We start from the raw sequence: 112,635 nt of genomic DNA on the forward strand, positions 1-112,635 counted from the left end.
CCTCGATCTGGTCGACTGCGTCTGCCGCACCGTGACGCGCGCCCTGCTTCGGCTGGCGCCGTGTCGTCTTGTTCGACCTCGCCCCCTTGGTGCGCGCCCCCCCGGCGTTGATCCTTGTCAATGCATCGGTGAACGCGACGGGAAACCCTGCAAGGCGGTTGTCCATCTGCATTTCGAGAGGAGGGGGTGATATGCGGAGACTTGGTCAGGCCATCTTCGGGGCGATGTCGCTGGCCGCGACCTCGGCGATGGGGGCGACGTTGTCGGGCTTCGGCACGGCCAGCGTGGACGGGGTGATCGCCCCCGGCGAGTGGAACCCGGCCGGGTCGGTGAACTTCCTGGTGAACACGCCCGGCGGCGGCACCGCGGCGGCCACCCTGTGGGCGATGAACGACCGGGTGAACCTGTATCTGGGCGTCGAGATCGCGGGCACCTATGACCTGCCCGACGTGAATTTCGAATTCGACGTGGACGGCGACGCGACGACCAGCGACGGCGACGACGCGGTGGTGGTGAACACGACGGTCGGCTATCGCGATTCCGTGCGGACGAGCGATCCCGCCGTCTGCCCGGTGCCCGGGCCTTGCGGCGTGCCCGATCCCCTTGTCGGCGGGGTGGTGAACGGGACGGCGGCGATTGACGAAACGCTGCTCTCCACGGTGTTCGAGGTGGTCAAGCCGCTCGACTCCGGCGACCCCAACGATTTCGCGCTGACGACCGGAGACACGATCGGGCTCTATACCTTCGTGCGGCTCATCGATACGGGCGTCGGGCAGGCCGATACCCGCAGGTTCTACCCCACCGACAGCATCGCCATCGCACCGGTTCCCGGCCCCGCATCGCTGGGATTGCTGGGCAGTGCGATTGGGCTTGGATTGATCGTTGGAGGTTTCAGGCGGCGCGGCACCCCGTCCCTCCCCTCGTAGGGGCCGAACCGCGCGGCTTGGGTTCTGTATGGCCAAGCCGCGGGAGAAGACGGCATGTCGGTCTGCAGGTGCCATCTGCTGACCGATTGGCCGGCGAGGTCGCATTCCGCCAAACCGCAGAAACGCGCGATGCGCGACCGTGAGCCACGGCCAAGGCGTTCGCGTCGCGTTGTTTTACCTGCTTGGCGCTGCCGCCGCGGCAGTGAAGCGCGGATTTCGACCATTGCCCTCGTGGGGACGGCCCCTTGCGCGAGGCTGCGTTTCCCGCGACCCGGCGGCGAAAGCCGGCCTGCACCGAGGGTTCAGGAACGCCGCTGTCACGAACGCCAGGACATCGTGACGCAGGAGAAGGCGGCCTGGAAGATGATGCCGGGCGATCGGCGCGGCTCCGGGCGCGCGGCTTGTCGATCCGCGAAGCGATGACGGGCCCGCTTTGGGGCCCGTCGCTCGGTTCGGAACAATGCCTTCAGCCCTCGGCGAAACGGCGTGCGGATGGCAACCACCGCATCAGAAGATAGTAGGAGAGGCCCGCGGGGATCAGGCTCGCATACCAGGACACCCCCGAGAAGGTCAGCGCCGAGACCACCCCGATCACCGTGGCGATCAGCGCGGCGGGGTTCACCCCGGCATAGGGGCCGGTCTCGTCATAGAGCTTGTCGAGGTCCAGCGTCCGGCGCCGCAGCACGTAATAGTCGACCACGAGGATCGCGAAGATCGGGCCCAGGAACGCGCTGTAGGTCTGGATGAACAGGTTGAGCCCGGCGGCGGATTCGTCCTTCACCAGTTCCCAGGGGAAGGTCGCGAAGGCCAGGAGGCCGACCAGCACGGCGGAGGTCTTGAAGCTCAGCTTGAACACGTCCATCAGCGCGTAGGCGGGCGGGATCACGTTGTTCAGCACGTTCGTCGTGACCTGCGCGAAGGCGATGAAGAGAAGCGTCGTGACCAGCAGGAACTTGTTGTCGACGGCGCTGGAGAACACCTTGATCGGATCGACCTGGCCGGTCGCGCCCGACACCATCAGCCCGATCAGCCCCATGAACAGCGTCGCGGGCAGGATCGAGTTGGCGTAGATCGCCACCTGCCGGACCGGGCCGACGCCGTGGCGCAGCTCGCGCGAGTAGTCGGACACATTCAGCATCATCGTGGAATAGATGCCGAGAAACAGCATCGTCGCGCCCCAGAACGGTGCGCCCCAGGTGCCCTCGACATTGACGAGGTTGGTCGCGATGGCGTCGCCATACTTGTTGATGACGCTGAAGAACATGTAGACGAGCGAGCCGATGATGAACACGGACCCGATGTTCTCCAGCCACTTGATGCCGCGGAAGCCCAGCACCGAGAGCAGGATCTGCAGGAACTGGAAGCCGACGAAGAAGGCCCAGAGGTTGGAATAGCCGAACAGCGTCTCCGACACGAGGTTCAGCGCGCCCGCGCCGATCCAGCTCTGGAAGCCGAACCAGACGATCGCGGGCACCGAGCGCACCAGCGCCGGCAGCCGCGCGCCGGCGAAACCGAAGGCCGACCGCGCCTGTACCATGAAGGGGATGCCGTACTTGTGCCCGGCCTGCCCGTTGATCATCAGCGCGACGCCGATCACCATGCAGCCGATGGCGATGGCCAGGAAGGTCTGCAACAGGTTCAGCGTGCCCACCAGGCCCGAACCCACGGTGAAGGTGCCGATCGACACGCAGCCGCCGAGCCAGGCGAAGAGGTAGGACCAGGACCCCATGATCCGGGTTTCCTGGGGGGCGAGCGATTCCTCGCCCAGGCCCTTGCGGTCGATGATCTCGGGGACGTGGCTGGCGCCGTCGGGCGCCGCCGCAGCGGTCTGGGTCAGCGTCATGGTGTCCTCCCTGGTCTTGTCGTTGTCAGTGGGTGGTGGGCGGCGCATAGGCGCCGATCTTGCTGGTCTTCAGCCCCGCGCCGACCAGCGCCTCGGCGAATTTCGTGGCCGCGGTGACGCCGTCGATCACCGGCACGCCGGTCTCCTCGGTCAGCCAAGCGGCCAGGTCCGACATGCCGGCGCAGCCCAGCACCACCGCCTCGCAGCGGTCCTCGGCGACGGCGCGGCGGATTTCTTCGCGGACGAGGTTGCGCGCATTCGAGCCCGGTTCCTCCAGGGCCAGAACGGGAATATCGGCCGCGCGCACCCGGCGGCACTGGTGCCCGAGGCCGTATTTGCGCGCCATCTCCTCGACGATGGGCACCGCGCGCGGCAGCGTGGTGACCACCGAGAACGAGGTGGCGATCATGCTGGCGGCCTTCATCCCCGCCTCGCAGATGCCCAGCACCGGGCCGGTGGCGATCTCGCGGCAGGCGCCGATGGCGGGGTCGTCGAAACAGGCCACCACGATGGCGTCGGCCGCGCCCGCCTCGGCCGCGCGCACCTCGCGCAGCAGGTGGGCGGCGCACATCACCTCGTCATGGTGGCCCTGGATCGAGGGCGGCGCGCCGGCGGCCGTGCGGCCCTCGACCTCGACGCCGTCCGCGACCACGGCGCGCGCCGAGGCGACGATCTTCTCGGTCATCGAGGCGGTGGAGTTGGGGTTGATCACGACCAGTCGCATGGGATGCTCCTTTCCGATTTCAACAACGGTAGCAAAAATTGTGAACAATTTATAGCTTCAATTTCCGGACGTCATTCTTGCGGCAAATCCTGTTGTCGCAGCGCCGGGCCGTGGCGTAGACAGATTTCCATGGAGCGTGCGAAGGAGACCCAGATCGTCGAGCACATCCTCGACGCCATCGCCGACCAGCGGCTGCCCGCCGGCACCCGGCTGGGCGAACAGGCGTTGAGCGACCATTTTTCCTGCAATCGCACGCAGGTGCGCCGGGCGCTGGCGACGCTCACGGCCTACCAGGTGGTCGAGCATGTCCCCAATCGCGGGGCCTCGGTGGCGACGCCCACGGCGCAGGATGCCCAAGACGTGTTCCAGGCCCGCCGGGCCATCGAATCCACCATCTGCCGCAACGTGGTGCGCCATGCGACCGAGGCCGACATCGCCGCGCTGCGCGCCCATCTGGCCGAGGAGGCGCAGGCCAAGGGCCATCGCGACCGGCCCGCGGCGATTCGCCTGTCGCGGGGCTTTCACGACCTGCTGGCGCGGATGGGCCGGAACGCGGTGCTGGAACGCTATGCGCAGGACCTGACGATGCGCTCTTCGCTCATCATCGGGCTTTACGGCACACAGGCGCGGACGCTCTGCGCCGAGGACGAACACGAGCGGATCGTCGAGGCCATCGCCGCCCGCGACGAGGCCCGCGCGCTCAGCGAGATGGACCAGCACCTGCGCCACATCGAGCAGGGCATCGACTTCGACGGCAATCGACCGCCCACAGGGGCGCTGTCCTCATTGCTGGGCACGCGCGCCGCGGACGAATGAAAGCCGTCAGGTCTTCCCGTTCAGGAAAGATGCCACTCGCGAAGAAGTCCGAACGGCGGTTCCCGTCTGCGTGGCAAAACCGGGTGCAAGGCACCGCGAATGCCCGAAATCCGCCCTTTCGCCCGGGATGCTGCAAACGCGAATGCGGCAAGGTCGTCTACGCGACGGATGGTGGCGATGCCGCAGCGACGGGCGATGCTTCGGCAGAGCACATCGTCGACGTTTCCCGCGGAGGACGTCGAATGTCGCAGCTTTCCGAAAAACAGTTGCACGCCGTGGCGACGCACGGAACCATTCGAAAGCCGACGCCAAGACCCCGAAGCGGACCGGCGAATGCTCCGAAAATCGAGAAAGCCGCGCGCAAGGCCAACCGGGTGTCTGCAAAGGCACGGTCGAGGCGCGCGGATGCCACCGCCGAAGGACTGGCCAAGATCCGCGACAGAACGGCCCCGGGTTTACCGGAGAGCAAAAGGCTCGAAGGATACCCGTGATGAGCAAGAGACCCTACACCCCGTCCTACCCGGCCGAGCTGTGTGAGCGCGGCGTCCGGCTTTTCAAGGAACACCGCGCTGAATATGCCAGCGACAACGCGGCCTATCGGGCGATTGCGCCGAAGCTCGGCTGCTCGCCGGACAGTCTGCGCGTCTGGTGCCAGCGCGCCGAACGCGATACCGGCGAGCGCCCCGGCCTGACCAGCGCAGAGCGGGACCGGAGTGAGCCATTGAAGGCGCCATTGGTTCAAGCCCAATGGACGACGATTTCACCCATGTCTCGACCTGGCAGGGGAGGGTCTACGTCGCCTTCGTGATCGACGTCTTCGCCCGCGCTCGCCATTGTGCTCGAACCAATGGCGCACAAATGGCTCTCCGTGGGCTGGGGCGTCTCCACCTCGATGACCACGGGCTTCGTGCTCGATGCCCTCAACCAGGCGATCTGCCAGAGAACGCCGTCAGACGCCGATGCGTTGATCCTAGGCCTTCCTGCAACGGGACGGTGCACACGGAGGCGGGCCGTCAGGGCGCAAACGGAGTTGCACCGGCCGCGTCCGGTCTCTACCGGAGGGGCGACCTTGAAAGCGGCGGTGGCCCCATGGATCTGACCCTGTTTCCCCTCTTCCTCGCGACTTGCGCCGTTCCGGCGGCGGCGGGCGTCCTCTTCAAGCCCGGAGACTGGTATCGCGACCTCGACAAGCCCGCCTGGACGCCGCCGAACCGGCTTTTCCCGCTGATCTGGGCCGTTCTCTACACGCTGATGTCGCTCGCGGCCGCCCGGGTGGCCATCTATCCCGACAACGATCTGGCGCTGGGGCTGTGGTCGCTGCAGATCACCATCAACACGCTCTGGTCCGCGGTGTTCTTCGGCCTGCACCGGATGCTGGGCGGGGTGGTCGTCATCGCATTGCTCTGGGTGGCTGTCCTCGCGACCACCGTGGCGTTCTGGGCCCACGACATCCTCGCGGCCGTCATGATGGTGCCCTACCTCGCCTGGGGAACCTTCGCGCTGGCGCTCAACGTCTCGGTCTGGCTGCGCAATCGTGATCGCGACTCCGCAACCTCGTGAGGCGTCGACAGCGCAAGGCACGTGATGTCTCAGGGGGGCGATGAAAAGACTGCATGGCTTTGCATCGTGATAGTCAGCGCGACGATGTCCGTGTTCGCGGGGATGGCGGACGCGCGGAACTCGACCCCTGTCCGAGCTGGGCAATCGCAGGCTTGCCCGAAGCAGCGGGGGCTTCTATGCAGGATCTGCAGCGGAACCGCGAGGGAGGGAGCCGGTGAAACAGGGGCACGATCTCGGCGGGATCATCGCATTTGCGCATCGCGAGGAGGACTGGAGCGAGCGGCTGGCCGGGGTGGTGGACGAGCATTTCCTGCCGGCGCTGGAAGAGTTCGACCTGGACTTCGAGGATCTGGCTGACATCTTCGGCGAGCACGCACCCTGGACCCTTTGGGGGTGTGCCTTCGAGGATTTCCTGTCCCGCCGCTGACGACAATCCGAACCGTCGACCAGGCGATGCGCGATCGCGATGTCCGAGGCCGGTCACCGGAGGACGCGGACGAGATCCCGCCCGAGATCGCACGCCAAATCTTGCAGGAGCATTTCGACCGCCACTACCGCGACACGCTCGACCAGCCGATCCCCGCCCTAGGCGACAAGCCCCCCCCCGCCAGGCCGTCCGGAGCGCCGCGGGGCGCAAGAAGGTGGTGGAATGGCTGAAGCTCATCGAGAACCGCAGCGCGAAGGCCGAAGGCACGCCCATGGCCGACTACGATTTCGGGTGGATGTGGGAGGAACTGGGCGTGCTCGACGAGAAGAGGTAGGGGCGGGAAGCGGACTTTCTCCGCACGTGCGAGTTGCCCGGGTACACAGTCAGAAGCAGACATCCAGATCGCCTCGACTCTGTGCCTTCTCCGCGATGCCGCGAGGCGGCTTTGAGCCCTTGGCCGCCAGCAACGACTGATCTCTCGGTGCTCAGCCTTTCTTGTCGGGAGATACAGTGCATGACGCGCAAGCTCATCGCGACGACGGGAACTCTGGTCTGATCCTCGACTGGAAGAACTGACGCTTCGTTCAACTGCCCTTGCGATCCTTAAGCCAGCCCCCGACAAATCCGCCGATAGCGCCTGCCGGTATGAGCATCCACAATGACGCTGCCGTGTCGAGACCGAGCAGCCGCGAAAGGAAAAAACCCACTAGGGCCGCCACGCCGCCGATTATCGCGTATTTTGTTGGTGCTCCCATGCCCGCAATCCTTCTCTACACGACCTGGCCACATGCTTGGCAGCGTGGCCGATGGACCGGCCACGCCCCCGAACGATGCCCTCAAAGCGATCCTTCGTCGGTGATCGACATGATCCCGGCCGTCGTGCCGTCACGGTACGCGATACAGCGCCATGGCGCGCTCTGGTCGCCGACCCCGACGATGACTTCGGTGCCCGCCTCCGAGAACATCGATCGCAGGACGAACGCGGTCGGGTTGTTCGTCACCTGCCTGACGTCGCGCAGACAGGCCTCATGCGCTGCGTCAAGCAACTCGTTGCTGGCGGCGGCACTTCCCGAACCGGCCGAAGGCACGGTCGGTTGCGACGGCGCGGCCGCTTCGCGCAGATACTCGCCCGCGGCCCAACCCGTCACGCCACCGCCAACCTGCGCGACCTCGCACCAGCGGCGGCCTTCGTTCATCCGGCATCCGAGGTTCCGGACGACCGTGCCGCGAAGCAGGCCCATCCGCACCGCCGCGCTCGTCGACGGCGCGGCTCGGATGTTGAGGCTTCCGGACACGCCGGTCACTTCCCAATAGTCCGGACCGCCTGATAGTCCGTCCGCGAAATCCTGACCGGAGCCTGCCGCGGCGCCGTCGATCCGGATATCCAGGGTGTAAGTCGTGGACTCGCCCCGCCGCGCCGCGTTGCGGTTGATGATGACCTGCCACTGATCTTTCATCCAGCCGCGACCGGAGCCCGGTTGGTGTTTACGCCAAATGGCGCGGGTTGAGCAATCGCCCGACGCGCGGAGCTCTCATCTCGCGCAGCGGGTCGGGCGATTGCGGTGGTCAGGGTCTGCGCGTAGTCAGCCGGGGTCTGATAGCCCAAGGCCGAATGGGGGCGCTCGGTGTTGTAGTCGGCGACCCAGGCGGCGATCAGGTCGCGGGCATGGGCGAGGTTACGAAACAGCGTCTCGTTCAAGAACTCGTCCCGCATCCGGCCGTTGAAGCTCTCGACAAAGCCATTCTGCATCGGCTTGCCCGGCGCGATGTAGTGCCATTCGATCCGGTTCTCGGCGCACCACTTCAGGATCGCGTTCGAGGTCAGTTCCGTCCCGTTGTCCGACACGATCATTCCCGGCTTGCCGCGACGTTCGATCAGCGCCGTCAGCTCCCGCGCGACGCGCCGGCCGGAGATCGACGTGTCCGGGATCGCGGCGAGGCATTCGCGCGTGACGTCATCGACGATGTTCAGCACCCGGAACCGCCGCCCGCACGCGAACTGGTCATGGACGAAATCCAGTGACCAACGGGCATTTGCGCGCGCCTCGACCAGGATCGGGGCGCGGGTGCCGATGGCCTTGCGCCGCGCGCGCCGCTTGCGGACGGTCAGCCCTTCCTCGCGGTAAAGCCGGTAGATACGGTTGATCCCCGAGGGCTCGCCCTCCCGCCGGAGCAGGACGAAGAGCCGCCGGTAGCCGAACCGCCGACGCTCGTTGGCAAGCTCCCGCAATCGGCCGCGCAGTTCCGTGTCGGGTGCGCGTTGCGACCGGTAGCGGATCGTCTTCCGATCCGCGCCGGCAATCTGGCACGCCCGTCGTTCCGACAGCCCGAACCGGGCCTTCAGATGCGCGACCGCCTCGCGCTTCACGACGGGCGTCACCACTTTTTTGAAACCAGCTCGCGCATCGCGGCCAGATCCAGCATCTGCTCCGCCAGCAGCTTCTTCAACTTGGCGTTCTCGTCCTCGAGCGCCTTCAGCCGTTTGGCCTCTGACACCGTCATGCCGCCGTATTTGGCTTTCCAGTTGTAGAACGTCCCCTCCGACATGCCGTGCTTGCGGCACAGATCGGCACACTTCGCCCCGGCCTCATGCTCGGCCAGGATGCCGATAATCTGCTCTTCGCTGTATCTCGTTCGCTTCATTGTCCGTCCCCTCATTGGGTCGGACTCTAATCGCAGGTGGAGGAAAAATCCCGTGGCAGGTCAAACCATACGGTCAATCTTTTTTTAGGTGCATAGCTTTGTTGTCGGTCGCGCCTTGGCGAATCTCCTGGATCGGTGCCGCCACCTTGAGACCGGCGTCGCGCAGGGCCGCGTGCATCTCGAGATAGAGGTCTTCCCGCCCGGCGAACATCGCAAGATAGTCGGCGAAGTAGACCCATGCAGAATAGGTGTAGGGGTCGACGGAGGCGTCCTTGAGTTGCACGATGGGCTCCGGCGAGCGCAGGACGCTCTGACAACGCAAAGCGGCTGCGGATAAGAGTGAGATCACTTCCCGCGGGTCTGCCTCTCCCGAGACGCGGATATCGAAGCCCTGGGCGAAGGTCTGTCCCGGACCGCGCAGATTGAGGAATCGTTGGCGAGACAACATCGCGTTGGGGAGGACGAAAAGGCCACCGTTCGCGCTCTTGAGTTGCGTCGACCTCCAGTTGATGTCGACGACCACGCCCTCGGTGCCGTCGTCGAACCGGAGTCTGTCGCCCGTCTGGAACGGCTTCTCGATGCTCAGGGCCAGGCCGGAGAAGAAGTCTCCGAGGGTCTGCTGCATGGCGAAGGCGAGGATCGCAGCGAGCGCCCCGGTCGAGACGTAGAGTTTGGCGGGAGAATAGTTGTTGGTGACGAGAAACAGCAGGAAGCCCACGAACATGCAAACGACCACGAGGGTCGTTCTCGCGAGACGCGACATGTGCCCTTGGCCGCCCTCTGACCGCTCCTCGATCCGGGCCGCGATGATCCGGGAGGCGCCGTAGCCGAAGGCGAGGAATAGGCCGAGATGCGTGAGCCCCGCGACGAAGGTCTGCCATTCGTACAGGCCGAAATGACCCAAAGTCGATCCGACGAGATATCCGGCGGCGTAGACGGCCGCCGGCAGAAGCACGAAGTCGAGGATCGCCCCGCCGCGGCGATACCGTCGCAGGAATATCCGGACGACACGGACCTGCCGCGCAAGCGTCCAGACCAGAAACAGCGTGACGACAAGCGCCGCGGTCAGGTTTCCGCCATGGAGGATCGAACCGGAGGATGCGTCGATGTTCATGGTGACGAGCCGGGGCGAAGAAGCACGCGTTGCGACCACATGGCGGCGTGCATCACGGGGTCTTCCGATATGCGGCGATCGCGATGGGATTTCTGCCGCGGCGGCGTATGCCGCGCACCGCGAGGGCCCTGGAAGCGGTGCGGCCAAGGGGGGCTGGAGGGCGATTTGTCAGATGGCTGGTCCGGCCGGGGCGAAGGTCCGGTCCGCGTGCTGTTCGCGGATGACGGCGCCGCGGCAAGGCGGATGGCCGAGTCCTCCGAGCAGCGAAAAGAAATCAACCGGTCCCGCTGCAATTGGTTACCTCTGCCCTTCGCCGAGCGCCGTGACGGGCGCGAGCATGACGGCCGTCGCATCCTCGGCCAGCAGGACCGTGCCGGGCAGCAGGCCAGTCTGCCCCGATGTGCTGTCCGCGATCCCTCGGCGCACGGACTCCGTCTGCCGCAGAAACGAGATCATCGTGGGTGAGGTCGCTGCGGCGAGGTGGCGCGAGGCGGCGTCGTCCGCGCCGGTCAGATCGATCACGGTCACGTCCAGCCCGGCCACTTCGTCGACAGTGCGAATGTTGCCGAGCCGGTCCTTGTGCCCGGTCAGGCGGGCCGACAGGCGCAGCGCCGGATCCTCGCGCGAGGTGAAGATCACGAAGGGGTCGGGCAGGTCGCCGATGTCCTCGGCCTGCTCGCGGAACAGGGCGGGGTCGATGTCGGGCGACATCAGGACGACACCGCTCAGGCGCGCCAGCGTCGCCCGGTCGCCGAGGAGCGCCATCTGCCGCAGCACCTCCATCGTGAGTTGCGTGCCCATCGAATGCGCGACGATCACGATCTCGCGCGCGCCCGCGGCGGCGAGATCCTGCAGCATCTCCTGCATCCCGTCGCGCGCCACGAGCACGGCGTCGCGGTCGGCCGCGTAGGCCAGCGGCGCCCCGCGCGAGGGCCAGGCGTAGTGGAAGACCGGGCCGGGGATCCCGAAATCGGCCGCCATCTGCGCGGTGCGGAAGACGCCGTCGCCCATGACGTTGTTGAAACCGTGGACGGTGACGACGACCTCCTGGCGCCCTCTTCCGCCGCCGAGCGCGCGGCGCGCCTCGGTCCGGAAGGCGGCACGATCGCGAAAGGTTCCGGTCCGGCGCGTCAGGAAGTCCTCGCGCGGATCGGGGCGCGCGCCGGGAAGGGTTACGAGGCCCGGCGCACGATCGGGCGGCACGGAGACGTCAACGACGGCGTAGTTGAGCGCCCCCGGTTCCGAGCGCGACCAGAGACCGTCGGGGCTGCGCGCCCGCGTGGTGCCGACATGGACCGCGACGGTCTTCGTGCCTGCCATGGCCTCCGCGTCGGGGATGAGGTCTGCGCGTGGCCCACATCCGGCGACGACGGAAATCGCCACACACAGCACGGGGGCCATGCGCAGGCAGCACGGCATCTTCGGCAGGCGCCACACCGCTGATGCTCGCAGAGTCCGTGTCATGTCTGTCGCCTCTCGGCTCGGAGCCCCCATTATCTTCTTGCTCGGATCACCTGGGCCACCTCCGCAACCAGCGTGCCCGCGCGGCCACCTGCGCGGATCTCCACCCCGCTGCGCTAGGGCACCCGCATCGCTGTGGCGAGTCAAGCCCTGGCCCTTGGAGGGCCGGACGGCGGTAGACAATGCGATGCACTTACCGATTGCCTTTACCGACTGCCTTCGGCGACGAGCGCGGTCTAGGCATTCGCGGCCTCCTCCGAACGCGGCTCCGCGATGAGGGCACGGGGCGCCTCGGCGGCGCCGGCCAATTGGACCGTGCGAGTGGGGAAGGCGAACTCGACTCCGACCTCCTCGGCCAGCGAGACGATGTCGAGGATCAGGGCGTGCTGTGCCTCCACCTGCGAGCCGTAGGCGAAGACTCGCAGGTAGCACATCACCTCGATATCGATCGAGGAGGCGCCAAAGCACTTCAGCCCGACATAGAGATCCTCACGGTCGATCCGCGGCTGGTCCAGCAGCACCTCGCGCAGGCGCTTCACGAACTTGTCGAGCTTGTCGCGCGGGGTGTCGTAGGTCAGCCCGATGCCGAGGACGACCTTGCGGCGGCGGCGCTTGCCCCAGTTGGCGATCGTGCGGTCCGACAATTGCGCATTCGGCACGTTCAGCACCGTGTCGTCGAGCGAGCGAAGCCGGGTCGAGCGCAGACCCACCTGTTCCACCGAGGCGAGCGTGCCGTCGAGCTCGATCAGGTCACCCCGCTGGAAGGGCCGGTCGGCCATCAGGATGCCGCCACCGAGCAGGTTCGACACCGTGTCGCGCGCGGCGAAGGCGAGCGCGACGCCGCCCACCCCGAGGCCGGTCAGAACGCCCTCGTAGGGAAGGCCGACGACATCGGCCGCCGCGATGATCGCGCCGAACACGATTAGCAGCTTGGCGAGCCCGGTGCCAAGCGAGGCCGCGATCTCGTCGACATAGGAGGTGGTCTGTTCGGCGCGGGCGAGGAACCATCCGCCGACAAGCCCGGCCAGGCGATAGACCAGCAGGGCCAGCGACACGACCACGAAGAGGCCGGCCAGAGTGCTCACCAACGGCAGGCCCATCTGCGTCAGCCCGAGCCTCAGGACTGCCCAGGACAGGATCACGGCGGCCCCGAGCAGCCCCGCTGGCAGCGCCAGCCGCGCGAGCCCCGCTGTGCCGTTGCCGAGGCGTGACAGGCCCCGCAGCGCCGCCCCGATCCCGGCTACCGCAGCGACCGCGGCGGCAAAGGCGGCGGCGAGGCCGAGCCATTGCCAAAGCTCGAGATACCCCCGGTCGACGACAAGGCCGGGGGCCGCGGCACGAACGGTTTCGCGCAGGCGGAAGTAGGGCGACAGCGCCTGCGGCTCCTCGAGGCCGGGGATGGCGGGCAGTTCCTGCATCGCCTCCAGTAGCGCCGGCGCCGCGGCCAGCGTGGCCGAGGCGATCTTCCACCGCTCGGGCGGCGGCGCGCTCCCGTCCTCCGGGGCGGGCGCGGGCACCCGCGCGATGGTGATGTCGCCCACCGGGTGCTGGAAGTAGACGAAGGGCACGCTGCGGTCGGGATCGTCGGGGATCTCCTGCCAAATAACGTAGGCGATCCTGTCGAGGATGCGCTTGAGGAAGTCGGCGTAGATCGGCCCTTCCAGCTCGTGCAGCCGCTCGGGGATGTGCGACAGGTCCATCACCGCCAGCGCGCGGGCGCGCCCGCCCTCATCCCAGCTGTTCGCGCCCTGGATGAACTCGCGCATCACCGTGCGGGGAGAGTTCGCCCGCGCCCGGTCGAGCTCGCTCATGCTCCCGTGTCCCATCGCGTCGAGGAACCTGCCCCTCACGGCTGCCAGCGCCGCCTGGTCGGGCAGGACGAGGCGCCAGCGGCCGAAGGCATCCCGCCGGAACCCGAGGTCGGTCGTCTCTGCGACCGCGGCGGGGCCGACGGCAAAGCGCACCCGCTCCTCCTCGGGCGCCTCCGGCGCCTCGGGCACGTCCATGATGCGCAGGGTCGACATGTCGAGGATGTCGAACATCATCGTGCGGCGGGTCGCGCGGTCGCCGGCATTGGTCGGCGGGCCGGCATAGCTCACGAGGTTGCCGACCTGCCGCAGGGCGCCCGCATCGCCCGCATAGGTGGCCACGTTCGCCGCGATCAGCAGGCTGCGCAGCGTCTCCCGTGGGCTGGCGTTGCCGAGCCGCCACTGGCCGCTGCCGCCTTCGGCGTCCTCGCGAAAGCCGTTCCAGTACTCGCCGTTGCCGAAGCGGCCGGTCAACACCTGCCCGTCCTCCGAGAGGGCAAACACGAACGCGCCCGACGCGCCCGGCTGCGCCCATGTCCCGCGCAGGACGCGGCCCTCGACCGTCCCCTCGACGGTGCCGTCGTCGGGCGCGTAGGTGCCTGTGACGCGGTCGCCCTCCTGCGACAGGCTCAGCACCGCGCTTCCCGTCCTCCAGAACGTCTGCCAGTCGCCAGAGAAGTCGGCCGGCTGGGCGCGTGCCGCCAGGGGAGTGAGCACAAGCATGAGCAGGCACAGCATGCTGGCGGCGGCACGCATCCGGTCTGCAGCATTCATGTAATCTCTCCTTTTCCCCCGATCCTTGCCCAAGCGTGCGCCGCGAACAAGGCGACCGGCCAGAGACAGGTGGCCAAAATGAGCAGGCTCGCCCGGCTACCCGGCGCAAGATGGCCCGCCAGCCGGACGTGCCATTCGGTGCAGAGTTGTTTGCATGACCTGCCTGTTGGACTACGATATTAAAGCCAACGAGGGGGAAGGGGCATTGGATGAGCCCGGCAAAGGGGGGCTGGCGCAGAGCCGCAGGTCGCGAAGAGCGGCTGCCGTGGCCGCTGCCCTGGACGAGCAATACATCGCCTACCAGTACCGTTTCGTCGAGTTTTTCATCGATCACCTGTCCGACGTCAGCCGTGCGTTCCGGGGAGATATGCAGGCGATGCTCGTGCTCGCCCTGATCGGGCAGAGCTGGATCAACGCCGTCCGCGCCGCGCAGGCCGAGGGGATCGCGCCCGCCGACCTGCCCCCGGAGCGAACGAGCACCAGCGCCTCGCGGATCGCCGACGTCACCGGGATCCCGCGCCAGACCGTTCGGCGCAAGCTGGCCGCTCTCGAGGAGCGGGGATGGATCACGCGCAACGAGGACGGGTCTTGCCGGCTCGCCCACACCGACGGTGAGACCGCTGCGAAACGCGACCTGTCCGACATCGACCGCCGGGCGCTGCGGCGTGTCGCGCGTCTGTTCGCCGATCTCGAGGCGCTGGTTGCGGCGCAGGAGTCGGCGACGCAGAGCGACCCGGAGGAATGCCCGGAATTGGGTGCTCGGAATGAGCGCCAAGGATCTGCAAAACGTAGAATGGCTCCGTAAACTGACCCTCAAAGCCCAGTTTTCGGAGACAGATATGTTCGATCCAGCAAAGTACCGCCTCGACGGTCAGGTTGCGCTCGTCACTGGCGCGGGGGCCGGAATAGGCCGCGGCATCGCCGAGATGTTCGCAGGCGCCGGCGCCGCCGTCGTGGTCAGCGACCTCAAGCAGGAGACGGCCCAGGCGGTCGCCACGGCGATCACCGAGGCCGGCGGCAAAGCAGTCGGCCTCGCCTGCAACGTCACCAGGGAAGAGGACCTGCAGGCAGCGGTGCAGGCGGCGATCGACAATTTCGGCAGCCTGTCGATCCTCGTCAACAACGCCGGCGGCGGCGGGCCGAAGCCCTTCGACATGCCGATGGAGGATTTCCGCTGGGCCTACGAGATCAACGTCTTCGCGCCCTTCCGGCTCACCCAGCTCGCCGTGCCGCACATGGAAGCGGCGGGCGGCGGCGCCGTGCTCAACATCTCGTCGATGTCAGCGGAGAACAAGAATGTGCGCATGGCGTCCTACTCCTCCTCCAAGGCCGCCATCAGCCACCTGACGCGCAACATCGCCTTCGATCTCGGTGCCAAGAACATCCGCGTCAACGGCATCGCGCCGGGCGCGATCCGGACGGCGGCGCTGGCCTCCGTGCTGACCCCCGAGGTCGAGCAGACCATGCTCAAGCACACGCCGATCAAGCGCCTCGGCGAGCCCGCGGATATCGCGGGCGCCGCGCTCTATCTCTGCTCGCCCGCGGCGGAATGGGTCAGCGGACAGATCCTGACCGTGTCCGGCGGCGGCGTTCAGGAACTCGACTGACGTCGGGCCCATCACTGGGCAGCAGTCAAACCCGGACCTTACCGGACCATCCAGAACACAGGGAGACACCCATGAGCTTCGACGCATTCGCCGATTTCCGCATGGACGGCCACAACGTCATCATCACCGGCGCAGCGCAGAACATCGGCGCGCAGATCGCCAAGACGCTTTCGGCGGCTGGCGCCAAGGTCATGGTCTGCGACCTGCAGGCCGAGAAGTCCGCCGACACGGCGTCGGACATCGCCAAGGAGACCGGCAACGAGGTCCTGGGCATGGGCTGCGACGTGACCAAGGACGAGGACATCCAGGCCGTCGTGGACGCCACCGTCAAGGCTTTCGGCGGCGTCTCCACCCTGATCAACAACGTGGGCTGGGGTGCGCGCCAGCCCGACCCGGCCGCGATCCCGCGGGAAGAACTGCTCAAGTCCTACAACCTGAACACGGTCAGCGCCTACCGGATGAGCATGGCCTGCCTGCCCTATCTGGAAAAGGCCGAGAACGCCACGATCACCAATTCCGGCTCGTTCTCCTCGGCGGTGCCGGCCTACGACATCCTGCCCTACTGCACGGCGAAGGCCGCGCTCAACCAGATGATGGTGTCGCTGGCGCACATGCTGGCGGCTAAGGTGCGCGTCAACTCCGTCCTGATCGGGACGGTCATCACCCCGGGCTATGCCGATGCCGGCGTTACGCCCGAGATGCAGGAGAAGCTGTCGCACCCCGACAACCTGATCGGGCGAGCAGGCAAAATGGAGGACATCGCCAACGCGATGCTCTACCTGGCCTCGCCGGCCTCGAGCTGGGTCAGCGGCGAGATCATCAAGGTCCACGGCGGTGGCCCCGTCAGGCGGCTGTTCGGCTAGCGAGGTGGGCGCGCGCGGTCGACATAGCACATACGCCGCCGCCATTGCCTGCGCCTGCGCCTGTGCCTTGGCGGGCGCGGGCGTACCGGCCTCGGCGCAGGAGGGCCTCGGGCTCGGCCAGTACGGCCCCTCCGTGGTGCCGCTGGGCCGGGCGGCGGTGGGCCAGACGATCTCGCGCGTGGATGTCAGGGTCGCGACCACGAGCGGCGACCGCGCACGGGACGCCGCGGCGCTGCGGGTCGCCCGCGCCGCGACCGGGGCGCTGGTCGGACGCGAGTACCGGCCCGTGCTGGTCGACACCGCGCTCGGGCGCCTCGTGGCGGACGGAACGGCGCGCGCGGTATCGCACCGCCCGGCCTACGAGGGCGCGCGGGATGCGCTGGGGATCATCGTCACCCTCGATCTCGCGCCCGCGCCCCCGTCCGAGGATCGCGAGGCCGCGCCGGGTTTTCCGGTCATTTATCAGGACGACCGGTCGAAGCTGACCTTCATCCTGAACACCGGCGTCGGGGTCTACTCGGACAGCAACGCCTGGTTCGGCGCGCCGGCGCTCTTCAACGGCTCCAACCCGCTGGCGGGAGACTTGCCCGGCAGCGGCAGCACCTGGGCGGAAGGCTATCTCGAATTCGGGATCGGCGGCGCGACGCGGCTGGGCGAGACCGACTACTACCTCTTCGGCGCCGCGAGCGGGCTTTTCAGCGCCTCGCGGGGCCAGGACATCTTTCGCGATGACGGCCGCGACTTCCTGCACCCGGACAAGGGCTATGTCGGGCTGCTTTATGCCGACCCGGAGACCGGGGATACCGCGCAGCTGTCTTTCGGGCGGCAGACCTGGACGCTGAACAACGGCTTCCTGATCTCGATGGTGGCCGGCTCGTCGAATGCCGGCGAGCGCGGGGCGACCTATCTCGGCCCCCGCAACACGACCGACTTCTCCGCCCTGTTCACCGGCGAGTTCGGCCGCTCGCGCGTTTCCCTGTTCTATATCGACCCCGACGAGCTAGAGGACCTGGAGTCCAACACGACGTTCGCGGGCGCCAATCTGGGCTACGAGTTTACCGACGCCTTCACGATGGATGCGAGCGTCATCACGATCCCCACCTCGGACTCGTCCTACCGGACGCCGGGCGGCGCCGCACTGCCGCGCGAGGGGACGACCACCTGGGGCGTGCATGGCCTTTACCGGCCGACGACGCCCGATCATGTCTGGCTGGAGGGCGAGGCCTATTACCAGACCAACGATGCCTACGACATGTCCGCCCACGCCTACTACGGCACCATCGGCCATATCTGGAAAAGCGCCCCCTGGAGTCCCAGCCTCTCCTACCGGTTCGCCAGCTTCTCCGGCGACGACCCGGACACCGACAGGTTCGAGCGCTTCGACTCCATGATGAGCACCGGGCTCGGCAACTGGCTGCAGGGGGTGTCCTTCGGCAAGGTCTACCGCAACGGCAACCTGAACACCCACCGCATCCAGGCCAACCTCTCGCCGCGCGAGGGCATGAACCTCACCTTCACCTGGCACCGCCTGCGCGCCGACGAGTTCAACAACATCGGCGGCAACCCGGCGCTCTCGACGCTGACCTCCCGGGACCTGGGCGAGGAGTTCACCGCGACGCTGCGCTGGGCGCTCGACCGAAACCGGTATCTCCAGGTCGTCGCCTCGCATGCGCGTCCCGGCAAGGCGCTGAAGCGGATCGGCGCGGACGACCCTTGGACCACGCTTCAGGCCAGCCTCTACATCAGCTTCTGAGCACGCCCGCTCAGCCGACCAACCGGCCGGCACCGCCGGCCCAGACATGGAAGACCGACATGCCGGACGCGACACCCCATACCATGACGAAGCTTGCAATCCTCAAGGGCGCCTTGCTCGGCGGCGTGATCAATGCCGTGATCAACGGCGCGATCCAGTTCTTCATCCTGCGCGGATCCGCGCCCATCCCGGTGTCGGTGGATTCGATCGGCACGGAGACACACACCGTGCTCGGCTCGTCCGTGCCGCTGGCGGTGTCGCTCGCCATGATCCTGACCGCCGTCGCGCACTGGACGACGAAAGTGCCCAAGAAGCCGTTCGTGCCGACCACGCTCTGGCTCGTGATCAAGCACGGCCTCTTCGCCTTCGGCGCCGTCGTCGCCGGGGCGGTCATGTGGCAGCGCATCATGGGCACCGTCGAGGTGAGCCTCGGCACCGCGGTCCTGATCCTCGGCATCGTGGCCGGCGTGGTCGCGGCCGTGGTGAACTACATGACCATTTCAGAGATCGTGGAATAACTCACATGACCGAGGTTCCCTGGGGCCAACTTTTCGGACTTCTGTTCATGACGATGGGGCCGATCCGCGCCATCGCGGTCTTCTCCCGCGTTGGCACGGATGATGCTCAGCCCGAGGTCAAGTCGCTCGCCAATCGGTCCGCATTGCTCGTCGCCGGGGCTTTTCTCGTTGCGATCCTGATGGGCACCGGCGCGCTCGGCGCATGGGGGGTCAGCTTCCCCGTGCTGATCGGAGCGGGCGGCGTAGCTCTTTTCGCCCTCTCGCTCCAGACGCTGCTCTCGCCTCCGGCACAGGGCGGCCAACTGGATGCCGCGACGGTCCATGCGGCGAACGTGGCCTTCCCCGGCCTGTTCCCGCCGATTGCCGTGGTGGTTGCGCTGATCTTCGCGGTGGCTTTCCCGGGCGTCGAGACGCATGCCGCGATAATCGCCATGGGCCTTGGCCTGATTGCTCTGAACTGGCTCCTGATGCGGCGATCGAAGGCGATCCTGCGCGCCATCGGGCCGGTGCCTCTGCAGCTCTTCGGCGCGGTCTTCGGTGTCCTTCAACTCGCGCTCGCACTCCAGTTCATGCACGACGCGGTGGCGATGTTATGAAGCTGGATCGGGAGGGAGCACCTGATCTCGTCTGAGCCTTCGAGGCCCGCGTGGCACGCTGTGTTTCGCATCAGGATGCCGAAGTCCGGCTTCCGCTTTTCTGGGCTGGCTGCGTCGGGGGCCGCGTCGAATGAAGAGTGCTGAACAGGAAAGGCTTGCGGGGGTCATCGAGGCCTTGGCCGCCTTGCGGCTGCAGATGGATGGCGACCTCGATCGTGCACTGATCCTGCTCACGCTGTTTATCGCCGCCGCTTGTAAAGAACGCGCATCGGCCAACCTGAATGCCCGCGAAGACACCTTGAACGCAAGCGTGATCGCGCGGATCACCGGCATCCCCCGAGAATCCGTGCGGCGCAAGCTCGAAGCGATGAGGGAAGACGGCTGGGTCGTTCGCGATGCCGAAAGTAACTGGTGTGTAGCGCAGAGCTCACGCCGGTCGATTACGGAACTCTATTCTCCGCTCATGGACCTTGGGCGACCGCTCCTCGCATCGCCTGAGTCCGATGGGAAAAAACCTTGATCCAATTGCCCCTTGTCGGCAGTCCATTCGCAAGGTGGGATTGCAGCGAACGACCGAAATGACGAACGTTCGATGTCTGTTCCATCTCGTCGAGCGCGACCGGCGTCGGAGTGCTCGGCTTACCGCCGAAGAAAATCAATACTTCCCAGTATCTTACAGACCATTCACCAAATCGGCGCAGTCATGAGGTCTGGAGAATATTGACCTTGAGAGACCGCGTCTGGGCCACTTGGCGCTGAGGCCGGTGCTCAGCCCTTCCCGCATAACGCTGGAAAACAACGAGAAAATCCGGCCGCTGCCGGATCGGGAGAACGCTTTCGCAGGGGAAAGTGCCGGTCCGCGTGGGATTTGAACGTCCGGTTTCGTGGGAGGCCTCAAGTCCATTCGCAGCCGCAGCGAACTTCTGGAATACGCCCATTCTGTGGAAAAACAACGTGCTGCTGGCGCAGAAAGTGCCTTCGTGAAGACGGCACGAATGCCTTTCTGATCAGGCTTTTCGCGGATGCTGCGGTGCAGGAAGGACCTTGGCCAGTTTGCGGAGGTTCTGGACGGTGGCGGCGAGGAGGAATTCGTCGTTTGCGCCGCACGGGCCGCGTAATCGGAGCCGGCCGAGGCCCAGAATGCGCTTGAGGTGGGCGAAGAGCATCTCGACCTTTTTTCGGAGCTTCATCGAGATTTCGTATTGCTTGGTTTTGGCAATGTCGCGGGCGACCTGACGGGCATCTTCGTGTTCTTCGCGGGTGATCTTGCGTGCGTCGGCGTTCGGGCAGCACTTGGCTTTGGAGGGGCAGGCCTGGCAGACCTCCTTCAGGGCGCGATAGCGGGCCGTGCCTTTGCCGGTCGGGCCCCGGCTCGGATCGGAATAGTTTCGACGGAACTGCTTCAACTCGTGGCCTTCCGGACAGATGTATTGGTCATTCTCGGCGTCCCATTCGAAGTCGGCCCGAGTCCAGGTGCCGTCGCTGCGGCCGGACTTGTCGAAGACCGGGATGTGCGGCGCGATCTTGCGGTCGACCAGCCAGCCCAGCATCGGCCCGGTGCCATAGGCCGTGTCCGCGATCAGGCGTTCGGGATGGAGGTCGAACCTGGCCTTTATCCGCTCCAGCATGGTCCTGGTCGACCCGACCTCGGCCTGCCGGATCGACCGCGTGGCCTCGACGTCGACGATCACCCCGTGATCGGTGTCGATGAGATAGTTGTCGGAATAGGCAAAGAACGCTGGACCCTTGCGCGCCGCCGTCCACTGGCTCGCCGGGTCGGAATGCGAGGTGAACTTGGGCCGGACCTCGCTGGCGGCGCCGAAGGCGGCCTCATCCAGCGTGTCGAGATACTCGCGAACCGCGCGGAGCGCATCGGCCGGATCAATCTGCGAGACGTCCCAGTCCTCCTTCGGCGTCGAGTTCTGCTTGTTCGCGTCCGCTTCGATCAGGCTGGCGTCGACCGCCATGCGCTGGCCGCTGACCAGGCCTTCCTCGATGCACCGCGCGACGGTCGTCTCGAACAGGTGCCGCAGCAGCTCGCTGTCGCGGAACCGGCCATGGCGGTTCTTGGAAAATGTCGAGTGATCGGGAACCCGGTCGGTCAGATCGAGCCGGCAAAACCACCGATACGCGAGGTTCAGATGCACCTCCTCGCACAGCCGGCGCTCCGACCGGATGCCGAAGCAATAGCCGACCAGCAGCATCCGGATCAGCAGCTCGGGATCGATCGACGGACGGCCCGTATGGCTGTAGAAATCCGCCAAATGGCCGCGGACGCTGCCCAGATCGACAAACCTGTCAATGGATCGGAGCAGGTGGTCTTGCGGGACGTGATCTTCCAGCGAGAACTCGTAGAACAGCGCCGGCTGCGCTTCCTGCCTCGGTCCCATCATCGCCATTCCTCCCGCCCGTTGGCAGAATTGAATCAGCACGACGCCCCTCGATCAAGCGCGAGTTTTTCAACGGAATACGCCCTTCACCCCGGATGCTGCGAACGCGGATGCAGCAGGGTCGTCTACGCGACGCATGGTGGCGATGCCGCAGCGACGGGCGAAGGCCGGCGCCATGGACGCGCGTCGGGGAGTGGCTTCCGGCCTGCACTGACCGACGCCACGGGAAGCTCGCCGGCGATCAGTGCCACCAACTGCTTGATCGCCGGCTGCTCCCGCCCGTTTTCCCCTTGACGCCCCTCTGCCCCTCCCTTACCTAGCCCCTCGCTCTTGGCGGAGTAGCTCAGTTGGTTAGAGCAGAGGAATCATAATCCTTGTGTCGGGGGTTCAAGTCCCTCCTCCGCTACCACCCACCCGACCGTCGTTTCGAGCCCGCCGAGCCCGTGTGGTGACACCCGGCGGGCCTATCGCCAGACAGCCAAGCCCCCGAACGGGTCCGTCGCATGAGCGGGGCCTCGTTGGCCCCATGTCGGCGCGGGTCTTTCGGCCGGCGCGCGATGGCGGAAGCAGCGTCACAGGGGTGGGTCAGGCGGTTCGCGGCGACGGCAGGCAGAGCGCCGCCGCTGCGCGGCCTCAGGCCCAGTCCGCCCGGCCGGTGCCGACCGCCTCGGCCACCGTGGCGAAGCCGTCGCGCGCCAGCAGCCGATCGAGGCCGCGCGCGATCTCGCCCACCAGGCTCAGCCCGCCATAGACCAGCGCGGTATAGAGTTGCACGGCCGCGGCCCCCGCGCGGATCTTGGCATAGGCTTCTTCGGCCGAGCCGACGCCGCCGACGCCGATCAGCGGCAGGCGGCCCTCGGTCAGCTGGGACAACCGCGCCAGCACGCGGGTCGACCGCACGAAAAGCGGCGCGCCCGACAGCCCGCCCGCCTCCTCCGCCTGCGGGCTTTTCAGGTCGCCGCGGGCGAGCGTCGTGTTGGTCGCCACGATCCCCTGCACGTCCACCTCCTGCGCCACCTCGGCGATCTCGGCCAGTTCCGCGTCCGACAGGTCGGGCGCGATCTTGAGAAAGACCGGGATCGGGCGGGCAAGGTCCGCACGCGCCGCCATCACGCCCGCAAGCAGCGCCGACAGCGCCGCCCGCCCCTGCAGGTCGCGCAGCCGCTCGGTGTTGGGGGAGGACACGTTGACCGTGGCGAAATCCACATGCGCCCCGCAATGGGTCAGGACCGCGGCGTAATCGGCCGCCCGGTCCGCGCTGTCCTTGTTGGCGCCCAGGTTGAGCCCGACCACCGCCCCCGGCGGCCGCGCCGACAGCCGCCGGCCGATGGCCGCCATGCCGTCGTTGTTGAACCCGAACCGGTTGATCGCCGCGCGATCCTCGGCCAGCCGGAACAGGCGCGGGCGGGGGTTGCCGGGCTGCGGCCGGGGCGTCGCCGCGCCCGCCTCGATGAAGCCGAAGCCCGCGCGCGAAAGCGGGCCCAGCGCCTCGGCGTTCTTGTCGTAGCCGGCCGCGAGCCCCACCGGGTTGGGCAGCCGCAGGCCCGCCACCTCGGTCGCCAGCCGCGGGGAAGTCACCGGCCCCGGCAGCGGGACCAGCCCGCCCCTCAGCGCCGCGAGCGACAGGTTGTGCGCACGCTCCGCATCCATCCGGTGCAGCACCGCAAGCGCGGCACGTTCGAGCGGCGTCATACCACGCCCTCGGGAAAGATGTGGCCCGTCGCGCCCAGCGGCAGCGACTTGTCCCACACGACATCGGCCATCCTGAGGTCCCGGTAAAGGTGCGGGAACAGCGCCCCGCCCCGCGACGGCTCCCATTTCAACGCGTCGCCAAGCCGCGCGGCATCGACCGCGACCAGCACGAGGTCACTTTCGCCCGCGAAGTGCTTTTCGGCGGTGCCGGTCACCTGCTCGGCGGTCGAGAGGTGGATGAAACCATCCGCCAGGTCCACCGGCGCGCCCGCGCTTCGCCCCGTCTGGCGGAACGCGTCCCACTCGGCCCGGCGGAAGATCTTGTAGATCAGCATCCCCCTGACATGCCCGCTGGCGCTGACGCGGTCAAGCGAGCGCGCGGCCAAGAGCTTTGACAGCGCGCCGGCGGCACGGCACCCTCGATGCGATCACGCGAGGAGGGTGCCGAAGATGAAAACACGCATTGCAACCGTGGCCGCCGCCCTGGCGCTGGGCGCCGGCACCGCCTCCGCCGACTACGCGCTGACGATCCTGCACACCAACGACTTCCACGCCCGGTTCGAGCCGATCTCGAAATACGACGCGGGCTGTTCGGAAGAGGACAACCGGGCCGGGGAGTGCTTCGGCGGGTCGGCCCGGCTGATGACCGCGGTCGCGGCGGCCAGGGCGCGGGCCGGCAATGTCCTGCTCGTCGATGGCGGCGACCAGTTCCAGGGCACGCTGTTCTACACCTACTACAAGGGCAAGGTCGCGGCCGAGATGATGAACAAGATGGGCTATGACGCGATGACCGTGGGCAACCACGAGTTCGACGACGGCCCCGAGGTGCTGCGCGGCTTCGTCGATGCGGTCGACTTCCCCATCCTGATGTCGAATGCCGACATCTCGGGAGAACCCCTGCTGTCGGGCGCGATCCGGAAATCGGTGGTGATCGAGAGGGGCGGCGAACGGCTGGGCCTGATCGGGCTGACGCCGCAGGACACCGACGAGCTGGCGAGCCCCGGCCGCAACGTGATCTTCACCGACCCGGTCGAGGCCGTGCAGGCCGAGGTCGACCGGCTGACCGATGAGGGCGTGAACAAGATCATCGTGCTAAGCCATTCGGGCTATGATCTGGACAAGCGGTTGGCCGCCGAGACGACCGGGGTCGACGTGATCGTGGGCGGGCATACCAACACCTACCTGTCGAACACCGCCGACAGCGCCGCCGGCCCCTACCCCACCATGGTCGGCGACACTGCCATCGTGCAGGCCTACGCCTATGGCAAGTTCCTCGGCGAGTTGACAGTCACCTTCGACGACGCGGGCGAGGTCGTGCAGGCGGTGGGCGAACCGCTGATCATGGATGCCGCCGTCGCCGAGGACGGCGCGACCATGGACCGGATCGCGGAACTCGCCGGGCCGCTGGAAGAAATCCGCCAGCGGGTGGTGGCCGAGGCGGCGACGCCGATCGATGGTGATCGCTCGGTCTGCCGCGCGATGGAATGCCCGATGGGCAACCTCGTGGCCGACGCGATGCTGGACCGGGTGCGCGACCAGGGGATCCGGATCGCGATCCAGAACAGCGGGGGTCTGCGCGCCTCGATCGACGCGGGGCCGGTGACCATGGGCGAGGTGCTGACCGTGCTGCCGTTCCAGAACACCTTGTCCACCTTCTTCGTCTCCGGCCGGACGATCATCGATGCGCTGGAAAACGGGCTGAGCCAGGTCGAGGAGGGCGCGGGGCGCTTCCCGCAGGTCGCGGGCCTGCGCGTCACCTGGGACCCGGCGGCGCCCCCGGGATCGCGCGTGGGGGACGTGGCGGTGCAGGGCGGCGACGGCTGGCATCCCCTCGACCCGGCCGCCACCTACGGCGTGGTGTCGAACAACTACGTGCGGAACGGCGGCGACGGCTACGACATGTTCCTTTCGGCCGAGAACGTCTACGATTTCGGGCCCGACCTCGCCGATGTCACCGCCGAGTTCCTGGCCGCCAACGCCCCGTACCGGCCCTACACCGACGGGCGCATCGCCACCCGGTGACGGGCGCCCTTGCCCCGCTTTCGCGGGCGGCGTATCGCTGGACCATGGCCATGACCCCGCCCCCCGCCCGCTGATGCCGCGCGCCGGTTTCGAAATGGACGGCGAGACCGTCGCGCCGGGCACGCGGCGCACCGTCGATCTGCCGGTCGCGATGCTGTCCGACCACACGCCGGTGACGATGTCCGCCCATGTCGTCCACGGCCGGCGCGCCGGGCCCGTCGTCTTCGTGACCGCCGGCATCCATGGCGACGAGGTGATCGGGGTGGAGATCGTCCGGCGCCTGTTGAGCCTGCCGGTGCTGAAATCGCTGCGCGGCACGCTGATCGCGATTCCCATCGTCAACGCCTTCGGCTTTCTCAACCTCTCGCGCTACCTGCCCGACCGGCGCGATCTGAACCGCTGTTTCCCCGGCTCGGCCGAAGGCTCGATGGCCGGGCGGCTGTCGCATCTGGTGATGGAACAGGTCGTGGCCCGCGCCGACCTGGGGATCGACCTGCATTCGGCCGCCATCCACCGGACCAACCTGCCGCAGGTCCGCGTCGCGCCCGGCGACGACGATCTCCTGCGCCTGGCCAAGGTCTTCGCCGCGCCGGTGGTGCTGCGCTCGGACCTGCGCGAGGGCTCGCTGCGCCAGGCGGCGCTGCAGCGCGGGGTGGGCATGCTGCTCTACGAGGCGGGCGAGGGGCTGCGCTTCGACGAGACGGCGGTGCGGGCGGGCGTCTCGGGCATCCTGCGGGTGCTGCACGACCGCGGCATGATTCCCGCCAAGGGCGTGCCGCGGGCGCGCCGCGCGCCGCTGGTCTGCCGGGAGTCGCGCTGGCTGCGGGCACCGCAGGGCGGGCTGTTGCGCACCTATCGGTCCGAGGGCGACGTGGTCGACCGCGGCGAGGTGCTGGCGGTGGTCTCCGATCCGTTCGGCGAGGTGGAGACGGAAGTCCTGGCCCCCGAACACGGGATCATCCTCGGCCGCGCGGTGCTGCCGGTCGTCAACGAGGGCAACGCGGTCTTCCACCTGGCCGCGATCGCCCCGGCGGAGCGGGCGGGCGACCGCATCGGCGCCTGGAACGCCGAGCTGGAGGCCGAGCCCCTGTTCGACGAGGACGAGATCATCTGACCGCGCCGGTCCACGTGCCGGCAAAGATGGTCACGCCGGTCTCCGCTCCGCTGCCGCCTCGAGCGCCGGGTAGCGCACGCCCAGCGTGACGGCGCGGGCCACGAAGGAGATCAGCAGGGCGGCCCAGAGGCCGTGATTGCCCCAGACCGGCACCAGGGCCGCGGCGGCCAGCGCGTAGACCGCCGCCGCGATCGCCATCATGTTGCGCATGTCGCGGGTGCGCGTGGCGCCGATGAAGATCCCGTCGAGCATGTAGGAGGCAAGCCCGAAGACCGGCGCCGCCACCATCCAGGGCAGGTAGGCGCGCGCCGCGCTGCGCACCTCGGGCGCGGTCGTCATCAGGTCGATGATCGCACCCCCGAAAAGCGCGAAGGACGCGGCGAGCCCGATCACCGTCGCCGCCCCCCAGAAGCTGGTCATCAACGCGCCCTGCCGCAGCGCCGCGCGGGCGCGGGCGCCCATCGCCTGGCCGACCAGCGCCTCGGCGGCGAAGGCGAAGCCGTCGAGCGCGTAGGCGGTGATCTGCAGGAACTGCAGCAACACCTGGTTGGCCGCCAGCGGCACGTCGCCGAAATCGGCGGCGAGAAACAGGAACGAGACGAAGATCGCCTGCAGCATCAGCGAGCGCAGCAGGATATCGGTATTGACCATCGCCATGCGCCTGAGCCGCGCCGGGTCGAAGACCCGCGCCCGGTCGCGCCACGCCGCGCCGCGGAACGCCTCGCGGCAGAGCCAGAGGCCCATCGCCGCCCCCGACCATTCCGCCAGGAAGGTGGCGATGGCCACGCCCTCGACCCCCCAGCCCAGCCCGAGCACGAACCAGAAATCCAGCAGGATGTTGACCGAATTCATCCAGAGCTGGATTGCCAGCACGGCCTTGGTGCGCCCCTGGGCAATCAGCCAGCCGGTGATCCCGAAAAGCCCGATTGCCGCGGGCGCCGACCAGATGCGGATCGCGAGATAGTCGCGCGCCATCGTCTCGACCTCCGACGAGGCGGGCGAGACCAGGAAGGCCCCGGCGAACAGGGGCAGTTGCAGGGCGATCAACGCGCCCCCCGCCGCACCGGCCACCAGCAGCGCACGCGAGAGCATCGCGTCGACCTCGGCATGATCGCGCGCGCCCCAGGCCTGGGCCGTCAGCCCGGTGGTGCCCATCCGCAGGAAGCCGAACACCCAGTAGAGCGCCGAGAGGATGATCGCGCCGATGCCCACCGCGCCGATGGGCACCGCCTCGCCCATCTGGCCCACCACCCCGGTATCGACGGCGCCGAGGATCGGCACGGTGGCGTTCGACAGGACGATGGGCAGCGAGATCGCCAGCACCCGGCGATGCGTGACGGCCGGCCCCTCGTCCGCCCGGACGGTCTCAGCCATGGCGGGGCGGCATCAGGAAATGGCCGGTCGCCTGGGCATAGAGCCGGGCGCGGTTGTCCTGCCACGCCTCGACATGCACGCTGGCGTAGCGCCGGCCCGAGCGGTTCACCCGCGCCCGCGCATAGGCGTCGCGCGGCAGGCCCGAGCGCAGGTAGTCCACGGTGAAGTCGATGGTCTTGGGCAGCCGCGGCAGGGTCTCGGGCGTCAGGGTGAGCGGGTCGAGCGCGCCGGACTCCATCTCTTCCCAGATCAGCGACCAGGACAGGCCGATGATCGCCGTCACCTCGAGGAAGGCGGCCGTCACGCCGCCATGCAGCGCGGGCAGCAGCGGGTTGCCGATGAGCTTGTCGTCGAAGGGCAGAAGCGCGGTCAACTCGTCGCCGCGGCGCTCGAACTCGATCCCGAGGAAATTGATGTAGGGCACGCCGTGCACCAGCGCCGACAGCGCCGCGTCCCGGCGCTGCTTGACGACCTGGACGGGTTCGGGCCGGCGCACGCTCATGCCCCGCCCCCGCGTTCCACCGTGAAGGCGCCCGACGCGGTCGCGACCGGGTTGGCCTCGTCCTCGTCCGTGGCGGTGGCGCGCACGAAGGCGACCGAGCGGGTCACGTGGTAGCATTCGGCGCGCGCCCTGATCCGCTGGCCCGGGGCCGCGGGCCGCATGTAGTCGATGCGCAGGTCGATGGTGGCGGTGCCGGCGGGCGCCTGCGGGTGGCTCATCACCGCCGCGCCGCCGCAGGTGTCCAGCAGCGCCGAGACCGCGCCGCCGTGGATCACCCCGCTTTGCGGATCGCCGATCAGCCGCGCGTCATAGGGCATCGAGATCTCGGCCACGCCGTCGCCGATCGCGTCGACGCGCATGTTCAGCGCCCGCGAATGCGGAATCATCTCGATGAATTGCCGGGCGATCCGGGCCTTGTCCTCGTCCATCGGCACTCCTTTACGTCCCGGTTATTGGCCCTCTCCCGGCGGGCTGCAAGGGTTAACTGCCCCGGCCCGGCGCCTCCGCCGGCGTCGGCGCCCTTTCAAGTCGGGCACCCGCGACTGGATCTCGCGCGCGACGCTTGCTAGGCAACCGGGGCGCGAAGGCCGGTCGGGAAGCGTCGATGTCCGAGGATCGTCTGAGCTTCAAGGAGATGTGCGCGCGGTTCGACGTGACGCCGCGCACCCTGCGCTATTACGAATACATCGAGCTTCTCGATCCCGAGAAGGAAGGGCGCACCCGGTGGTACGGCCCGCGCGAGGTCGCGCGCCTCACGCTGATCCTGCGGGGCCGGCGCTTCGGCTTCAGCCTCGAGGAAATCCGGCAATGGCTGCTGATCTATGACGAACGCGGCAGCCGCGCGCAGATGGAAGCGATGATCGAGATGTCGGATCGCCAGCTCGCGGCGCTCGAGGCCCAGCGCGCCGAACTGGACCGCGCGATCGCCGATCTGCAGGCCCTGCGCGACGAGGTCGCCGCGAGCCTGGACAAGGGGGCCTGACGCGCCCGTCCGAGCGACACGAAATGACGCAGCGTTACGTTTACGTAAACGTCATTTCGGCTTGTATCCTGCCGCCGCAGCCGTCACCCCGCCTGTCTGACAAGACGGGAACCCGACCAGGACACATGACCGACGAACTGATGACGATACGCCAGATGTGCGACAGCTTCGGCGTCACCGCGCGCACCCTGCGCTTCTACGAATCGCGCGAGCTTCTGAATCCGATCCGGGAGGGTCAGAAACGTCTCTTCACGCGGCGCGACCGCGGTCGGCTGACGCTGATCCTGCGCGGCAAGCGCTTCGGCTTCAGCCTTGAGCAGATCCGCCAACTGCTTGCGCTTTACGATGTCGAGAATGGCGAGGCCGCCCAGCACCGCGAAGCCTATGCCATCGGGCGGGCGCGGCTGGACGACATGGTGCGCCAGCGCGCCGAACTGGACCAGGCCATCGCCGAACTGCAGCAGCAGCTTGCCATCTGCGAACAGAAGATCGCCGATTTCACACCGGAGGCGAAGAAGGCCTGAGTCGCACGCCCCGGCACGACCGACAGAAGGGAGACCCCGATGCCGATCTACACCCCGCCCACCGAGGACATGCAATTCGTGCTGCACGACGTGCTCGCGGTCAGTGCCGCCGACATTCCCGGCTACGACGAGCTCGAGCGCGACTTCACCGCCGCCGTGCTCGACGAGGCGGGCAAGATCTCGGCCGAGGTTCTGGCGCCGCTGAACGCGACCGGCGACGCCGAGGGCTGCAGCCTCGAGAACGGGGTGGTGCGCACGCCAAAGGGGTTCCGCGAGGCGTACGAGCAGGTCCGCACGGGCGGGTGGATCGGGCTTGACGCGGACCCGGACTATGGCGGCCAGGGCATGCCCTACCTGATGAACACCGCGGTCGGCGAGATGTTCGTCTCGGCCAACATGGCGTTCAACATGTATTGGGGCCTGACCCACGGGGCGATGTCGGCGATCCACGCGCACGGCTCGGACGAGCAGAAGGCGTCGTATCTGCCGAAAATGATCGAGGGCACCTGGTCGGGCACGATGAACCTGACCGAACCCCATTGCGGCACCGATCTGGGCCTGATCCGCACAAAGGCCGACCCGCAGGGCGACGGCACCTACGCGATCACCGGCACGAAAATCTGGATCTCGGCCGGCGAGCACGACCTGACCGAGAACATCGTCCACCTCTTGCTGGCCAAGATCCCCGGCGGGCCCGACGGCACCAAGGGCATCTCGCTCTTCATCGTGCCCAAGTTCCTACCCGATGCCGATGGCAATCCCGGCCGGCGCAACGCGCTGCAATGCGCGGGGTTGGAGCAGAAGATGGGCATCCACGGCAACGCGACCTGCGTGATGGATTACGACGGCGCGACCGGGTTCCTCGTGGGCGAGGAGCACAAGGGCATGCGCGCGATGTTCACCATGATGAACGAGGCCCGCCTGGGCGTTGGCCTGCAGGGCTATGCGCAAGGCGTCGTCGCCTACCAGAACGCGCTGGCCTGGGCGCAGGAGCGCACCCAGGGCCGCGGGCTGGGCGCCCCGGCCAATCCCGACGGGCCGGCCGACCCGATCATGGTTCACCCGGACGTGCGCCGGAACCTCATGCACCAGAAGAGCTTCGTGGAAGGCGCGCGCGCCTTCGCCCTGTGGGGCGCGCAGCTCATCGACCGCGCGGCCCGCACGGGCGATGCGGAGTCCGAGACGCTGATCTCGCTGCTGACCCCGGTCATCAAGGGCTTCCTGACCGACAAGGGGTTCGAGACCACGGTGCTGGCGCAGCAGACCCTGGGCGGCACGGGCTTCACCCGCGCCGCGGGGCTGGAACAGTTCGTGCGCGACGCGCGGATCACGATGATCTACGAGGGGACCAACGGCATCCAGTCGCTCGACCTCGTGGGCCGCAAGCTGCCCCAGGACGGCGGCAAGGCGCTGATGGCGTTCTTCGACACGGTCAAGGGCTTCATCAAGGACAACGAGGGCGATGAAACCCTGAAGGCGGAGTTCCTGGAGCCCCTGAAGGCCGCCTCGAAGGACCTGCAGACCGCCGCGATGTATTTCATGGAACAGGGCATGAAGCAGCCGGCCAATGCGCTGGCCGGCTCCTACGACTTCATGCACCTGTTCGGCCATGTCTGCCTCGGGCTGATGTGGGCCAGGATGGCCGCGGCGTCGCGGGACGCGCTGGCCGCGGGCCACGGCAACCCCGCGTTCCACGAGACCAAGCTGGCCACCGGGCGCTACTACATGGCGCGCCAGTTGCCGGCGACCGGGCTGCACCTGGCGCGGATCACCAGCGGGGCGGACACGGTCATGGCCCTGCCCGCCGAGGCGTTCTGATGGCGCGGCGCCCGGCGCCCGACGACAGGGAGTGAAACCGCCATGCCCAGACGCCTGCGCCTGACCCGCCGGATGCCCGTCGCGATGAGCGAGGACGCCTATCGGCGGCTGCGCCGGTTCGCCCGCGAGGCGGGGCTCGACGAGGGCGAGGCCCTGTCCTTCCTGTTCGAGCATTTCGACAGCGTGACGGATGCCGAGGTGCTGCCCCACAGGCTGCGCATCTTCAACGCGGAACTGGAGGAGAGGAAGCGATGACCCGGACTTCCGGCACCGGACGCGAGGCCGCGCCAAGTGAGTATTTGGGCCAAGAAGAAGCGGCGCGGTTAGCCCCCCGCCCGGGCGGCGCCCCCGGTCGCTACCGGGGTGGAGGCGCCGGGCGGGGGACCTTCTCCTTGGGCGGTCATCGGCTCTCCAGCCTGTACCGCGAGTCGCAGCCTGCGAGGTTAATCTTAACGCCCGGTTATCGCCCGCGACCCGCTCCTTCTTCTTGGCCCAAATACTCATTGACGGCCCGTCGCGGCCGGGCACAGCGGCCGGGAGCGGCGCCATGACCCTGCGACTCTACTGCTTCGGCGAAAGCGGCAACGCCTACAAGGCGGCGTTGACGCTGGAACTCGCGGGGCTGGACTGGGAACCGGTCTGGGTCGACTTCTTCAACGGCGCGGCGCGCAGCCCCGAGTTCCTGGCGCTGAACCCCATGGGAGAGGTCCCGGTTATGGTCGACGGCGCGGTGACGCTCAGCCAGTCGGGCGCGATCCAGGACTATGTCAGCTCCAAGAGCGGGCAGTTCGGCGGCCAGAGCGCGGCCGAGCGCCGCGAGGTGCTGCGATGGATGTTCTGGGACAACCACAAGATGTCGGGCCAGGCCGGCAGCCTGCGCTTCCTGATGAATTTCCTGCCCGAGGAGAAGCGCCCCGCGCCGGTGATCGACTGGCTGTCGGGCCGGGTGCGGGCGGCGCTGGGCGTGCTCGAACGCGGGCTGGAGGGGCAGGACTGGCTGGTGGGCGGGCGATCGACCATCGCCGACCTCGCCTGCTGCGGCTACCTCTACTATCCCGAACCCTTCGGCTTCGACCGGGCCGACTGGCCCAATATCGACGCCTGGCTGGACCGCATCGCGGCGCTGCCCGGCTGGAAGCCCCCCTACGACCTGATGCCCGGCTCGCCCGCGGACCGGGCCTGACCGCAACCTTGGACGAGGCAGACATGACCGACGCCTATATCTACGACGCGATCCGGACGCCCCGCGGCAAGGGCCGCAAGGATGGCAGCCTGCACGAGGTGACCTCGCTGCGGCTCTCGGCGCTGGTGCTCGACGCGCTTTCCGAACGCAACGGCCTGGACGGCGGCGCAGGCATCGAGGACGTGATCTGGGGCAACGCAACCCAGGTCGGCGAACAGGGGGGCTGCCTCGCGCGCAGCGCGGTGCTGGCCTCGGACCTCGACGAACGCATTCCCGGCCTCTCGATCAACCGGTTCTGCGCCAGCGGGCTGGAGGCCGTGAACCTCGCCGCCAACCAGGTGCGCGCGGGCGCGGGCCGGGCCTATATCGCCGGCGGCGTGGAGATGATGGGCCGGGTCGCGATGGGCAGCGACGGGGCGGCGATCGCCGTGGACCCGAGCCTGGCCATGAAAAGCTATTTCGTCCCCCAGGGCATCTCGGCCGACATCATCGCCACCGAGCACGGGTTCACCCGCGACCAGGCGGATGCGCTGGCCGTCGAAAGCCAGCAGCGCGCCGCGCAATCCTGGGACGAGGGCCGCTTCGACCGGTCGGTGATCGCGGTGAAAGACGTGAACGGGCTGACGATCCTCGAGCGCGACGAATACATGCGGCCCGAGACCGACATGCAGACGCTGGGCGCGCTGAAGCCGTCTTTCAAGGAGATGGGCGAGGTGATGCCGGGCTTCGACCGGGTGGCGCTGATGAAATACCCGCATCTTGAACGGATCGACCATATCCACCACGCCGGCAATTCCTCGGGCATCGTCGACGGGGCGGCCGCTGTGCTGGTCGGCAATGCCGAGTTCGGGCAGGCGCACGGGCTGAAACCCCGCGCGCGCATCCGGGCAAGCTGCAAGATCGGCACGGATCCCACGATCATGCTGACCGGCCCGGTGCCCGCGACCGAGAAGGTGCTGGCCGAGGCCGGCATGCAGTTTTCCGACATCGACCTGTGCGAGGTGAACGAGGCTTTCGCTGCGGTCGTGCTGCGCTTCATCCAGGCCTTCGAGGCCGACCCGGGCCGCGTGAACCCCAATGGCGGGGCCATCGCGCTGGGCCATCCGCTGGGCGCGACGGGGGCGATCATCCTCGGCACGCTCCTGGACGAGATGGAGCGGACCGACAGGGAAACCGGCCTCGCGACGCTTTGCGTGGCCAGCGGCATGGGCGCCGCGACGATCATCGAACGCGTGTGAGGGAGGGAACCATGGCGGAATTCCACTACGAAGTCGACGCCGACGGGGTCGGGACCATAACTTGGGACGTGCCCGGCCGCAGCATGAACGTGATGAGCCGGCAAGGGTTCGAGGAGCTTGACGCGCATATCGACACCGCGCTCGCGGACGACGCGGTGAAGGGCGTGGTCATCACGTCGGCCAAGAAGGATTTCGCCGGAGGCATGGACCTCAACGTCATCGCGAAGATGAGGGACGAGGCGGGCGACAACCCGGCCAAGGGGCTGTTCGAGGGCGTGATGGGGATGCATGCCATCCTGCGCAAGATCGAGCGCGGGGGCATGGACGACAAGAACAGGGGCGGCAAGCCGATTGCCGCCGCCCTGCCCGGCACGGCGCTGGGGATCGGGCTGGAACTGCCGCTGGCCTGTCACCGCATCTTCGCCGCCGACAACCCGAAGGCCAAGATCGGCCTGCCCGAGATCATGGTCGGCATCTTCCCTGGCGGCGGCGGGACCACGCGGCTGGTGCGCAAGCTGGGCGCGATGGGCGCCTCGCCGTTCCTGCTGGAAGGCAAGCTGTCCGACCCGAAGAAGGCGAAGGCGGCGGGGCTGATCGACGAGGTGACCGACGACCCGGTGGCCGCCGCGAAGGAGTGGGTACTCTCGGGGCCGAAGATCGTCAAGCCCTGGGACGAGAATGGCTACAAGATGCCGGGCGGCGCGCCCTATCACCCGGCCGGCTTCATGACCTTCGTCGGCGCCTCGGCCATGGTCAACGGCAAGACCAAGGGGGTGTACCCGGCGGCCAAGGCGCTGCTCAGCGCGGTTTACGAGGGCGCGCTGGTGCCCTTCGACACGGCCATTCGGATCGAGGCGCGCTGGTTCACCCATGTGCTGATGAACCCGTCCTCGGGCGCGATGATCCGGTCGCTTTTCATCAACAAGGAGGCGCTGGAGAAAGGCGCCGTGCGGCCCGCCGATGTGCCCGACCAGAAGGTGGCGAAGCTGGGGATTCTCGGCGCGGGGATGATGGGCGCCGGGATCGCGCTGGTCGCCGCGCAGGCGGGGATCGAGGTGGTGCTGATCGACCAGGAACAGGCGGCCGCCGACAAGGGCCGCGCCTATGCCGAAGCCTACATGGACAAGGGCATCAAGCGCGGCAAGGCGACCGAGGCGAAGAAGGACGAGGTGCTGGGCCGGATCACCGCCACCACCGATTATGCCGCGCTGTCCGGCGCCGATCTGGTGATCGAGGCGGTGTTCGAGGACCCCGGCATCAAGGCCGAGGTGACCAGGCGCGTGCAGGAGGCCGTCGGCCCCGACTGCATCATCGCCACCAACACCTCGACCCTGCCGATCACCGACCTGGCGAAGGCGGCGCACCGGCCGCAGGACTTCATCGGCATCCATTTCTTCTCACCGGTCGAGAAGATGATGCTGGTCGAGATCATCAAGGGCCGCGAGACCGGCGACCGGGCGGTGGCCAAGGCGCTCGATTTCGTGCGGCAAATCCGCAAGACGCCCATCGTGGTGAACGACGCGCGCTTCTTCTACGCCAACCGCTGCATCATCCCCTATCTCAACGAAGGCATCCGCATGGTGGCCGAGGGCGTGACGCCCGCGCTGGTGGAAAACGGCGCGAAACTGGTGGGGATGCCGCTGGGGCCGCTTCAACTGGTGGACGAGACGTCCATCGACCTCGGTGTCAAGATCGCCAAGGCGACCAAGGCGGCGATGGGCGAGGCCTATCCCGACGCGGCGGTGGACGAGGTGCTGTTCTGGCTGGCCGACGAGGGCCGTCTGGGGCGCAAGGCCAAGGCCGGGTTTTACGCCTATGACGACGCGGGCAAGCGCAGCGGGCTTTGGAACGGGCTGACCGACAGGTTTCCCGAGGCGGCCGAGCAGCCCGACCTGGCGGAGGTGCAGCATCGCCTGCTTTTCGCGCAGGTGCTGGAGGCCGTGCGGGCGCTGGAGGACGGTGTGCTGATGGATATCCGCGAGGGCGATGTGGGCGCGATCCTCGGCTGGGGCTTCGCGCCCTGGTCGGGCGGCCCGTTCTCCTGGCTCGACATGATCGGGCCGGCCCGGGCGCTGGAGCTGTGCGAGGGCCTGGCCGCGCGCCACGGGAACCGCTTCGCGCCGCCGGCGCTGCTGCGCGAAATGGCGGCCGACGGCGCGCGGTTCTACGACCGGTTCGGCCCGGACGCTCAGGCGGCCTGAAACGCGCGCATGCCCGGCCCGTCGCGGGCGGGCGCGACCTCGCACTGCAGCGCGGCGGCGAGGCGGCGTGCTTCGTGCGGCGCGCAGGGCCGGCCGTAATCGATCTCGTTGGCGGTCTGCATCTCGCAGAGCCGGTGGAGCGGCACCGGCTCGCCCTCACCCTGGGCCGGGCAGAACACCAGCGCCGCACCGTTTGCGAAGGTGATCTCGGGCCGGTCGAAGAGCGGCACGATCACCTCGACGGGCCGGCCCAGCGTCGGGGCCACGCGGTGGATGCCTAGCACGCCTTCGAGATAGCGCGCCTGGATCAGCACGAAGGGGTCGCCGTAAAGCTCTTCGGCGAGATCGGATTCGACCAGCACGCTCTGCTCCGGCAGCAGGGTGAGCGGGGCGGAGTTGCCCAGCGCGCCCTCCGGGACGGTCAGCGGCCAGAGCGGTTGCGGACAGCGCGCCCAACCCCGCCACAAGAGCCCGCGCTGCACCGCCCGCACCGGCTGCGCGCCGTGATCGAAGGTCAGCACGCGGACGCCCGGTGCCAGCGCCTCGACCGGCCGCCAGCCGTGGGTCGTGGCGATTTCGGTGCCCGCGGCAAAGCCCGAGGCGATGCCGGCGATGGCGCCGGGCGCGGGCGTGGTGCGCGACACGGGCGCGCCGCGCGCATCGGTGACCGGTTCGCTGCCTTCGAAGGCGATCCTGACTTCCACGTGTCGTTCTCCCCAGACTGCCGCCGGGCGGAGCGCGCGGGCCCCGACAGCGGGTTGTTTCTTGTTCTCTGTCGCAAGGCGGGCAGCCCGTCCCGAAGCGCCCACTAACGGAACCTTAACGCGCCGACCCGGACGGTATTTCGACCCGATTGAGATGGCATTTGGGCGTGTGGCCGCGCCGGCTGAACGATCAGCCCGGCAGCGCCGGACTGCGCCCGTCCGGCGAACAATGCGGGCCGTCCTCGACGCGGTCTCCCAAGCGCGGGATGTCCCTGGCCGCGGCGTCGGCGACCCGCCGGGCCGATTCGTCGCCGTCGTCGCGCGGGCAGGCGGGCAGGCGATCGGCGACTTTGATCCGCGCCGCGGACCGCCGGAAGCCGGTCCCCGCCCCAAGCGGCGCGCGGCCCGCGCGGCGAGACGACGCCACCCCTTTTCAAATCTCGGCAAGGCGGCCAAACTCCGCGCCGACCAAGAAACCAGCGGGAGGGAAAACGCGATGGGCTGGATGTCCGACGAAACGGGCCTGGAGAAATGCGCGGCGAACTACGTGCCGCTGACGCCGCTGTCGTTCCTGCACCGTGCCGCCCAGATCTGGCCGGAGCGCGAGGCGGTCGTCTACGGCGCGCGGCGCTTTACCTATGCCCAGTATCGCGACCGCGTCACCCGGCTGGCTTCGGCGCTGGCCGCGATGGGGGTCAAGCCCGGCGACGTGGTCGCCACGCTTCTGCCGAACGTGCCGGCCCATGCCGAGGCGCATTTCGGGGTGCCGGCCTGCGGCGCGATTCTGAACGCGATCAACATCCGGCTGGACGCCAACACGGTCAGCTACATCCTCGATCACGGCGGCGCCAAGGTCGTGCTCTGCGACCCGCAGTTCATCCCGCTGGTGGCCAATGCCATCGAGGACATGGAAGGCGAGCCGCCCACCGTGATCGAGGTCGGCGACGACGCGGCCGGCGTGCACGATTTCGGCGATTACCCCGAATACGAGGACATCCTCGCCCAGGCCGACCCGGACTTCGACTGGATCATGCCCGAGGACGAGTGGGAGAGCATCGCGCTCAACTACACGTCGGGGACGACGGGCCGGCCCAAGGGCGTCGTCTACCACCACCGCGGGGCGTATCTGAACGCGATGGGCCAGGTGATCTCGTGGCGGATGGTGCTGCACCCCCGATACCTGACCATCGTGCCGCTGTTTCACTGCAACGGCTGGTGCCACACCTGGATGATGCCCGCGGTGGGCGGCACGGTGGTCTGCTGCCGCGACATCAACGCCCGCAACATCTTCGACGCGATCGCCGACGAGGGCGTGACCCATTTCGGCGGCGCCCCCATCGTGCTGAACATGCTGATCAACGCCACCGACGAGGAAAGGCGGGAGTTCGGCCATGTCGTGGAGGTGTTCACCGCCGGCGCGCCGCCCGCCGCGGTGACGTTGGCCCGGATCGAGCCCATGGGCTTCAACGTCACCCATGTCTACGGGTTGACGGAAACCTACGGCCCGGCCACCGAATGCGTCTGGAAAGAGCAGTGGGAGCCGCTCGAGGGCGACGCGCGCGCCGCGCAGAAATCCCGCCAGGGCGTCGCGATGCCCTTCATGGAGCCGATGCAGGTCTGGGACGACAAGGACAGGCCCGTGCCGCTGGACGGCAAGACGCAGGGCGAGATCGTCTATCGCGGCAACGGGGTTATGAAGGGCTATCTGAAGAATCCCCGCGCCACCCGCGAAGCCTTCGAGGGCGGGTATTTCCACACCGGCGACCTCGCCGTGCAGCACCCCGACACCTACGTCCAGATCGCCGACCGGGCCAAGGACATCATCATCTCGGGCGGCGAAAACGTCAGTTCGGTCGAGGTGGAGGGCATCCTGATGCGCCACCCCGACGTGCTGCTCTGCGCGGTGGTGGCGAAACCGGACGAAAAATGGGGCGAGGTGCCCTGCGCCTTCGTCGAGTTGAAGGACGGCCACAACGTCGATGCCGATACGCTGATCGCCTTCGCGCGCGAACGGCTGGCGGGGTTCAAGACGCCGAAGGCCGTGGTGTTCCAGGAGTTGCCAAAGACCTCCACCGGCAAGATCCAGAAGTTCGAGCTGCGCAAGGTCGCCAAGGAGCTGTGAGATTGTGGGCGCCGGGCCGCTCGGCTATCCTCCCGCGTGAGGTCACAGAACGAGCGGGCAAGGGTCGCCGCCGATGACGGCGCTCAAGCGATATGAACGGCTGGAAGGTCCGGGCGTCTGGCGCGAGCATGCCGGCGCCCAGCGCCGGAATGTCATCCTGTCCTTCGGCGATGCCTCGCTGGTGGTCTCCGACACCGCCGAGCGGGTCCTGACCCACTGGTCGCTCGCGGCGATCGAACGGCTGAACCCCGGCGAAAGCCCCGCGCTCTACGCCCCCGGCGAGGCCAGCGACGAGACGCTGGAAATCGACGAGAGCCTTATGATCGAGGCGATCGAGGCGGTGCGCACGGCCGTCGCGCGGGGCCGCCCCCATCCCGGCCGGGTGCGGCTTGCGGCGTTCGCGGCCATCGCCGCCGGGCTCGCCGCGCTGGCGGTCTTCTGGCTGCCGGGCGCGCTGGTGCGGCATGCGGTTTCGGTCGTCCCCGACCCGGTGCGCGCCGAGATCGGCCGCGACCTGCTGGGGCGTGTCACGCGCGTCGCGGGCCAGCCTTGCGCGCGGCCCGGCGGCATGGCCGCGCTCGACCGGCTGTCCCGGCGGCTTCTGCCCGGCCGCGAGGCCCGCATCGTCGTCCTGCCGGGCGGCATGCCGCGGGCGGCCCATCTGCCCGGCGGCCTGATCCTGCTGAACCGCGCGCTGGTGGAAGACTACGAGGATGCAAGCGCGGTGGCAGGCTTCGTGCTCGCGGAGGCCGCCCGCGCCGACGCGAACGACCCGCTCGCCGTCCTGCTGCACGCGGCGGGGCCGATGGCAACGCTGAAGCTTCTGACCAGCGGCACCCTGCCCGAGCGCGCGCTCGAAGAGCATGCCCGCACCCTTCTGACGGTGCCGCCGACGCCGGTTTCCGACGCCGCGCTCATCGCGCGGTTCGCCGAGGCCGGGGTGCCGTCCAGCCCCTACGCTTATGCGCTCGACGTCTCGGGCGAGGATGTGCTCGGCCTGATCGAGGCCGACCCGCTCCGCGACCGCCCCGTGCGCCCGGTGCTGTCGGATGGCGACTGGGTGCAGCTCCAGGCGATCTGCGACCCCTGACCCGACAAGGACACCCCGCCGGGAAACGGGGCGCCGAGTTTTTTTCTACTCGATCGGTTGCCTGCGCGGAGTCGGTCGGGCGCGGGCACGCCGGGCCGCGTCGCGACCGGAAGGGCACCGCGAAACCCTTTCAGGCCCATCGCAGCCCCCACAAGATATCGGGGAAGCATGCCCGAACAGAGCCAGCGCATAGAGCGGGAATTCCGCTATCTTGTGCCGAACATGCGGTCGCCCGCATCCCCGAGACCGGGGACGATATATCCGTGGTCGTTGAGGCATTCGTCCACGGCAGCCGTCACGATGGGCACGTCCGGGTGCGCCTCGCCCATGCGCTGCACGCCCTCGGGCGCGGCCAGCAGGCACATGAACCGGATATTGTTGGCGCCCGACTCCTTGAGCAGATCGACCGCCGCCGCCGAGGAATTGCCGGTGGCCAGCATCGGATCGAGCACGATGACCAGCCGGTCCTCGAGATCGGGCGGCACCTTGTAGTAATACTGCACCGGCCGCAGCGTCTCCTCGTCGCGATAGAGCCCGACGAAGCCCACCCGTGCCGAGGGCACCAGTTCCATGACCCCGTCCAGCAACCCGTTGCCCGCCCGTAGGATCGAGATCAGGGCCAGTTTCTTGCCCGCCAGCACTGGCGCGTCCATCTCGCACAGCGGGGTCTCGATCCGGCGTGTGATCATCTCCAGTTCGCGGGTGATCTCGTAGGCCAGCAACTGGCTGATTTCGCGCAACAGCTGGCGGAAGACCGCCGTCGAGGTCTCCTTTTCGCGCATCAGCGTCAGCTTGTGCTGGACCAGCGGGTGGGTGACGACGGTCAGATGGTCATACATCGGCGGGCTCCAGTTTCTTGGCGATTTCCGCACGGGTGTCAGCGTCGCAGAAGGCGGCGTCAAGCGCTACCCGGTTCAGGGCGGCGAAATCGCCCTCGTCCCAGCCGAAGGCATCGGCCAGGCGCTCGTATTCGCGGGTCATCGTGGTGTGGAAGAAGGGCGGGTCGTCGGTGGAGACCGTCACCTTGACGCCGCGTGCGCGCAACCGCGCGATGGGATGGGCGGCCCAGTCGGGGTAGAGCCCGAGCGCGATGTTCGATCCCGGACAGACCTCGAGCACCACGCCGGCCTCGGCCAGGCGGTCGACGAGCGCCGGATCCTCGACGGCGCGCACGCCATGCCCGATGCGGGCGACACGCAAATCGGCAAGCGTCTCGCGCACCGAGGCAGGCCCGCCCCATTCGCCGGCATGGGCGGTCAGCCCGAGCTTCGCCTCGCGCGCCATGTCGAAGGCATAGGCGAAATCGCGCGGCCGTCCCCGGCCCTCGTCGCCCGCCATGCCGAACCCCACGACGAACGCGCCCGCGGTTTCGGCGGCGCAAAGCGCGGCTTCGCGGGCCTTGTCGGGGCCGAAATGGCGGATGCAGGTGACGATTCCGCGCATCACGATGCCATGCGCGGCCTCGGCACGCACGGCGGCCTCTTCGATGGCGTGCAGGTAGTCGCGCCATGCGGCCAGGTCGCGCCCGCCGCAGAAGTCCGGCGACAGGAAGGATTCGAGATAGACGACGCCTTCGGCCGCGGCCCCTTCCAGCACGGACAAGGTGAGGCGCGCGTAGTCCTCCGGGCTGCGCAGGACGGAGGTCGCGACTTCGTATATGTCGAGGAACTGCAAGAAATCGGCAAAGACATAGGCGCCGTGCCGGTCGAAAATGCGCGAAATGTCCAAGCCGCGCGCCCGCGCCATGTCGCGCACCAGCTCCGGGGGCGCGGCCCCTTCCAGGTGGTGGTGCAACTCGATCTTGGGAAGGCTGGCGAGGCTCACAGGAAACTCCGTCCGGGCCCCTGCGCGGGCACGCCCAGATGCGCCGCCACGCTTGCCCCCACATCGGCGAAGGCGCACAGGCCGATGGCGCGGGGGCCGAGACCGGCCCCCAGCACCGGCACGCGCTCGCGGGTATGGTCGGTGCCGGCCCAGCTGGGGTCGTTTCCATGGTCGGCGGTGAGCAGGACAAGATCGCCCGCGCGCATCCTGTCGAAGACGCGCGGAAGCTGCGCGTCGAACCATTCCAGCGCGCGGGCATACCCCGCCACGTCGCGGCGATGGCCATAGAGGCTGTCGAACTCGACGAAATTGGCGAAGGTCAGGCTGCCCTCGGGCGCTTCATCCATGAGGCGCACCCAATGCGCCATCAATTCGGCATCGGTGCCCTTGCGGACCTCGTCGATCCCGCGCATCGAGAAGATATCGCCGATCTTGCCGATCGCCTGCACCCGGCGCCCGGCCCCCTGCACCCAGTCGCAGAGCGTGGGTCCCGGGGGGGCGACCGCGTAGTCGTGCCGGTTCGCCGTGCGGGTGAAACCGGTGCCGGGATCGCCCACGAAGGGCCGCGCGATCACCCGGCCCACGTTCATCGCGTGCAGCGTCGGGGCGATCTCTTCGCAAAGCGTCAGCAGGCGGTCGAGTCCGAACGCCTCTTCATGGGCGGCGACCTGGAACACGCTGTCGGCCGAGGTATAGAGGATCGGCCAGCCGGTGCGCAGATGCTCCGCCCCCAGCCGCGCGACGATCTCGGTGCCCGACGCATGGCAATTGCCAAGCGTGCCCTCGGTGCCCGCCTTCGCCCGGACCTCGGCCAGAAGCGGCTCCGGGAAGGCCGGGACCGCGCGCGGGAAGTAATGCCAGTCCCACGGCACCGGAACGCCGGCGAGTTCCCAATGACCCGAGGGCGTGTCCTTGCCCGGCGAGGTTTCGGTCGCCGCGCCCCACAGCCCGCGCGGCGCCGCGCCAAGGCCGGGCGGGCACGCGCCGCTCGCCGCCTTCACCGCGGCGGACAGCCCGAGACGGTCGAGATTGTGCAATTTCAGAGGACCGGACCGGCCGGAATCGGCCCCATCCCGGGCACAGGCCTGTGCGATATGTGCAAGCGTGTTCGCCCCGGTATCGGGCCGCCCGGCGTTGAAGAACCGGTCGGCATCGGGCGCGCCACCGATGCCCAGCGAGTCCATGACGACGAGGAAGGCCCGCGTCACCGGAGCAGTCTCCGGCGCACCAGCGGCGGGACATCCGCGCCGCTGTCGCCCAGCGTGCAGGCCGCGCGCACGGCTTCGGCCGCGACGTCGGCATCCTCTTCGGAACTGGCGTGGATCAGCGCCAGCGGCTGGCCCGTGCCGATTTCGTCGCCCAGCGCCGCGATCTCGGACAGCCCGACCGAAGGATTGATCCGGTCGCCCTCGCGCCGCCGCCCGCCGCCAAGGCCCACCACGGCAAGCCCCAGCGCCTCGCCGTCGATGCCCAGCACGACGCCGCCCTCCCGGGCCACGACCTCCTGGACCACCGGGGCGGCGGGCAGCCGGTCGGGCCAGCGCTCGATGAAATCGGACGGCCCGCCGAGTTCGGCGACCATCTCGCCGAACTTCAGCGCCGCCTCGCCCGATTCCAGGGCCCGCGCGATCCGCCCGGCCCCGTCGCCCGCGTCGTCGGCCAACCCGCCCAGCGCCAGCGCCTCGCCGCCGAGCGCGCAGGTCAGATCCCAGAGCGCCGGTGTCACCCCGGTGCCGGTCAGCGTCTCCATCACCTCGATGACTTCCAGCGCGTTGCCCGCGGCGCCGACCAAAGGCTGCGACATGTCGGTGATCAGCGCGGTGGTCATGCAGCCCGCCCCCTGCGCCGTCTGGACCAGCGCGCGGGCGAGGTCCTCGGCCTCGTCCATGTCCTTCATGAAGGCGCCCGAGCCGACCTTGACGTCTAGCACCAGCGCCTCGAGCCCGGCGGCCAGCTTCTTGGACAGGATCGAGGCGGTGATGAGGTCGATGCTTTCGACCGTGCCGGAGACGTCGCGCACCGCGTAAAGCCGCTTGTCCGCGGGCGCGATGCCGGCCGAGGCGCCGACGATGGCGCAGCCGATCTGCGCGGTGATCGATTTCAGCTCGGAGATCGAAACCTCGGCCCGGTAGCCGGGAATCGCCTCCAGCTTGTCCAGCGTTCCGCCGGTATGGCCGAGCCCCCGACCCGAGATCATCGGCACATAGGCGCCGCAGGCGGCCAGCGCCGGGGCGAGCACGAGCGACACGCAATCGCCGATGCCGCCGGTCGAATGCTTGTCGAGCACCGGGCCGGGCAGGTCCCAGTCCAGCACCTTGCCGCTGTCGCGCATCGCGCGGGTCAGCGCCACCCGCTCGGGCCGGGTCAGCCCGTTCAGCAGAACCGCCATGGCGAAGGCACCGGCCTGGGCATCGGTCACCGCGCCATTGGCCAGCCCCTTGGCGAACCAGGCCAGATCGGCCTCCGAAACCGCCTGATCGTCGCGGACCCTGGCGATGATCGTTCGTGCGTCCATCTCAGACGCCCCGCATCTGCGCCGCCGAAAACGCGCCGGGCAGAAGCTCGCCCACGGTCATCTCGAGGGTCTCGCCCGCGACCGTGGCCATCGTGACCCTGACCTCGGGCCCGGCGAACTCGGCGAGTTTCTGGCGGCAGCCGCCGCAGGGGCTGACCGGCGCCGGGCCGTCCGCGATCACCGCGACCTCCGCGATCTCGCGGCAGCCCGCCGCCACCATCGCCGCGATGGCGCCGGCCTCGGCACAGGTGCCCTCGGGCGCGGCCACGTTCTCCACGTTGCAGCCGACATAGATCGCGCCGTCGGCGCCTCTGACCGCGGCACCGACCTTGAAGCGCGAATACGGGGCGTGGGCGTTTTCGCGCACCGCGCGGGCAGCGGTCAGAAGCGACATGGAGGTTCTCCGTTTTGCCGCCAATCTGCGGCGCGCCCGCGGGGGATGCAAGGGCGCAGGCGCGGCGGCCCGGCCATGGATTAGCGCTAACAGCGACAGGGTGTCCGGGTTTCTATCTTGCGTCTGAGCGCCCGCCTGCGTAACAGAATTGCCCAGGCCAAGAGGAGGGACGATCATGGGCTATCCCGAGACGAACATCGTGGGCTATGCCGACGTGTACGAGCGCTGGAAGGCGGACCCGGACGCCTTCTGGATGGAGGCCGCCGAGGCGATCGACTGGGACAGCAAACCCTCCAAGGCGCTGTTCGACGACAACGCGCCCGAATACGAGTGGTTTGCCGACGGCATGGTGAACACCTGCTGGAACGCCGTGGACCGCCATGTCGAGAACGGCCGGGGCGACCAGACCGCCATCATCTACGACAGCCCGGTCACCGGCACGCGGAAATCCATCTCCTACGTGATGCTGCGCAACCGCGTGGCGCAACTGGCCGGCGCGCTTCGGGCCAAGGGCGTGGAGAAGGGCGACCGGGTCATCATCTACATGCCGATGATTCCCGAGGCGCTGGAGGCGATGCTGGCCTGTGCGCGGCTGGGCGCGATCCACTCGGTGGTGTTCGGCGGGTTCGCCGCGCATGAGCTGGCCGTGCGGGTGGACGACGCGAAACCGAAATGCATCATCGCCGCGAGCTGCGGGATCGAACCGGGCCGCATCGTCCACTACAAGCCGCTTCTCGACGGCGCACTGCAGCAGGCCGAGCATCAGCCGGACTTCTGCGTGATCCTCCAGCGCGAGCAGGAGGTCGCGCATCTGGAGGAAGGCCGCGACGTCAACTGGCACGGCTTCCAGTACGGCGTCGAACCCGCCGAATGCGTGCCCGTAGAGGGCAACCACCCGGCCTATATCCTCTATACCTCAGGCACGACCGGCCAGCCCAAGGGCGTGGTTCGGCCCACCGGCGGACACCTAGTCGCGCTGAACTGGACGATGAAGAACATCTACAACCTCGATCCGGGCGACGTGTTCTGGGCGGCCTCCGACGTCGGCTGGGTCGTCGGCCACAGCTACATCTGCTACGCGCCGCTGATCCACGGCAACACGACCGTGGTGTTCGAGGGAAAGCCCATCGGCACGCCCGATGCCGGCGTGTTCTGGCGGGTGATCTCGGAACACAAGGTCAAGAGCTTCTTCACCGCACCGACCGCCTTCCGGGCAATCAAGCGGGCCGATCCGAACGGGGAATTCGTCAACAAGTACGACCTGACGAACCTCAAGGCCCTCTATCTCGCCGGCGAGCGCGCCGATCCCGACACCATCAAGTGGGCACAGCGCATGCTGGGGGTGCCGGTCGTCGACCACTGGTGGCAGACCGAAACCGGCTGGGCGATCGCGGCGAATCCCCTCGGGATCGAGCGCCTGCCGGTCAAGATCGGCTCGCCCTCCGTGGCGATGCCCGGCTATGACGTGCACATCCTCGACGAGGGCGGCCACGAGGTCGGCCCGAACACGCTGGGCGCCATCGCGATCAAGCTGCCGCTGCCGCCGGGCACCCTGCCCACGCTGTGGAACGCGCCCGAGCGGTTCCACAAGTCCTACCTGAACCACTTCCCCGGCTATTATGAAACGGGCGACGCGGGCTACAAGGACGAGGACGGGTATCTCTACATCATGGCGCGCACCGACGACGTCATCAACGTGGCCGGCCACCGCCTGTCCACCGGCGCGATGGAGGAAGTGCTGGCCAGCCACCCGGACGTGGCCGAATGCGCGGTGATCGGCGTGGCCGATGAACTCAAGGGCCAGTTGCCGCTGGGCTTTCTCTGCCTGACCGATGGCGTGGGCCGTCCGCATGGCGAGATCATCAAGGAATGCGTGACGCTGGTGCGCGACCAGATCGGTCCGGTCGCGGCGTTCAAGCTGGCCTGCGTCGTGGACCGTCTGCCCAAGACGCGGTCGGGCAAGATCCTGCGCGCCACCATGGTCAAGATCGCCGATGGCGAGGAGTTCAAGATGCCCGCCACGATCGACGACCCGGCGATCCTCGACGAGATCTCGGCGGCGTTGCGGGGGCTCGGCTATCCGCAGGCGGCCTGAGAACGGCATCCGGGGGCGCTGTCGAGGCGGGTTTTCCCGCCTCGACAGCGACCTGACTTTTAGACAGGTTGGTTCGGCGAGGGGACGCGGTTAGAAGGTTACAAATGCAACCTGTGCGAGTGTCGCCATGGTATCCACGCCGGAACCGCGCGCAGCGCCCTTGCTAGGCCAGGCCGTCGACGGCGCGGAGAGCCCCCCTCCCCCCTTCGGGGAGGCCGAAACGCCCTCCCGCCACGCCAGGGCCGCGATGCTGGCCCATGACATGCGTGCCGCCATCGCCGACATCCTCGGCGGGCTGGCCCTCTCGGACCTCTCACGCCTCGACGCGGCCTCGCGGCTGCAACTCCAGCGCGTGCAGAGTTCCGCCGAACAGCTGGCCCGCCTCACCGACGAGACGCTGGCCCACATGACCGGCGACACCGCCGCCGGCGCCGACGCGCCGGTTTCCACGACGCTCGGCCCGTTTCTCGGGCGGATCGCGGCCCGCTGGACGGCCCATGCGGGCCAACACGGGGTCCGTTTCACGATGGACCGGGCCGAAGACCTGCCGGCCCGGATCGGCACCGACCCCGCGGCGCTGGAACGTATCCTGTCCAACCTCGTCGGCAACGCGGTGAAATACAGCCCCGACGGCGAGGTGGCCCTGCGGGTGCACATGGGGCCGCAAGAGGCGCTGTGCCTGCGCGTCAGCGACACCGGCCCCGGCTTTTCGGATGCCGCAATGGCCCGGCTTTTCGATTTCGAGGGACGTCCGCAGGACAGCGCCCGGCCCGGCAGCGGGCTGGGACTGCATATCGTGCGCGACCTCGCGCAGCGCATCCGCGGCCAGTTGCAGGTCGCGAATGCGCCCGAAGGCGGCGCCCTTGTGTCCCTGATCCTGCCGCGGCGCGCGTGGGCGCCCGGCGTCGAGACGCCCGCCGCGCTCGAGGCGCTTCCCGACCTGTCCGGGTGCCGGGCGCTTCTGGCCGAGGACAACCCCACCAACCAGCTGCTGATCCGCCAGATGCTGGAAACCCTCGCCGCGACCGTGACCGTGGTGGAGGACGGCCAGGAGGCGGCCGAGGCCTTGGACGGCGGCGGGTTCGACCTCGCGCTCATCGATATCGAGATGCCGCGGCTGTCCGGCATCGATGTCATCCGCCAGTTGCGCGCGACCGAAGCGCCGGGCACACCGATGCCCGTTCTGGCGGTGACCGCCTTCGTGCTGTCGGCCAACCGCGACCAGATCTACGCCGCCGGCGCGGACGGGATCCTGGCGAAGCCGATCCTGAGCCTGGACGCCTTCGGCGAGGCGGTCGCACGGGTGCTGCGCAAACGGCCGGGCCCCGCGCCCGACACCGCTGCCGCCGCGCCGCCCGTCGACCCGGTGCATCTCGACCGGCTCCTGGCGCTCGCCGGGCTGGAGGACGGGCGGGAACTGCTGTCGCGGATGCGGGACGATTTCACGCAGGTGTGCAAGGGGCTTGCCGAAGGCCGCGCGCGGGACGACGCCACCCTTCTGCGGGCGCGGACGCATGTGCTGATCTCGCTGGCCGGCGCGGTGGGCAACAGCGCGCTGCAGCACCAGGCCGAGGCGCTGAACGCGGCGGCGCGCGCCGACGACCGCGACGCGATCGGCCGGTCGGTCGCGCCGCTGATCGCTGGGGTGGAGGCCGTCTGCACCGCGCTGGAGCAAGAGTTTCTGGGCCGTTACGGCGAGGCGGCCGAATGAGCGCGCCGCCGATCCTCCTGGTCGAGGACACGCCCTCGCTGCAGATGGTCTACGAATCCGTCCTGCGCGGCGCGGGGCACAGCGTCGTCTCGGCCACCACGGCCACCGACGGGCTGGAGCGGTTCCAGGCGCTTCGGCCGGCGGTGGTGCTGCTCGACCTGATGCTGCCCGACCGACCCGGCCAGGCGCTGTTGCAGGACATGCTGGACATGGCGCCCGAGACGCGCGTCATCGTGATCACCGCCAACGGCTCGATCAACCGCGCGGTCGAGGCGATGCGCGCGGGCGCCTACGAGTTCCTGCTCAAGCCGTTCAACGACCAACGCTTCCTGCACGCCGTTGAAACCGCCCTGGCCGAATGCCAGCCGCCGGTGCACGAGATGACCGAACCGGATGGCGGCCCGGGCGATTTCGTCGGCAACTCGCAGGGGATGCGCGCGGTCTACGAGCGGATCGCCTCGGTCGCCCGCTCCAAGGCCACGGTGTTCATCACCGGTGAAAGCGGCACAGGCAAGGAAATCTGCGCCCAGGCGGTGCACGCCGCCTCGACCCGCGCCGACGGGCCGTTCGTGCCGCTCAACTGCGCGGCGATCCCGCGGGACCTCCTGGAATCCGAGGTGTTCGGCCATCTCAAGGGCGCCTTCACCGGCGCGCTGGCCGACAAGCCGGGGGCGGCGGCCGTGGCCGATGGCGGCACGCTGTTCCTCGACGAGATCTGCGAAATGGACGCGGCGCTTCAGTCCAAGCTGTTGCGGTTTCTCCAGACCTCTACGGTCCAGCCCATCGGCGCCCCGCATCCGCGCAAGGTCAACGTGCGCATCATCTGCGCGACCAACCGCGACCCGCTGGAGGAGGTGCGCGCCGGGCGGTTCCGCGAGGATCTCTATTACCGGCTCCATGTGGTGCCGATCCACCTGCCCCCCCTGCGCGACCGTGGCGAGGATATCGTCGAGATCGCCGAGACCGCGCTGCAGCGCTTCGCCGCCGAGGAGGGCCGCACCTTCACCGGCCTTTCCGACGAGGTCGCCGACCTCTTCCGGCACCTGCCCTGGCCGGGCAACGTGCGCCAGCTTCTGAACGTCGTGCGCCACGCGGTGGTTCTGAACGAAGGGCCCGAGGTCACGCTCAACATGTTGCCCATCGCGCTGCGGCAGGAACGCGAACGCCTGTCCGAGCCGGCCGCCGCCCCGGGCCTGCGCCTCGACGACCTCGTCGGCCGCACGCTGGCCGAGATCGAGCAGATCGTGATCGAGGAAACCATCGCGCGCGAGGGCGGGTCGCTGCCGCGCGCGGCGCGGGTGCTCGACGTCTCGCCCTCCACCCTCTACCGCAAGCGCGAGGCCTGGGGCCGGACCGACCAGGCCGGCTAGGACCGCGGCGCCGCCGGATACGGGGGCCGGCCGCGCTCAGACGAACTGCTCGCGGATCAGCCGTTCTTCCAGCCCGTGGCCCGGGTCGAACAGGATGCGATGCGCGATCGCCGGCTCCGAGGCGATCTCGACCGAGGTCACGATCCCGGCGCCGCGGCTGTCGCCCTCGGCCATCACCGGGCGCTTGTCCGCCTCCTGCACGTCGATCCTGACCCGCGCGGCCTTGGGCAACAGCGCGCCCCGCCACCGCCGTGGCCGGAACGGCGCCACCGCCGTCAGCGCCAGCACGTCGGAGCCGATCGGCAGGATCGGGCCGTGGGCGGAGTAGTTGTAGGCGGTCGAGCCGGCCGGCGTCGCCACCAGCGCCCCGTCGCAGACCAGTTCCTCGAGCCGCAGCCGGCCGTCGACGAAGATCCGCAGCTTGGCGGCCTGCGGCCCCGCGCGCAGCAGGCTGACCTCGTTGATCGCAAGCGCCTCGACCACCGACCCGTCCGGCCGGGTGGCCTGCATCCGCAGGGGGTTGATGATCTCTTCCTCGGCCGCCTCCAGCCGCTCGATCAGCCCCTCCTCGCGGTACTCGTTCATCAGAAAGCCGATCGTGCCGCAATTCATGCCGTAGACCGGCGCCGGCAATCCTTGCGTGGAATGGAGCGTCTGCAGCATGAAGCCGTCGCCGCCCAGCGCGACGATCACCTCCGCCGCCTCGGGCGCCACCTCGCCGTAGCGCGCGGTCAGCAGGTCCAGCGCCCCTTCGGCGCGGGCCGTTTCGCTGGCCAGGAAGGCGATCTTCCGTGCAGGCTTCCTCAAAGGCGCCATCCCGCCCCCTTTCGCGCGATTCCGCGTCAGTGATCGCGCGGGTCGGCCGGAAACTCAAGCCCGACGAAAGGTCTACCCCGTCCCCGAGGATTGAGGCTTTTGCGACGGGGCCAGTTCCGCTAAAACACGCTCCACGCCGCCACGGCCGCCATCAGGGAGATGCCAGCATGAACGCACCGCACCAGGACAACGGCTTTTTCACCGAAGCGCTCGCCAGCCGCGACCCAGGGATCGCCGAGGCCATCGGCCTGGAACTCGGCCGCCAGCGCGACGAGATCGAACTGATCGCGTCGGAGAACATCGTCAGCCGGGCGGTGCTCGAGGCGCAGGGCTCGGTGATGACCAACAAATATGCCGAGGGCTACCCGGGCCGGCGCTATTACGGCGGCTGCCAGTTCGTCGACATCGCCGAGAACCTGGCGATCGAACGCGCCTGCAAGCTGTTCGACGCGGGCTTCGCCAACGTCCAGCCGAACTCGGGGTCGCAGGCCAACCAGGGCGTTTTCACCGCGCTGCTGAAACCCGGCGACACGATCCTGGGCATGAGCCTGGACGCGGGCGGCCACCTGACCCACGGCGCGGCCCCCAACCAGTCGGGCAAGTGGTTCAATGCGGTGCAATACGGCGTGCGCGAGGACGATCTCCTGCCCGATTACGACCAGATCGAGGCGCTGGCGAAAGAGCACCAGCCCAAGATGATCATCGCTGGCGGCTCGGCGATCCCGCGCATCCTCGACTTCCCCCGCTTCCGCCAGATCGCCGACATGGTCGGCGCCTGGCTGCTGGTCGACATGGCCCATTTCGCGGGGCTGGTCGCGGCGGGCCTCTACCCCTCGCCCTTGCCGCACGCCCATGTCGCCACGACCACCACGCACAAGACCCTGCGCGGCCCGCGCGGCGGCATGATCCTGACCAATGACGAGGCGCTCGCCAAGAAGTTCAATTCGGCGATCTTCCCCGGCATCCAGGGCGGCCCGCTGATGCATGTGATCGCGGGCAAGGCGGTAGCCTTCGGCGAGGCGCTGGAGCCGGGCTTCAAGACCTACCAGGAACAGGTCGTCAAGAACGCCAAGGCGATGGGCGCGGCCTTGGAAGAGGGGGGCCTGAGCCTGGTCACCGGCGGCACCGACAGCCACGTCCTGCTGGTCGACCTGCGGCCCAAGGGCGTGAAGGGCAACGCCACCGAAAAGGCGCTGGGACGCGCGCATATCACCTGCAACAAGAACGGCATCCCGTTCGACACCGAGAAACCGACCATCACCAGCGGCATCCGCCTCGGCTCGCCCGCCGGTACCACGCGGGGCTTCGGCGAACAGGAATTCGCCCAGATCGGCCGCTGGATCACCGAGGTGGTCGACGGGCTCGCCGGCAATGGCGAAGAGGACAATTCCGCGGTCGAGGACAAGGTCAAGGGCGAGGTCGCCGAGCTCTGCGCGCGCTTCCCCCTCTACCCCGGCCTCTGACACGGCATCGTCGGGGGGCGTCGCCGCCGCCCCCCTTCTTCTTGGCCCAAATACTCCAAACCGGGGCCGCAGGCCCCGCCCCCGAGGTGACATGCTCGCCACGCAGGTTCAGGGCACGCCGACCGACGCCCCGCCGCTCCTGATCGCGCACGGGCTCTTCGGCTCGGCCCGGAACTGGGGCGTGATCGCCAAGCGGCTGTCCGACGGCCGCGAGGTCCTCGCCGTCGACATGCGCAACCACGGCGACAGCCCCTGGACGGACAGCCACCGCTACCCCGACCTCGCCGAAGACCTCGCCGAGGTGATCGACGCCCATGGCGGGCGGGCGGAGGTGCTGGGCCACTCGATGGGGGGCAAGGCGGCGATGGTGCTGGCGCTCACGCGGCCCGACATGGTGAGCCGGCTGGTCGTGGCCGATATCGCGCCGGTCGCCTACGGCCACAGCCAGTCGCACCTGATCGCGGCGATGCGCGCGCTCGACCTCGGCCCTGTCACCCGCCGGGGCGAGGCCGACGCGGCGCTGTCCGGCACCATCGAGGACCCGTCCACCCGCGCCTTCCTGCTGCAGTCGCTGGACCTGAAGGCCACCCCGCCGGACTGGCGGCTGAACCTCGACGTTCTGGACGCCGAGATGGCCCACATCACAGGCTGGCCCGACGACGTGACGGGGCGGTTCGACCGCCCTACCCTGTTCCTCTCGGGCGGGGCCTCGGACTATGTCCGCCCCGAGCACCGCGACCGGATCAAGGCGTTGTTTCCCAAGGCCCGCTTCGCGAAACTCCCCGGCGCCGGCCACTGGCTGCATGCCGAGAAGCCCCGCGACTTCGAGGCGGCGGTCCGCGCGTTCCTGTCCTAGTCGACCGGCTTGACCATCCGGGTCATCGTGCCGTCCTTCTTGAGGATCTGCCCGGCCAGCGCCGCGGCGACATGGGCCACGATCAGCAGGAACAGCACCACCCGCAAGACCGAGTGGACATTGCCCGCCAGCGCCGAGCCCTGGGACCACGCCACCATGCCCGAGACCGGCAACAGCACCATCAGCAGGTAGAACAGCCCGTACATCGCCCGCGCCGCCTTGACCTGCGCGGGGGAATGCGACGGGTCGGGCGCCGGCACCCCGTGCACGACGCGCAGCCCGATGCGCCAGAACGCCAGCACCAGGATCAGAAGGCCGGACCCGATATGGATCGCCACCGACGCGCCAAGCGCCTTGCTCCCGGTTTCGAGGAACTCGCCGAACGCCTGCGACATCCCGCCGTTGAACAGGAACTGGATCGCCACAAGGACCACCACCGCCCAGTGCAGGCGGATTTGCAGGCGCGAATATCCGGACACCGACATCATGAGACTCCGAAGATCAGAACGTGACATCCGACCGCCGGAGATCGCCGCCGGTCAGTAGATTGCGCGCGCCACCTGCCAGGATACCGGCATCGCGAGCACGAAGCCGATCGCGGCGGCGGTGACGATCGGAACCGTCGTGCCATAGCCCGCGACGAGCACCACGACGATCGCGATCCCCATCAGCGTAGCGGAGATCAGCACGAACAGGACTGCGGCCAGGCGAAGCATCGGGCCCTCCATCACTGGACTTGTTCCAATGACAGAAAGCCCCCGCACGCGCCGATCCCACCTTGATCTGGCGCAAGTTGCGTCAGAATGACCAGATGCGCGTCACCCGGTCGGTCATCGCCTTGGCCATGGCGGGGGGCTGGGCCACGCCCACCCCCTCGATCAGCGCGTCCGCCTCGGCGCCCTTGCCGGGCAGGTAGATCGCGCAGACCTCGGCGGTGGCGCCCTTCTTGATCGCGGCCTGCAGCAGGGCCTGCGGGCTCGCCCCCTTGGGCGGCTGGGGCGCGGTGGCGCTTTCGGGCGCGTCCTTCAGCGCCATGTCGGCGGCCGGGCCGCACAGCAGGATGCGCGTGGGCACGCCGCGGTCGATGGCCTGGTTGGTGAGCACCATGCTCATCAGCTGGGTCTGCGGGTTGGCGTCGGTCACGACGGCCACCAGCTTGCGCACGTCGTCGGCCGCGGCGGCGGTGGCGGTCAGCGCCAGCGCCACGGCCGTCGCCTTCAGTGTCTTGAGCATCGGGTCATCCCCCTTGGTCGGTTGCGATGCGACAGCCATAGGCGAAACCGGCGGCGGCATATGTGACTTGCGCACATTCCCCGCGTGGTGACGGGCCTAAAGCCGCGCCGGCCGCGCCGTGCTATGATGCGCGCGGTGAACGAAGGGGACCGCCATGATCAGCCTGGACGACATCGAGGACATGACCGACCTGACGCGCGAGGAGATCGCCGCCATCGCCGAGCACGAACACATCCCGGAGGCGGACGCGACGCTGACGGGGGAGTATCTGATGCACATCCACCACGGGCCGCAGACGGTGCAGAAGATGATCTGCGAGGATATCCGCGACGCGCTGCACGCGGATGACGTGGCCCATGCCAAGGCGCTTTACGCGGTGCTGCACCGCTTCGTCTCGGACCACCCGGAGGCGATCCGGGGGTCCGAGGGGTAGGTCAGACTTCGGGCAGGCCGGCGCGCGGGTCGGCGCGAAGTTGCACCTGCGGGTCGCGACGGGTCCAGAACGGGTCTTCGTCCTTGATCCTGCGCGAGACGACATAGGCGGCCGGCCAGGCGCCGATGGCCCCGATGCCCGCGCCGATGGCGACGGCGATCCAACTGTAGAAGCCCAGCGAGAACATAACGATCACGAGGAACCCGGTGATCACGGCCCCGGTGACGGGGGTGAGCATGATGCTCAGACGGTCCATGGAAGCCTCCCTTGGTTTGCGGCATTGCGGGAGGGTTACGTGCGGCAGTCTGTCGCGGATCAGTCGGGGGCGGTAACAGGGGCGTGAGGGGCGCTAGAGCAGCAGGGCGATCAGGCCGGCGACCGTGACCGGACCGAGGGCGGAGACGACGAGGCGCAGGGTATTCTCGCGCCGGCCCGGGGAGCCCGTGCGTTCCAGCGCCTCGCGTTTTCCGGGGTCGTTGGCGATCACCGTGAAGCGCCAGTAGGAGAAGGCGACGAAAAGGGCAAAGCCGATGAGCGCGGCGACGCCGCCCCAGAGCAGCCCGTGGAACTGCAGGACGACAAAGCCGCCCACGATCGCCGAAATCAGTGCCAGCATGGAAGCCTCCGCAACCCGTTCGCCCTCAGGTGGCCCATCCGCCGGCCCGATGCAATGGTGTGCGGGGCCTGCGACCCCCCTTCCCCACCGGATCATGCACGGAGGGCAGCGCCCGACCCGCGGGCGGGACGCGAAGCGCCCGCGTCGTGCCGGAGGCACGCCTGCGGCGTGACGGGGCGGGTCGGGCGCTGCCCGGCCTGTTGGCGGGAGCGTTCAGTAGGCAATTGAAGAAATTACCGCCAGCGTGAAGAATAACAAGAATTGTCTTCGACACTTGGAAGGCGCATAACCTGCGTCACGGACAGCACAAGGCAAAGCGACATGACTGAAAAAGGTGATATTATTCCCCCGAACCAATCCGGACCACTTGTCGACTTACGAGATCTTCCCACCGACGCGCTTCGCGCCCTTATTGATCGACTGAACAAAAAATCGCAAACAGCCACTCGGATTTTTGAGGGTGAGTATGAAATAAAAATTGAAGACTTAAAGCGACTACTTGACCAAATTCGACAGGAGTTCGCCGGATCAACGAAGCTGAATGTATCAGCATCCGCAACTATCCTTACATCGAAGAATCGAAAATTTGACTTCTCAACGTGGGAGGAATTTGAAACCTTCGACACATCTCAACCCGAAAACACCAGATCCCTTACCGTAGGACTAATTGCCGATGTCCTGCGGGGGGAAAAGAATGATTTCGAACGCTTTGAGGTAGAGGTGTCCATTCAAAACAATCCGGCACAATTTGGAATACAGATTGGTCCTCTTGGCGTTCGGCCAGTTTCCGGGTTCGAAGTTCCCCCCGCGCCAATCGTGGCGCAAGTAAAATTCCCTGATTACATCCTAGGAAAGAATATAATCTCAACAATAGAAAGCTGGGAACAAGCGTTGCCGCGTCGCGCGACAGACTTCCGAAAGCGTGTGCAAAAGAGGTCACACATGATCCGCGCGGCAACAGTGTTCTCAACAACAGCCGCCGCGCTCGCGGCCTGTTTTATCATTTATAATTTTAGGATGGAACAACTTTCTTCGGCATTCAGCCTCCCATCAATGCTTTTTTTGGGAGCCCTGGTCACATATTGCCTTCACTCGACTGGCTCATTCTTTGCATCTCAGATTGAGCGGAATATAGACAGGCAGCGCCCACACTACAACGTTATCCTCACCGCAGGAGACCAGCGGAAAGAAGAGCAGCGGAAAATAGAAAATTCAAAATACAGAATGCGCGCAATATATTTCGCCCTAGCGTCCTCCGCGCAAGTGCTAGTCAGTCTATTTGCAGAGTATCTGGCGCGAAAGTTATTCTGATTCACCCATCCATCTTCAACGCATTGATGAACGCCGCCTGCGGGATTTCCACCTTCCCGAACTGGCGCATCTTCTTCTTGCCCGCCTTCTGCTTGTCCAGCAGTTTCCGCTTCCGCGTCGCGTCGCCGCCATAGCACTTGGCGGTCACGTCCTTCCTGAGTGCGGCCAGCGTTTCGCGGGCGATCACCCGGCCGCCGATCGCCGCCTGGATCGGGATCTTGAACATGTGGCGGGGGATCAGCTCCTTGAGTTTCTCGCACATCGCCCGGCCCCGCATTTCCGCCCGGTCGCGGTGCACCATGGTCGACAGCGCGTCCACCGGCTCGTCATTGACGAGGATCTGCATCTTGACGAGGTAATCCTCTCGATAGCCGATCATCTGGTAGTCGAAGCTCGCATAGCCCTTGGTCACCGATTTCAGACGGTCGTAGAAATCGAATACGACCTCGTTAAGGGGCAGGTCGTAGACCACCATCGCGCGCGACCCGGCATAGGTCAGGTCGAGCTGTTCGCCGCGCCGGTCCTGGCAGAGTTTGAGGACGTCGCCCAGGAACTCGTCCGGCACCATGATCGTGGCCTTGATCCGCGGCTCCTCGATATGGTCGACAAGGGTCATGTCGGGCATGTCGGCGGGGTTGTGCAACTCCTTCACCGTGCCGTCCTTCATGTAGACGTTGTAGATGACCGAGGGTGCGGTGGTGATGAGGTCGATGTTCCACTCGCGCTCCAGCCGGTCGCGGATCACCTCCAGGTGCAGAAGGCCGAGGAACCCGCAGCGGAAGCCGAAGCCCAGCGCGGCAGAGGTTTCCATCTCGTAGGTGAAACTGGCGTCGTTGAGGGCGAGCTTCTCGATGGCGTCGCGCAGGTCCTCGAAGTCGTTGGAATCGACGGGGAAGAGGCCGCAGAACACCACCGGCTGCGACGGCTTGAAGCCCGGCAGCGGCGTCTCGACGCCCTTCTTCTCGGTGGTGATGGTGTCGCCGACGCGGGTGTCGCGGACCTGCTTGATCGAGGCGGTGAGAAAGCCGATCTCGCCCGGCCCCAGTTCCTTGACGTCGGTCATCGCCGGGCGGAACACGCCGATCTTGTCGACCTGGTAGGCGCCCCCCGTTTTCATCATGCGGATGCGGTCGCCCTTCTTCAGGACGCCGTCGATGATGCGGACAAGGACGACGACCCCAAGATATGGGTCGTAATAGCTGTCGACCAACAAGGCCTTGAGGGGGGCATCTCGGGTGCCCTCATGCGGGGGCGGCAGGCGGTGGACGATGGCCTCCAGCACGTCGGGGATGCCGAGGCCGGTCTTGGCGCTGATATGGATGGCGTCGGTGGCGTCGATGCCGATCACGTCCTCGATCTGCTCGGCCACGCGGTCGGGGTCGGCGGCGGGCAGGTCGATCTTGTTCAGGACCGGCACGATCTCGTGGTCGGCGTCGATGGCGGTGTAGACATTCGCCAGCGTCTGCGCCTCGACCCCTTGCGTCGCGTCGACCACCAGAAGCGAGCCCTCGACCGCGCGCATGGACCGCGAGACCTCATAGGCGAAGTCGACATGGCCGGGCGTGTCTATCAGGTTGAGAACATAGGTATTTCCGTCCTTCGCGGGGTATTCGATCCGGACCGTGTTGGCCTTGATCGTGATGCCCCGCTCGCGCTCGATATCCATGGCGTCCAGCAACTGGTCCTTCATGTCGCGTTCGGCGACGGTGCCGGTGAGCTGGATCAGCCGGTCGGCCAGGGTGGACTTGCCGTGGTCGATATGGGCCACGATCGAGAAGTTGCGGATATGTGCGAGATCGGTCATTGGGCGGATATGCGGCGGTTTGCAGGGCCGGTCAAGCGGAACCGCGGCCGGGCGCCCGGTGCGGGTTAACGGCCTTGTTTTGCGGGGCTCCGGCAATCGGACTTTCATCGGACTTCCATCGGACTTTTGTCGGACTTTTGTCGGACCCGGGGCGAGGTTGACGCACCGCACGCCGTGCAACGGGCGGCAGGCTTGATCGGGGCACGCGGCGCCGCCAAAGTGACCGCGCGACGAGGGGCGAGGGGCCGATGGTCGAGATCACGGATCGGGAGAGCGCGGAGGCGTGGCTGGAGGGCAAGCCGCGCGAGGTGAAGGTAGCCTTCGCGGCGCGCTGTGCGTTACGGGCGCTGCCGGAAATCGGCTTGGCCGATGACGCGACACTGGGCGACATTGCCTTGCCGGTTCTGCGGGCGGTGCTGACCTCGGGGGTTGCGGGCATATGTCCAACCCCCGAGGTAAGGGATGAGATCAGGTCCGCCGCCTCCGCCGCCGCCTACTCCGCCGCCGCCTACTCCGCCGCCGCCTACTCCGCCGCCTCCGCCGCCGCCTCCGCCGCCTCCGCCGCCTACTCCGCCGCCTACTCCGCCGCCTACTCCGCCGCCACCGCCGCCGCCGACTCCGCGAACGCCGCCGCCTACTCCGCCGCCTCGGAGGATGCGGCGACACTGGACGATGCCGAGGCCGAGGCGGTTTTTCGCAACCCGCTCTGGTCGACCGACCCGATGCCCGAGGGGCTGCAAGAGGGCCTCGACCGGCTGCGCGAATTCTGGGACTCAGCCCCCGGCACATGGCGCTTCTGGCGCGAGTGGTATGAGGGGATGCTGGTCGGCCGCCCGCCGGACTGGAAACTTCAGGAACGCATCGCGCTGATCCCGGATGAGGATTGGGAGAAGGGCGCGACGCATGTTGCGGGGATTATCCAGAAGTTGCGAGTCAATTGCCAGACAGAGGTCGCCCCACCGCTGATCCGCGACGAAAACGCGGGGCTTTTTCGTGTTGCCGAGGAAGACGAAGTTTCAGAGGACTCGTTGGTATTTGCAAGGCAGCGGATCAGCCTTGCGCTGGACAATGCGCTTGCTGCGCCGGGAGCGAATGGGCTTACCGAAGAATCCTATGAAACGATTACAATTCGAGCTGCAATCGAGCGGCATCCGGACAACGCAAGCCTCCTTGCCACGGCATTCTACGACGCCTGCCTGAGCCTACAGCAACGGATCGGGGATTTCTATCCCGAGGAGCCCTCGCTCACGAATTTGAAGAATGCCCTCTACGCGGCCTCGGAAGAGATTTGCGAACAGAGCGAGGAGGCGAAACAACGCTGCTATCGCCTTGCAACCCTTGCACAACCCGCTCCGGTGTCGTCGGACGTGGCGAACGACGCCCTGGCGATTGCCGAAGAGATAGCGGGAGAATTGGACTCCGAGGCGAACGAAATAGTCCGAGGGGATGCCGATGAGATTGCGCGCGGGGGCATCGTGCCGAAATGGATACGCGCGCGCTTCACAAACTACGTCACGACCATCGCGATCTGGATGGACAGGGCGAAGAAAGCCGATGGGCGGTTCTCCTGGCTCGTCAAGCGGGTGGAAGACCTGATCGACTGGTGGGGAGGCGAAGGCGGGGGCTAGCGACCGTTCAACGCGCAAAGGGCAGCGCCCGACCCTGGGTGGGTGCTGAAAGCGCCCTCCCGGGGGGAGGGTCGGGCGCTGCCCGGCCTGTCGGCCGGGCCGAGCAGTGAGGCGGGGCGGTCGTCTCTCGGCTTTGGTCGGGGGCCGTCGCGTGCTACGCTTCGCCCGACCGGAGGGAGGGGGCGATGGCGCTGACCGGATACATGAAAATCCCCGATATCGACGGCGAATCCAAAGCCGCCGATCACGAGGACGAGATCGACCTGTTCGACATCCAGTGGGAGATCGAGCAGGACCGGGCGCCGGGGATCGGCAGGCGGGCGCGCGGACGGGCCGATGCGGCCCCGGTGCTGGTGCGCAAGTATTACGACGCCTCCTCGCCCTATCTCGCCAAGGCGGTGGCGACAGGAAAGGCCTTCGACGAGATCGTCGTCACGCTGCGCAAGGACAGCGGCGACGCGCATCTCGACTATCTGACGCTGACGCTTACCGATTGCCGCGTGGTGGGCTACCGGATGACCGGCGCCGAGGCGATGCCGGTGATCGAGGAAGAAATCGAGATCGGGTATGACCGGCTGAAGATCGCCTATGTCGTGCAGGCCGAGGACCACAGCGCGGGCGATGAGCACGAGGTGGAAATCGACCCGGCGGGCGTGGTCTGAGCGATGGGCGACGTCGCGCTGGAAATCAGGGTCACGGGCCGGGTGCAGGGCGTGAGTTTCCGCGCCTGGACGCAAGATCAGGCGCGGGCGCTGGGGCTGGACGGCTGGGTGCGGAACGAGCCCGACGGCGCGGTGACGGCGCTGGTCGCGGGGCCGGAGGACAGGGTGGCGCGGCTGGTCGAGGGGCTGCACTCCGGCCCGCCGGCGGCGCGCGTGGACCGGGTGGAAACCGCGCCCGCCGGGGAGGAGGTGGCGCCGGGGTTCCGCGTGACGGGCTGAGCCCGAAGCGACGAGGGAGGGGGCCATGACGCGGCCCGGGCCGCGCGCCGATCTGGGCACGCATCAGGTGGAGAACCAGCCGGGGGCGCCGGGCGACCGTGACCTCTGGGCCGACGACCCGGCGTTGCGCGCGACCTTCGCGCGGGCGGGGGCGGAGACCGGCGCGCTGGCCGCCTATGGCCGGGCGCTGGGGCGGGAAGAGATGCGCGAGGCCGGGCGGGAGGCGAACCGGCACGTGCCGGAGCTTGTGGGTTTCGATGCCGGGGGGCGGCGGCTGGACGAGGTGCGCTATCACCCCGCCTATCACCGGTTCATGGCGCTGTCGGCGGCGGCGGGCTATCACGCGGTGGCCTGGGAGGGCGGGGCGCACGGACACCTGAGCCATGCCGCGATGGCCTATCTCGCCAGCCAGGTGGAGCCCGGCCATTGCTGCCCGCTGACCATGACCTATGCCGGGATCCCGGTGCTGCGCGGCGCGGGGCTGTGGGAGGCGTGGTCGGGGCTGATGGCGCGGGACTACGACCCGGCGCCGCGGCCGGTGGGCGAGAAGCGCGGCCTGACGCTGGGCATGGCGATGACCGAGAAGCAGGGCGGCTCGGACGTGCGGGCGAACACGACGCGGGCGGAGCGGGACGGCGAGGCCTGGCGGCTGACCGGGCACAAGTGGTTCTGTTCGGCGCCGATGTCGGACGGGTTCCTGACGCTGGCGCGGACCGACCGGGGGCTGAGCTGTTTCCTGGTGCCGCGCTGGCTGGAGGGCGGGCGGAACGGCATCCGGCTGATGCGGCTGAAGGACAAGCTGGGCAACCGGTCGAACGCCTCGGCCGAGATCGAATATGCCGGCGCGCTGGCGCATCCGGTGGGGGACGAGGGCGACGGGGTGCGGACCATCGTCGAGATGGTGCATCACACGCGGCTCGATACCGCGATCGCGCCGGCGGGGCTGATGCGTGCCGCACTCCGCGAGGCGCATCACTGGGTGACGGGGCGGACGGCGTTCCAGAAGCGGCTGATCGACCAGCCGCTGATGCGGGCGGTTCTGGCGGACCTCGCGCTGGACTGGCGGGGGAGCCTGGCGCTGGGGCTGCATGTGGCGCAAGCCTTCGACGGGGATGCGCCCGAGGACCGGGCCTTTGCCCGGATCGGGGTGGCGCTGGCGAAGTACCTGTCGAACAAGCTCTGCCCGGGGGTCGCGGTCGAGGCGATGGAGGTGCTGGGCGGCATGGGCTATGTCGAGGACACGCCCCTGCCCCTGCTTTACCGCGAGGCGCCGCTGAACGGCATCTGGGAGGGGTCGGGGAATGTCATCTGCCTCGACGCGCTGCGCACGCTGGCGCGGGTGCCGCTGGCCGCCGAGCGGCTGGCGGCGGAGCTGGACGAAGGCAAAGGGCTGGACCGGGCGTACGACGCGGCGCTGGCGGCGCATCGGGCGCAATGGCCCGGCCCGGTACCCGAGGCCGAGGCGCGCTGGTTCGTGGAACGTGCGGCGCTGTTGCTGGCCGCCTCGGTCCTGCTGCGCGAGGGTACGGGCGATGTCGCCGCGGCGTTCGTGCGGACGCGGCTTGGCGGCGCGCGCGGGCGGCTGGCGGGCGCGCTGCCCGATTGGGTGGATGCGGGCCTGTTCGAGCGGGGTTTCGCGCTGTAGCCTCACCCGGACGTGATGCGCCGCGGCTGCGCCGGCTCTGGACTTCGGTGGCCGGCTGCGCGCACCCTTCCCTTACCACACGACAGGAAAGGAGCGCCCCATGCGCCGTGCCCGCCTTCCCCTTGCCGCCCTGATGCTGGCGGCGACCGCCGCGCCCTCCCTCGCGGGCGAGGCGATCCACGTGATGAAGACCAGCGGCTGCGGCTGCTGCGTCGCCTGGATGGACCATCTGGAGGCCAACGGGTTCGCCCCGACCGGCGAGAACATGCATGGCGGGATGCTGGTGCAGGAGAAGATCGCCGCCGGGGTGCCGCCGACCATGACCTCGTGCCATACCGCGCGGGTCGACGGCTACGTGATCGAGGGCCATGTGCCGGCGGCGGATATCCAGCGGCTGTTGGCGGAGCGGCCCGACGCGGTGGGGCTGTCGGTGCCGGGGATGCCCTTCGGCTCGCCCGGCATGGGGCCCGAGACGCGGCGCGAAGCCTATGACGTGCACCTGATCCGGCCCGACGGCACGACCGAAATCTTCACCAGCTACGCGAAGGGCAAGGGCTAGCCCCCCACCCCGCCCAGGAAGCCGGTGAGGTTCGCGCCCAGCGCGTCGGTGACATAGCCGCCCTCCTGCACGATGACGAGCGGCAGGCCGGGCGCGGCGATGGCGGCGGCGATGCGGGCGAAGCCTTCGGTGGTGACCGCGAGCCCCTGGAACGGGTCGTCGACATGGGCGTCGAGGCCGAGCGCGACGACGATGACATCCGCGCCGAAGGCCCGGATGCGGGCGAGCGCGGTGTCCAGCGTGGCGAGGTAATCCTCGTCGCCGGTGCCGCGCGCCAGCGGCAGGTTGAGGTTGGCGCCCCTGCCCGGCCCCTCGCCCCGTTCCTGCGCATGGCCCCAGAAGAACGGGTAGAACCGCGCCGGGTCGGCATGGATCGAGACGGTCAGCACGTCGCCACGGGCGTAGAAGATGCCTTGCGTGCCGTTGCCGTGATGCACGTCGATATCGAGGATCGCGGGGCGCAGGCCGGCGTCGCGCAGCCGGTCCGCCGCGATGCCGGAATTGTTCAGGAAACAGAAGCCGCCCGCGAGGTCGGCGAAGGCGTGGTGGCCCGGCGGGCGCGAGAGGGCGTAGACGGCGCGTTCGCCGGAGGCCACCGCATCGGCCGCCGCGATGGCCGATTGCGCCGACCAGTAGGCAGACTCCCAGGTGTGGGCGGCGATCGGGCAGGCGGTGTCGGCCTGGTGAAAGCCCGCCTGCCCCACCGCCGAGCGCGGGTAGCCGTCGGTCCGGTTCGCCGGGTGGATGTTGGGGATCACCTCGTCGGACGCGCCCTCGATCCGCTGCCAGCGGGTGTGGATGGTTTGCAGGAAGACCAGGTATTCTGCCGTATGGAGCGCGGCGATGGGGCCGAGGCCGGTGTCGTTCGGCGCCTCGAAGACGGCGCCTGCCGCCTCGGCGCCGGCCTTCAGGATGTCGACGCGGGCGGGCACCTCGGGGCTGGGCAGGCGGGTGCCGTTGGCCATGAAATGCTGCGGGTCGTGGGCGCGCTGGCGGTCGTCGAGAAAGGCTTTCACGGGCGGGCTCCGGTCAGGGCGTCGAAGGCGTCGGGGTCGAGCGTGGCGGTGTGTTCGCGCGGATGGAAGGTGAAGCCGAGCCGGGCGTAGAAGGCGGCCGCGCCGGGGTTGTCGTCATAGACCCCGAGCTTGAGGAAGCGTGCCTGCCAGCGCGCCGCCCCGATCCGCGCGGCCTCGGCCAGCAGGCGGCGGCCGAGCCCCTGCCCCCGCGCCGGTGCGGCAAGCCAGAGGTCGGAGACGTAAAGCCCCGCCGCGCCCCGGAGCGTGGAGAAGATCGGCGAGACGAGCGCGAGGCCGGCCAGCGCGGGGCCGTGGTGGGCCAGCAGCGCGGCGGCGAAGCCTTCGTCCGGGTCGCAGGCGGCGGCCAACATCTCGGGCGTCGCAAGGTAGGGGTCGCCCAGATCGGCGGCCAGCGCCCGGAGCCCCGCGTCGAGCCGGGCCATGTCGGACGGGCAGGCCTGCCGGATTTCCATTCAGGACGCCACCTTGTCGCGGCCCTTGAGCCCCAGCATCTCGCGCGCCTCGTCGGGGGTGGCCACGGTGCGGCCCAGCCGTTCGACGATCTCGCGCACATGGGCGACCTGCTCGGCATTCGAGCGGGCGAGTTCGCCGCGCGCGATGTAGAGATTGTCCTCCAGCCCGACCCGGACATGGCCGCCCATGCCGGCCGCCATCGTCGCCATCGGCATCTGGGCGCGGCCCGCGGCGAGGACGGAGAACAGGTAATCCTCGTCGAAATAGGTGTCGGCCAGGCGCTTCATGTGGGTGAGGTTCTCGGGCAGCGGCGCCATGCCGCCGAGCACGCCGAAGACGAACTGGATGAAGATCGGCGGTTTCACCAGCCCGCGATCGACGAAGTGGCAGAGCATCGTGAGGTGGCCGCTGTCGTAGCATTCGAACTCGAACCGCGCGCCGCGCTTCTCGCCCATCTCGGTCAGGACATGGGCGATGTCGCGGGGGGTGTTCTTGAACACGAGGTCGTCGGAGCCGGTCAGGAACGGCTCTTCCCAGTCGAAGCGCCAGTCGGCGTGGCGGGCGGCCATCGGGTAGAGCGCGAAGTTCATCGTGCCCATGTTGAGCGAGCACATCTCGGGTTCCGCCCGCATCGGCCCGGCGAGCCGCTGGTCGAGCCCCATCACCGCGCTGCCCCCGGTGGAGAGGTTGAGGACCGCGTCGGTGCCCGCCGCGATGTCGGGCAGGACCCCCATGAAATGCGCGGGATCGGCCGAGGGGCGGCCGTCCTCGGGGTCGCGGGCGTGCAGGTGCAGGATCGCGGCGCCGGCCTCGGCCGCCCCGATGGATTGCGCGACGATATCCTCGGGCCGCCAGGGCAGGTGCGGCGACATCGACGGCGTGTGGATCGAGCCGGTGACGGCGCAGGTGATGAGGATTTTCGACATCAGAGCCCGTGCGCCCCGGCGAACTGGTCGAGCGTCAGGGTGAGCTTCTCCATGATCTCGTCCACATGGGTTTCGGTGGCGATCATCGGGGGGGCGACGAGGAAATGATCGCCCGAATGGCCGCCCCTTGTGCGGCGGGCATAGATGATGAGCCCGTTGGCATAGGCGGTTTCCACGAGGTCGTCATAGGCGCGGATCCCGGGCGGGAGCGGCGCCATCGTGGCGCGGTCGGACACCAGTTCGAAGGCGAGCAGCAGCCCCGCGCCGCGGACGTCGCCGATGAAGGGGTAGCGGGTCATCAGCGCTGTCAGGCGGGTCTTGAGCAGGGCGCCGATGCGGGTGGCGTTGGCGATCATGCCCCGGGCCTCGATCTCCTCCAGCACGGCGATGCCGGCGGCGCAGGCCAGCGGGTTGCCGGCATAGGTGAAACCGTGGATGAAGCCGCCCGCGTCCAGCACCGCCTCGACGATGGCGTCCTTTGCCACCACCGCGCCGAGGGGGACGTAACCGCCGCCGAACCCCTTGGACAGCGTCAGGATATCGGGCGTCACGCCCCAGAGATCGCCCGCGAAGAAAGTGCCGACGCGGCCGCCGCCCGAGATCACCTCGTCATGGATCAGGAGCACGCCGTAGCGGTCGCAGATCGCGCGGATCGCCTGCATATAGCCCGCGGGCGGGACCAGCGCGCCGGTCGACGCGCCGCCGATGGGCTCGACGATGAAGCCCAGCACCGTCTCGGGGCCTTCGGCGAGGATGCGGTCCTCCAGCATGTGGGCGTAATGCGCGCCGGTGGCCGGGTCGTCCGGGTCCAGCCCGTCGAGATAGGCGCGCGGCGCGGGGATTTTCGGCATCTGCCGCATCATCGGGTCGAAGGGCGCGGTCATCGGCGCGTAGCCGGTCAGCGCCAGCGCCCCCAGCGTCGCGCCGTGATAGGCCGGGAAGCGGGAAATCACCTTCCAGCGCTGCGCCTCGCCGCGGGCCAACGCATATTGCCGGGCAAGCTTCACCGCGCTTTCCACCGCCTCGGAGCCGCCCGAGACGAAGAAGACGCGGTTCAGTCCGTCGGGGGCCAGCGCGGCGGTCATGTGGGCCAGCCGCTCGGCCGGTTCGGTCTCGAAATGGAGGCGATAGCCGAAGGTGGCGCTTTCCATCTGGGCGCGCATCGCGGCCAGCACATGCGGGTTGGAATGGCCGATATTGCAGACCATCGCGCCCGAGGAGCCGTCGAGATAGCGCTTGCCCGAGACGTCCCAGATATAGACGCCCTCGGCGCGGTCCTGCATGGGTCGGCGGCGGCGGGACTGGTAGAAGAGCCGGGTTTCGGGCTGGGACATCAGGCCACCCAGAACGCCTTTTCCAGATCGTCGAACTCGTCCACCGGGCCTTCATACTTGTTGCGGCCGAGTTCCAGCACATAGACGTAATCGGCGATCTTCAGCGCGTGGCGGATTTCCTGGTCGACCAGCAGGATCGTCAGCCCGTCCTTGCGGGCGAGATCCGAGAGCATCTCGTAGACCTCCTCGGCCAGCATCTTGCTGAGCCCCGCGGTGGGTTCGTCCACCAAGAGCATCTTTGGCTCGGACATCAGCGTGCGGCCGATCTCGACCATGCGCTGCTGGCCGCCGGAGAGTTCCCCGGTGACCTGGCGGCGCTTTTCGCGGAGTGCGGGGAAGCGTTCGTAATTCGCCTCGATCCCGTCGCGCACGGCCTGACTGTTGCCGCGGAAGGTCCAGCCGCCGAGCTGCAGGTTCTCCTCCACCGTCATGTCCTTGAAGACGCCGGGCTGCTGCGGAATGTAGGCGAGGCCGGCGAGGATCTTCTGATGCGGGGGCAGGTGCAGGATGCTTTCGCCGTCGAGCAGGATATCGCCCTTGTTGGGTTTCAGGAACCCGAAGGCGGCCTTGAGCGCGGTGGACTTGCCCACGCCGTTGGCGCCGAGGATCGTGGTGATCTGCCCCTTGCGCGCGGTGATGTGGAGATCCGACAGGATGTTGAGGTCGCGGTAGTATCCGACCGAGAGATCTCGCATTTCCAGCACCGCAGGCAGGTCGGTCATGCCGCGTCCTCCTCGTCGGAGCCGAGATAGGCCTCGATCACGGCCGGGTCGTTCTTAACGTCCTCGGGCAGGCCGTCGGCGATCAGGTCGCCGAAATTGAGCACCAGGAGGCGCTCGGACAGCGAGAAGATCGAATCCATCTGGTGCGAGATCAGGATGATCGCCTTGCCCTCGTCCTTGACCCGCTGGATATAGGCGTAGATCACCTCCATCAGCTTGGGATGCACGCCCGCGAAGGGTTCGTCGAGCACGATCACGTCGGGGTTCAGCATCAGCAGCCGCCCCAGTTCCAGAAGCTTCTGCTGCCCGCCCGAGAGCGCGCGGGCGTATTCGTTGCGCAGATGGTCGATGGTCAGGAAGGCCAGCACCTCGTGGGCCTTTTCGGTCAGTTCCGCCTTGCCGCCCGTGTGGCCGAGCGCCAGCGCGGGGACGTAGAGGTTTTCCAGCACGGTCATCCGGCGGAACGACCGCGTCACCTGGAAGGTGCGCCCCAACCCCGCGCGCGCCACCTGGAACGGGGCCATCTGGTCGATGCGGTGCTCGTTGAGGTAGACCGTGCCGCTGGAGGGCTTGATCGCGCCGTCGAGCACGTTGGTCAGCGTGGTCTTGCCCGCGCCGTTGGGGCCGATCAGGCCGATGAGTTCCGGGCCGTTGATCTCGAAATTCACGCCCTTCAGCACATGGTTGCCGCCGAAATATTTCTGCAGGTTGCGGACCTGGAGATGGATCATCGGGGCGCCTCCGCACGGGTGGGGCCGGCGCCCGACTCGGTCGCCGCGGCGCGTTTGGCCACGGTTTCCTCGGCGACGCCGGCGCGCTTGAACCGCTCGATCAGGGGCGCGATGAGGCCGTTGCGGAAGAACCTCAGCGTCACCATCAGCAGGAGCCCGAAGAAGACCAGCCGCCAGACCGTCATGTCGACCTCCACCCCGCCGATGGAGAAGCTGGTGCGCATGGTTTCCAGCATCACCTGCAGGAAGATCGCGCCGATCGCGGCGGCCACGAAGTTCTCGATGCCGCCGATCACCGCCATCGCGACGACGAGGCTCATCTGCAGCAGGAACAGCATGTTGGGCGTGATGATCTGGACGTAATGCGCCTGCACCGCGCCCGCGGCGGCCGCCATCGCGGTGGTGATGGTGAAGACGTAGACCTTGTACCGGGTGGTGTTCACGCCGAGCGCCGCGGCGGCGTCCTGATCCTCGCGGAGCGCCCGGACGAAGAGGCCGAAGCGCGAATGGGCGAGCCAGGCGAGGATCGCGAGGCAGAGGAGCAGCAGGCCGAACATCGCGTAATAGGGCGGGATCTTGTCGGTGCGGTCATAGGTGGTGCCGAGGATCGTCACGCCGTTCTCGAAAAGCGCGGGCAGTTCGAGCCCCGCCTGCCCGCGGGTGATGTCGATCTCGGCCGAGATGATCGCCTTGACGATTTCGGAAAAGCCCAGCGTGAAGAGCGCGAGATAGGCCGCCCGCAGGCGCAGCACCAGAAGCCCGACCAGAAGCCCCGCGAGCCCGCCCGCAACGGTGCCCAGCACGATGCCGAGCAGCACCGGCATCGGGGTGACGCTGACGCTGCCCTGCCAGCCCTCCATCGCCTGGCGCAGGCAGTCCTGGGTCAGCGTGGTCGAGGTCACCCCGATCGGGTTCACGATGACGAACCAGTTGCCGAAGAGGGCGAACTCGCGGCAGAGACCGGTGGGTTCGGAGGTGATGTAGAAATAGTGACAGAAGAGCGCCGTCGTATAGGCGCCGATCCCCATGAAGCCCATGTGGCCGAAGGAGAACTGCCCGGCATAGCCCGCCAGCATCGACCAGCTCGACGCGAGGATCGCGTAGAAGAAGGCGGTGATGAGGATATGCATGACATAGTCGTAGTTCGCGCCCGAATAGACGAAGGGAAAGGCCGCGAAGAAGATCAGGGCCAGGGCGCCGGCGATGTTCGGAATCTGCTTTTTCATCTCAGAACGCCCCGTGCGAGCCGCTGGCATAGCGCCGGCCGAACATCCCCGTGGGACGCAGCAGAAGGGTCAGCGTCAGCACGATCATCCCGTAGGCCGGGATATAGGAGGCGGCCTTCTGCGCGTCGGGAATGCAGCCCGTCCCCGCGGCCTCGACCATGCCGACCATGATGCCGCCGATGAAGGCGCCGGGCAGCGAGCCGAGCCCCCCCAGCACCACGATCACGAAGGAGCGCATCGCCGGGATCGCGCCGACCTGCGGCAGCCAGGAAAACGCCTGCACCAAGAGCGCGCCCGCCAGCGCGGCGATCATGCCCCCCAGCGCGAAGGCCAGCATGTTCATCCGGTCGGGGTCGATCCCGGCGATGGCGGCGGCCTCGCGGTCCTGGGAGACGGCGCGCAGCGCGCGGCCGGTCCAGGTGCGGTGCAACAGGTAGAGAAGGGCCAGAAGGACAAGAATGCAGGTCACCGCGGCCACGAAACGGGGGTTCGAGACCGAGATCGTGTCGAAAAGCGTCAGGTTTCCGCGGCTGGTCGCGATCCAGTGCGGATCGGCCTCCTCGGGCCAGCGCAAGCGCGGGAAGTCGATATAGCGCTGCACCTTGACGGGGTTCGCGCCGTGCAACGCCTGGACGAAATACTGGATCGTGAAGGCGAGCCCGAAGGTCGCGAGGATGCCGTATTCCACGGGGCGATCCACGCGGCCGTCATACATCGGCGTGAGCATCAGCCGCTCGAACACCGCGCCGACCACGAAGGCGATGGCGCAGGCGCCGAGCACGCCCACCAGCGGCGGCACGCCGGGCAGCCAGACCACGGTGATGTAATAGACCAGCATGCCGCCGATCATGTAGAACTCGCCATGGGCGAAGCTGACCACGCCGAGGATCGAGAAGATCAGCGTCAGCCCCAGCGCCATGAAGCCGTAGATGATGCCGATGATCAGCCCGTTGGCGATCTGGCTGGCGACGAAGGAGCCGTTGGTCACGCAGTTGTTGCCGGGATCGGCAAAGGCGAAGGCCGCGGCGATGACCACCACCGCCAGAAGCCCGAGCGCCACGATGATCCGCCCGGTCAGCGCGGGCGTGCGCGCCCAGAGAAGCCCCACGCCCACGGGGCCGAGCGCGGCGCCCGCCATCGCGCCGACGAAATTGGCGTTGGTGGTGTCGAGATCGCGGGCGAGGTAGCGGCGCCTCAGCGCCATGCTGCCCAGAACGCCCCAGAGGATCATCCACAGGACGACACCCCAGAAGATGGCCGGTGTTTCCACGTTGTCCCCCGAAATTGCCCGGAACGCCCCGGGGGTTGGCCCCCGGTGGGAGGACGGGCGCGCGGTGCGCGCGCCCGCCCGGTGCCGCGAACCCTACTGGTTCACGATGACCGGATCGGCGGTCTTGTAGGCGTCGGGATAGACGATGGCCGCCTCGGAGGAAGGCTGGCCCTCTTCCTGGTACTGAATCATCGTCAGCGCCGGGTCGGGCCACTGGTGCCACCACTCGTCGCCGCGGTCGTCCTCGGAGGGGTCCTTCTGGCTGCCATAGGGGAAGTAGATCTTGCCCAGCGTGCCCTCGTGCTCGATGCTTTCGAGCGCGGTCACGAGGGCGTCGCCGTCGGTGGACCCGGCCTCCTCGATCGCCTGGACGATGATCGCGATCGAGTCATACGCCTCCATCGCGTAGCTCTCGACGTCGGACTTGCCGGTGCGTTCCTTGTAGGTCGCGGCGAAGGCCTTGCCCTTCTCGGTGAACTGGCTTTCGGGCACGCCGATGCGCTGGACGAAGGCGTATTGCCCGTCGGGCACGTTCTCCCAGTAGGCGCCCGATTCCAGCGCGTCCTGGCCGGTGACGAAGGGCAGGTCGAGCGGGCCGATGCCGGCATCCGCCGCCTGCTGGGTGAAGTTGTAGGCCGCCTCGCCGGTGACCAGCGTGATGATCATGTCGGGGTCTTCGGCCTTGATCCGGTTGACGATGCCGGAATAGTCCTGCGTGCCGATATCGACCGAGAAGATCACGCTTTCCACGCCGCCGGTCTCCAGCCCGCGGGCGGTTTCCTCCGAGGCGGGGATGCCGTAATCGGTGTTCTCGGTCAGGATCGCGACCTTGCCGATATCCGGCAGCGTCAGCGCGAACTGCCAGATCGTGGCGGACGCCCAGGACGACAGCGGCGCGATGCGGAAGATGTATTTCTGCTTGTCGCCGGTGATCGTGTCGTTCCAGGTCTCGGCGAAGACGACCGGAACGCCGCGCTCGTTGGCCACGTCCTTGGACGCCACGCCGACCGAACTGTGATAGCCGCCGCCCACGGCCACGACGCCGTCCTGGGTGATCAGGCGTTCCATCACGGCGGTCGCCTTTTCGGGCAGGCCCTCGCTGTCGCCGATCACCACCTCGATCTCGCAGCCGAGCACGCCGCCTTCGGCGTTGATATCCTCTTCGGCGATCATCATCGCGTCGCGCATCGCCTCGCCGCCGACCACGGTGCCAGGCGCCGAGAGCGGCGCCAGCGCGCCGATCCTGATCGGGCAGTCCTGGGCGGCGGCCATGCCCGCGCCCAGGGCCAGAAGGCTGACGGCGGCAAGGCCGGTCACAGACCGAATCCGGGTTTTCATGAATGCTGTCTCCCTGTTCTCGGGCGGCGTCTTGATGCGCCGCCTCCTTGGCTTGGAACGATTCTTCGTTCCGCGTCCCGCAAGCCTAGGCGATTTCGGCGGCGCGGCGCAAATTGCGCCCTTATCGCGCAGGTGCAGCATGGGCATGGGCAGAAATCGGGCGGCGCCCGGACGGCCCCGGCCCGCGGGCGGGCGGGATGCGGGGCGGGATCGGCGCCGGCTTGCAATGGGCGGGAGAATCCGGGCAGCTGTGCATCGCGCCGGGGAGAAACGCGCCATCGCGTTTGCGGTCGCTGCAAATCCGTCTATGCATAGGGCGACGTCAATGGCTCGAGACCCCGAATGACCGATCCCGGCACGCTGCTTCCGATCATCGCGCTGATGCCCTTTCTGGGCGCGCTCGTCCCCGGCCTGATGATCCGCGCCGGGCGCACGGCCTGCGCCACCTTCACCGCGATACCGACGATCCTCGCGCTGGTGATGCTGGGGCTGCTGGTGCCCGGCGTGATGCAAGGCGAGGTCTACCGGGCCGAGATCGAATGGCTGCCGCAGCTCGGCCTGTCGGCGAGCTTCTTCCTCGACGGGCTGGGGATGCTCTTCGCGGGGATGATCCTCGGGATGGGGCTGCTGATCACGCTTTACGCCCGCTACTACCTGTCGGGCGAGGACCCGATGGGGCAGTTCTACACCTATCTGCTGCTGTTCCAGGGCGCGATGCTGGGCATCGTGATTTCCGACAACATATTGCTGTTGCTGATCTTCTGGGAGCTGACCAGCCTGACCTCGTTCCTGCTGATCGGCTATTGGAAGCATCTGCCCGAGGGCCGGCAGGGGGCGCGGATGGCGCTGGTCGTCACCGGGGCCGGGGGGCTGGCGATGATCGGGGGGATGCTGATCCTGGGCGATATCGCGGGCAGCTACAACCTGACCGACATCCTGGCCGAGGGCGAGGCGATCCGGGCCTCGGACATGTACCTGCCGGCGCTGATCCTGATCCTGATCGGGGCGTTCACCAAATCGGCGCAGTTCCCGTTCCATTTCTGGCTGCCGCACGCGATGGCCGCGCCCACGCCGGTCTCGGCCTACCTGCACTCGGCGACCATGGTGAAGGCGGGCGTGTTCCTGCTGGCGCGGATGTGGCCGGTGCTGGCCGGCACCGACGCGTGGTTCTACATCGTGGCGACCACCGGGTTGATCACCATGGTGCTGGGCGCGCTGATCGCGATCTTCAAGGACGATCTGAAGGCGCTTCTGGCGTTCTCGACGGTCAGCCACCTGGGCCTGTTGACGATGCTGCTGGGGTTCGGGACGAAATTCGCGGCCATCGTCGCGGTGTTCCACGTCATCAACCACCTGACCTTCAAGGCGGCGCTGTTCATGTCGGCGGGCATCGTCGATCACGAGGCACATACCCGCGACATCAAGCGGCTGGGCGGGCTTGCGAAGCTGATGCCGATCACGGCGGCGATCGGCATGGTCACGGCGCTGTCGATGGCGGGGATTCCGCTGTTCAACGGGTTCCTGTCCAAGGAAATGATGCTGGACGCGGCCTCGGACACCGTCTGGGCCGGCAGCGCATGGGCGGTGCCGGTGGCGGCGACGCTGGGCGCGCTGTTGTCGGTGGCCTATTCGTTCCGCTTCATCGCGCATGTGTTCCTGGGGCCGGTGCGTGACGATTACCCGTCGAAACCGCACGACCCGCCTTTCGGCATGTGGGCGGCGCCCGCGTTCCTCGCGGTGTTCGTGGTGCTGATCGGCGTGCTGCCGGCGGTCATCGTGGGCCCGCTGGTGGCGGTGGCGGGCGGCGCGGTCATCGGGGGCGGCGAACTGCCCTATTACTCGCTGAAGATCTGGCACGGGGTGAACGCGGCGCTGATCATGTCGATCATCGCAGTGGCGGGCGGCCTGGTGATCCTCGCGCTGCACCGGCCGCTGGACCGGCTCTGGCGGGCCGCGCCGCGCCCCGAGGCCAAGGCGATCTTCGATGCGCTGGTCGGCGGGGTGGCGGGGCTGTCGCAGCGGTTCACCGACGGGCTGCACAACGGCGCGATCAGCCGCTACCTGGCGATCTTCATCGCCGCGACGCTGGCGCTGGGCTATGCCGCCTGGACCGGCGGCGGCCTCGGCCCGCCCACGCGGCCGATGCTGCCGATTCCGCCGGTGGCGGCGATCGGCTGGCTGCTGCTGGTCGCGGCGACGCTTCTGGTCGTGACCATGCACCGGCGCCGGTTCCAGTCGCTGGTGCTGATCGGGGTGATCGGGCTGATGATCTCGGTGGGCTTCGTCTACCTCTCGGCGCCGGACCTCGCGCTGACGCAGATCTCGGTGGAAACCGTGACGATCATGCTGCTGCTTCTGGCGCTGCATTTCATGCCCAAGCACACGCCGAAGGAAAGCCCGCTGGCGCTGCGGGTGCGCGACGGGGTGATCGCGGCGGTGGCGGGCGTCGCCGTCACCGCGCTGGCCATGGCGTTCCTGCGGCATGACTTCTCGACGATCTCGGACTTCCACCTCGCCAATTCCTATACCGGCGGCGGCGGCACCAACGTGGTCAACGTGATCCTCGTCGATTTCCGCGGCTACGACACCTATGGCGAGATCATCGTGCTGGGGATCGCGGGGCTGACCATCTTCGCGCTGATGGAGGGGCTCCTGAACGGCCCGGCGGCGCGGCGGCTGCGCAATACCGACTATTCGCAGGACCGCTCGCGCGACCGGCACCCGCTGATGATGGTGGTGGCGACGCGGGCGATGATGCCCATCGCGGTGGTCGTCGGCGTCTACATCTTCCTGCGCGGGCACAACCAGCCGGGCGGCGGCTTCATCGCGGGGCTGGTGATCTCGATCGCGCTTCTGATGCAGTACATGGCCTCGGGCTTCGCCTGGGCGCAGGCGCGCCAGCGGATCGAGTTCCACGCGATGATCGGCTGGGGCGTCGCGGTCGCGGGGCTGACCGGCGCGGGGGCCTGGCTGGCGGGCAAGCCGTTCCTGACCAGCGCCTATGGCTATGTCGATCTGCCTCTGATCGAGGAATTCGGCATCGGCTCGGCCTTCCTGTTCGACCTCGGCGTGTTCCTGACGGTGCTGGGCGCGGTGATGCTGGCGCTTTACAGCCTGTCGCGGATCGCGCGCTACGCGGGCGAGACGGTGAATGTCGAGCCGATGGATTACGACCCCTCGCAGCGCGTCGAGGCGATGCGGAACGGAGACATCTGATATGGAATTCGTGGTGGCGAGTTCGGTGGGCGTGCTGACCGCGGGCGGGGTCTACCTGGTGCTGCGGCTGCGCACCTTCCCGGTGATCCTGGGCCTGGCGATGCTGTCCTACGCGGTCAACATCTTCCTGTTCTCGACCGGGCGGCTGGCGATCAACGCGCCGCCCGTCCTGCAGAAATACGGCGAGGCGACCTATACCGACCCGCTGCCCCAGGCGCTGGTGCTGACCGCCATCGTGATCTCGTTCGGGATGACGGCGGTGCTGGTGATGATCGCGCTCGGCGCCTATCTGGAGGCCGACCATGACCGGATCGACCTGACCGATCCCGAGGACAACGAACCCGGCAGGAAGGACGGCGCGGCATGAGCCACTGGATCATCGCGCCGGTCATCCTACCCGCCCTGCTGGCCCCGCTGATCGCCTTCGTGATGCGCCACGACATGGTGCTGGCGCGCGCCGCCTCCTTTGCCGGTACCGTGGCGCTCGTCGCGATCTCGGTGGGCCTGACGGTGGCCGCCGCCGGCGGCGAGACATTCTCCTACGCGCTGGGCGACTGGCCCGCGCCCTTCGGCATCGTTCTGGTGCTCGACCGGCTCTCGGCGATGCTGGTGCTTCTGACCTCGGTGCTGGCGCTGATCGTGCTGACCCATGCGACCGCGACCGGCTGGGACGCGCGCGGGCGGCATTTCCACGCGCTGTTCCAGTTCCAGATCATGGGCATCTGCGGCGCCTTCCTGACCGGCGACGCGTTCAACCTGTTCGTGTTCTTCGAGGTGCTGCTGATCGCGTCCTACGGGCTGATGATCCATGGCGGCGGCAAGGTGCGGCTGCAGGCGGGGCTGCAATACGTGGTGATGAACCTCGCCGGCTCCACGCTGTTCCTGTTCGCGCTGGGCACGATCTACGCCACGACCGGCACGCTCAACATCGCCGACCTGGCGGTGAAGGTGCGCGAGATGCCGCTGGAGGACGCGGCGCTGGTGCGCGTGGCGGCGATGCTGTTCATGATCGTCTTCGCAATCAAGGCGGCGCTGTTCCCGATCCAGTTCTGGCTGCCGGCGACCTATGCCAACGCGCCCGCCCCGGTCGCGGCGCTGTTCGCGATCATGACCAAGGTCGGCGCCTATTCGATCGTGCGGGTGCACACGGTGGTCTTCGGCCCCGACGTCGCGGCGACGGCCGGACTGCCGGGGGACTGGCTCTACCCCGCCGCCGCCGTCACCCTGGCGCTCGGCGCGGTGGGCGTGCTGGGCGCGCGGCGGCTGATGCCGATGCTCGCCTTCTCGGTGGTGGCCTCGATGGGCACGCTGATGCTGGGCGTGGCGGCCTTCACGCCCTGGGCGATGACCGCGGCGCTCTACTACCTGCTGCACTCGACCTTCGCCGCGGCGGCGCTGTTCCTGCTGGCCGACCTGGTGCTGGCCCGCAGGCCCGAGGGCGACCGGCTGTCCGCGGCGCCGGCCACGGTGCAGAACGGGCTGTTCGCCGCGCTGTTCTTCGGGGGCGCGCTGGCGATGGCGGGGATGCCGCCGCTCAGCGGGTTCCTGGGCAAGCTGATGCTGCTCGACGCGCTGCGCGCGCCGGGGCTGATGACGCTGGGCTGGGTCACGATCCTCGGCGGCTCGCTGCTGATCATCGTGGGGCTCGCGCGGGCGGGCAGCGTGCTGTTCTGGAAATCGACCGCGGTGGCCGCCCATGTGCCCGCCGGGGGCGACGCGCCAGAAGACGCCCGCCCCGAAATGCACCCGGCCGGCGCGCTGGCGGTGGCGCCCACCATGGCGGCGCTCGCCGCGCTGGTCGCGCTGGCGGTCTTCGCCGGGCCGGTCACCGACTACCTGGAGCGCAGCTCGGCCCAGCTCTTCGACCCCGCCGGTTATGTCGAGGCCGTGCTGGGCCGGGACGGGGAGGGCTGATCCATGCTGCAACGCGTCTTTCCGCACCCGATCCTGAGCGTCACGCTGACGCTGGTCTGGCTGGGCCTCGCCAACAAGGTGACGCCGGGCAACCTGGTCCTGGGCGCGGTGCTGGGCACCGTGGTGCCGCTGGTCACGGCCGCCTACTGGCCCAACCGCCCGCGGCTGCGCCGGCCGCTGAAGATCGCGGAATACGCGCTGGTCGTGCTGTGGGACATCGTCGTGGCCAATATCGAGGTGGCGCGGATCATCGTGTTCAAGCGCAATGCCGACATCCGCTCGCGCTGGATCCCCGTGCCGCTGGACCTGACCTCGGCGGAGGCGATCTCGGTGCTGGCGGGGACCATCACGATGACGCCGGGCACGGTCTCGACGATGCTGTCGGCCGATGGCGGCGCGATCCTGGTGCATTGCCTGCACGCCGACGACCCCGACGAGGTGCGCGACACGATCAAGGCGCGCTACGAGACGCGACTGAAGGAGATTTTCGAATGATCGAGGCGGCGCTGATCTTCGCCTTCGGCTGCTACGGGCTGGGGCTTCTGGCCAATCTGTGGCGGATCACCCGGGGCCCCGACATCGCCGACCGCATCCTCGCGCTGGACACCATGGTCATCAACCTGATCGCGATTCTGATCCTCTACGGGATCTGGCAGGGCACGGCGGTCTACTACGAGGCGTCGATGCTGGTGGCGATGGTCGGCTTCGTCTCGACGGTGGCCTATTGCCGCTTCGTCCTGCGCGGCGACATCATCGAGTGAGGCCGGCCCCATGAGCATGCTCGTCGAATTCCTGATCGCGTTCTTCCTGGTCGTCAGCGGGGTGTTCGGCTTCGTCGGCTCGTTCGGGCTGATCAAGCTGCGCGACACGATGCAACGGCTGCACGGCCCCACCAAGGCCACGACGCTGGGCGTGGGCGGCGTGCTGATCGCCTCGATGCTCTACTTCTCGGTGGTGGATCAGAGCTTCTCGTTCCACGAGTTCCTGATCACCGTGTTCCTGTTCCTGACCGCGCCGATCACCGCGAACTTCATCGCCAAGACCTTCATGCAGGCGCATTGCCGCGCCGAGGACCTGCCGCCGACGGACCGCGATTTCGGATGGTCGCTCTACGACGAGCCGCCCACCGCGCCCGAGGCGGACAAGGACTAGCGCGGCGGGCGACGCCCACGCCCCCTTTGGCCTTGCCGCGCGTGCGTCTATGATTAGGCTCGCGCGGGGGTCGACTCGCCGGCTGCCCTGCACGCGACGCGCCGGGGCCGGAACGCCGGGCGCCCCTTGGTCCCGTGTTTCCCGAACCGGCAGGTCAGAGAATGGAAAGCCTCCTCTTTCAAGCGACGCTCTACCTGGGCGCGATCGTGCTGGCGGTGCCCATCGCGACGCGGCTGGGGCTCGGCTCGGTGCTGGGCTACCTGCTGATCGGCATCGCCATCGGGCCGGTGCTGGGGCTGGTCGGCGCCGAGATGGACAACCTGCGCCACGTCGCCGAGTTCGGCGTGGTGATGATGCTGTTCCTGATCGGGCTGGAGCTGGAACCGCGGGTGCTCTGGTCGATGCGCGACAAGCTGATCGGGCTGGGCGGCCTGCAGATCACCATCACGCTGGCGCTGGTCACCGCCGCGGCGCTGGTCTTCGGCCAGACCTGGCAGGCGGCGCTGGCGATGGGGATGATCTTCTCGCTGTCGTCGACGGCCATCGTGCTGCAGACCCTGTCCGAGAAGAAGCTGATGAACACGCCCGGCGGGCGCAGCACCTTCTCGGTGCTCCTGATGCAGGACATCGCGGTGATCCCGATGCTGGCGTTGATGCCGTTCCTCGCGGTGGCCGGGGCCCATGGCGCGGGAGAGGAGGCGCATGGCGGCCACGGCACGGTCAGCCTGATCGCGGGGCTACCCGCCTGGGGGGTGACGCTGGTCACGCTGGGCGCGGTGCTGGGCACGATCTTCGCCGGGCATTACCTGGTGCGGCCGCTCTTCCGCTACGTGCAGTCGGCGCGGCTGCGCGAGTTGAACACCGCGATGGCGCTGGTGATCGTGGCGGGCATCGCCTCGCTGATGCTGATGGTCGGGCTCTCGCCCGCGCTCGGCACGTTCCTCGCGGGCGTGGTGCTGGCCAACAGCGAGTTCCGGCACGAGCTGGAAAGCTCGATCCAGCCGTTCAAGGGGCTGCTTCTGGGACTGTTCTTCATCACCGTCGGCGCCGGGATGGATTTCTCGATCGTCCGCGAGGCGCCGGTGCTGGTGCCGGTCTACGTGGTGGGCCTGGTGATGATCAAGGTCGCCGTCCTCTACGGGCTGGCGGTGGCCTTCCGGCTCGACCGCGACAACCGCTGGCTGTTCACGCTGGGCCTGGCCCAGGCCGGCGAGTTCGGCTTCGTGCTGTCGGCCTTCGCCGCCTCGCAGAACATCCTGCCCGCGGCGGTGGCGAACATGTCGACCCTGGTGATCGCGCTGTCGATGCTGATCACGCCGGCGCTGTTCATCCTGCACGAGCTGATGGTCCGCTGGCAGAGCGGGGGCGCGGGCGGCGAGCGCCCGGACCACGACCATATCGAGGAAAAGCACCCGGTGATCGTGGCGGGCATGGGCCGCTTCGGCCAGACGGTGAACCGGCTGCTGACGATGACCGGGCACCGCACCACCGTCATCGACCACGACCTGAAGGCGGTGCAGCGGCTGCGCCGGCTCGGCTTCAAGGCCTATTACGGCGACCTCACGCGCCCCGAACTGCTGGCCTCGGCCGGGATCGAGACCGCCGAGGTGCTGGTGGTCTGCCTCGGCGACCCGGCGGCCACCGAACAGCTTGTCAGCTATGCCCGCCGCATCCGCCCCGACCTGCACATCATCGCCCGCGCCCGCGACCGGGTCCATGCCTTCGAGCTCTACCGCGCCGGCGCCGACGAGACCGTGCGCGAACTCTTCGACAGCGCGCTGAACGCCGGGCGCTACGCGCTGGAAAAGACCGGGCTGACCACGGTGGAGGCCGAGAACGCGGTCACGACCTTCTACGAGTTCGAGCGCGCCGCGCTGCGCGACCTTGCGAAGGTCTGGAAGCCCGGCGTGCCGATCGAGGAGAACGCCGATTACGTGGCGATGAGCCGGCAGCTCAATGCCGATCTGGAAACCGCCTTCGCGGAGGCGCCGCTGCACGAGGCGAGCCCGCGCAGCCATGCCGCCCCCGACTCGCCCGCCGATGTCTTCGCCGAGGGCGGCCCCGAGAACCGGTCGTGACGGGCCGTGGGGCCGCCCCGCCTTTTGTAAACGAATTTACAGAACCGGCCCGAATCCCGGTCAGAACATTCACAATATTGACCGTTCGTCGCGATTGACGCGTTGATTTTTTACAGTTTCTAGTAAAAACCCGGAACCGTTAATGGCAGCGCCGCCTTGCGGCCTTCCCAAGACGCACAAGGAGACAGCCGAATGACCGTGACGACGAGCGATGACGCCGCCGATGTGATGCACCCCCCCAGCGCGGAGTTCGTATCCGGCGCCCATATCGACGCGTCGCGGTATGAGGAGATGTATCGCGCGTCGGTCGCGGATCCGGAGGCGTTCTGGGGGGAGCACGGGCGTCGGCTGGACTGGATCAAGCCCTATACCGAGGTCAAGAACACCAACTTCAGGATGGGCGAGGTCGAGATCCACTGGTTCCGCGACGGCACGCTGAACGTCGCCGCCAACTGCATCGACCGCCACCTCAAGACCCGCGGCGACCAGGACGCGATCATCTGGGTGCCGGACGAGCCCGACGCGGAAACCCTGCACATCACCTACCGGGAGCTGCACGAGAAGGTGAACCGGATGGCCAACGTCCTGCTCAGCCAGGGCGTGATGCGCGGCGACCGGGTGGTGCTGTACCTGCCGATGATCCCCGAGGCCGCCTACGCGATGCTGGCCTGCGCGCGGATCGGCGCGATCCATTCCATCGTCTTCGCGGGGTTCTCCTCGGACGGGCTGGCCAACCGGATCAACGATTGCGGCGCCAAGGTCGTCATCACCGCCGACACCGCGCCCAGGGGCGGGCGCAAGACCAACCTCAAGGCCAATACCGACGCGGCCCTTCTGCACTGTTCGGACAAGGTGCGCTGCATGGTGGTCAAGCATACCGGCGACCAGACCACCTGGATCGACGGGCGCGACGTCGACGTGCTGGCGCTGATGGACCATGCCTCGCCCGACTGCCCGGCCCGCGAACTGGGCGCCGAGCATCCGCTGTTCATCCTCTACACGAGCGGATCGACCGGCAAGCCCAAGGGCGTGGTGCACAGCTCGGGCGGCTATCTCGTCTATGCCGCGATGACCCATGAATACGTCTTCGACTATCACGAGGGCGACGTGTTCTGGTGCACCGCCGATGTGGGCTGGGTCACCGGGCACAGCTACATCGTCTACGGGCCGCTGGCGAACGGGGCCACCACCGTGATGTTCGAGGGCGTGCCCACCTACCCCGACGCGGGCCGCTTCTGGCGGATCTGCCAGGACCTGAAGGTCAACCAGTTCTACACCGCGCCCACGGTGATCCGGGCGCTGATGGGCCAGGGCACCGAGTGGGTCGAGACATACGACCTGTCGTCGCTGAAGGTGCTGGGCACGGTCGGCGAGCCGATCAACCCCGAGGCCTGGGAGTGGTACAACACCCATGTCGGCCAGGGGCGCTGCCCGATCGTCGACACCTGGTGGCAGACCGAGACCGGCGGCCACCTGCTGACGCCCCTGCCCGGCGCCACGCCGACCAAGCCCGGCTCGGCCACGCGGCCGTTCTTCGGGGTGCAGCCGGTGGTGCTGGAGCCCGAATCCGGCAAGGAGATCGAAGACACCGTGGCCGAGGGCGTGCTCTGCCTGAAGGATTCGTGGCCCGGCCAGATGCGCACGGTCTGGGGCGATCACGAGCGCTTCCAGGACACCTATTTCAGCCATTACAAGGGCTACTACTTCTCCGGCGACGGCTGCCGGCGCGATGCCGACGGGTATTACTGGGTGACGGGGCGCGTCGACGACGTGATCAACGTGAGCGGCCACCGGATGGGCACCGCGGAGGTCGAATCCGCGCTGGTGGCCCATGCCGCGGTGGCCGAGGCGGCGGTCGTCGGCTACCCGCACGAGATCAAGGGCCAGGGCATCTACGCCTATGTCACGCTGATGAACGAGGTCGACCCCACCGACGCGCTGAAGAAGGAACTGGAGAAGTGGGTCCGCACCGAGATCGGCCCGATCGCCAAGCCCGACCTGATCCAGTGGGCGCCGGGCCTGCCCAAGACCCGCTCGGGCAAGATCATGCGCCGCATCCTGCGCAAGATCGCCGAGAACGACTACGGCACCTTAGGCGACACCTCCACCCTCGCCGACCCCTCGGTGGTCGACGACCTCATCGAAAACAGGATGAACCGGGGCTGAGCCCCGCGCAAGACACCGGGCGCGCGGGAGGCGCGCCCGGCCCTTCAACCCGCAACGGGAGGAACTGCTCCATGTCCGACAAGGACGCCGCAATGGCCTACTGGAAGGCCAACCTTCGCCTCATCGTCATAAGCCTCGTCATATGGGCCACAGTCTCGTTCGGCTTCGGGATCATCCTGCGCCCGCTGCTGTCCGGCATCAGCGTCGGCGGCACCGATCTGGGCTTCTGGTTCGCCCAGCAAGGCTCGATCCTGGTCTTCCTGTGCCTGATCTTCTTCTACGCGTGGCGCATGAACCGGCTGGATCGCAAGTTCGGCGTGGACGAGGAGTGAGACCATGAGCCAATTCGTCATCAACCTGATCTTCGTGGGCGCCTCGTTCGCGCTCTATATCGGTATCGCGATCTGGGCCCGCGCCGGGTCCACCTCCGAGTTCTACGCCGCGGGCCGCGGCGTCCACCCCGTGACCAACGGCATGGCCACCGCGGCCGACTGGATGTCGGCGGCCTCCTTCATCTCGATGGCGGGCCTCATCGCCTTTGTCGGTTATGACAACTCGACCTTCCTGATGGGCTGGACCGGCGGCTACGTGCTGCTGGCGCTGCTGCTGGCGCCCTACCTGCGGAAGTTCGGCAAGTTCACCGTGTCGGAGTTCATCGGCGACCGGTTCTACAGCCAGACCGCGCGCATGGTGGCGGTGGTCTGCCTGATCGTCGCCTCGATCACCTACGTGATCGGCCAGATGACCGGCGTGGGCGTGGCCTTCGGCCGCTTCCTCGAGGTGGACAACACCACCGGCCTCTTGATCGGGGCGGCGGTCGTCTTCGCCTACGCGGTGTTCGGCGGCATGAAGGGCGTCACCTACACCCAGGTCGCGCAATATGTGGTGCTGATCCTGGCCTACACGATCCCGGCGATCTTCATCTCGCTGCAGCTGACCGGCAACCCGATCCCGGCGCTCGGCCTCTTCGGCGAGCACCAGGCGTCGGGCGAGCCGCTGTTGCAGAAGCTCGACCAGATCGTGACGGACCTGGGCTTCCGCGAATACACGATGCACCACGGCGACACGTTCAACATGGTGCTGTTCACCCTGTCGCTGATGATCGGCACCGCGGGTCTGCCGCACGTCATCATGCGGTTCTTCACCGTGCCGCGGGTGGCCGATGCGCGCTGGTCGGCGGGCTGGACGCTGGTCTTCATCGCGCTTCTCTACCTGACGGCCCCGGCCGTGGGCGCGATGGCGCGGCTGAACATCACCGAACTGATGTGGCCCAACGGCACCGACGGGCAGGCCGTCTCGACCGAGACGATCCAGAGCGACCCGGCCTATGACTGGATGGAAACCTGGCGCGTCACCGGCCTTCTGGGCTGGGAAGACAAGAACGGCGACGGGCTGATCCAGTACTACAACGACGCGAGCCCCGAGATGCAGGAGCGTGCGGAGGCCGAAGGCTGGCAAGGCAACGAGCTGACCAACTTCAACCGCGACATCCTGGTGCTCGCCAACCCCGAGATCGCCAACCTGCCCGCCTGGGTGATCGGCCTGATCGCGGCCGGCGGCCTCGCGGCGGCGCTGTCGACGGCGGCGGGGCTCTTGCTCGCGATCTCCTCGGCGGTGAGCCACGACCTGATCAAGGGGGCGCTCAACCCCAACATCTCGGAACGCGGCGAATTGTTGTCGGCGCGGCTGGCGATGGCGGCGGCGATCGTGGTGGCGACCTATCTGGGGCTCAACCCGCCGGGCTTCGCCGCGCAGACCGTGGCACTGGCCTTCGGGTTGGCCGCGGCCTCGATCTTCCCGGCGCTGATGATGGGCATCTTCTCGACGCGCATCAACAACGTGGGCGCGGTCGCGGGGATGCTGGCGGGCCTGATCACCACGCTGGTCTACATCTTCCTGCACAAGGGCTGGTTCTTCATCCCCGGCACCAACAGCTTCGACGACAGCGATCCGCTGCTGTTCACGATCAAGTCGACCTCGTTCGGCGCGGTCGGTGCGGCGATCAACTTCGCCACCGCCTATGTCGTGGCGAGCATGACGAAGGAGACGCCGGAAGAGATCAAGGACCTGGTCGAAAGCGTGCGCGTCCCGCGCGGCGCCGCCGCGGCCGCGGCCGACCACTGACGCAACACCGGAGGGGGCGGGCCGCCGCCCCCTCTGCCCCGACCGGAATTTCCCGGCGGGTCCTCCTCCTTTTAGGTTGTTTCATGACCGGCAATCCGCGCAGGAGGCGCGCATGTCCGACGCCGAGGCCGATCTCCTCGCAGAGCTGACCGCGATTCCGCCCTTCGACTTGCTGCCCGAGGACGCGCGGGACGGGCTGACGGGCCGTGTGCGGCGGCTCGAGACCGGGGTCGGGCAGACGATCTGCCGCGAGGGCGAGAAGCTCGACGGGCTTTACGTGATCGTCGCGGGCGAGGTCGATATCGAGAGCGCGGGTTCGGACGTGATCGCGCATCGCGGCCCCGGCGACGTGGTCGGCGAACGCGGGCTGCTGCGGTTCGGGCGCGCGACGCTGACCGCGCGGGCGCGCAGCGCGGTCACGGCGCTGCTGGTGCCCAAGGCCGAGTTCCACGACCTGATGGACGACGTGCCGGCCTTTGCCGACTGGTTCCGCCGGGCGGTGCCCGGCCGGGTCGCCGACACTGGCGACGAGGCGGCGGGCCTGACCGCGCTGAAGGTGGCCGACCTGATGACCGCCACGCCGGTCACCTGCCCGGTCGGCGCGACCGTGACCGAGGCCGCGCGGATCATGCGTGAGAACGGCATTTCCTCGGCGATCGTGATGGAGGGCGCGGCACCGGCAGGCATCGTCACCGTGCGCGACCTGACCAACAAGGTGCTGGCCGAGGGGCTGGACGGCACGACCCCGGTCGCCCGGGTGATGACCGCGGACCTGATCACCATCGCGCCCGAGGCGCTGGGGCTCGACGCGCTGATGATGCTGGCCGACCACAATATCAGCCACCTGCCGGTGGCCGAGGCCGGCCGCATCGTGGGGTTGATCGGGCGCACCGACCTGTTCCGCCAGCAGGCCGCGACCGCCAGCCACATGATCGTCGAGATCGTCGATGCGCGCTCTGCCGAGGAGATGGCGGGGGTGGTGGCCGAGGTGCCGGGGCTCCTGGCGCAGCTTGTCCGGTCGGGCGTGGGGCCGCACGCGATCTCGCGGCGGATCACCGACATCACCGACGCGGTCACCCGGCGCCTGCTGGCCCTGGCCGAGGAGAAGCTGGGCCCGCCGCCGGTGCCCTACCTGTGGCTCGCCTGCGGCAGCCAGGGCCGGCGCGAGCAGACCGGCGTCAGCGACCAGGACAACTGCCTGATCCTGGACGATGCCGCCCGGCCCGAGCACGACGCCTATTTCGCCGACCTGGCCCGCTTCGTCTCGGACGGGCTGAACACCTGCGGCTTCGTCTATTGCCCCGGCGACATGATGGCCACCAACCCGCGCTGGCGTCAGCCGCGCCGGGTCTGGCGCGAGTATTTCGCGGGCTGGATCGCCCAGCCCGACACCGAGGCGCAGATGCTGGCCTCGGTGATGTTCGACCTGCGGCCCATCGGGGGCACGCCCGAGCTGTTCGCCGACTTGCAGGCCGAGACGCTGGCGATGGCGCGCAAGAACTCGATCTTCGTGGCGCACATGGTGTCGAACTCGCTGAAGCACACGCCGCCGCTCGGCCTGTTCCGCGGCTTCGCCCTGATCCGGTCGGGCGAGCACAAGGACACGCTGGACCTCAAGCTGTCGGGCGTGGTGCCGGTGGTGGATCTCGGCCGGGCCTACGCGCTGAAGGGCGCGCTGGAGGCGGTGAACACGCGCGAGCGGCTGGAGGTGGCGCGCGAGGCGGGCGTGATCTCGCAATCGGGCGCGCATGACCTGATCGACGCCTACGACCTGATCGCCGAGACGCGGCTGCGCCACCAGGCCGAGCAGATCGGCGCGGGCCGGGCGCCCGACAACTTCATGGCGCCGGGGCAGTTGTCGGAACTGGAACGCAACCACTTGCGCGACGCCTTCATGGTCATCAAGACGATGCAATCGGCGGTCGGCCAGGGCCGCGGCTCTCTGGGGTAGCGGCGGATGTTCCTCGAACTCATCGCAAGCTTCGTCGCCGCCTTCGCGGCCGCCGGGATCGTGCTGGTGCTGAACCGCGCGACGGGGCGGCGCCTGCCCCGCTGGCTGGTGCCGGTCGCGGCGGGGGCGGCGATGATCGGCTACGCGGTCTGGTCGGAATACAGCTGGGCGAGCCGCACGGTGGCGGGCCTGCCCGAGGGGGTGGTCGAGGTGGACCGCGTCGCCGAACGCAGGCCGTGGAAGCCCTGGACCTATCTCGCGCCGCAGGTGACGCGGCTGATGGCCGCCGATGTCGCGGGCGCGGCGACGCGGGAGGACGCGCCGGGCGTGCGGCTGGTGACGCTTTACGCCTTTGCGCGCTGGCAGCCGACCCGGTCGATTCCGGTGCTGGTCGATTGCGACGCCGCGGCGCGCGCCGACGTGACCGACGCCGCGCTGGCCGCCCCCGCGCAGGCGGACTGGCGGCCGCTGGGGCCGGACGACCCGCTGATCCGCGCCGTGTGCGGCGCAAGCTGAGGAGAAAGGCGCATGGCGCGGAAGAGCGTTCTGCTGGCCGAGGACGAGGACGGGATCGCCATCGCGCTGGAATACCTCATCGCGCGCGAGGGCTATGACACGCGGCGCGTCGCCGATGGCGAGGCCGCGATGAAGGCGCTGGAGGAGGCGCCGCCGGATCTGGTGGTGCTGGACGTGATGCTGCCGCACCGCTCTGGCTACGAGATCTGCCAGTCGATCCGGCGCGACGAGGACCTGAAAGATGTTAAGGTCCTGATGATGACGGCGCGCGGTGGAGAGGTCGAGCGGCGCAAGGGGCTGGCACTCGGGGCGGATGCGTTCCTGACCAAGCCCTTCGCGACCGCGGATCTGACGGCCCAGATCCGCGCGTTGTTGGGAGGAGAGGGTGGATGCATGAACGATTCGGGCTGAGAACCCGGTTCGCGCTGTTCTTCGCCGCGCTTGCCGCCGGCGGGCTCGCCGCCTTGATCCTGGGCCTCTGGCTCGGACACGCACGCGCCGGCGGGCCGGTGGAGGGCTATGTGATCGCGGGCCTCGTGGCGGGGCTCGGCCTGGCCGGGCTGGCCGCGTGGGTGGCGCTGATGTTCGACGAGAACGTGGCCCGCCCGATCCTGGCGCTGGCCGACGAACTGACCACGCGGGCGCGGGCCGATATCGACGCCGATATCGACGAAAGCGAGGCGAAATATCTGGGCGCCCTGGCGCCCGCGGCGAACGCGATCCACGATGCGCTCGCCGAGACCCGCGACGCGCAGGAGCGCGCGGTGGCCGAGAAGACCGCGAGCCTGAACCGCGAGAAGGCGATGTTCGAGGCGCTGTTGCGCGATCTCGCCGAGGGGGTGGTGGTGGCCACCCCGGACCACCGGATCATGCTGTATAACCGGGCGGCGCAGGGGCTTCTGGGCGATCTGGGGCTCGACCGGTCGCTGACCGCGTTTCTCAGGCCCGAGCCGTTGACCCATGCGTTGGACCGGCTGGGCGCGCGCGCCGCGCGCGGCGAGGTGGAGGCCGAACGCTTCCTCGCCGCCACCGCCTGCGGCGAGCGGTTCCTGATGGCGCGCGTCAGCCCAATCGCGGTCGACGGCGCGCGCGTCGGCTATGTTCTCATCTTCCACGACGCGACCGAGGATCTCGACGCCCATGCCGAGCGCGACCACCTGTTCAACACGCTGCTGGAAAACGTGCGCCGGCCCACGGCGGCCATCGGCGCGCTGATCGACGCGATCGAGTCCGACCCGGACATGGCGGCCGACGCGCGCACGACCTTCTTCCGGCAGTTGCGCCGCGAACAGGGCGCGCTGGCGGTGCGGCTGCACGAGGTGGCCGAACGCCATGGCGCGGCGACGGCGCGGCACTGGCCGATGCCGGCGGTCGCCTCGGACGACATCTTCGACGCGCTGCAGGCCCGCCTGCAGGGCGCCTTGCGCATCGCGGGCGCGCGGCAGTTCCTGCGCTGCGACGGCTTCGCGGTGAGCGAGCTGCTGGCGCGCGTCCTCGAAGGGTTGCAGTCCTCCGGCAGCCGCCGGGCGCTCGAGCTCAGCGCCGAACGGTGCGAGGACGAGGTCTGCCTCAGCCTGCGCTGGGAGGGCGACGCGCTTCCCGACGGCGACCTCGACCGCTGGCTCTCGGCGCCGCTGTCGGACGGCTACGGGCAGTATATCGGCCGCGATGCGCTGGAAGGCCACGCGACCGAGATGTGGGCCGAACCCTGCGGGCACGGGCACCGGCTGGTGCTGCCGCTGAAGGCCGCGGACAAGCCGCAGCTGACGCCGTCCGATCCGCGCCCGGAATTCTACGATTTCACCCTGCCGCCGTCGGTGTCGGACGAGCTGGTGGACCGGCCGCTTTGCGACCTGCGCTTCGTGGTGTTCGACACCGAGACCACCGGCCTGGCGCCCGCCGCGGGCGACGAGATCGTGCAGATCGCGGGCGTGCGCATCGTCAATGGCCGCATCCTGCGCGGCGAGGTGTTCGAGACGCTGGTGGACCCCGGGCGGCCGATCCCCGCCGCCTCGACCGCGGTGCACGGGATCGACGCCGCCCGCGTGCAGGGCGCGCCCGATATCGCCGAGGCCGGGCGCCGGTTCCACGCGTTTTCCGAGGACTCGGTGCTGGTCGCGCATAACGCGGCCTTCGACATGGCGTTTCTCAAGCGCAAGGAGGCGCGGCTGGGACTGAGCTTCGACCAGCCGACGCTGTGCACCGTGCTGCTGTCGGCGGCGCTGTTTCCCAATGCGAACGACCACACGCTGGACGCGCTCGTCGGGCGGTTCGGGGTGGTTCTGCCGCCCGAGCACCGGCATACCGCGCTGGGCGACGCGCTGGCCACGGCCGAGGTGTTCCGCCACATGCTGGGGGTGCTGGACGGCGCCGGCATCCGCACGCTGGGCCAGGCGCTGGCGCGCAGCGACGAGATGCACCGGATCCGCCGGGCGCAAAGCTACTGAGGCCCGGAACGGCAAGCGGCGGCGCGAGAGCCCCGCGCCGCCGCCACTGTCACGTCACGCGGCTCAGGCGATGTCGAACCGGTCGGCGTTCATCACCTTGGTCCAGGCCGCGACGAAGTCGTCGACGAATTTCGCCTCGCTGTCGTCCTGGGCATAGACCTCGGCATAGGCGCGCAGGATCGAGTTGGACCCGAAGACCAGGTCCACCCGCGTCGCCGTCCATTTCACGTCGCCGGACTTGCGGTCGCGGATTTCGTAGACATTGCCTTCCGCCGGCTTCCACTCGTTCCCCATGTCGGTGAGGTTCACGAAGAAGTCGTTGGTGAGCGCCCCTTCGCGGTCGGTGAAGACGCCGTGCTTCGTGCCGCCGTGATTGGTGCCGAGCACCCGCATGCCGCCGACCAGCGCGGTCATTTCCGGCGCCGTGAGGCCCAGGAGCTGGGTCCGGTCCAGCATCAGTTCCTCGGGGCTGACCACGTAATCCTTCTTGAGCCAGTTGCGGTAGCCGTCGGCCACCGGTTCCAGCACCTCGAAGGATTCGGCGTCGGTCATCTCGTCACTGGCGTCGCCCCGTCCCGGCGCGAAGGGCACCGTGACGTCGAAGCCCGCGGCCCTGGCCGCCTGCTCAATCCCGACATTGCCCGCGAGCACGATCGCGTCGGCGAGGCTTGCGCCCGCTTGGGCCGCGATCGGTTCCAGCACCGAGAGGACTTTTTGCAGGCGCTCGGGCTCGTTGCCGTCCCAGTCCTTCTGGGGGGCGAGCCGGATGCGCGCGCCGTTGGCCCCGCCCCGCATGTCGGAGCCGCGATAGGTGCGCGCGCTGTCCCAGGCGGTGGCGACCATCTCGGGGACGGAAAGCCCGCTGTCGGCGATCTTCGCCTTGAGCGCGTCCACGTCATAGCCGGTGGGGCCGGCCGGGATCGGGTCCTGCCAGATCAGGTCCTCTTGCGGCACCTCGGGGCCGACATAGCGCACCTTGGGGCCCATGTCGCGATGGGTCAGCTTGAACCAGGCGCGCGCGAAGGTGTCCTGGAAATAGGCCGGGTCGGCGCGGAACTTCTCCATGTAGGACCGGTAGGTCGGGTCCATCTTCATCGCCATGTCGGCGTCGGTCATGATCGGGTTGTGCCGCTTGGACGGGTCGGAGGCATCGACCGGCTTGTCCTCCTCGGCGATCTCGACCGGTTCCCACTGCCAGGCGCCGGCGGGGCTTTTCTTCAGCTCCCACTCGTGGTCCAGCAGCATCTCGAAATAGCCCTGGTCGAACGTCGTCGGGTTGGTCGTCCAGGCGCCCTCGATGCCCGAGGTCACGGCGTTCGCCGCCTTGCCGCCCATCGCCGCGTTCGCCCAGCCGAAGCCCTGGGATTCGGGGCCGGCGGCTTCCGGCTCGGGGCCCAGCGCCGCCGCATCGCCGTTGCCGTGGCACTTGCCGACGGTGTGGCCGCCCGCGGTCAGCGCCGCGGTCTCCTCGTCGTTCATCGCCATGCGCTTGAAGGTCTCGCGCACCTGCTCGGCGGTCTTGAGCGGGTCGGGCTGGCCGTTCACGCCTTCGGGGTTCACGTAGATCAGGCCCATCTGCACCGCGGCCAGCGGGTTTTCCATGGTCGCGGGGTTCTCCACGCTGTCGTAACGCTCGTCCGACGGGGCGAGCCATTCCTTCTCGGCGCCCCAGTAGGTGTCCTTCTCGGGGTGCCAGATATCCTCGCGCCCGAAGGCGAAGCCGAAGGTCTTGAGCCCCATGTCCTCGTAGGCGACGTTGCCGGCGAGGATGATGAGGTCGGCCCAACTGACGGCGTTGCCGTATTTCTTCTTGATCGGCCACAGCAGCCGGCGCGCCTTGTCGAGGCTGACATTGTCGGGCCAGGAGTTCAGCGGCGCGAAACGCTGGTTGCCGGTGCCGCCGCCGCCGCGGCCGTCGGCGAGCCGGTAGGACCCCGCCGCGTGCCAGGCCATGCGGATCATCAGACCGCCGTAATGGCCCCAGTCGGCCGGCCACCAGTCCTGGCTGTCGGTCAGCAGCGCGCGGAGATCGGATTTGAGCGCGTCGACGTCGAGCTTTTCAAGTTCCTTGCGGTAGTCGAAACCCCGGCCCATCGGGTCGGTCTTGGTGTCGTGCTGGTGCAGGATGTCGAGGTTCAGCGCGTTCGGCCACCACCCCAGGTTCGAGGTGCCCAGCGAGGTCAGCCCGCCATGCATGACCGGGCACTTGCCTTTCAGGCCGATATCTTCTCCGTCCATTGCTCTCTCCGCTTTCTTGCGTGTTCGACTGTGGGCGGCCATGCGGACCGCGGCGCCGCTGGCGCCCTGGGGCCCGGGCATCCTTGGCCCGGGAACCGCTGCTGTCCGCATATCCTCCTAGAATCGTTCTAGCAAGGTCTCCGCATTTGGAAAAGTTGCATTTTTTCATTGCTGCGATAGCCTGCGCTTATGAGAAACCTCACCCTGAAGCAGCTCCGCTATTTCGAGGCGCTGGCGCGGCATGGCCATTTCGGGCGTGCCGCCGAGGCCTGCGCAATCTCGCAGCCGGCATTGTCGGTGCAGATCAAAGACCTGGAGGCGTCGCTGGGCACGGGGCTCTTCGAACGGGGCCCGCGCGCGGTGCGGCTGACGCGCTTCGGCGAGGAGTTCGCGCTGCGCGCCCGCGAGATCCTGCGCGCGGTGGACGATCTGGGCGACCTGGCGCGCGCGGCGCGCGAGGACCTGGCCGGGCCCTTGCGGATCGGGGTGATTCCCACCATCGCGCCCTATCTTTTACCGAGTCTGCTGGGTGCGCTGACGCGGCGCCATCCCCGGCTGGACGTGCATGTGCGCGAGACCCTGACGCCCCGGCTGGTGCAGGAGCTGGACGAGGGCCGGATCGACACCGCGCTGGTCGCGCTGCCGGTGTCCGAGCCCGCCTTCGCCGAGGTCGCGCTGTTCACCGAGCGGATGCTGCTGGTCCGCCCGGCGGGGGAGGCCGATGCGCCGGTGCCCGCGCCCGAGGCGCTCAGGGGCATGCGCCTGCTGCTGCTGGAGGAAGGCCACTGCTTCCGCGACCAGGCGCTGTCCTTCTGCAATATCGGCGCCGGGCGGCCGCAGGAGGGGCTGGAGGGCAGCGCGCTGGCGACGCTGGTGCAGATGGTGGGCGCGGGGCTCGGGGTGACGCTAATCCCCGAGATGGCGGTGCCGGTCGAGACGCGCTCGGCCCCGGTGTCGGTCGCACGCTTCGCGGCCCCCGAGCCCGCGCGCACGGTGGGGATGATCTGGCGCAGGTCGAGCCCGCTCGCCGGGCAGCTGATGCAGGTGGCCGAGGCGGTCCGCGAGGCGGGCGAGACGGTGCGCGATGCGGCGCTGGCGGCCGAGGCGGCGCCGGCCGCCTGAGCTTACCCCGTGCCGGCCAGCGCGGCCCCGGCCGTGGCGCGCTCTGCCCCGTTCAGCGCCGCCATGATCTCGGCCGCGGTAAAGGCCGCGATCACCGCGGGCCGCTTGTCGCCCGCGCCCGCCGCCCCGATCGGGCAGGTCAGGGCAGAGGCGTCCGCGCCGGGCGCCTGCGCGGCGAGATGGCGCAAAAGCCGCGCGCGCTTGGTGGCCGAGCCGATCATCCCGACATAGGCGGCATCGCCGCGCGAGAGCGCCTCGGCGGTCAGCGTGAAGTCGAGCCCGTGGTCATGGGTCATCACGGCGAAGGCGCTGCCGGGGCGGGCCGCGCGGATCTCGGCCTCGGGGAGCGGGGTCAGGCGGCGTTCGGCCGTGTCGGGCGCGAGGTCGAGCTGGTCCGCGCGGCTGTCGACCAGGATGGTCCGGACCGGCAGCGGCGCGAGCGCGGTGGCGAGCGCGCGGCCGACATGGCCCGCGCCGAGGATATGGATTTCGGGGCGGTCGGGGTCCGCCCTGCGCAGGAGGTCCGCCGCGCGCGCCGGGTCCAGGCGGCGGAGGGCAACCGTCGCCCGCCCCCCGCAGCACTGGCCGCTTTCCGGGCCGAGCGCCACGTCGAGCCGGCGCTCGGCGGCGCCTGTCCCCAGCATCTCGCGCGCCGCCGCCATCGCCGCATGCTCCAGGCGCCCGCCGCCGATGGTGCCGAAACCGGTGTCGGCGGCGACCAGCATCCAGGCCCCGGCCTCGCGCGGCACCGAGCCCTGCGCCGCCTGCAGCCGCACCAGCACGGCGTCGGGATGGGCGGCGAGGAAGGCCTGAAGCGCGGGGTTCGTCATGGCCCGGCCCCGCGCAGCCGCTCGACGGCCATCAGCACGCGTTCCGGCGTGGCGGGTGCGTCGAGACGCGGGCATTCGCGGTAATCGGCGACGGAGGCCACGGCCATGGAAATCGCCTCGAAGACCGACATCGCCAGCATGAAGGGCGGCTCGCCCACCGCCTTGGACCGCTTGATCGTCATCTCGCGGTTTTCCGACCAGTCGGCCAGCGTCACGTTGAAGATCGGCGGCACATCCGAGGCGAGCGGGATCTTGTAGGTGGACGGCGCGTGGGTGCGAAGCGCGCCGTGCGCGTCCCACCAGAGCTCCTCGGTGGTCAGCCAGCCCATCCCCTGGACGAACCCGCCCTCGACCTGGCCGAGATCGATGGCGGGGTTCAGCGACCGGCCCGCGTCGTGCAGGATGTCGACCCGGGTCACGCTTGTCTCGCCGGTCAGCGTGTCGACCGAGACCTCGGAACAGGCCGCGCCGTAAGCGAAGTAGTAGAACGGCCGCCCCTGCCCCGCCTCGCGGTCCCAGTGGATGTCGGGCGTGCGGTAGAACCCCGCCGCGGACAGGTGGACGCGCGCCATATAGGCCTCGTGCACGATGCGGTCGAAGGGCACGGCCTCGGCCCCGATGCGCAGCTCGCCCGGGGCGAAGCGCACCTCGCCCGGCGCGACGCCGCGGGTTTCGGCGGCGAAGGCCGCGAGGCGGGCCTTGATCTGCTCCGCGGCATCCAGCGCGGCCATGCCGTTGAGATCCGACCCCGAGGAGGCCGCGGTGGCGGAGGTGTTCGGCACCTTCTCGGTGGTGGTCTTGGTGATGCGGATGCGGTCGATATCCACCTGGAAGGCGTCGGCCACCACCTGCGCGACCTTGGTGTTGAGCCCCTGCCCCATCTCGGTGCCGCCGTGGTTCAGGTGGATCGAGCCGTCCTTGTAGACATGGATCAGCGCGCCGGCCTGGTTGTAATGGGTCGCGGTGAAGGAAATGCCGAACTTGACCGGGGTGAGCGCGATGCCCCTGGCGATCACCGTGCCGCGCGCGTTGTGCCTCAGGATCGCGGCGCGGCGGGCGGCGTAGTCGGCGCTCGCCTCCAGCTCGTCGACCAGGCGCGGCAGGATGTTGTCCTCGACCCGCTGGTGATAGGGCGTGAGGTCGCGGCCCGCGCGGTAGAAATTGGCTTTCCTGACGTCGAGGGGATCGCGGCCCAGAGCGTAGGCGATCTCCTCGACGATGCGCTCGGCGGCCATCATGCCCTGCGGACCGCCGAAGCCGCGGAAGGCGGTGTTGGAGACGGTGTCGGTCTTCACCGGGCGCGAGCGGAGCCGCACCGCGGGGTAGAAATAGCCGTTATCGGCGTGGAACAGTGCGCGGTCCGTCACCGGGCCCGAGAGGTCGGCGGAGAAGCCGCAGCGGGCGGCCACCGTGGCGTCGACGGCGTGGATGATCCCGGCCTCGTCGAAACCGACCTCGTAGTCGATCAGGACATCGTGGCGCTTGCCGGTGGCGATCATGTCCTGGTCGCGGTCGGGGCGGATCTTGACCGGGCGGTTCCAGCGCTTCGCAGCGAGTGCCGCGACCACGCAGAAGATGTTCATCTGGGTTTCCTTGCCGCCGAAGCCGCCGCCCATCCGGCGGACATTCACCACCACCGCGTTCGCCGGCACGCCCAGCACCTGGGCCACCATCTGCTGCACCTCGGTCGGGTGCTGGGTGGAGGCATGGACCACCACCTCGTCATCCTCGCCCGGATGCGCGAAGGCGATCTGGCCTTCCAGATACATGTGGTCCTGCCCGCCCACCGTCATCCGTCCGGCAAGGCGGCGGGGCGCGGCGGCGAGCGCCGGGGCCACCGCGCCGCGTTCGAGGGTCAGGGGCGGGGTGACGTCCGGGTAGTCCGCTTCCAGCGCCTGTTCGATGCTGATCGCGGCGGGCAGCGGGTCGATTTCCGCCTCGGCCAGAAGGGCGGCGCGGCGGGCGGCGTCGCGGGTTTCGGCGATCACGGCGAAGAGCGGCTGGCCGTGGAAGGCCACCTCTTTCTCGGGGAAGACGGGTTCGTCGCGGCGGCCGGTGGGGCTGATGTCGTTGAGGCCCGGAATGTCGGCGGCCGTCAGCACACCGACGACGCCGGGTGCGGTGCGCACCCGGGCGAGGTCGAGCCCTTTCAGGCGCCCGCGCGCCACGGTGGAGAGGCCGAGACAGGCATGGAGGGTGCCGGCGGGTTCGGGGATGTCGTCGGTATACTCGGCCCGGCCGGTGACATGCTTTTCGGCGGAGTCGTGGGCCAGGCCCCGGTGGACCGCGCCACGGATCTCGACGTCTTTCTTCATCGCCGCCCCCTCATGCCATTTCCAGCCGCGGTTCTCTGGGCCCGGGCGCGTGGTCGAGCCAGAACCGGCGGAACAGGTTTCGGGCCACGCGCATCCGGTAGTCGGCCGAGGCGCGCCAGTCGGTGAGGGGCGTGAAGTCACGGGGAAGCTCCGCGGCGGCGGCCAGCAGCGTGGCCTCGGCCCAGGGCCGGCCGACCAGCGCCGCCTCGGCATGGGCCGCGCGTTTCGGGATGCCCGCCATACCGCCGAAGGCGAGGCGGGCATCGGTGATCGTGCCGTCCTCGACGGTGACGGCGAAGCCGGCGGCGAGTGCGGAAATGTCCTCGTCGCGGCGCTTGGAGATCTTGTAGGCGGCGTGGCGGGTGGCGGGGTCGGCGAGCGGCACGCGGAGGCTCTCGACGAACTCGCCCGGGGCGCGGTCCTGCGTGCCGTAATCGAGGAAGAAGTCTTCCAGCGGCCGGGTCCGGTGCGCCGCGCCCCGGCGCAGCGTCACCTCGGCGCCGAGCGCGATCAGCGCGGGCGGCGTGTCGCCGATGGGCGAGCCGTTGGCGATGTTGCCCCCCAAAGTGCCCGCCGCGCGGACCTGCGGACCGCCGATCCGGTCCCAATAGGCGGAAAGGTGCGGAAAGGCGGCCGCAAGCGCGCCTTGGGTCTCGGCATAGCTCGCCGCGGCGCCGATCCGCAGCGCGCTGCCCTCCGTCTCGATCCGGCGCAGCTCGGCCAGATGGCCGATGAAGATCGCGGGCGAGATCGGCCGCAGCGCCTTGGTGACCCAGAGCCCGACATCCGTGGCGCCCGCGACGATGGTGGCCTCGGGGTGCTGGTCCAGCAGGGCGGCGAGATCGTCGACATCGGCGGGCAGGATCGCCCGGCTGCCCGCGCGCGCGACCTCGGCGCGCGCCCCGTCGGCGAGCGCGGCGAGGCGGGCGCGGGTATCGGCGCGGCCGGTCTCCAGAGGGTCGGCGGCGGGGTCGCCGAAGCCGGCCATCGCGCGGGCGGCGCGCAGGATAGGGGCGTAGCCGGTGCAGCGGCAGAGATTGCCCTGCAGCGCGGTGACGATCTGGGCGTCGGTGGGCGCAGGCGTCGAGAGCCGCAGCGCGGCCAGCGCCATGACGATGCCCGGCGTGCAGAAGCCGCACTGGCTGCCGTGATGGGCGACCATCGCCTGCTGGACCGGGTGCAGCCCGCCGCCCGCCCCGGCCAGATGCTCGACGGTCACCACGGCACAGCCGTCGAGCGTGGCCAGCGGGCGGATGCAGGCATTGACGGGCTCGTAGACCAGATCGCCCTCGGCCAGCCGACCCACCAGAACCGTGCAGGCGCCGCAATCGCCCTCGGCGCAGCCCTCCTTGGTGCCGGTCAGGCGGCGGGCGAGGCGGAGGAAATCGAGCGCCATGTCCTCGGCGCCGACCTCCGTCAGCCGGACCTCGTCCCCGTTCAGCAGGAATCGGATTTCCCGACGTGACCCCATGGCGCGTTCCTCCGTTCCCCTCAGTGTAGGGCGGGAAACGCATCCGTGAAACAGAGGCTTTCGCAGGTGCGGGCCCGGGGCGCCCCGCCCTGCCCGCCCGGGCGTCACGCATGCCCGTTTCGCAGGCCGAATAAAAAAGGGGCCGCGCGGACGCGGCCCCTTCCGATAGGTTCCGAAGGATCGGCTTACATCATGCCGCCCATGCCGCCCATGTCGGGCATGCCGCCGCCGGCACCGGCCGCGTCCTTCTTCTCGGGCTTGTCGGCCACCATCGCCTCGGTGGTGATCAGCAGGCCGGCGACCGAGGCCGCGTCTTCCAGCGCGGTGCGGGTCACCTTGGCCGGGTCGATCACGCCGAAGGAGAACATGTCGCCATACTCTTCGGTCTGGGCGTTGAAGCCGAAATGCAGGTCGTCGCTCTCGCGGATCTTGCCCGCGACCACGGCGCCGTCCACGCCGGCGTTCTCGGCGATCTGGCGCAGCGGCGCCTCGAGCGCGCGGCGCACGATGGCGATGCCGGCTTCCTGGTCGGCGTTGGCGCCGGTCAGGCCGTCGAGCGCCTTGGCACCCTGGACGAGCGCGACGCCGCCGCCCACGATCACGCCTTCCTGCACCGCGGCGCGGGTGGCGTTAAGCGCGTCATCGACGCGGTCCTTGCGCTCTTTCACCTCGACCTCGGTCATGCCGCCGACGCGGATGACGGCAACGCCACCGGCCAGCTTGGCAACCCGCTCCTGCAGCTTCTCGCGATCGTAGTCCGAAGTGGTCTCCTCGATCTGCTGACGGATCTGGCCGACGCGGGCCTCGATCTCGGACTTCTCGCCATTGCCGTCGACGATGGTGGTCTCGTCCTTGGTGATCGACACCTTCTTGGCCGAGCCGAGCATGTCCATGGTGACGTTCTCGAGCTTCATGCCGAGATCTTCCGAGATCACCTGGCCGCCGGTCAGGATCGCGATGTCCTGCAGCATGGCCTTGCGGCGGTCGCCGAAGCCCGGCGCCTTGACGGCCGCGATCTTGAGGCCGCCGCGCAGCTTGTTGACCACGAGGGTCGCCAGCGCTTCGCCTTCGACATCCTCGGCGATGATCAGCAGCGGCTTCTGCGACTGGATCACCTGCTCGAGCAGGGGCACCATCGGCTGCAGCGACGAGAGCTTCTTCTCGTGCAGCAGGATCATGCAGTCTTCCAGATCCGCGATCATCTTGTCGGGGTTGGTCACGAAGTAGGGCGACAGGTAGCCGCGATCGAACTGCATGCCTTCGACGACTTCGGTTTCGGTCTCGAGGCCCTTGTTCTCTTCGACGGTGATGACGCCGTCATTGCCGACCTTCTGCATCGCGTCGGCGATCTGGCGGCCGATCTCGGCCTCGCCGTTGGCGGAGATGGTGCCGACCTGGGCGACCTCGTCGGAGTTCTCGACGGGGCGGGCGGCGGCCTTGATCGCCTCGACGACCTTGGCGGTGGCCAGGTCGATGCCGCGCTTGAGGTCCATCGGGTTCATGCCCGCGGCCACGGCCTTGGTGCCTTCCTTGACGATGGCCTGGGCCAGCACGGTGGCGGTGGTGGTGCCGTCGCCGGCCTCGTCATTGGTGCGCGAGGCAACTTCCTTGACCATCTGCGCGCCCATGTTCTCGAACTTGTCCTCGAGCTCGATCTCCTTGGCGACGGTCACGCCGTCCTTGGTGATGCGCGGCGCACCGAAGGATTTCTCCAGCACCACGTTGCGGCCCTTGGGGCCGAGGGTCACCTTCACCGCGTCGGCCAGCGTGTTCACGCCTTTCAGCATGCGGTTGCGGGCTTCGGTATCGAACTTGACGTCCTTGGCAGCCATTTCGCTTGCTCCTGGAATTCGGTTGTTACTTTGGGGCGACGGCTCAGGCGATCACGCCGAGGATGTCGCTTTCCTTCATGATCAGCAGCTCTTCGCCGTCGAGGGTCACCTCGGTGCCCGACCACTTGCCGAAGAGCACGCGGTCGCCTTCCTTGACCGCCATCGAGATCAGTTCGCCCGAATCCTTGCGGGCGCCTTCGCCACAGGCGATGACTTCGCCTTCGGCCGGTTTTTCCTTGGCGCTGTCGGGGATGATCAGGCCGCCCTTGGTGGTCTCGTCGCTTTCGACCCGGCGGACCAGGACCCGGTCGTGGAGAGGTTTGAATGCCATCTTCGAACGCTCCTTGGTTCAGATGTGAACGGTTGTCACTCGCACTCCATGAGTGCTAACGACGCCGAGATAGGCGGCAGCCGTTGCCCTGTCAAGCGCCCCGCTCACGAAAAAAAGCGCGCCCGAGAGCGGGCCGCGCGGGGGCCGGCCGGAGCGCCGGGACACCGGCCCATGCCGCAGCGCAGAAAACCCCGGACGCCCGGGTGACAAGGCCCCGCACCCCCTCTATAAGGGCGCCGGATCCTGACCCTACGAACCGGACGCATTCCCATGACAATCAAGATTTTCGGCCACAAGGCCCCCGACACCGATTCCACCGGCGCGCCGCTGATCTGGGCGTGGTATCTCACCGAGATCAAGGGCGAGACGGCCGAAGCCAAGCTGCTGGGCGAGCCCAACACCGAAGCGAAATTCGTGCTGGAGCGCTGGGGCTTCGACCAGCCGGAGATCATCGCGGACGTGGCGCCGGGCGAGGACGTGATCGTCGTCGACACCAACAACCCGGCCGAGCTGCCCGCGAAGATCAACGAGGCCAACGTGCGGGCGCTGATCGACCATCACATGCTGGTCGGCGGGCTCAAGACGCGCCAGCCCATCGACATCACCGTCCGCCCCGTCGCCTGCACCGCCACGATCATGCACGACCTGATGGGCGCGGATGCCGCCAAGATGCCCGAGAAGATCAAGGGCGCGATGCTGTCCTGCATCCTCAGCGACACGCTGGAATTCCGCTCGCCCACCACGACCGATACCGACAAGGCGCTGGCCGAGACGCTGGCGGCCGACCTGGACGTGTCGATCTCGGACTACGCGGCCGAGATGTTCGCGGCCAAGTCGGACGTGTCGGCGTTTTCCGATGCCGAACTGCTGCGCATGGACTCCAAGGAATACGAGGTCGGCGGCAAGAAATTCCGGGTTTCCGTTCTGGAAACGACCTCGCCCGCCACGGTGCTGGAGCGCAAGGCGAGCCTGATGGAGAGCATGAAGGCGGTCGCGGCCGAGGACGGCGTCGACCAGGTGCTGCTGTTCGTCGTGGACATCCTGCGCGAGGAGGCCACGCTGCTGGTGCCGAACGACCTGGTGAAGAGCCTGGCCGAGAAGAGCTTTGCGGCCAAGGTCGCGGGCGACACCGTGGTGCTGCCCGGCATCGTCAGCCGGAAAAAGCAGATCCTGCCGAACCTGCAAGTCTGACCCATCCCGGGCGCCCCGCCGGGCGCCCGCTTTTCGAGGACCGCCCATGACCCGGATCATCGACCGCCTCGACGAGGTGTCGGGCCGCTACGATGCGCTTTTCGTCGACCTCTGGGGGTGCCTGCATAACGGGCGCGAAGCGTTCCCCGCGGCGGTCTCCGCGCTGCAGCGCTACAAGGCCGGCGGGGGCGCGGTGGTGCTGCTGACCAACGCGCCGCGGCCGCGCGAGGACGTCGAGGCGCAACTCGCCCGGCTGGAGGTGCCGCGCGATTGCTGGGACAGCATCGCCACCTCGGGCGACGCGGCGCGGGCGGCGATGTTGCGCGGCGCGGTCGGGCGCAAGGTCTGGTACATGGGAACGGAAGCCGACCTCACGTTCTTCGAGCCGCTGCATATCATCGAGGACCCGGTGGCGGTCGAGCGCGTGTCGCTCGACGAGGCCGAGGGAATCGTCTGCACCGGCCCGTTCGACACCCATGCCGACCCGGCCGAGCTGCGCCCGCAATTGCTGTTCGCCAAGCAGAAGGGGCTGAAGCTTCTCTGCGCGAATCCCGACCTCGTGGTGGACCGGGGCGAGGTGCGCGAATACTGCGCCGGCGCGGTGGCGCGGCTTTACGAGGAGATGGGCGGCGAGAGCCTGTATTTCGGCAAACCCCAGCCCGCGATCTACGACCTCGCCCGGCAGCGCCTGGCCGAGGTCGCCGACGTCCCCGAGCACGCGATTCTCTGCATCGGCGACGGGATCGCAACCGATATCCGCGGCGCGCTTGGCGAGGACCTCGATTCGCTGTTCGTCACCGGCGGGCTCGCGGCGGCCGAAACCCGCACGACCCGCGACCCGAACCCCGCCGCGCTGTCGGCCTACCTGTCGCGCGAGATGGCCAGCCCGACCTACGCGATGGGCTTTCTGCGCTGAACGCCGGGCGGGCGGCGGCCAGAAGGACCGGGGCAGCAAGGGATCGCACGGGGCGACCGTAGCAGGGCCGCCCCCATGCGGCGAAACAAAGTTGCGACAGTCGGCGCTGCTGTAACGATATATTACTCTTCGTCGTTGCACGCTTCCGGGCGCTTCGCTATGCTGCGCCGCAACATCGGATACCGGGAGACCGGCAAATGCTGGACAACATGCCACGCGGAACGATTTGCATCGAGGACCTCGAGATCGGCATGATCCGCCATCTCAGGAAAGAGGTCACCGACCGGGATATCGAGCTTTTCGCCGAGGTGTCGACCGACCGGAACCCGGTGCATCTGGACGAAGACTACGCGATGGAGACCATCTTCGAGGGCCGCATTGCGCACGGGATGCTGACCGCGGGGCTGATCTCGGCGGTGATCGGCGAGCAGTTGCCCGGCCACGGCACGATCTACATGGGCCAGAGCCTGAAATTCCTCGCCCCCGTGCGCCCCGGCGACGTGGTGGTGGCCGAGGTCGAGGTGGTGGCCATCGACTACGGAAAGCGCCGGGTCACGCTGGACACCCGCTGCCTTGTCGACGGCAAGCCGGTGCTCAAGGGCGAGGCCACGGTTCTGGCGCCGACCAAGAAATTCGATTGACGCCGCGCTGCCCCCGGTGCAATCGGGGGCCGATGCAGACCTTCACCACATGGGCCGGCGCCCCCCATGGCGAACGCGCGGCGGTGGCCGCGATCGGCAATTTCGACGGGGTGCACCTGGGCCACCGCGCGGTCATCGAGGCGGCGCGCGCCGAGGCCGAACGTCATGGCGTGCCGCTGGGCGTGCTGACCTTCGAGCCGCACCCGCGCGAATACTTTACCCCCGACGCCGCGCCGTTCCGGCTGATGAACGCCGAGGCGCGCGCGAACCGGCTGGCCAAGCTCGGGATCGACCACCTCTACGTGCTGCCCTTCGACGCCAAGCTCGCGGGGCTCACGCCCGAAGCCTTCGCCCGCGAGGTGCTGCACGAGGGGCTGGGCCTGAGCCATGTGATGGTCGGGCGCGACTTCTGCTTCGGCAAGGGGCGCACGGGCAACGTGGCCGACCTCAAGCGGTTCGGCGACGACCTGGGCTTTCGGGTGACATCGGTCGACCTCTTGGCGAATGACGGGGTCGAGGTGTCGTCGACGGCGATCCGCGGGGCGCTGACCGACGGCCGGCCGGGCGACGCGGCGCGCATGCTGGGGCACTGGCACCGGATCGAGGGCGAAGTGCTGCATGGCGACGCGCGCGGGCGGGCGCTGGGCTATCCGACGGCGAACATGTCGACCCACGGGCTGCACCGGCCGCGCTTCGGGGTCTACGCGGTCAAGGTGGACGTGCTGTCCGGCCCGCATGCGGGAAGCTATGACGCGGCCGCCTCGATCGGCGTGCGGCCGATGTTCGGCGAGAACGTCCCCAATTGCGAAACCTATCTCTTCGACTTCGAGGGCGATCTTTACGGCACGCACCTGTCGGTGGCGCTGGTCGAGTTCCTGCGCGACGAGCTGCGCTTCGACAGCCTCAACGCGCTGGTGGACCAGATGGACCGCGACTGCGCGCGCGCCCGCGAAATCCTGGCCCAGGAACCGCCCATCCCCTGGCGGCCGTGACCGCGATGACCGACCCCATCGACCGCACCGGCCTGCGCCCCCGTTTCTGGGAACGGGTGCCGCTGAAGAAGATGACCGCGCGGGAATGGGAGGCGCTCTGCGACGGCTGCGGCAAGTGCTGCCTGAACAAGCTGGAGGACGCCGATACCGGCGAAGTCGTCTTCACCCGCGTCGCCTGCCGGCTCTTGGACGACGAGACCTGCCGCTGCGCGCATTACGACGTGCGCAAATCCATCGTGCCGGAATGCGTCGTGCTGAAGCCCTCGAACATCGCCGAGATCGCCTACTGGATGCCGGCGACCTGCGCCTATCGGCTGCTGTGGGAGGGCAAGCCGCTTTTCGACTGGCACCCGCTGATCTCGGACGATCCGGAAACCGTGCACCGGGCGGGCGTATCGGTAAGGGGATGGACAGTGCCGGAGTTCGATATTCCGGTCGAGGAGTGGGAAGACCACGTGATCGAAGAGGAGCCTTGAGCCCATGCATTTCGCCTCCGACAACAGCTCGCCCGTGCCGCCCCAGGTGCTGGAGGCGCTGATCGAGGCCAATCACGGCCACGCCATGCCCTATGGCGCCGATCACGTGACCGCGGAAGTGCAGGACAGGGTCCGCGACGCCTTCGAGGCGCCCGAGGCGGCGGTTTACCTCGTGGCCACGGGCACCGCGGCGAACGCGCTGGCGCTGGCCTGTCTCTGCCCGCCCTGGGCGACGGTCTTCTGCCACCGCAACGCCCATGTCGAAGAGGACGAATGCGGCGCGCCGGAATTCTACACCGGCGGCGCCAAGCTGACGCTGCTGGAGGGCGCCGACGCCAAGATCGCCCCGGACGCGCTGGAACGCGCCATCGGGTTCACCGCGCGAGCGGGGGTGCATAACGTGCAGCGCGGCGCGGTCTCGATCACCAACGCGACCGAGGCGGGCGCGGTCTACACGCCCGACGAGGTCGCCGCGATCTGCGGCGTGGCGCGCGCCGCCGGCCTGCCGGTACACATGGACGGCGCACGGTTCGGCAACGCGGTCGTGCGCGCCGGCTGCACACCGGCCGAGATGACCTGGAAGGCGGGCGTCGACGTCCTGACCTTCGGCGGCACCAAGAACGGGCTGATGGGGGTGGAGGCGGTGGTGCTGTTCGACCCCACCCGCGCCTGGGAGTTCGAGCTGCGGCGCAAGCGCGGCGGGCACCTGTTCTCGAAACACCGCTATCTCTCGGCGCAGATGGCGGCCTACATGAAGGACGACCTGTGGCTGAAGCTCGCGGGCCGCGCCAACGAGGCGGCGACGCGGCTGTCGGACGGGCTGGCCGCGCTGCCCGGGGCCACGCTTCTGCATCCGACCGAGGCCAATTCCGTCTTCGCCGCCTGGCCGCGCGAGGGACATCGGCGGGCGCAGAAGGACGGCGCGCAATACTATCTCTGGCCGATGGACCAAACGCTCGACGGGCCCGGCGACGTGCCGCTTTCGGCGCGGCTGGTCTGTTCGTGGTGCACCACCGACGAGGAGATCGACGCGTTCCTGGCGCTTGTCGACGGCGGCGAAGAGCCCGATCCGGTGCATGTTCCGAACGGCAACGGCTAGTCCGGCCCGGCCCCGTGGCCCCTGCCCGGAGGCCGCGGGGGCGGCTCAGAGCTTGCCCGCCAGGTGCAGGTTGAGATCCTCCAGCCGGTCCTGCCCCCAGAACCGTTCGTCCCCGTCGGTGATGTAGAACGGCGCGCCGAAGACGCCGCGGGCGGCCGCCTCTTCGAGGTTGGCGGCATAGGCCTCGGCCCCCGCGAGCAACCCCTTGTCGGCCAGCGCGGGGTCGAACCCGGCGGCCGACAGGCAGTCGCGGATCACCGCGTCCCCGGCCACGTCTTTCTCCTCGGCCCAGCACGCCCGCATCAGCCCGTGGACGAGCCCGCCCAGATCGCCGCCGCCCGCCGACTGCGCCGCGATGATCGCGTAGGCCGCCGGGGCCGCGTTGGTCGGGAAATGCGCGGGCCTGAGCGTGACGGGCAGGCCCCGCTTCGCCGCCTGCCTGCGAATCTCCTGCAGCCGGTAGGCCTGCCGGCCCTCGGGCCGCTCGGCGGGCGGCACGCCCCCGGTGCGCGCGAAAAGCGCCACGAGATCGACGGGCTTGTAGGTGACGGTTGCCCCGTGCCGGGCGGCGATCTCTTCCAGACGAGGGCCCGCGAGGTAGGAGAAGGGCGAGATCACGGTGAAGAAATAGTCGATATGGGCCATGCTGCCGCCTCGTCCACGCACTAGGTTTTCAAGACCGTAACCGGGTGATAAGCGCTGTCAACGTCACGCGACCGTTACGAATCCGACGCCCCGGGGACCCTGCCGATGCACAACATTCACGAACCGAAACTGATTGCGGGCAATGCCAACCGCCCGCTGGCCTCCGCCATCGCGCGGCGGATGTCGATGCACCGGGGGGTGAATGTCAGCCTCGTCGACGCGCGGGTCGAGCGGTTCAACGACGCGGAAATCTTCGTCGAGGTGTACGAGAACGTGCGCGGCGAGGACATGTTCATCATCCAGCCGACCTCGAACCCGGCGAACGACAACCTGATGGAACTGATGATCATGGCCGACGCGCTGCGCCGGTCCTCGGCGGCGCGGATCACCGCCGTGATCCCCTATTTCGGCTATGCCAGGCAGGACCGCCGCACCAAGGCGCGCACGCCGATCAGCGCGAAACTGGTCGCGAACCTGCTGACCGAAGCCGGGATCGAACGGGTGCTGACGATGGACCTGCACGCCGCCCAGATCCAGGGCTTCTTCGACATCCCCGTGGACAACCTTTACGCCTCGCCGATCTTCGCGCTCGACATCGCGCACAAGTTCAACGGCCTCGGCGACCAGATCACCGTGGTTTCGCCCGACGTGGGCGGGGTGGCCCGCGCCCGCGAACTCGCGCAGCGGATCGGGGCGGGGCTCGCCATCGTCGACAAGCGCCGGTCGCGGCCCGGCGAGGTGGCTGAGATGACGGTGATCGGCGAGGTCGAGGGCCAGATCTGCTTCATCGTCGACGACCTTTGCGACACCGCCGGCACGCTCTGCAAGGCCGCCGACAAGCTGATCGAGGCGGGCGCGGCGGAAGTCCATGCCTATATCAGCCACGGCGTGTTCTCGGACCCCGCGGTTGAACGCATCTCCGGGTCGCGGCTCAAATCGGTTGTCGTGACGGATTCGATCCAGCCAACCGAGCCGGTCGCGGCCTGCCCCAACATCCGCATCGTGCCGACCGCCCCGCTGTTTGCCCAGGCGATCATGAACATCTGGCAGGGCACCTCGGTCTCGTCGCTCTTCGAGCACGAGACGCTGGCGCCGATCTACGAAGGGCTCTACGCGCCGAACGGGGCCTGACGGCCCCCAGCCGCGCCCCCGGCGCAGTCTTCCCGACGCCGGCCCAAGAAAAAGGCCCCGCCGAAACGGGGCCTTCGCAACCGGTTGTCGCGGGTCCGGCTCAGGTGGACGGCTCGAACCCCATATGGGTGCCCATCGCCACCATGTCGGCCAGCATCTTGGCCGACGCGTCGACCACGTCGGGATGGGCCTCTTCGTGGGCGGCGCGGGCCTCTGCCACCCACTCGTCCAGCATCTCCTTGGTGACGTCCTCGACCGGGAGCGACCGCTCCGCCAGCACGGTGGCACTGTCGGCGGCGATCTCGGCGAAGCCGCCGGTGACGGCGAATTTCCGGCTGCCCTTGTCGGTGAACACCTCGAGGATACCGGGCCGCAGCGTGGTGATCATCGGAACGTGCTGCGGCATCGCGGTCAGGTCGCCCTCGAACCCCGGAACGACAACCTGCGTCGCCTGTTCCGAGGCCACGCGCCGCTCGGGCGCGACGAGATCGAATTGCATCGTGTCGGCCATGTTGCCTCCTTGGAAACGGGCGCCGGGCGAAGCCGTCCGGCGCCTTTCGCCTTATCAGGCCGCTTCGGCCGCCATCTTCTCGGCCTTGGCCACCGCCTCGTCGATATCGCCGACCATGTAGAAGGCGGCCTCGGGCAGGTGGTCGTATTCGCCGGCGACCACGGCCTTGAAGGACGCGATGGTCTTTTCGAGCGGCACCTGCACGCCGTCCGAGCCGGTGAACACCTTGGCCACGTCGAAGGGCTGCGAGAGGAAGCGCTGGATCTTCCGGGCGCGGGCCACGGTCAGCTTGTCCTCTTCCGACAGTTCGTCCATGCCGAGGATCGCGATGATGTCCTGCAGCGACTTGTAGCGTTGCAGGATCCCCTGCACGTCGCGCGCCACCTGATAGTGTTCTTCGCCGATGATCAGCGGATCCATCAGGCGCGAGGTCGAGTCGAGCGGGTCCACGGCCGGGTAGATGCCGAGTTCCGAGATCGCACGGTTGAGAACCGTGGTGGCATCAAGGTGGGCAAAGGTCGTGGCGGGCGCCGGGTCGGTCAGGTCGTCCGCGGGCACGTACACGGCCTGGATCGAGGTGATCGAACCGTTCTTGGTCGACGTGATGCGTTCCTGCATCGCGCCCATGTCGGTCGCCAGCGTCGGCTGATAGCCCACCGCCGAGGGGATCCGGCCAAGAAGGGCCGACATCTCCGAGCCCGCCTGAGTGAAGCGGAAGATGTTGTCGACGAAGAACAGAACGTCGGCGCCGGTGGCATCGCGGAACTGCTCGGCCAGGGTCAGGCCGGTCAGAGCGATACGGGCCCGGGCGCCCGGCGGTTCGTTCATCTGGCCGTAGACCAGAGCGATCTTCGAGTCGGTCAGGTTGTCGGGTGTCAGAACGCCCGACTCGATCATCTCGTGATAGAGGTCGTTGCCCTCGCGGGTGCGCTCGCCCACACCGGCGAACACGGACAGCCCCGAGTGCACCTTGGCGATGTTGTTGATCAGCTCCTGGATCAGAACCGTCTTGCCAACGCCGGCCCCGCCGAAGAGGCCCACCTTGCCGCCCTTGGCATAGGGGGCCAGCAGGTCGATGACCTTGATGCCGGTGACGAGGATTTCGGACGACGTCGCCTGGTCCGAAAAATCGGGCGCAGGCTGGTGGATCGCGCGGGTCTCGTTCGCCTCGATCGGACCCTTCTCGTCGATCGGGTCGCCGATCACGTTCAGGATCCGGCCGAGGGTCGCATCGCCCACCGGCACCGAGATCGGGCCGCCGGTATCGGTGACCTTCTGGCCGCGCACCAGCCCCTCGGTCGCGTCCATCGCGATCGCGCGCACCGTGCTTTCGCCGAGGTGCTGGGCGACCTCGAGCACCAGCCGCTTGCCGTTGTTGTCGGTTTCGAGCGCGTTCAGGATTTCGGGCAGGTGATCCTCGAACTGCACGTCGACGACGGCGCCGATCACCTGGGTCACTTTGCCTACAGCTTGTGCCATCTGGTTTCTCCGGTTCCTCTAGAGCGCCTCGGCGCCCGAAATGATTTCGATCAGTTCCTTGGTGATCGCGGCCTGACGCGAGCGGTTGTACTCGAGGTTCAGCTTGTCGATCATGTCGCCGGCATTGCGCGTGGCGTTGTCCATGGCGGACATCCGCGCGCCCTGTTCCGAGGCGCCGTTTTCCAGCAGCGCGGCAAAGATCTGCGTGGCGACGTTGCGCGGCAGCAACTCGGCCATGATCTCGCCCTCGGTCGGCTCGTAGGTGTAGACGGTCGCGCTCTCCTCGGGCTCGTCGAACACCGCGGGGATGATCTGCTGCTCGGTCGGTTCCTGGCTGATCACCGACTTGAACGTGTTGAAGAAGATCGTCGCGACGTCGAACTCGCCGGCGTCGAAGCGGCCGATGACGTCCTGCGCGATCTCGCGCGCGTTCGCATAGCCGATGCGCTTGACCTCGCTGAGGTCGACATGGCCGACGAACATGTCGCCGAAATCGCGCTTGAGCTGTTCGCGACCCTTGCGGCCCACGGTCAGGATCTTGACCGTCTTGCCGGCACCGATCAGCTGGTTCGCCCGCGCCCGGGCGAGTTTCGCGATCGACGCGTTGAACCCGCCGCACAGACCGCGCTCGGCGGTCATGACCACGAGAAGATGCACGTCCTCGCGGCCGGTGCCGACCAGCAGCCTGGGCGCGTTGGCGGCGCCGGTGGCCGAGGCGGCCAGCCCGTTCATCACCTTGCGCATCTGCGCGGCATAGGGGCGCGCGTTTTCGGCGGCCTCCTGGGCGCGGCGGAGCTTGGCCGCCGCGACCATCTGCATGGCCTTCGTGATCTTTCGCGTCGACTTGACGCTGTCGATCCGGTTCTTGAGGTCCTTGAGGCTCGGCATCTATCCCGCCCCGCTCACGCGAAGGTCTTGGCGAATTCGTCGAGGACGGCCGTGATCTTCTCCTGCAACTCGCCCTTCACCTTGCGGTCGTTGTTGGTGATGTCGTCGAGCAGGTCCTGGTGCTTGTTGCGCAGGTAGTTCAGCAGGTCGGCCTCGTAGCGGGTCACGTCCTTGGCGTCGATCTTGTCGAGATAGCCGTTGGTGCCGGCGAAGATCACGCAGACGATTTCCGCATTGGTCAGCGGCGAATACTGCGGCTGTTTCATCAGCTCGGTCAGGCGCGCGCCGCGGTTCAGCAGGCGCTGGGTCGAGGCGTCGAGGTCAGAGCCGAACTGCGCGAAGGCCGCCATCTCGCGGTACTGCGCAAGCTCCAGCTTGATCTTGCCGGCGACCGACTTCATCGCGTCGGTCTGGGCCGACGAGCCCACGCGCGAGACCGACAGGCCGGTGTTCACCGCGGGGCGGATGCCCTGGTAGAACAGGTCGGTTTCGAGGAAGATCTGGCCGTCGGTGATCGAGATCACGTTGGTCGGGATGAAGGCCGAGACGTCGCCGGCCTGGGTCTCGATGATCGGCAGGGCGGTCAGGGAGCCGGCGCCGAAATCCTCGTTCATCTTGGCCGAGCGTTCCAGCAGGCGGGAGTGCAGGTAGAACACGTCGCCCGGGTAGGCCTCGCGCCCCGGCGGACGGCGCAGCAGCAGCGACATCTGGCGGTAGGAGACGGCCTGTTTCGAGAGGTCGTCGTAGACCATCAGCGCGTGGCGGCCGTTGTCGCGGAAATACTCGCCCATCGCGGTCGCGGCGTAGGGGGCGAGATACTGCATCGGCGCGGGGTCCGACGCGGTCGCGGCGACGACGATCGAGTAGGCCATCGCGCCGGTCTCTTCCAGCTTCTTGACCAGCTGGGCGACGGTGGACCGCTTCTGGCCGACGGCGACATAGACGCAGTAGAGCTTCTTGCCCTCGTCGTCGCCCGCGGCCTCGTTATAGACCTTCTGGTTCAGGATCGTGTCGAGCGCCACCGCGGTCTTGCCGGTCTGGCGGTCGCCGATGATGAGCTCCCGCTGGCCGCGGCCGATCGGGATCATCGCGTCGACCGATTTCAGGCCGGTGGCCATCGGCTCGTGCACCGATTTACGCGGGATGATGCCCGGCGCCTTGACGTCGGCCACGCGCCGCTCGGCGGCCTCGATCGGACCCTTGTTGTCGATCGGGTTGCCCAGCGCATCGACCACGCGGCCCAGCAGCGCGTCGCCCACAGGCACGTCCACGATCGAGTTGGTGCGCTTGACGGTGTCGCCTTCCTTGATGTCCCGGTCCGAGCCGAAGATCACGATACCGACATTGTCGGCCTCAAGGTTGAGCGCCATGCCGCGGATACCGCCGGGGAATTCCACCATCTCGCCGGCCTGGCAGTTGTCGAGACCGTGAACACGGGCAATGCCGTCGCCGACCGACAGCACGCGGCCTACCTCTGCGACTTCGGCCTCCTGGCCGAAGTTCTTGATCTGCTCCTTGAGGATCGCAGAGATCTCAGCTGCTTGGATACCCATTTATCCGACCTCTTTCATGGTGTTCTGGAGTGCATTGAGCCGCGTGCGGACCGAGGTGTCGATCATCTTCGAGCCCAGTTTGACGACGAGCCCGCCGATGAGACCTTCATCGACGGAGACATTGATCTTGACGTCCTTGCCGGCATTGGCCTTGAGCGCCTCGGCGAGCCGGGCCTTCTGCGCGTCGGAAAGCGGCTTGGCGGAGACCACCTCGGCGCTGACCTCGCCCTTCTCGCGGGCGATCAGGTCGCGCAGCTGCACGACCAGTTGCGGCAGCGCGAACAGGCGGCGCTTGGAGGCCATCAGCCGCATCGTGTTCGCCGTCATCTCGCCCAGCCCCATCTTCGGCGCAAGCGCCGCGACGGCGGCGGACTGCGCCTCGCGTGAATAGACGGGCGAGGAGATCAGGTCGCGGAAATCCGCACTTTCGGCCAGCGCGGCCTCGACCATGTCGATATCGGCCTCCAGGGCCGCGAGGGCGTTGGCTTCCTTGGCGATCTCGAACAGAGCGGTGGCGTATCGCGCGGCGATGCCGGACGAAATCGAGGCTGGTTCGGACACGTCAACCCTTCCGATGTCTGTGGCCCCGGGCACGCCGCGGTAACGGGTCGGGGCAGATCAAGCGGCGCACCCGGACGGGCACGCTCCGAAATCGGCGTGGGTGTAGCAGAGCACGGGGCCCCTCGCAACCGCCTAGACGGGCATATCTTGCCCGGGTGCGACGGTCGCGCCGGGGGCGGGGATTGGCAAGCGAAATCGGGGCGCGGCGC

105 protein-coding genes, 1 tRNA gene and 1 pseudogene are annotated in these 112,635 nt (G+C 68.4%); 60 read left to right on the top strand and 47 right to left on the bottom strand.

Annotated elements, in window-relative coordinates; genetic code table 11:
* Positions 1-191 precede the first annotated feature (191 nt).
* Positions 192-926 (top strand): hypothetical protein, encoded by a 735-nt coding sequence (locus BUR28_RS10625; protein ID WP_074220097.1) that lies wholly within the window; start codon positions 192-194, stop codon positions 924-926.
* A 466-nt stretch (positions 927-1,392) separates the two neighbouring features.
* Here the strand turns inward: BUR28_RS10625 and BUR28_RS10630 are convergent, their stop codons facing one another.
* Together BUR28_RS10630 and BUR28_RS10635 are read right to left on the bottom strand one after the other, a co-directional pair.
* The gene (locus tag BUR28_RS10630; RefSeq protein WP_074220098.1) at positions 1,393-2,769 is read right to left on the bottom strand and encodes an NCS1 family transporter; all 1,377 of its coding nucleotides are present in this window, start codon (positions 2,767-2,769) and stop codon (positions 1,393-1,395) included.
* A gap of 25 nt (positions 2,770-2,794) precedes the next feature.
* On the bottom strand, positions 2,795-3,493 hold the full coding sequence (locus BUR28_RS10635; RefSeq protein WP_074220099.1) for an aspartate/glutamate racemase family protein: 699 nt from the start codon (positions 3,491-3,493) through the stop codon (positions 2,795-2,797).
* A 129-nt stretch (positions 3,494-3,622) separates the two neighbouring features.
* On the opposite strand from BUR28_RS10635, the gene BUR28_RS10640 reads away from it, so the two are divergent.
* The 6 genes and pseudogenes from BUR28_RS10640 to BUR28_RS10650 all read left to right on the top strand — a co-directional run bounded on the left by BUR28_RS10640 (position 3,623) and on the right by BUR28_RS10650 (position 6,296).
* Positions 3,623-4,309, top strand: a complete 687-nt coding sequence (locus tag BUR28_RS10640) for a GntR family transcriptional regulator (protein ID WP_074220100.1) — start codon at positions 3,623-3,625, stop codon at positions 4,307-4,309.
* A complete protein-coding gene (locus tag BUR28_RS19480) occupies positions 4,306-4,800 on the top strand; it encodes a hypothetical protein (protein WP_175566934.1) in 495 nt (164 codons plus the stop codon). Before BUR28_RS10640 ends, BUR28_RS19480 begins: the two co-directional genes overlap by 4 nt.
* Positions 4,800-5,117 (top strand): hypothetical protein, encoded by a 318-nt coding sequence (locus tag BUR28_RS19485; protein WP_139307555.1) that lies wholly within the window; start codon positions 4,800-4,802, stop codon positions 5,115-5,117. Before BUR28_RS19480 ends, BUR28_RS19485 begins: the two co-directional genes overlap by 1 nt.
* A pseudogene (locus tag BUR28_RS20800) lies at positions 5,066-5,276 on the top strand (hypothetical protein); the annotation flags it as partial. The gene BUR28_RS19485 and the pseudogene BUR28_RS20800, both read left to right, overlap by 52 nt.
* A 122-nt stretch (positions 5,277-5,398) precedes the next feature.
* Positions 5,399-5,869 carry a tryptophan-rich sensory protein TspO gene (locus BUR28_RS10645; RefSeq protein ID WP_074220101.1) on the top strand — a complete coding sequence of 157 codons (471 nt, stop codon included), beginning with the start codon at positions 5,399-5,401 and terminating at the stop codon, positions 5,867-5,869.
* A 214-nt stretch (positions 5,870-6,083) separates the two neighbouring features.
* Positions 6,084-6,296, top strand: a complete 213-nt coding sequence (locus tag BUR28_RS10650; RefSeq protein ID WP_074220102.1) for a hypothetical protein — start codon at positions 6,084-6,086, stop codon at positions 6,294-6,296.
* A gap of 836 nt (positions 6,297-7,132) precedes the next feature.
* Here the strand turns inward: BUR28_RS10650 and BUR28_RS10655 are convergent.
* The 5 genes from BUR28_RS10655 to BUR28_RS10680 form a co-directional block, all read right to left on the bottom strand.
* Complete coding sequence (locus tag BUR28_RS10655) at positions 7,133-7,753, bottom strand: SH3 domain-containing protein (RefSeq protein ID WP_074220103.1); 621 nt, start codon at positions 7,751-7,753, stop codon at positions 7,133-7,135.
* Positions 7,750-8,939, bottom strand: a protein-coding gene (locus BUR28_RS10660) for an IS3 family transposase (protein ID WP_139307446.1) whose coding sequence is annotated in 2 segments (ribosomal slippage) — positions 7,750-8,687 and positions 8,687-8,939 — 1,191 coding nt in all. Because the reading frame shifts where the segments join, the coding sequence is not laid out codon by codon here. The genes BUR28_RS10655 and BUR28_RS10660 overlap by 4 nt, the downstream gene beginning before the upstream one ends.
* Positions 8,940-9,012: 73 nt before the next feature.
* Complete coding sequence (locus BUR28_RS10670; RefSeq protein ID WP_074220104.1) at positions 9,013-10,053, bottom strand: mechanosensitive ion channel family protein; 1,041 nt, start codon at positions 10,051-10,053, stop codon at positions 9,013-9,015.
* Between the two features lie 297 nt (positions 10,054-10,350).
* Positions 10,351-11,373 (bottom strand): alpha/beta hydrolase, encoded by a 1,023-nt coding sequence (locus BUR28_RS10675; RefSeq protein ID WP_175566935.1) that lies wholly within the window; start codon positions 11,371-11,373, stop codon positions 10,351-10,353.
* Positions 11,374-11,750: 377 nt separating this feature from the next.
* Positions 11,751-14,096, bottom strand: coding sequence for a mechanosensitive ion channel family protein (locus BUR28_RS10680; RefSeq protein ID WP_074220105.1), 2,346 nt, complete (start codon positions 14,094-14,096; stop codon positions 11,751-11,753).
* A gap of 166 nt (positions 14,097-14,262) precedes the next feature.
* Here BUR28_RS10680 and BUR28_RS10685 point away from each other — a divergent pair, with 166 nt between their 5' ends.
* From BUR28_RS10685 to BUR28_RS10715, 7 genes are all read left to right on the top strand, one after another.
* Positions 14,263-14,901 carry a helix-turn-helix domain-containing protein gene (locus BUR28_RS10685; protein WP_175566936.1) on the top strand — a complete coding sequence of 213 codons (639 nt, stop codon included), beginning with the start codon at positions 14,263-14,265 and terminating at the stop codon, positions 14,899-14,901.
* Positions 14,861-15,703 carry a 7-alpha-hydroxysteroid dehydrogenase gene (hdhA, locus tag BUR28_RS10690; RefSeq protein WP_254813732.1) on the top strand — a complete coding sequence of 281 codons (843 nt, stop codon included), beginning with the start codon at positions 14,861-14,863 and terminating at the stop codon, positions 15,701-15,703. Before BUR28_RS10685 ends, hdhA begins: the two co-directional genes overlap by 41 nt.
* A gap of 71 nt (positions 15,704-15,774) precedes the next feature.
* The gene (locus BUR28_RS10695) at positions 15,775-16,566 is read left to right on the top strand and encodes an SDR family oxidoreductase (RefSeq protein ID WP_074220108.1); all 792 of its coding nucleotides are present in this window, start codon (positions 15,775-15,777) and stop codon (positions 16,564-16,566) included.
* A 67-nt stretch (positions 16,567-16,633) separates the two neighbouring features.
* Complete coding sequence (locus BUR28_RS10700; protein WP_217693518.1) at positions 16,634-18,319, top strand: alginate export family protein; 1,686 nt, start codon at positions 16,634-16,636, stop codon at positions 18,317-18,319.
* A gap of 59 nt (positions 18,320-18,378) precedes the next feature.
* Positions 18,379-18,837 (top strand): hypothetical protein, encoded by a 459-nt coding sequence (locus BUR28_RS10705; protein WP_217693519.1) that lies wholly within the window; start codon positions 18,379-18,381, stop codon positions 18,835-18,837.
* A 5-nt stretch (positions 18,838-18,842) separates the two neighbouring features.
* Positions 18,843-19,433 (top strand): MarC family protein, encoded by a 591-nt coding sequence (locus tag BUR28_RS10710; RefSeq protein WP_074220109.1) that lies wholly within the window; start codon positions 18,843-18,845, stop codon positions 19,431-19,433.
* A gap of 130 nt (positions 19,434-19,563) precedes the next feature.
* On the top strand, positions 19,564-19,953 hold the full coding sequence (locus BUR28_RS10715; protein ID WP_074220110.1) for a helix-turn-helix domain-containing protein: 390 nt from the start codon (positions 19,564-19,566) through the stop codon (positions 19,951-19,953).
* A 487-nt stretch (positions 19,954-20,440) separates the two neighbouring features.
* On the opposite strand, the gene BUR28_RS10720 is transcribed toward BUR28_RS10715, so the two are convergent.
* Positions 20,441-21,826 carry an IS5/IS1182 family transposase gene (locus tag BUR28_RS10720; protein WP_074221609.1) on the bottom strand — a complete coding sequence of 462 codons (1,386 nt, stop codon included), beginning with the start codon at positions 21,824-21,826 and terminating at the stop codon, positions 20,441-20,443.
* Positions 21,827-22,155: 329 nt separating this feature from the next.
* Between BUR28_RS10720 and BUR28_RS10725 the strand changes: the two genes are divergently transcribed.
* Positions 22,156-22,232, top strand: a tRNA-Met gene (locus BUR28_RS10725).
* Positions 22,233-22,456: 224 nt separating this feature from the next.
* Here BUR28_RS10725 and BUR28_RS10730 read toward each other — a convergent pair.
* On the bottom strand, positions 22,457-23,515 hold the full coding sequence (locus BUR28_RS10730; protein ID WP_074220111.1) for a quinone-dependent dihydroorotate dehydrogenase: 1,059 nt from the start codon (positions 23,513-23,515) through the stop codon (positions 22,457-22,459).
* Complete coding sequence (locus BUR28_RS10735) at positions 23,512-23,850, bottom strand: DUF952 domain-containing protein (RefSeq protein WP_074220112.1); 339 nt, start codon at positions 23,848-23,850, stop codon at positions 23,512-23,514. Before BUR28_RS10735 ends, BUR28_RS10730 begins: the two co-directional genes overlap by 4 nt.
* Positions 23,851-23,965: 115 nt before the next feature.
* Between BUR28_RS10735 and BUR28_RS10740 the strand changes: the two genes are divergently transcribed.
* Both BUR28_RS10740 and BUR28_RS10745 read left to right on the top strand, forming a co-directional pair.
* Complete coding sequence (locus tag BUR28_RS10740) at positions 23,966-25,537, top strand: bifunctional metallophosphatase/5'-nucleotidase (RefSeq protein WP_074220113.1); 1,572 nt, start codon at positions 23,966-23,968, stop codon at positions 25,535-25,537.
* A gap of 73 nt (positions 25,538-25,610) precedes the next feature.
* Positions 25,611-26,651, top strand: a complete 1,041-nt coding sequence (locus BUR28_RS10745; protein ID WP_074220114.1) for a succinylglutamate desuccinylase/aspartoacylase family protein — start codon at positions 25,611-25,613, stop codon at positions 26,649-26,651.
* 30 nt (positions 26,652-26,681) lie between these two features.
* Here the strand turns inward: BUR28_RS10745 and BUR28_RS10750 are convergent, their stop codons facing one another.
* The 3 genes from BUR28_RS10750 to BUR28_RS10760 are packed head-to-tail and all read right to left on the bottom strand — an operon-like array spanning position 26,682 to position 28,955.
* The gene (locus BUR28_RS10750; protein ID WP_074220115.1) at positions 26,682-28,025 is read right to left on the bottom strand and encodes an MATE family efflux transporter; all 1,344 of its coding nucleotides are present in this window, start codon (positions 28,023-28,025) and stop codon (positions 26,682-26,684) included.
* On the bottom strand, positions 28,018-28,527 hold the full coding sequence (locus tag BUR28_RS10755) for a PaaI family thioesterase (RefSeq protein WP_074220116.1): 510 nt from the start codon (positions 28,525-28,527) through the stop codon (positions 28,018-28,020). Before BUR28_RS10755 ends, BUR28_RS10750 begins: the two co-directional genes overlap by 8 nt.
* Entirely contained in the window at positions 28,524-28,955 is a 432-nt protein-coding gene (locus BUR28_RS10760) for a PaaI family thioesterase (RefSeq protein ID WP_074220117.1), read from the bottom strand. Before BUR28_RS10760 ends, BUR28_RS10755 begins: the two co-directional genes overlap by 4 nt.
* Positions 28,956-29,131: 176 nt before the next feature.
* Between BUR28_RS10760 and BUR28_RS10765 the strand changes: the two genes are divergently transcribed.
* The 7 genes from BUR28_RS10765 to BUR28_RS10795 all read left to right on the top strand — a co-directional run bounded on the left by BUR28_RS10765 (position 29,132) and on the right by BUR28_RS10795 (position 36,473).
* Positions 29,132-29,509: a MerR family transcriptional regulator gene (locus BUR28_RS10765; RefSeq protein ID WP_074220118.1), complete on the top strand. Its 378-nt coding sequence runs from the start codon at positions 29,132-29,134 to the stop codon at positions 29,507-29,509.
* 125 nt (positions 29,510-29,634) lie between these two features.
* The gene (locus BUR28_RS10770; protein ID WP_074220119.1) at positions 29,635-30,033 is read left to right on the top strand and encodes a MerR family transcriptional regulator; all 399 of its coding nucleotides are present in this window, start codon (positions 29,635-29,637) and stop codon (positions 30,031-30,033) included.
* Positions 30,034-30,072: 39 nt separating this feature from the next.
* Positions 30,073-31,851, top strand: a complete 1,779-nt coding sequence (locus BUR28_RS10775) for an acyl-CoA dehydrogenase C-terminal domain-containing protein (RefSeq protein ID WP_074220120.1) — start codon at positions 30,073-30,075, stop codon at positions 31,849-31,851.
* Positions 31,852-31,893: 42 nt separating this feature from the next.
* The gene (locus tag BUR28_RS10780; protein ID WP_074220121.1) at positions 31,894-32,106 is read left to right on the top strand and encodes a hypothetical protein; all 213 of its coding nucleotides are present in this window, start codon (positions 31,894-31,896) and stop codon (positions 32,104-32,106) included.
* 292 nt (positions 32,107-32,398) lie between these two features.
* Positions 32,399-33,034, top strand: coding sequence for a glutathione S-transferase family protein (locus BUR28_RS10785; RefSeq protein ID WP_074220122.1), 636 nt, complete (start codon positions 32,399-32,401; stop codon positions 33,032-33,034).
* A gap of 23 nt (positions 33,035-33,057) precedes the next feature.
* A complete protein-coding gene (locus BUR28_RS10790) occupies positions 33,058-34,272 on the top strand; it encodes an acetyl-CoA C-acetyltransferase (protein ID WP_074220123.1) in 1,215 nt (404 codons plus the stop codon).
* An 11-nt stretch (positions 34,273-34,283) separates the two neighbouring features.
* On the top strand, positions 34,284-36,473 hold the full coding sequence (locus BUR28_RS10795; protein WP_074220124.1) for a 3-hydroxyacyl-CoA dehydrogenase NAD-binding domain-containing protein: 2,190 nt from the start codon (positions 34,284-34,286) through the stop codon (positions 36,471-36,473).
* Here BUR28_RS10795 and BUR28_RS20095 read toward each other — a convergent pair.
* A complete protein-coding gene (locus tag BUR28_RS20095; protein ID WP_074220125.1) occupies positions 36,461-37,177 on the bottom strand; it encodes a Hint domain-containing protein in 717 nt (238 codons plus the stop codon). The two genes, BUR28_RS10795 and BUR28_RS20095, sit on opposite strands and share 13 nt — an antisense overlap.
* A gap of 496 nt (positions 37,178-37,673) precedes the next feature.
* On the opposite strand from BUR28_RS20095, the gene BUR28_RS10810 reads away from it, so the two are divergent.
* Complete coding sequence (locus BUR28_RS10810) at positions 37,674-39,299, top strand: AMP-binding protein (RefSeq protein WP_074220127.1); 1,626 nt, start codon at positions 37,674-37,676, stop codon at positions 39,297-39,299.
* A 73-nt stretch (positions 39,300-39,372) separates the two neighbouring features.
* Positions 39,373-40,389 carry a hypothetical protein gene (locus tag BUR28_RS10815; RefSeq protein ID WP_074220128.1) on the top strand — a complete coding sequence of 339 codons (1,017 nt, stop codon included), beginning with the start codon at positions 39,373-39,375 and terminating at the stop codon, positions 40,387-40,389.
* Positions 40,390-40,595: 206 nt separating this feature from the next.
* Here BUR28_RS10815 and upp read toward each other — a convergent pair whose 3' ends face one another.
* From upp to BUR28_RS10840, 5 genes are read right to left on the bottom strand one after another with little or no spacing between them, the layout of a single operon-like run.
* A complete protein-coding gene (gene upp, locus BUR28_RS10820) occupies positions 40,596-41,228 on the bottom strand; it encodes a uracil phosphoribosyltransferase (protein ID WP_074220129.1) in 633 nt (210 codons plus the stop codon).
* Entirely contained in the window at positions 41,221-42,213 is a 993-nt protein-coding gene (locus tag BUR28_RS10825) for an adenosine deaminase (RefSeq protein WP_074220130.1), read from the bottom strand. Before BUR28_RS10825 ends, upp begins: the two co-directional genes overlap by 8 nt.
* Positions 42,210-43,421 carry a phosphopentomutase gene (locus BUR28_RS10830; RefSeq protein ID WP_074220131.1) on the bottom strand — a complete coding sequence of 404 codons (1,212 nt, stop codon included), beginning with the start codon at positions 43,419-43,421 and terminating at the stop codon, positions 42,210-42,212. The genes BUR28_RS10825 and BUR28_RS10830 overlap by 4 nt, the downstream gene beginning before the upstream one ends.
* On the bottom strand, positions 43,418-44,728 hold the full coding sequence (locus BUR28_RS10835; RefSeq protein WP_074220132.1) for a thymidine phosphorylase: 1,311 nt from the start codon (positions 44,726-44,728) through the stop codon (positions 43,418-43,420). The genes BUR28_RS10830 and BUR28_RS10835 overlap by 4 nt, the downstream gene beginning before the upstream one ends.
* A gap of 1 nt (position 44,729) precedes the next feature.
* Positions 44,730-45,122 carry a cytidine deaminase gene (locus BUR28_RS10840; protein ID WP_074220133.1) on the bottom strand — a complete coding sequence of 131 codons (393 nt, stop codon included), beginning with the start codon at positions 45,120-45,122 and terminating at the stop codon, positions 44,730-44,732.
* A 199-nt stretch (positions 45,123-45,321) separates the two neighbouring features.
* Here BUR28_RS10840 and prpE point away from each other — a divergent pair, with 199 nt between their 5' ends.
* From prpE to BUR28_RS10855, 3 genes are all read left to right on the top strand, one after another.
* A complete protein-coding gene (prpE, locus tag BUR28_RS10845; protein ID WP_074221610.1) occupies positions 45,322-47,217 on the top strand; it encodes a propionate-CoA ligase PrpE in 1,896 nt (631 codons plus the stop codon).
* A gap of 262 nt (positions 47,218-47,479) precedes the next feature.
* Entirely contained in the window at positions 47,480-48,928 is a 1,449-nt protein-coding gene (locus BUR28_RS10850) for an ATP-binding protein (RefSeq protein WP_175566937.1), read from the top strand.
* Positions 48,925-50,298 (top strand): sigma-54-dependent transcriptional regulator, encoded by a 1,374-nt coding sequence (locus BUR28_RS10855; RefSeq protein WP_074220135.1) that lies wholly within the window; start codon positions 48,925-48,927, stop codon positions 50,296-50,298. The genes BUR28_RS10850 and BUR28_RS10855 overlap by 4 nt, the downstream gene beginning before the upstream one ends.
* Before the next feature lie 36 nt (positions 50,299-50,334).
* Here BUR28_RS10855 and BUR28_RS10860 read toward each other — a convergent pair whose 3' ends face one another.
* The gene (locus tag BUR28_RS10860) at positions 50,335-51,114 is read right to left on the bottom strand and encodes an NAD kinase (protein WP_074220136.1); all 780 of its coding nucleotides are present in this window, start codon (positions 51,112-51,114) and stop codon (positions 50,335-50,337) included.
* Positions 51,115-51,281: 167 nt separating this feature from the next.
* Here BUR28_RS10860 and glyA point away from each other — a divergent pair, with 167 nt between their 5' ends.
* The gene (gene glyA / locus BUR28_RS10865) at positions 51,282-52,577 is read left to right on the top strand and encodes a serine hydroxymethyltransferase (RefSeq protein ID WP_074220137.1); all 1,296 of its coding nucleotides are present in this window, start codon (positions 51,282-51,284) and stop codon (positions 52,575-52,577) included.
* 91 nt (positions 52,578-52,668) lie between these two features.
* Positions 52,669-53,433: an alpha/beta fold hydrolase gene (locus tag BUR28_RS10870; RefSeq protein ID WP_074220138.1), complete on the top strand. Its 765-nt coding sequence runs from the start codon at positions 52,669-52,671 to the stop codon at positions 53,431-53,433.
* Here the strand turns inward: BUR28_RS10870 and BUR28_RS10875 are convergent.
* From BUR28_RS10875 to BUR28_RS10885, 3 genes are all read right to left on the bottom strand, one after another.
* Positions 53,430-53,918 carry a cytochrome b gene (locus BUR28_RS10875; protein WP_175566938.1) on the bottom strand — a complete coding sequence of 163 codons (489 nt, stop codon included), beginning with the start codon at positions 53,916-53,918 and terminating at the stop codon, positions 53,430-53,432. The genes BUR28_RS10870 and BUR28_RS10875 overlap by 4 nt on opposite strands.
* A 54-nt stretch (positions 53,919-53,972) precedes the next feature.
* Positions 53,973-54,149: a CTP synthetase gene (locus BUR28_RS10880; protein WP_074221611.1), complete on the bottom strand. Its 177-nt coding sequence runs from the start codon at positions 54,147-54,149 to the stop codon at positions 53,973-53,975.
* 82 nt (positions 54,150-54,231) lie between these two features.
* Complete coding sequence (locus BUR28_RS10885) at positions 54,232-54,666, bottom strand: DsrE family protein (RefSeq protein WP_074220140.1); 435 nt, start codon at positions 54,664-54,666, stop codon at positions 54,232-54,234.
* Positions 54,667-54,820: 154 nt separating this feature from the next.
* Here BUR28_RS10885 and BUR28_RS10890 point away from each other — a divergent pair, with 154 nt between their 5' ends.
* Positions 54,821-55,099, top strand: a complete 279-nt coding sequence (locus BUR28_RS10890; protein WP_074220141.1) for a hypothetical protein — start codon at positions 54,821-54,823, stop codon at positions 55,097-55,099.
* A 1-nt stretch (position 55,100) separates the two neighbouring features.
* On the opposite strand, the gene BUR28_RS10895 is transcribed toward BUR28_RS10890, so the two are convergent.
* Positions 55,101-55,355, bottom strand: a complete 255-nt coding sequence (locus tag BUR28_RS10895; protein WP_074220142.1) for a hypothetical protein — start codon at positions 55,353-55,355, stop codon at positions 55,101-55,103.
* 93 nt (positions 55,356-55,448) lie between these two features.
* A complete protein-coding gene (locus BUR28_RS10900; RefSeq protein WP_074220143.1) occupies positions 55,449-55,715 on the bottom strand; it encodes a hypothetical protein in 267 nt (88 codons plus the stop codon).
* Positions 55,716-56,036: 321 nt separating this feature from the next.
* Here BUR28_RS10900 and BUR28_RS19490 point away from each other — a divergent pair, with 321 nt between their 5' ends.
* Positions 56,037-57,026, top strand: a complete 990-nt coding sequence (locus BUR28_RS19490; protein WP_139307556.1) for a hypothetical protein — start codon at positions 56,037-56,039, stop codon at positions 57,024-57,026.
* Position 57,027: 1 nt separating this feature from the next.
* On the opposite strand, the gene lepA is transcribed toward BUR28_RS19490, so the two are convergent.
* Positions 57,028-58,830, bottom strand: coding sequence for a translation elongation factor 4 (gene lepA / locus BUR28_RS10905; RefSeq protein WP_074220144.1), 1,803 nt, complete (start codon positions 58,828-58,830; stop codon positions 57,028-57,030).
* Between the two features lie 248 nt (positions 58,831-59,078).
* On the opposite strand from lepA, the gene BUR28_RS20100 reads away from it, so the two are divergent.
* The 5 genes from BUR28_RS20100 (at position 59,079) to BUR28_RS10935 (ending at position 63,603) form a co-directional block, all read left to right on the top strand.
* Positions 59,079-60,458: a hypothetical protein gene (locus BUR28_RS20100; protein WP_083626606.1), complete on the top strand. Its 1,380-nt coding sequence runs from the start codon at positions 59,079-59,081 to the stop codon at positions 60,456-60,458.
* Positions 60,459-60,643: 185 nt separating this feature from the next.
* The gene (locus BUR28_RS10920; RefSeq protein WP_074220146.1) at positions 60,644-61,120 is read left to right on the top strand and encodes an Hcp family type VI secretion system effector; all 477 of its coding nucleotides are present in this window, start codon (positions 60,644-60,646) and stop codon (positions 61,118-61,120) included.
* Positions 61,121-61,123: 3 nt separating this feature from the next.
* Complete coding sequence (locus BUR28_RS10925) at positions 61,124-61,399, top strand: acylphosphatase (RefSeq protein ID WP_074220147.1); 276 nt, start codon at positions 61,124-61,126, stop codon at positions 61,397-61,399.
* A 25-nt stretch (positions 61,400-61,424) separates the two neighbouring features.
* Entirely contained in the window at positions 61,425-63,044 is a 1,620-nt protein-coding gene (locus BUR28_RS10930; RefSeq protein WP_074220148.1) for an acyl-CoA dehydrogenase family protein, read from the top strand.
* Positions 63,045-63,144: 100 nt separating this feature from the next.
* Complete coding sequence (locus BUR28_RS10935) at positions 63,145-63,603, top strand: DUF411 domain-containing protein (protein WP_074220149.1); 459 nt, start codon at positions 63,145-63,147, stop codon at positions 63,601-63,603.
* On the opposite strand, the gene BUR28_RS10940 is transcribed toward BUR28_RS10935, so the two are convergent.
* The 9 genes from BUR28_RS10940 to BUR28_RS10980 form a co-directional block, all read right to left on the bottom strand.
* On the bottom strand, positions 63,600-64,619 hold the full coding sequence (locus BUR28_RS10940) for a histone deacetylase family protein (protein ID WP_074220150.1): 1,020 nt from the start codon (positions 64,617-64,619) through the stop codon (positions 63,600-63,602). The two genes, BUR28_RS10935 and BUR28_RS10940, sit on opposite strands and share 4 nt — an antisense overlap.
* Positions 64,616-65,092, bottom strand: coding sequence for a GNAT family N-acetyltransferase (locus tag BUR28_RS10945; RefSeq protein WP_074220151.1), 477 nt, complete (start codon positions 65,090-65,092; stop codon positions 64,616-64,618). The genes BUR28_RS10940 and BUR28_RS10945 overlap by 4 nt, the downstream gene beginning before the upstream one ends.
* The gene (locus tag BUR28_RS10950; protein ID WP_074220152.1) at positions 65,093-66,019 is read right to left on the bottom strand and encodes a 3,5-dioxohexanoate:acetyl-CoA acetone transferase; all 927 of its coding nucleotides are present in this window, start codon (positions 66,017-66,019) and stop codon (positions 65,093-65,095) included.
* On the bottom strand, positions 66,019-67,353 hold the full coding sequence (locus BUR28_RS10955) for an aminotransferase family protein (protein ID WP_074220153.1): 1,335 nt from the start codon (positions 67,351-67,353) through the stop codon (positions 66,019-66,021). Before BUR28_RS10955 ends, BUR28_RS10950 begins: the two co-directional genes overlap by 1 nt.
* A complete protein-coding gene (locus BUR28_RS10960) occupies positions 67,353-68,075 on the bottom strand; it encodes an ABC transporter ATP-binding protein (protein WP_074220154.1) in 723 nt (240 codons plus the stop codon). Before BUR28_RS10960 ends, BUR28_RS10955 begins: the two co-directional genes overlap by 1 nt.
* The gene (locus tag BUR28_RS10965) at positions 68,072-68,806 is read right to left on the bottom strand and encodes an ABC transporter ATP-binding protein (protein WP_074220155.1); all 735 of its coding nucleotides are present in this window, start codon (positions 68,804-68,806) and stop codon (positions 68,072-68,074) included. The genes BUR28_RS10960 and BUR28_RS10965 overlap by 4 nt, the downstream gene beginning before the upstream one ends.
* The gene (locus BUR28_RS10970; RefSeq protein WP_074220156.1) at positions 68,803-70,032 is read right to left on the bottom strand and encodes a branched-chain amino acid ABC transporter permease; all 1,230 of its coding nucleotides are present in this window, start codon (positions 70,030-70,032) and stop codon (positions 68,803-68,805) included. Before BUR28_RS10970 ends, BUR28_RS10965 begins: the two co-directional genes overlap by 4 nt.
* A 1-nt stretch (position 70,033) precedes the next feature.
* Complete coding sequence (locus tag BUR28_RS10975) at positions 70,034-71,302, bottom strand: branched-chain amino acid ABC transporter permease (RefSeq protein WP_074220157.1); 1,269 nt, start codon at positions 71,300-71,302, stop codon at positions 70,034-70,036.
* Positions 71,303-71,395: 93 nt separating this feature from the next.
* Positions 71,396-72,640, bottom strand: coding sequence for an ABC transporter substrate-binding protein (locus BUR28_RS10980; RefSeq protein ID WP_074220158.1), 1,245 nt, complete (start codon positions 72,638-72,640; stop codon positions 71,396-71,398).
* A 342-nt stretch (positions 72,641-72,982) separates the two neighbouring features.
* Here BUR28_RS10980 and BUR28_RS10985 point away from each other — a divergent pair, with 342 nt between their 5' ends.
* The 14 genes from BUR28_RS10985 (at position 72,983) to BUR28_RS11050 (ending at position 90,204) form a co-directional block, all read left to right on the top strand.
* The gene (locus tag BUR28_RS10985; protein ID WP_074220159.1) at positions 72,983-75,856 is read left to right on the top strand and encodes a monovalent cation/H+ antiporter subunit A; all 2,874 of its coding nucleotides are present in this window, start codon (positions 72,983-72,985) and stop codon (positions 75,854-75,856) included.
* Position 75,857: 1 nt separating this feature from the next.
* Positions 75,858-76,223, top strand: coding sequence for a Na+/H+ antiporter subunit C (locus BUR28_RS10990; RefSeq protein WP_074220160.1), 366 nt, complete (start codon positions 75,858-75,860; stop codon positions 76,221-76,223).
* Complete coding sequence (locus BUR28_RS10995) at positions 76,220-77,770, top strand: monovalent cation/H+ antiporter subunit D (RefSeq protein ID WP_074220161.1); 1,551 nt, start codon at positions 76,220-76,222, stop codon at positions 77,768-77,770. The genes BUR28_RS10990 and BUR28_RS10995 overlap by 4 nt, the downstream gene beginning before the upstream one ends.
* 3 nt (positions 77,771-77,773) lie before the next feature.
* A complete protein-coding gene (locus BUR28_RS11000) occupies positions 77,774-78,265 on the top strand; it encodes a Na+/H+ antiporter subunit E (protein WP_074220162.1) in 492 nt (163 codons plus the stop codon).
* Positions 78,262-78,531 carry a K+/H+ antiporter subunit F gene (locus BUR28_RS11005; RefSeq protein ID WP_074220163.1) on the top strand — a complete coding sequence of 90 codons (270 nt, stop codon included), beginning with the start codon at positions 78,262-78,264 and terminating at the stop codon, positions 78,529-78,531. Before BUR28_RS11000 ends, BUR28_RS11005 begins: the two co-directional genes overlap by 4 nt.
* A gap of 10 nt (positions 78,532-78,541) precedes the next feature.
* Positions 78,542-78,922: a Na+/H+ antiporter subunit G gene (locus BUR28_RS11010; RefSeq protein ID WP_074220164.1), complete on the top strand. Its 381-nt coding sequence runs from the start codon at positions 78,542-78,544 to the stop codon at positions 78,920-78,922.
* Between the two features lie 161 nt (positions 78,923-79,083).
* On the top strand, positions 79,084-81,000 hold the full coding sequence (locus BUR28_RS11015; RefSeq protein WP_074220165.1) for a monovalent cation:proton antiporter-2 (CPA2) family protein: 1,917 nt from the start codon (positions 79,084-79,086) through the stop codon (positions 80,998-81,000).
* Positions 81,001-81,192: 192 nt separating this feature from the next.
* Positions 81,193-83,166, top strand: a complete 1,974-nt coding sequence (gene acs / locus BUR28_RS11020; protein ID WP_074220166.1) for an acetate--CoA ligase — start codon at positions 81,193-81,195, stop codon at positions 83,164-83,166.
* Positions 83,167-83,237: 71 nt separating this feature from the next.
* Positions 83,238-83,498, top strand: a complete 261-nt coding sequence (locus tag BUR28_RS11025; RefSeq protein WP_074220167.1) for a DUF4212 domain-containing protein — start codon at positions 83,238-83,240, stop codon at positions 83,496-83,498.
* Between the two features lie 4 nt (positions 83,499-83,502).
* Positions 83,503-85,290: a sodium:solute symporter family protein gene (locus BUR28_RS11030; RefSeq protein ID WP_074220168.1), complete on the top strand. Its 1,788-nt coding sequence runs from the start codon at positions 83,503-83,505 to the stop codon at positions 85,288-85,290.
* Positions 85,291-85,402: 112 nt separating this feature from the next.
* Positions 85,403-87,241 (top strand): DUF294 nucleotidyltransferase-like domain-containing protein, encoded by a 1,839-nt coding sequence (locus BUR28_RS11035; protein WP_074220169.1) that lies wholly within the window; start codon positions 85,403-85,405, stop codon positions 87,239-87,241.
* A gap of 6 nt (positions 87,242-87,247) precedes the next feature.
* The gene (locus BUR28_RS11040) at positions 87,248-87,757 is read left to right on the top strand and encodes a hypothetical protein (protein ID WP_074220170.1); all 510 of its coding nucleotides are present in this window, start codon (positions 87,248-87,250) and stop codon (positions 87,755-87,757) included.
* A gap of 12 nt (positions 87,758-87,769) precedes the next feature.
* On the top strand, positions 87,770-88,168 hold the full coding sequence (locus tag BUR28_RS11045; RefSeq protein WP_074220171.1) for a response regulator transcription factor: 399 nt from the start codon (positions 87,770-87,772) through the stop codon (positions 88,166-88,168).
* A complete protein-coding gene (locus BUR28_RS11050; protein WP_074220172.1) occupies positions 88,147-90,204 on the top strand; it encodes a 3'-5' exonuclease in 2,058 nt (685 codons plus the stop codon). The genes BUR28_RS11045 and BUR28_RS11050 overlap by 22 nt, the downstream gene beginning before the upstream one ends.
* Before the next feature lie 63 nt (positions 90,205-90,267).
* Here BUR28_RS11050 and katG read toward each other — a convergent pair whose 3' ends face one another.
* Positions 90,268-92,442, bottom strand: coding sequence for a catalase/peroxidase HPI (katG, locus tag BUR28_RS11055; RefSeq protein ID WP_074220173.1), 2,175 nt, complete (start codon positions 92,440-92,442; stop codon positions 90,268-90,270).
* Positions 92,443-92,631: 189 nt separating this feature from the next.
* Here katG and BUR28_RS11060 point away from each other — a divergent pair, with 189 nt between their 5' ends.
* A complete protein-coding gene (locus BUR28_RS11060) occupies positions 92,632-93,564 on the top strand; it encodes a LysR substrate-binding domain-containing protein (RefSeq protein ID WP_074220174.1) in 933 nt (310 codons plus the stop codon).
* A gap of 2 nt (positions 93,565-93,566) precedes the next feature.
* Here the strand turns inward: BUR28_RS11060 and xdhC are convergent, their stop codons facing one another.
* From xdhC to BUR28_RS11085, 5 genes are all read right to left on the bottom strand, one after another.
* The gene (xdhC, locus tag BUR28_RS11065) at positions 93,567-94,394 is read right to left on the bottom strand and encodes a xanthine dehydrogenase accessory protein XdhC (protein ID WP_074220175.1); all 828 of its coding nucleotides are present in this window, start codon (positions 94,392-94,394) and stop codon (positions 93,567-93,569) included.
* Positions 94,391-96,709 carry a xanthine dehydrogenase molybdopterin binding subunit gene (gene xdhB, locus BUR28_RS11070; protein WP_074220176.1) on the bottom strand — a complete coding sequence of 773 codons (2,319 nt, stop codon included), beginning with the start codon at positions 96,707-96,709 and terminating at the stop codon, positions 94,391-94,393. The genes xdhC and xdhB overlap by 4 nt, the downstream gene beginning before the upstream one ends.
* 10 nt (positions 96,710-96,719) lie before the next feature.
* Positions 96,720-98,180: a xanthine dehydrogenase small subunit gene (gene xdhA, locus BUR28_RS11075; RefSeq protein ID WP_074220177.1), complete on the bottom strand. Its 1,461-nt coding sequence runs from the start codon at positions 98,178-98,180 to the stop codon at positions 96,720-96,722.
* Between the two features lie 185 nt (positions 98,181-98,365).
* The gene (gene groL / locus BUR28_RS11080) at positions 98,366-100,012 is read right to left on the bottom strand and encodes a chaperonin GroEL (RefSeq protein WP_074220178.1); all 1,647 of its coding nucleotides are present in this window, start codon (positions 100,010-100,012) and stop codon (positions 98,366-98,368) included.
* A 43-nt stretch (positions 100,013-100,055) separates the two neighbouring features.
* Positions 100,056-100,343 carry a co-chaperone GroES gene (locus BUR28_RS11085; protein ID WP_074220179.1) on the bottom strand — a complete coding sequence of 96 codons (288 nt, stop codon included), beginning with the start codon at positions 100,341-100,343 and terminating at the stop codon, positions 100,056-100,058.
* Between the two features lie 270 nt (positions 100,344-100,613).
* Here BUR28_RS11085 and BUR28_RS11090 point away from each other — a divergent pair, with 270 nt between their 5' ends.
* The 6 genes from BUR28_RS11090 (at position 100,614) to BUR28_RS11115 (ending at position 105,658) form a co-directional block, all read left to right on the top strand.
* Positions 100,614-101,534: a manganese-dependent inorganic pyrophosphatase gene (locus BUR28_RS11090; protein WP_074220180.1), complete on the top strand. Its 921-nt coding sequence runs from the start codon at positions 100,614-100,616 to the stop codon at positions 101,532-101,534.
* A 46-nt stretch (positions 101,535-101,580) separates the two neighbouring features.
* Positions 101,581-102,450 carry a TIGR01459 family HAD-type hydrolase gene (locus BUR28_RS11095; protein WP_074220181.1) on the top strand — a complete coding sequence of 290 codons (870 nt, stop codon included), beginning with the start codon at positions 101,581-101,583 and terminating at the stop codon, positions 102,448-102,450.
* 197 nt (positions 102,451-102,647) lie between these two features.
* On the top strand, positions 102,648-103,091 hold the full coding sequence (locus tag BUR28_RS11100; RefSeq protein WP_074220182.1) for a MaoC family dehydratase: 444 nt from the start codon (positions 102,648-102,650) through the stop codon (positions 103,089-103,091).
* Between the two features lie 32 nt (positions 103,092-103,123).
* Positions 103,124-104,083, top strand: coding sequence for a bifunctional riboflavin kinase/FAD synthetase (locus BUR28_RS11105; protein ID WP_074220183.1), 960 nt, complete (start codon positions 103,124-103,126; stop codon positions 104,081-104,083).
* Positions 104,084-104,088: 5 nt separating this feature from the next.
* Positions 104,089-104,559, top strand: coding sequence for a YcgN family cysteine cluster protein (locus BUR28_RS11110; protein WP_074221612.1), 471 nt, complete (start codon positions 104,089-104,091; stop codon positions 104,557-104,559).
* 4 nt (positions 104,560-104,563) lie between these two features.
* Positions 104,564-105,658 carry a threonine aldolase family protein gene (locus BUR28_RS11115; protein WP_074220184.1) on the top strand — a complete coding sequence of 365 codons (1,095 nt, stop codon included), beginning with the start codon at positions 104,564-104,566 and terminating at the stop codon, positions 105,656-105,658.
* Positions 105,659-105,703: 45 nt separating this feature from the next.
* Here BUR28_RS11115 and BUR28_RS11120 read toward each other — a convergent pair whose 3' ends face one another.
* Positions 105,704-106,303, bottom strand: coding sequence for a 2-hydroxychromene-2-carboxylate isomerase (locus tag BUR28_RS11120; RefSeq protein WP_074220185.1), 600 nt, complete (start codon positions 106,301-106,303; stop codon positions 105,704-105,706).
* Positions 106,304-106,408: 105 nt separating this feature from the next.
* Here BUR28_RS11120 and BUR28_RS11125 point away from each other — a divergent pair, with 105 nt between their 5' ends.
* Complete coding sequence (locus BUR28_RS11125; RefSeq protein ID WP_074220186.1) at positions 106,409-107,434, top strand: ribose-phosphate pyrophosphokinase; 1,026 nt, start codon at positions 106,409-106,411, stop codon at positions 107,432-107,434.
* Positions 107,435-107,534: 100 nt separating this feature from the next.
* Here BUR28_RS11125 and BUR28_RS11130 read toward each other — a convergent pair whose 3' ends face one another.
* Genes BUR28_RS11130 through BUR28_RS11150 form a run of 5 tightly spaced genes read right to left on the bottom strand, consistent with a single transcriptional unit; the run spans position 107,535 to position 112,426 of the window.
* Positions 107,535-107,945, bottom strand: a complete 411-nt coding sequence (locus BUR28_RS11130) for a F0F1 ATP synthase subunit epsilon (protein WP_074220187.1) — start codon at positions 107,943-107,945, stop codon at positions 107,535-107,537.
* Positions 107,946-107,999: 54 nt separating this feature from the next.
* Positions 108,000-109,424: a F0F1 ATP synthase subunit beta gene (atpD, locus tag BUR28_RS11135; protein ID WP_074220188.1), complete on the bottom strand. Its 1,425-nt coding sequence runs from the start codon at positions 109,422-109,424 to the stop codon at positions 108,000-108,002.
* 18 nt (positions 109,425-109,442) lie between these two features.
* Positions 109,443-110,312 (bottom strand): F0F1 ATP synthase subunit gamma, encoded by an 870-nt coding sequence (locus BUR28_RS11140; protein ID WP_074220189.1) that lies wholly within the window; start codon positions 110,310-110,312, stop codon positions 109,443-109,445.
* A gap of 14 nt (positions 110,313-110,326) precedes the next feature.
* Positions 110,327-111,865, bottom strand: coding sequence for a F0F1 ATP synthase subunit alpha (gene atpA, locus BUR28_RS11145; RefSeq protein ID WP_074220190.1), 1,539 nt, complete (start codon positions 111,863-111,865; stop codon positions 110,327-110,329).
* A complete protein-coding gene (locus tag BUR28_RS11150) occupies positions 111,866-112,426 on the bottom strand; it encodes a F0F1 ATP synthase subunit delta (protein WP_074220191.1) in 561 nt (186 codons plus the stop codon). It abuts the gene before it with no gap.
* Positions 112,427-112,635 lie beyond the last annotated feature (209 nt).

The sequence above is a fragment of the Rhodovulum sp. ES.010 genome, from assembly GCF_900142935.1.
In the GTDB taxonomy this organism is placed as follows: Bacteria; Pseudomonadota; Alphaproteobacteria; order Rhodobacterales; family Rhodobacteraceae; genus Rhodovulum.

Excerpts from the sequence above, each read along its gene's own strand:
- BUR28_RS10985 (WP_074220159.1), top strand. The coding sequence starts at position 72,983 with ATGACCGATCCCGGCACGCTGCTTCCGATCATCGCGCTGATGCCCTTT.
- BUR28_RS10815 (WP_074220128.1), top strand. The coding sequence starts at position 39,373 with ATGACGGCGCTCAAGCGATATGAACGGCTGGAAGGTCCGGGCGTCTGG.
- BUR28_RS10745 (WP_074220114.1), top strand. The coding sequence starts at position 25,611 with ATGCCGCGCGCCGGTTTCGAAATGGACGGCGAGACCGTCGCGCCGGGC.
- BUR28_RS10645 (WP_074220101.1), top strand. The coding sequence starts at position 5,399 with ATGGATCTGACCCTGTTTCCCCTCTTCCTCGCGACTTGCGCCGTTCCG.
- BUR28_RS10795 (WP_074220124.1), top strand. The coding sequence starts at position 34,284 with ATGGCGGAATTCCACTACGAAGTCGACGCCGACGGGGTCGGGACCATA.
- BUR28_RS10880 (WP_074221611.1), bottom strand. The coding sequence starts at position 54,149 with ATGCTTCGCCTGGCCGCAGTCCTGTTCGTGCTGATCTCCGCTACGCTG.
- BUR28_RS10810 (WP_074220127.1), top strand. The coding sequence starts at position 37,674 with ATGGGCTGGATGTCCGACGAAACGGGCCTGGAGAAATGCGCGGCGAAC.
- BUR28_RS10755 (WP_074220116.1), bottom strand. The coding sequence starts at position 28,527 with ATGAGCGTGCGCCGGCCCGAACCCGTCCAGGTCGTCAAGCAGCGCCGG.
- BUR28_RS11130 (WP_074220187.1), bottom strand. The coding sequence starts at position 107,945 with ATGGCCGACACGATGCAATTCGATCTCGTCGCGCCCGAGCGGCGCGTG.
- glyA (WP_074220137.1), top strand. The coding sequence starts at position 51,282 with ATGAACGCACCGCACCAGGACAACGGCTTTTTCACCGAAGCGCTCGCC.
- BUR28_RS10980 (WP_074220158.1), bottom strand. The coding sequence starts at position 72,640 with ATGAAAACCCGGATTCGGTCTGTGACCGGCCTTGCCGCCGTCAGCCTT.
- lepA (WP_074220144.1), bottom strand. The coding sequence starts at position 58,830 with ATGACCGATCTCGCACATATCCGCAACTTCTCGATCGTGGCCCATATC.
- BUR28_RS10780 (WP_074220121.1), top strand. The coding sequence starts at position 31,894 with ATGCCCAGACGCCTGCGCCTGACCCGCCGGATGCCCGTCGCGATGAGC.
- BUR28_RS10965 (WP_074220155.1), bottom strand. The coding sequence starts at position 68,806 with ATGATCCATCTCCAGGTCCGCAACCTGCAGAAATATTTCGGCGGCAAC.
- BUR28_RS11045 (WP_074220171.1), top strand. The coding sequence starts at position 87,770 with ATGGCGCGGAAGAGCGTTCTGCTGGCCGAGGACGAGGACGGGATCGCC.
- BUR28_RS11090 (WP_074220180.1), top strand. The coding sequence starts at position 100,614 with ATGACAATCAAGATTTTCGGCCACAAGGCCCCCGACACCGATTCCACC.
- BUR28_RS10855 (WP_074220135.1), top strand. The coding sequence starts at position 48,925 with ATGAGCGCGCCGCCGATCCTCCTGGTCGAGGACACGCCCTCGCTGCAG.
- BUR28_RS10635 (WP_074220099.1), bottom strand. The coding sequence starts at position 3,493 with ATGCGACTGGTCGTGATCAACCCCAACTCCACCGCCTCGATGACCGAG.
- BUR28_RS11140 (WP_074220189.1), bottom strand. The coding sequence starts at position 110,312 with ATGCCGAGCCTCAAGGACCTCAAGAACCGGATCGACAGCGTCAAGTCG.
- BUR28_RS11050 (WP_074220172.1), top strand. The coding sequence starts at position 88,147 with ATGCATGAACGATTCGGGCTGAGAACCCGGTTCGCGCTGTTCTTCGCC.
- BUR28_RS10990 (WP_074220160.1), top strand. The coding sequence starts at position 75,858 with ATGGAATTCGTGGTGGCGAGTTCGGTGGGCGTGCTGACCGCGGGCGGG.
- BUR28_RS11030 (WP_074220168.1), top strand. The coding sequence starts at position 83,503 with ATGAGCCAATTCGTCATCAACCTGATCTTCGTGGGCGCCTCGTTCGCG.
- BUR28_RS10885 (WP_074220140.1), bottom strand. The coding sequence starts at position 54,666 with ATGCTCAAGACACTGAAGGCGACGGCCGTGGCGCTGGCGCTGACCGCC.
- BUR28_RS10695 (WP_074220108.1), top strand. The coding sequence starts at position 15,775 with ATGAGCTTCGACGCATTCGCCGATTTCCGCATGGACGGCCACAACGTC.
- BUR28_RS10890 (WP_074220141.1), top strand. The coding sequence starts at position 54,821 with ATGATCAGCCTGGACGACATCGAGGACATGACCGACCTGACGCGCGAG.
- BUR28_RS19490 (WP_139307556.1), top strand. The coding sequence starts at position 56,037 with ATGACTGAAAAAGGTGATATTATTCCCCCGAACCAATCCGGACCACTT.
- BUR28_RS11010 (WP_074220164.1), top strand. The coding sequence starts at position 78,542 with ATGAGCATGCTCGTCGAATTCCTGATCGCGTTCTTCCTGGTCGTCAGC.
- atpD (WP_074220188.1), bottom strand. The coding sequence starts at position 109,424 with ATGGCACAAGCTGTAGGCAAAGTGACCCAGGTGATCGGCGCCGTCGTC.
- xdhB (WP_074220176.1), bottom strand. The coding sequence starts at position 96,709 with ATGAAGAAAGACGTCGAGATCCGTGGCGCGGTCCACCGGGGCCTGGCC.
- BUR28_RS19480 (WP_175566934.1), top strand. The coding sequence starts at position 4,306 with ATGAAAGCCGTCAGGTCTTCCCGTTCAGGAAAGATGCCACTCGCGAAG.
- BUR28_RS10705 (WP_217693519.1), top strand. The coding sequence starts at position 18,379 with ATGCCGGACGCGACACCCCATACCATGACGAAGCTTGCAATCCTCAAG.
- BUR28_RS10735 (WP_074220112.1), bottom strand. The coding sequence starts at position 23,850 with ATGCTGATCTACAAGATCTTCCGCCGGGCCGAGTGGGACGCGTTCCGC.
- BUR28_RS11095 (WP_074220181.1), top strand. The coding sequence starts at position 101,581 with ATGACCCGGATCATCGACCGCCTCGACGAGGTGTCGGGCCGCTACGAT.
- BUR28_RS10730 (WP_074220111.1), bottom strand. The coding sequence starts at position 23,515 with ATGACGCCGCTCGAACGTGCCGCGCTTGCGGTGCTGCACCGGATGGAT.
- BUR28_RS10900 (WP_074220143.1), bottom strand. The coding sequence starts at position 55,715 with ATGCTGGCACTGATTTCGGCGATCGTGGGCGGCTTTGTCGTCCTGCAG.
- BUR28_RS10655 (WP_074220103.1), bottom strand. The coding sequence starts at position 7,753 with ATGAAAGATCAGTGGCAGGTCATCATCAACCGCAACGCGGCGCGGCGG.
- BUR28_RS10720 (WP_074221609.1), bottom strand. The coding sequence starts at position 21,826 with ATGATGGGACCGAGGCAGGAAGCGCAGCCGGCGCTGTTCTACGAGTTC.
- katG (WP_074220173.1), bottom strand. The coding sequence starts at position 92,442 with ATGGACGGAGAAGATATCGGCCTGAAAGGCAAGTGCCCGGTCATGCAT.
- BUR28_RS11040 (WP_074220170.1), top strand. The coding sequence starts at position 87,248 with ATGTTCCTCGAACTCATCGCAAGCTTCGTCGCCGCCTTCGCGGCCGCC.
- BUR28_RS10835 (WP_074220132.1), bottom strand. The coding sequence starts at position 44,728 with ATGGACGCACGAACGATCATCGCCAGGGTCCGCGACGATCAGGCGGTT.
- BUR28_RS11025 (WP_074220167.1), top strand. The coding sequence starts at position 83,238 with ATGTCCGACAAGGACGCCGCAATGGCCTACTGGAAGGCCAACCTTCGC.
- BUR28_RS10875 (WP_175566938.1), bottom strand. The coding sequence starts at position 53,918 with ATGTCGGTGTCCGGATATTCGCGCCTGCAAATCCGCCTGCACTGGGCG.
- BUR28_RS10670 (WP_074220104.1), bottom strand. The coding sequence starts at position 10,053 with ATGAACATCGACGCATCCTCCGGTTCGATCCTCCATGGCGGAAACCTG.
- BUR28_RS10970 (WP_074220156.1), bottom strand. The coding sequence starts at position 70,032 with ATGAAAAAGCAGATTCCGAACATCGCCGGCGCCCTGGCCCTGATCTTC.
- BUR28_RS10640 (WP_074220100.1), top strand. The coding sequence starts at position 3,623 with ATGGAGCGTGCGAAGGAGACCCAGATCGTCGAGCACATCCTCGACGCC.
- BUR28_RS10935 (WP_074220149.1), top strand. The coding sequence starts at position 63,145 with ATGCGCCGTGCCCGCCTTCCCCTTGCCGCCCTGATGCTGGCGGCGACC.
- BUR28_RS10770 (WP_074220119.1), top strand. The coding sequence starts at position 29,635 with ATGACCGACGAACTGATGACGATACGCCAGATGTGCGACAGCTTCGGC.
- BUR28_RS10930 (WP_074220148.1), top strand. The coding sequence starts at position 61,425 with ATGACGCGGCCCGGGCCGCGCGCCGATCTGGGCACGCATCAGGTGGAG.
- BUR28_RS10625 (WP_074220097.1), top strand. The coding sequence starts at position 192 with ATGCGGAGACTTGGTCAGGCCATCTTCGGGGCGATGTCGCTGGCCGCG.
- xdhC (WP_074220175.1), bottom strand. The coding sequence starts at position 94,394 with ATGACGAACCCCGCGCTTCAGGCCTTCCTCGCCGCCCATCCCGACGCC.
- BUR28_RS10895 (WP_074220142.1), bottom strand. The coding sequence starts at position 55,355 with ATGGACCGTCTGAGCATCATGCTCACCCCCGTCACCGGGGCCGTGATC.
- BUR28_RS10710 (WP_074220109.1), top strand. The coding sequence starts at position 18,843 with ATGACCGAGGTTCCCTGGGGCCAACTTTTCGGACTTCTGTTCATGACG.
- BUR28_RS10785 (WP_074220122.1), top strand. The coding sequence starts at position 32,399 with ATGACCCTGCGACTCTACTGCTTCGGCGAAAGCGGCAACGCCTACAAG.
- BUR28_RS10740 (WP_074220113.1), top strand. The coding sequence starts at position 23,966 with ATGAAAACACGCATTGCAACCGTGGCCGCCGCCCTGGCGCTGGGCGCC.
- BUR28_RS11115 (WP_074220184.1), top strand. The coding sequence starts at position 104,564 with ATGCATTTCGCCTCCGACAACAGCTCGCCCGTGCCGCCCCAGGTGCTG.
- hdhA (WP_254813732.1), top strand. The coding sequence starts at position 14,861 with ATGAGCGCCAAGGATCTGCAAAACGTAGAATGGCTCCGTAAACTGACC.
- BUR28_RS10925 (WP_074220147.1), top strand. The coding sequence starts at position 61,124 with ATGGGCGACGTCGCGCTGGAAATCAGGGTCACGGGCCGGGTGCAGGGC.
- BUR28_RS11015 (WP_074220165.1), top strand. The coding sequence starts at position 79,084 with ATGGAAAGCCTCCTCTTTCAAGCGACGCTCTACCTGGGCGCGATCGTG.
- BUR28_RS10920 (WP_074220146.1), top strand. The coding sequence starts at position 60,644 with ATGGCGCTGACCGGATACATGAAAATCCCCGATATCGACGGCGAATCC.
- BUR28_RS20100 (WP_083626606.1), top strand. The coding sequence starts at position 59,079 with ATGGTCGAGATCACGGATCGGGAGAGCGCGGAGGCGTGGCTGGAGGGC.
- BUR28_RS10680 (WP_074220105.1), bottom strand. The coding sequence starts at position 14,096 with ATGAATGCTGCAGACCGGATGCGTGCCGCCGCCAGCATGCTGTGCCTG.
- BUR28_RS10995 (WP_074220161.1), top strand. The coding sequence starts at position 76,220 with ATGAGCCACTGGATCATCGCGCCGGTCATCCTACCCGCCCTGCTGGCC.
- BUR28_RS10790 (WP_074220123.1), top strand. The coding sequence starts at position 33,058 with ATGACCGACGCCTATATCTACGACGCGATCCGGACGCCCCGCGGCAAG.
- BUR28_RS10945 (WP_074220151.1), bottom strand. The coding sequence starts at position 65,092 with ATGGAAATCCGGCAGGCCTGCCCGTCCGACATGGCCCGGCTCGACGCG.
- BUR28_RS10950 (WP_074220152.1), bottom strand. The coding sequence starts at position 66,019 with ATGTCGAAAATCCTCATCACCTGCGCCGTCACCGGCTCGATCCACACG.
- BUR28_RS10960 (WP_074220154.1), bottom strand. The coding sequence starts at position 68,075 with ATGACCGACCTGCCTGCGGTGCTGGAAATGCGAGATCTCTCGGTCGGA.
- BUR28_RS10765 (WP_074220118.1), top strand. The coding sequence starts at position 29,132 with ATGTCCGAGGATCGTCTGAGCTTCAAGGAGATGTGCGCGCGGTTCGAC.
- BUR28_RS10675 (WP_175566935.1), bottom strand. The coding sequence starts at position 11,373 with ATGGCAGGCACGAAGACCGTCGCGGTCCATGTCGGCACCACGCGGGCG.
- BUR28_RS11125 (WP_074220186.1), top strand. The coding sequence starts at position 106,409 with ATGCACAACATTCACGAACCGAAACTGATTGCGGGCAATGCCAACCGC.
- BUR28_RS11105 (WP_074220183.1), top strand. The coding sequence starts at position 103,124 with ATGCAGACCTTCACCACATGGGCCGGCGCCCCCCATGGCGAACGCGCG.
- BUR28_RS10775 (WP_074220120.1), top strand. The coding sequence starts at position 30,073 with ATGCCGATCTACACCCCGCCCACCGAGGACATGCAATTCGTGCTGCAC.
- BUR28_RS11000 (WP_074220162.1), top strand. The coding sequence starts at position 77,774 with ATGCTGCAACGCGTCTTTCCGCACCCGATCCTGAGCGTCACGCTGACG.
- BUR28_RS10955 (WP_074220153.1), bottom strand. The coding sequence starts at position 67,353 with ATGTCCCAGCCCGAAACCCGGCTCTTCTACCAGTCCCGCCGCCGCCGA.
- BUR28_RS10860 (WP_074220136.1), bottom strand. The coding sequence starts at position 51,114 with ATGGCGCCTTTGAGGAAGCCTGCACGGAAGATCGCCTTCCTGGCCAGC.
- BUR28_RS11060 (WP_074220174.1), top strand. The coding sequence starts at position 92,632 with ATGAGAAACCTCACCCTGAAGCAGCTCCGCTATTTCGAGGCGCTGGCG.
- BUR28_RS10715 (WP_074220110.1), top strand. The coding sequence starts at position 19,564 with ATGAAGAGTGCTGAACAGGAAAGGCTTGCGGGGGTCATCGAGGCCTTG.
- BUR28_RS11035 (WP_074220169.1), top strand. The coding sequence starts at position 85,403 with ATGTCCGACGCCGAGGCCGATCTCCTCGCAGAGCTGACCGCGATTCCG.
- BUR28_RS11110 (WP_074221612.1), top strand. The coding sequence starts at position 104,089 with ATGACCGACCCCATCGACCGCACCGGCCTGCGCCCCCGTTTCTGGGAA.
- atpA (WP_074220190.1), bottom strand. The coding sequence starts at position 111,865 with ATGGGTATCCAAGCAGCTGAGATCTCTGCGATCCTCAAGGAGCAGATC.
- BUR28_RS10850 (WP_175566937.1), top strand. The coding sequence starts at position 47,480 with ATGCGTGCCGCCATCGCCGACATCCTCGGCGGGCTGGCCCTCTCGGAC.
- BUR28_RS10760 (WP_074220117.1), bottom strand. The coding sequence starts at position 28,955 with ATGGACGAGGACAAGGCCCGGATCGCCCGGCAATTCATCGAGATGATT.
- BUR28_RS11005 (WP_074220163.1), top strand. The coding sequence starts at position 78,262 with ATGATCGAGGCGGCGCTGATCTTCGCCTTCGGCTGCTACGGGCTGGGG.
- BUR28_RS11120 (WP_074220185.1), bottom strand. The coding sequence starts at position 106,303 with ATGGCCCATATCGACTATTTCTTCACCGTGATCTCGCCCTTCTCCTAC.
- upp (WP_074220129.1), bottom strand. The coding sequence starts at position 41,228 with ATGTATGACCATCTGACCGTCGTCACCCACCCGCTGGTCCAGCACAAG.
- BUR28_RS10870 (WP_074220138.1), top strand. The coding sequence starts at position 52,669 with ATGCTCGCCACGCAGGTTCAGGGCACGCCGACCGACGCCCCGCCGCTC.
- BUR28_RS10840 (WP_074220133.1), bottom strand. The coding sequence starts at position 45,122 with ATGTCGCTTCTGACCGCTGCCCGCGCGGTGCGCGAAAACGCCCACGCC.
- acs (WP_074220166.1), top strand. The coding sequence starts at position 81,193 with ATGACCGTGACGACGAGCGATGACGCCGCCGATGTGATGCACCCCCCC.
- groL (WP_074220178.1), bottom strand. The coding sequence starts at position 100,012 with ATGGCTGCCAAGGACGTCAAGTTCGATACCGAAGCCCGCAACCGCATG.
- BUR28_RS10630 (WP_074220098.1), bottom strand. The coding sequence starts at position 2,769 with ATGACGCTGACCCAGACCGCTGCGGCGGCGCCCGACGGCGCCAGCCAC.
- BUR28_RS11085 (WP_074220179.1), bottom strand. The coding sequence starts at position 100,343 with ATGGCATTCAAACCTCTCCACGACCGGGTCCTGGTCCGCCGGGTCGAA.
- BUR28_RS19485 (WP_139307555.1), top strand. The coding sequence starts at position 4,800 with ATGAGCAAGAGACCCTACACCCCGTCCTACCCGGCCGAGCTGTGTGAG.
- BUR28_RS11100 (WP_074220182.1), top strand. The coding sequence starts at position 102,648 with ATGCTGGACAACATGCCACGCGGAACGATTTGCATCGAGGACCTCGAG.
- BUR28_RS10750 (WP_074220115.1), bottom strand. The coding sequence starts at position 28,025 with ATGGCTGAGACCGTCCGGGCGGACGAGGGGCCGGCCGTCACGCATCGC.
- xdhA (WP_074220177.1), bottom strand. The coding sequence starts at position 98,180 with ATGGGGTCACGTCGGGAAATCCGATTCCTGCTGAACGGGGACGAGGTC.